Source organism: Pantoea sp. SIMBA_079 (assembly GCF_046940275.1).
Taxonomy (GTDB): domain Bacteria; phylum Pseudomonadota; class Gammaproteobacteria; order Enterobacterales; family Enterobacteriaceae; genus Pantoea; species Pantoea borealis.
Window position 1 is genome coordinate 57672 of the sequence record NZ_JAWRYR010000004.1, and the last position, 115343, is coordinate 173014.

A 115343-nucleotide genomic window follows, 5' to 3' on the forward strand; every position below is an offset into this window, starting at 1 on the left:
GCTTCAGCCGCTGGTCAAATCGCCGGATGAGGCGCTGGCGCTCTGCCGGGCAGCGAATCACGACAACCAGTGCGTCGGCATCATCACCTGGCTGCACACGTTTTCGCCGGCAAAAATGTGGATTGGCGGACTGAGCGTTTTAAATAAGCCGCTGCTGCAGTTCCATACCCAGTTTAATGCAGAGATCCCGTGGGACAGCATGGATATGGATTTTATGAACCTGAACCAGACCGCACACGGCGGCCGCGAGTTCGGTTTCATCGGCGCACGTATGGGATTACAGCATAGCGTGATCACCGGCCACTGGCAGGATCGCACCAGCCAGCAGCGTATCAGCCGCTGGATCAACGCCGTGCTGGCAAAACAGGCGAGCCAGCAGCTTAAGGTTGCCCGTTTTGGCGATAACATGCGTGAAGTTGCCGTCACTGAAGGTGACAAGGTTGCCGCCCAGATCCAGTTTGGCTACGCCGTTAACGGCTGGGGCGTGGGCGATCTGGTTGAAGTGATCAATGGCGTCAGCGACGGTGACGTCAGCGCGCTGATCGATGAGTATGAGAGTCAGTATCTCTTCAGCGAGGCGGCAGCCGTTAACGGCGACAAGCGGCAGAACGTGCTGGACGCTGCGCGCATTGAGCTGGGCCTGAAACGCTTCCTCGAGGATGAAGGGTGTAAAGCGTTTACCACCAACTTCCAGACGCTGCACGGTATGACGCAGCTGCCAGGGCTGGCAGTGCAGCGTCTGATGGGCCAGGGCTATGGCTTTGCCGGCGAGGGTGACTGGAAAACCGCAGCGCTGCTGCACATTCTCAAAGTGCAGGCAGGTACACGTGCGGGCGGTACCTCTTTTATGGAGGATTACACGTATCACTTCTCGCCGGGCAACGATCTGGTGCTGGGTTCGCACATGCTGGAAGTTTGTCCTTCTATCGCCAAAGAGGAGAAACCGCTGATTGATGTTCAGTTCCTGGGTATTGGCGGCAAGGCCGATCCGGCGCGCCTGATTTTCTCGACGCCGGCCGGACGCGCGATCAATGCCAGCGTGATCGATCTTGGCGATCGTTTCCGCCTGCTGGTTAACGTGGTGGATGCGATTGAGCAGCCTAAACCGCTGCCAAAGCTGCCGGTTGCCCGTGCGCTGTGGCGTGCTCAGCCGTCGCTGGCAACGGCGTCAGAAGCCTGGATCCTTGGCGGCGGCGCGCACCACACGGTATTCAGCCAGGCGCTGGATCTGGAGGATATGTATCTCTACGGCGAACTGAACGGTATTGAAGTCATGGTGATCGATGAAGAAACCCGCCTGCCTGCGTTTAAGGACGCGCTGCGCTGGAACGAAGTCTATTACCGCTTAGCCCGCTGATTCTGATAACTGACCAGAAATTAAGCCGCGCGCCGTCGCGGCTTTTTTATTGCCTGAAATTCCCGGTTTAAAATCGGCCAGGGAGCCAATATCGGCCAGGGGCGCATGAATGCGTATGGCCGAAGAGCCGGTGTCGGCCAGGGGCGCATGAATGCGTATGGCCGAAGAGTCGGTGTCGGCCAGGGGCGCATGAATGCGTATGGCCGAAGAGTCGGTGTCGGCCAGGGGCGCATTAATGCGTATGGCCAGGGAGCCAATATCGGCCAGGGGCGCATAAATGCGCCCCCTACGGGGTAACGGTGGCATGCCGCCCTGGTTTCCGCAGATATCCGATACGGGAAGATGGGGTTCTGGCAACGCGTGATGGGGCTGGCAGGCCGGTAAAGCCCGGGGCGAAGAGCAAAGCGTCCGCGCCAGGGATGGCGCGGCCAATCGGCAGGACGCCGGGTTCCTTTACGATCGCCCCGGGCTTTACCGGCCGTGGTATCGAAATGAATGGAGGCCAGGGAGCCGGTGTCAGCCAGGGACGCATTAATGCGTATGGCTGAGGAGCCGGTATCGGCCAGGGGCGCATTAATGCGTATGGCTGAGGAGCCGGTGTCGGCCAGGGGCGCATAAATGCGTATGGCTGAGGAGCCGGTGTCGGCCAGGGGCGCATTAATGCGCCCCCTACGGGGGTAACGGTGGCACGCCGCAGGGGCGGCATTAATGCCGCCCTGGTTTCCGCAGATATCCGGTACGGGAAGATGGGGTTCTGGCAACGCGTGATGGGGCTGGCAGGCCGGTAAAGCCCGGGGCGAAGAGCAAAGCGTCCGCGTCAGGGATGGTGCGGACGATTGGCAGGACGCCGGGTTCCTTTACGATCGCCCCGGGCTTTACCGGCCGTGGTATTGAAATGAATGGAGGCCAGAGAGCCAATATCGGCCAGGGGCGCATGAATGCGTATGGCCGAAGAACCGGTGTCGGCCAGGGGCGCATGAATGCGCCCCCTCCGGGGTAACGGTGGCACGCCGCAGGGGCGGCATTAATGCCGCCCTGGTTTCTGCAGATATCCGGTACGGGAAGATGGGGTTCTGGCAACGCGTGATGGGGCTGGCAGGCCGGTAAAGCCCGGGGCGAAGAGCAAAGCGTCCGCGCCAGGGATGGCGCGGCCGATCGGCTGGACGCCGGGTTCCTGTGCGATCGCCCCGGGCTTTACCGGCCGTGGTATCGAAATGAATGGAGGCCGAAGAGCCAATATCGGCCAGGGGCGAATTAATGCGTATGGCCGAAGAACCGGTGTCAGCCAGGGGCGCATGAATGCGTATGGCTGAGGAGCCGGTGTCGGCCAGGGGCGCATTAATGCGCCCCCTACGGGTGGGATGATGCCGGATGGAGGCCAGGGGCGTATAAATGCGCCCCTACGGGGTCAGGCGTTTGACCGGTGCGTTTTGCTGGCGATCCCACATCACGGTCAGCATGCGCTGCAAGGCGATAAAAGCAAACAGCAGGATGCCGATAGCAATCTTGGTCCACCACGAACTCAGCGTCCCGTCGAAATTAATCCACGTCTGAATCAGACCCTGAATCAGTACGCCAAACAGCGTGCCGAGCACGGTACCCACACCGCCCGACAGCAGCGTACCGCCAATCACTACCGAAGCAATTGCATCCAGCTCTACGCCCAGCCCGGCCAGCGCGTAACCGGCTGAGGTATAGATAGAGAACACAATACCGGCCAGCGTCGCCAGCGTTGTGGAAAGCATATAAACCTTAATGGTCGTCGCGCGGGTCGACACGCCCATCAGCTGCGCCGAGGTGAGATTGCCGCCAATAGCGTATACCTGATTTCCGAATCGGGTACGGTGCGCCAGAATAATGCCCCCGGCGACCACTACCAGCATAATCACCGCCAGCAGGCTCAGCCGTCCGCCGCCAGGGATTTTCCACGCCAGGCCTGACAGCGTGGCGTAAAGAGGATGATCGATCGGAATGGAATTCTCTGACACCAGGTAACTGCAGCCGCGCAGAAAAAACATACCTGCCAGCGTAATAATAAACGCCGGGATCTTCAGCGCATCAATCAGCCAGCCCATCATGGCGCCGAACAGCGCCCCCAGCGCGAGAACCACTGCAAACGCCAGCAGCGGATCCAGGTGGAAATCACCGATAATGCGTGCCAGAAACACGCCGGTAAAGGCGATCACCGCCCCTACAGACAGATCGATGCCGCCGGACAAAATCACAAAGGTCATGCCCACGGCAATAATGCCCAGAAAAGCGTTATCCGTCAGAATATTGCAGATAACCCGTGTTGATGCGAAGCCTGGAAACTGGCTCAGACAGAACAGATAACCTGCCACAAATACCAGCAGCGTGATCATCAATGGCAAATGACGCTTTATCATCTTGAACGCTTCCCCTTCAGCATGGCGATAAAACGCGGCGACTGCAGCAACAGCACGCACATCACGACCACCGCTTTCACCACCTGGTTCAGTTCCGGCGGGAAACCCGACAGCAGGATCCCGGTATTCATAGACTGGATAATCAGAGCACCCATCAGCGACAGCACCAGATTAAAGCGGCCGCCCATCAGGGATGCGCCGCCAATCACCACGGCCAGAATGGCATCCAGCTCCAGCCACAGGCCGGCGTTATTGGCGTCAGCACCCCGGATATCGGCCGCCACAATCAGTCCGGCCACCGCCGCACATAAGCCGCTAATCACATAGGTCGACATCACCACCAGCCAGCCGTTAACGCCTGCATTGCGCGCCGCGCGCAGGTTGATGCCCACCGCTTCAATAAACAGCCCCAGCGCTGTTTTGCGCGTCAGCAACCAGACGGCCAGCGCCACCAGCAGCGTGATCCACACCGGTACCGGTAACCAGAGCAGCGAGCCGCTGCCAAACCACGCCAGGCTCTCGCTGTTGAACGTCACGATCTGCCCCTGCGTAATCAGCTGGGCCACGCCCCGCCCCGCTACCATAAGAATCAGCGTGGCCACAAACGGCTGAATCTTCAGCAGCGCGACCAGCACCCCATTCCATAAGCCGCATAGCAGACCGGTGCCCAGCGTTACCAGTACAATCACGCTCAGGCTATGTCCGGCGACGGTCAGCGTGGCCGCCGTTGCGCCCGCAATCGCCATAACCGCACCCACGGACAGATCAATTCCGCCGGTCGCAATCACCAGCGTCATCCCCACGGCGAGCAGCGCTACCGGCGCAGCACGGTTCAGAATATCGATTGGGCTGCCAAACAGACGACCATCCTGAATATGAATGGCAAAAAAGTTATTCGCGACCAGGCTGTCAATCAGCAGCACCAGAATCAGCGCGGCGATCTGTGGCATACCCGGCGGCAGTTTCAGCTTACGTCTTTCAGGTTTTGACTGTGTCATAGGTGATTCAAGCATGTTGTGCGCCTCCCTCAGCAATGGCGTTCACAATGGACGCCACGGAGAGCTGCTCGAGTGGAATTTCAGCCACCTGCTTCAGATCGCGCATAATCACTACGCGATCGGCGTAGCCAACCAGCTCTTCCAGTTCCGAAGAGATCACCAGCAGCGCCAGACCATCCGCGCAGAGCGACTCGATCAAACGAATAATCTCAGCGTGCGCCCCCACATCGATGCCGCGCGTGGGCTCATCCAGGATCAGAAACTGGGGTTTGGTCACCAGCCAGCGCGACAGCAGCACCTTCTGCTGATTGCCGCCTGACAGCAACTCGATCGGCTGGTCGGCATGCGGCGTACGAATGCCGAGACTTTTAATGAAGCGATCGGCAATAGCCTGCTGCTCGCGTCGTTTGATTGGACGCAGCCAGCCGCGCTGAGCCTGCAGCGCCAGAATAATATTCTCACGCACGGAAGCCGCACCAATAATGCCATCTGTTTTACGATCTTCGGGACAGAACCCCATTCCGAGGCGGGAGGCCTGCGCCGGGGTGCGAATAGTCTGCACCTTGCCTTTAATGCGCGCAGTACCGCGATCGGCACGCCGGATCCCAAACAGCACCTCTGCGGTTTCAGTGCGGCCTGAGCCGAGCAGACCCGCCAGGCCGACTACCTCGCCCGGCCTGACCTGCAGGCTGAAGGGTTCAATGGTGCCTTTTTTGCCGTAATCTTCAAACGCTACCACCGGCTGATCGCTGCGTAAGGTGCTGCCCTGCCGCTGCAGTGCGGTTTCGAGCAGCTCACGCCCCAGCATCAGTTTGATAAGCTCTATTTGCGGCAGTGAGGCGGTATCACGCGTGGCAATAAACTGGCCGTTGCGTAACACGGTAATGCGATCGGTAATACGGTACACCTGATCAAGAAAATGGGTCACAAATATCAGACTCATGCCTCTGGCGCGCAGCTGCGCCATCAGCGTAAACAGCATCTCTACTTCACTGGCATCCAGACTCGCCGTGGGTTCATCCAGAATCAGTATCTGTGCGGACAAATCGACCGCGCGGCAGATAGCGATAATCTGCTGCATGGCGACAGAGTAATGTCCCAGCGGGCGCGTTACATCCAGCGCGAAGCCATAATTGCGCATCAGCGTGTCAGCATCACGGTTCATTTTGCGACGATCGACCATGCCAAAACGCTTTGGCTCACGGCCAATATAAAGGTTATCCGCCACCGACATATTTGGCAGCAGGTTAACTTCCTGATAGACCGTGCCGATCCCTGCGCGCTGCGCATCTGCCGTACTGTGCGGCGTGATTGCCTCTCCGTTAAGGGTGACAGTACCGGCATCGCGTGAATAGACGCCGGTCAGCACTTTAATCAGCGTTGATTTACCAGCGCCGTTTTCACCCAGCAGCGCCATGATCTCGCCTTTGCGGATAGTAAACGACACGTTGTCCAGCGCTTTTACGCCGGGAAACCCTTTACTGATGCCGCTCAGCGTGAGCAGCGGTGTATCATCGATGGTGCTCATCAGGCTCTACCTCGCTGACGTCAGCAGAGCCGCCCCGCAGGGCGGCTGCAGGGATCAGTAACCCATGTTTTTCTTTTTATCGAGTTCTGTCTGCGCATCCGCCGGCAGGAAGAGCTTCGACTCCGTTTTAATGATTTTTGGTGGCATGGTGCCATCTTTCTTAAACTTCTCCAGCGCATCAAACGCCGGGCCGGCCATATCTGGCGTCAGCTCTACGTTGGCATTGGCCTCACCGGCCAGCATCGCTTTATAGATATCCGGTACGCCATCAATCGACCCCGTCAGAATATCTTTGCCCGGCTTCAGACCTGCTTCTTTTATCGCCTGGATGGCACCGATTGCCATATCATCATTGTGGGCATACACCATGCAGATGTTTTTGCCGTTATTCTCAGCTTTAATAAAGCTCTCCATCACCTCTTTACCTTTACTGCGGGTAAAGTCACCGGATTGAGAACGGATCACTTTAATGTTGTTATGTCCGGCTATCGCCTCTGCAAACCCTTTTTTACGATCAATAGCCACACTGGCACCGACCGTTCCCTGCAGTTCGACAACGTTACACTGCTTGTCGCCGACGGTTTTCACCAGCCAGTCACCAATCAGCTTGCCTTCCAGCACGTTGTCTGCGGTCACCACTGACATGTAGAGGGATTTATCCTTAACGACAATGGCGCGATCCAGCAGGAATACCGGGATTTTGGCATCTTTCGCTTCTTCCAGCACCGGCTCCCAGCCGGTCTGCACCACCGGCGCGATGAAGATGGCATCCACTCCCTGAGCAATAAACGAACGTACTGCTTTGATCTGATTTTCCTGCTTCTGCTGGCCATCGGCGATTTTCAGCGTAATGCCGCGCTTTTTAGCTTCGCTTTTCGCTACGCTGGTTTCAGCTGCACGCCAGCCCGATTCTGAACCAACCTGCGAGAATCCCACTGTCATATCAGCAGCCAGCACCGGCGTGCTAAGCGCGGCGCTTACCATGGCGGTCAGGAGTAAACGTTTCCACATAGTTTTCATTCCTCTGAAGGGAGTGTGTAGTCGGGGTACAAACGCAGATTAAGCCTGACGTAATTCAGGTAAAACTAGCGCGACGTAACTCACAAAACAGAATGATTTAAAGGAGTTACGCTGTTGAAGCATGATTAGTGACCGTCAGCTTTATGGATAAAACGGCTGTGTTTTATTATCGAAGGGGATAAATAACTGTAATAAACAGAACTGGTTAGATTTGAACAGGCTGGAAGCGATTACAACGGCTGCGTAAAGAATGGTTATGCTGTTGTTCATAAAGCAATAAGCAATTTTGTGATAACCCGCACACTACGCCAGACGGTACGCTGGCTTAATCAACCCGTTGTGCCGGCGGGACTTAATTGCCGGCAAAAAATAAATAAAAAAAGCGCGGCGGTTATCCCCTGTTAGTTTTTCTCACAGCAGGGGAAATAAGATGTTTTCAAAATAGATGTTTTGCTGTGAAACCGCGCGGCATAACTAAAAAAATTGCTACTACTTAAGTAATTAATCTACCTGGTCTGAATTTTGAATTTTTTTAACACGGATATATAGACAGCAGCAGCGTGCTCCCTATACTTGAGCCCTCAATCGTTCTTTCTGTTTAATGGCAATCATGACTGCGCTGGATTACCTGCTAAAATTTCGCAAAGTGAATAATCTTGAGAGTCTTGAAAAACTCTACGATCATCTCAACTATTCGCTGACCGATGATAATGACATCATCAATATGTATCGTGCTGCCGATCATCGCCGCGCTGAACTGGTCTCTGGTGGCCGATTATACGATCTGGGCTGTGTACCTAAGTCAGTGTGGCGCTATGTGGTTTAATTATGTCTGAATCTCTTCACTCACCGCGCATCGGGGGCTGGCTGCTACTGCCGCTGGCCTGGCTGATTATGACCATGCTCACCAGCGCACTGGTTATCGCGCTCTACCTGCGTCCTCTGTTTGACAGCGAGCTGCGCACCACTCTGTTTTCACACGCTAATCTGCTGTTATCGCCGTGGCTGATTTCCCTGCTTACTGCCACTGCGGTCTGGCTCTACAGTATCTGGGTAGGCTGGATATTCTGCAGACGCTCACGGCGCCTGCCACGCCACTATACAATCTGGCTGCTGATGACCGTACTGCTGGCGCTGAAAACCTTTGCGTTTACGCCGGTTGCAGACGGCAAAGCGCTGCAGACTTTGCTTCTGACGCTACTGGCTGCCGCCCTGTTCGTTCCCTACTTTAAGCGCTCACGGCGGGTTAAACATACGTTTACTGCTCCGTAATTCGTCAGGAATTTAATTCTGCGTGCTCTCAGGGCTGCTCCCGCCGGCGTAAAGGTTGAGATGTAGCTCTCATTTCCGGATAATATCTGCCTTTAGGCTTCCCAGGTTAAACCATGACCGATTACTTGCTTCTCTTTATTGGCACAGTGCTGGTGAACAACTTCGTGTTGGTCAAATTTCTCGGCCTCTGCCCGTTCATGGGCGTGTCAAAAAAACTGGAAACGGCCATTGGCATGGGACTTGCCACCACGTTTGTTATCACCCTCGCTTCGGTGTGCGCCTGGCTGGTTAACCACCTGATTTTGATCCCGCTGGATCTGGTTTATCTGCGCACCATGGCCTACATCCTGGTGATTGCCGTCGTGGTCCAGTTCACAGAAATGGTGGTGCGGAAAACCAGTCCATCTCTCTACCGGCTGCTGGGGATCTTCCTGCCGTTAATCACCACCAACTGTGCGGTACTGGGTGTGCCATTACTGAGCGTTAATCTTAACCATACGTTTCTGCAGGCCGCCCTCTACGGCTTTAGCGCCTCGCTGGGCTTTTCACTGGTGATGGTGCTGTTTGCCGGCATGCGTGAACGTCTGGTGCTGGCTAACGTGCCGGCACCGTTTAAAGGTAACTCTATCGCCCTGATTACCGCCGGCCTGATGGCGCTGGCGTTTATGGGCTTTACCGGTCTGGTGAAATTCTGATATGACCGCTATCTGGATAGCAATTGCTGTACTCAGCGCGCTGGGGCTGATTTTTGGTGGCCTGCTCGGCTACGCTTCGCGCCGTTTTGAGGTGGAAGAAGACCCTATTGTCGAACAGATTGATGCCGTACTGCCACAAAGCCAGTGCGGCCAGTGCGGCTACCCGGGGTGCCGCCCTTATGCGGATGCGGTAGGTAATAACGGTGAAGCGATCAATAAATGTGCACCGGGTGGTGAGCAGACCATGCTCAGGCTGGCTGAACTGCTGAACGTTGAGCCGCAGCCACTTGATGGTGGTGCCGACATCCTTACGCCGGTGCGTACCGTCGCGTGGATCGACGAAGAGAACTGCATCGGCTGCACCAAGTGCATTCAGGCGTGCCCGGTGGATGCCATTGTGGGTGCCACGCGCGCCATGCACACCGTGCTCAGCGACGTCTGCACGGGCTGCGACCTGTGTGTCGCTCCGTGCCCGACTGACTGCATTGAGATGCGCCCGGTCGCCACCACCCCAGCAAGCTGGAAGTGGGATCTCAACACTATTCCTGTAAAAGTGATCCCGGCAGAACATCATGCTTAATCTGTTAAATCTGTTTCGCAAAGAGAAGCTGTGGGATTTTCAGGGCGGTATTCATCCGCCGGAAATGAAAACACAGTCTAACGGCACGCCGCTGAGCACGCTGCCGTTGCCTGAGCAGTTTGTTATTCCCCTGAAGCAGCATATTGGCCATGAGGGTGAGCTCTGCGTCTCGCCAGGCGATCGCGTGCTGCGCGGTCAGCCGCTGACTTTTGGCAGCGGACGTATGCTGCCGGTACATGCGCCAACCTCAGGTACCATAGAGGCTATCGCGCCGCACATGACGGCGCACCCGTCCGGGCTCTCAGAGCTGTGCATTTTCCTGCGGGCTGACGGTGACGATCGCTGGATCGAGCGTGACGCGCAGCCTGATTACCGCGCGCTGAGCCGGGAAGAGGTCATCAGGCGCATCCACAGCGCCGGCGTGGCCGGGCTGGGTGGCGCCGGGTTCCCGACCGCCACTAAATTGCGTGGCGGCCTGCAGGGTGTCAAAACGTTAATCATCAATGCCGCAGAGTGCGAGCCTTATATCACCGCTGATGATCGGCTGATGCAGGATCACGCAGCTGAAGTGCTGGAAGGCTGCCGGATCCTCGCCTGGGTGCTGCAGGCAGAACGCGTTCTGGTAGGTATTGAAGATAACAAACCTGACGCCATTGCTGCCCTGAAACAGGCGCTGCGCGGCGAACGCGATATTGAGATCCGGGTTATCCCGACAAAATATCCCTCTGGCGGCGCGAAACAGCTGACAAAAATCCTGACCGGACGGGAAGTGCCGCACGGCGGACGCTCAACCGATATTGGCGTCCTGATGCAGAACGTCGGCACCGCCTGGGCGGTTAAGCGTGCGATTGTTGATGGTGAACCCATCACCGAGCGCGTGGTCACGCTGACCGGCGAGGCGATTGCGCAACCGCGCAATGTCTGGGGGCGTCTTGGTACCCCGATCAGTCACCTGCTGCGCCAGGTCGGTTTTCAGCCGGGTCCGCGTCAGATGGTGATCATGGGCGGGCCACTCATGGGCTTTACCCTGCCCTCCCTCGACGTGCCGGTGGTAAAAATTACCAACTGTATTCTGGCGCCTGCCGCCAGCGAAATGGCTGCACCGCAGGAAGAGCAATCCTGTATCCGCTGCAGCGCCTGCGCGGATGCCTGTCCGGCGAAGCTGCTGCCGCAGCAGCTTTACTGGTATAGCCAGGGCGGCGATCATGAAAAAGCGCGCGCGCATAATATCGATGACTGTATCGAATGCGGCGCCTGCGCCTATGTCTGTCCAAGCAATATTCCGCTGGTTCAGTATTACCGGCAGGAAAAAGCTGAGCTGCGCGCTATCGATCTTGAGGCAAAACGTACGGCAGAAGCCAAGGCGCGCTTTGAGGCGCGTCAGGCACGCCTGGAACGCGAGAAACTGGCGCGTGAAGCGCGTCATGAAGAAGCGAAGCAGCGCGTTGCACGCAGCGATAACGGTGAACGCGACGCTGCCGCTGCACGCGTTAAAGCGCGTCAGGCGAAATCGCCAGAGCAGGAAATAGCCGAACGTGAAGCGCGTCACGCCCAGGCGCTTGCGCAGCAGGCGGCAACCCAGGCAGAGACGCAGCCGGTTAGTCGTCAGACCGGCGATCCGCGTAAAGCGGCGGTGGAAGCCGCAATCGCCCGGGCGAAAGCGAAAAAAGCGGCTCAGCCAGAGAGCGAAGCCACGGCAGAGAGCGACCCGCGTAAAGCAGCGGTGGAAGCCGCAATTGCGCGTGCGAAAGCGAAAAAGGCAGCCACGGAGCGTCCTGAGGTGAGTCCTGCTGATATGCCGGCAGCGGGAGCCTCTGCGCCGGCAACGGAAGAGGATCCGCGTAAAGCTGCCGTCGCCGCGGCTGTTGCCCGTGCCAAAGCGAAAAAAGCAGCCGCGCAGGCTACAACCGCAGACGAGCCGGTTACCGAAACGTCTGCGCCGGCAGCGGAAGAGGATCCGCGTAAAGCTGCCGTCGCCGCGGCCATTGCCCGCGCCAAAGCGAAAAAAGCAGCCGCGCAGGCCACAACCGCAGACGAGCCGGTTGCCGAAACGCCTGCGCCGGCAGCGGAAGAGGATCCGCGTAAAGCTGCCGTCGCCGCGGCCGTTGCCCGCGCCAAAGCGAAAAAAGCAGCCGCGCAGGCCACAACCGCAGACGCGCCGGTTGCCGAAACGCCTGTGCCGGCAGCGGAAGAGGATCCGCGTAAAGCTGCCGTCGCCGCGGCCGTTGCCCGCGCCAAAGCGAAAAAAGCAGCCGCGCAGGCAGAAAGCTCACCGCCGCAGGCGGTACCGGCTGAACCTGAACCTGAAGACCCACGCAAAGCGGCCATCGCTGCGGCGGTCGCCCGTGCTAAAGCGCGTAAAGCGCAGCAGCAGCCTTCGACCACTGAGGAATAAATGGCCTTTCGTATCGCAAGCTCTCCCTACACCCATAACCGGCGCAGCACCGGTAACATAATGCTGCTGGTGGTACTGGCCGCCCTGCCCGGCATGGCGGCGCAGTGGTATTTCTTCGGCAGTGGTTTTCTGATCCAGGTTGTGCTGGCTATTGCGACAGCGCTGCTGACCGAAGCGGCGATACTGCGGTTGCGTCACAGCGCCGTTAAGCCGGTGCTGGCAGATAATTCAGCTCTGCTGACCGCGCTGCTGCTCGGGATCAGCCTGCCGCCGCTTGCGCCCTGGTGGCTGATTGTTCTGGGTACCCTGTTTGCGATTCTGATTGCCAAACAGCTCTATGGCGGACTGGGTCAGAATCCGTTCAACCCGGCAATGGTCGGCTATGTGGTGCTGCTGATCTCTTTCCCGGTGCAGATGACCAGCTGGCTGCCGCCCGATGCGCTGCAGGCGGTAAAACCGGACCTGATGGATTCACTCAGTATGGTGTTCCGCGGCCATACGCTGGCAGGCGAAACCATGCAGCAGCTGCAGCTTGGGGTGGATGGCATCAGTCAGGCCACGCCGCTCGATACGTTTAAAACCGGACTGCGTGCCGGCCACAGCGCCGAAGAGCTTCACGCACAGCCCATCTACGCCGGAGTACTGGCAGGGCTGGGCTGGCAGTGGGTCAACCTGGGCTATCTGCTGGGCGGCATGCTGCTGCTGGCAAAAAATGCGATTCGCTGGCATATCCCGGCCAGTATGCTGGCCTCGCTGGCGGTGTGCGCCACGCTCGGCTGGATCTTCTCGCCTGAGACGCTTAATACACCGCTCACCCACCTCTTTTCGGGGGCGACAATGCTGGGCGCATTCTTTATCGCCACCGATCCGGTTACCGCCTCCACCACTAACCGGGGGCGTCTGATCTATGGCGCGCTGATCGGTCTGCTGGTCTGGCTGATCCGCAGCTTTGGCGGCTATCCGGATGGCGTAGCGTTCGCCGTGCTGCTGGCAAATATCTGCGTGCCGCTGATTGACTACTACACTCAGCCGCGCGTTTATGGTCACCGGAAGGATTAAGGCATGATCGACGCTATTCGCAAAAACGCGGTGACGCTGGGGATGTTTGCCGTGGTGACGACCGGCGTAACCGCCGTGGTGAACTATGTGACCAAACCCACCGTTGAGCATCAGACTGCGCTGCAGCAGAAAAACCTGCTGGATCAGGTGGTACCGACCGCGCTGTACGATAATGCTATTCAGCAGGAGTGTTATCTGGTGCGCAACGCGGCGCTGGGTAACGAGCAGCCGCATCACCTGTATATCGCCCGTAAAGGCGACAAGCCGGTGGCCGCGGCGCTGGAAAGCACCGCCCCCGATGGCTACTCCGGGGCGATTCAGCTACTGGTAGGCGCCGACTTCAGCGGTACCGTGCTGGGCGTGCGGGTGATCGAACATCACGAAACACCCGGACTGGGTGATAAAATTGAGCTGCGCATCTCTGACTGGATCAACAGCTTTAATGGAAAACAGGTCAAAGGGGCCGATGACCCGCACTTTGCCGTGAAGAAAGATGGCGGCGATTTCGATCAGTTTACCGGTGCGACCATTACGCCGCGCGCGGTGGTTAACGCCACTAAACGCACGGCGCTCTATATTGAAACGCTGCCAGCGACGTTGCGTTCGCTGCCGGAATGTGGAGAAACACCATGAGTGAAGCGAAAAATCTGCTGATTGGCGGTTTATGGAAAAATAACTCTGCGCTGGTACAGCTGCTGGGACTCTGTCCGCTGCTGGCGGTGACCTCCACCGCAACCAATGCGCTGGGGCTGGGGCTGGCCACGACGCTGGTGCTGACCATTACCAACAGTGCCATCTCCGCCTCACGCCGCTGGGTACCGGCAGATATCCGCATCCCGATTTATGTGATGATTATCGCCTCGGTTGTCAGCTGCGTTCAGATGCTGATCAACGCTTATGCCTACGGTCTTTATCAGTCGCTGGGGATCTTTATTCCGCTGATCGTCACCAACTGTATTGTCGTGGGCCGCGCTGAAGCGGTAGCGTCAAAAAGCAGTATCCCGCTCTCCGCGCTGGATGGATTTGCTATCGGTATGGGCGCGACCTGCGCCATGGTCACGCTGGGATCCATTCGCGAGCTGATTGGCAGCGGTACGCTGTTCAACGGTGCCGATCAGCTGCTCGGCCCGTGGGCAACCTCGCTGCGCATTGAAGTAGTGCACTTTGATTCACCTATGTTGCTGGCCATGCTGCCGCCCGGCGCCTTTATCGGTCTCGGCATGCTGCTGGCAGGAAAGTATCTTATCGATCAGAAAATGAAACAGCGCGCCGCGCTGCGCGCTGAAGCGGAAGCTAAAACAGTGGCTGCGCCAGGTGAAATCGGGAAAGCGGTGTGAATAAAGAGAAGCGCCTGCAGATCCTGACCCGTCTGCGTGATAACAATCCGCATCCGACCACTGAGCTGCAGTTCAGCTCACCGTTTGAACTGCTGATTGCGGTCCTGCTCTCGGCTCAGGCGACCGATGTCAGCGTAAACAAAGCCACGGCCCGTCTTTATCCGGTAGCGAATACCCCGGCGGCCATGCTGGCGCTCGGCGTTGACGGCGTCAAAGCGTACATTAAAACTATCGGGCTGTTTAACAGCAAGGCGGAAAACGTGATTAAAACCTGCCGCATATTGCTGGAGCAGCATGGCGGCGCGGTGCCGGAAAATCGTGCCGCGCTTGAGGCGCTGCCGGGCGTGGGCCGTAAAACCGCCAACGTGGTGCTGAACACCGCCTTTGGCTGGCCTACTATCGCCGTCGACACGCATATCTTTCGCGTCAGTAACCGTACACGCTTTGCGCCGGGTAAAAATGTGGAAGAGGTTGAAGAGAAACTGCTGAAAGTGGTGCCTGCCGCGTTTAAAGTCGACTGCCATCACTGGCTGATTCTGCACGGGCGTTATACCTGTATAGCGCGCAAGCCGCGCTGCGGGGCCTGCCTGATTGAAGACCTGTGCGAATACCGTGACAAGACGGAGATCTGAACGCGCGATGCCTTTTTACTGCACCGCGCGCCATTTTACGCTTCCGGGCTGCTCAGCGTAGCCCGTACATGCGGCAGGCACTGCGGATAGTGCTGCTGGATATATTCAATCATCTTCTCCCGCACGTAACAGCGCAGGTCAAAAGCGGTAGGTGAATTATGGGCCGTCATCAGTAGCCTGATGGTCATGGTTTTTTCAGTGGTCTCAGTGACCTGCAGCACCTGCGTCTCCCGATCCCAGAGCCGGGTTTCATTAAGTATTTTTTCAAAATGGTCGCGCAGCGGCTCCAGCGGCATAGAGTAATCAAGATAAAGAAATACGGAACCTAAAATCTGTGCGTTGTTACGCGTCCAGTTCTGGAACGGATTTTCCGTAAAATAGGTTATCGGCAGTACAAGGCGGCGCAAATCCCAGAGACGTACAACGACATAGGTCAGGTTTATTTCCTCAATCCAGCCCCACTCTTTTTCTACTACCACCGCATCATCAATTTTTATTGGCTGGGTAAAAGCAATCTGAATACCGGCAAACAGATTAACCAGCGACTTCTGTAATGCAAACCCGATAATTATACCGGCCACCCCGGCCCCGGCAAGGATCGTCGTGCCAAACTTGCGCACACCCGGAAAGCTCAGCAAAATCAAAGATAAACAGAGTGTCACCAGCACGACGATGACCACTTTTTTCACATACATAATCTGCGTGCGAATTTTTCGTGCGCGCAGGTTATTTGAGATATTTATGTCATAACGGATAAACAGCATGTCCTGCGCGACATTAATCATCCTGATCATCAGCGAGCAGAAGGATAATATAATAAAGATGTGCAGTGTGGCATTAATAAAGCCAAGCGACTCCGGCTGAATATTAACATAATCTACGCCCGCGCTAATGAATAACAGCGGTAAAATAAGAAACATTGAGCCGCGCAGATGTTTTTCGAGAGATTTGAACAGTTTTTTATCACGCCCCTGCCAGTAACGGATCAGGCTGAGAAGAACAAATCGCGCCAGGAAGCCCAGTGCGAGCGACAGTGTGACGAGTAATACAGCAGGCACCCATTGCGGGACACCAGATAACTCACCCAGTATCAACGGCATCATTTTCCCTCATTGTTGACTGACGGCACGGCATCGCCAGTACGCTGAAAACACTGCCAGTTTCATCGTCAACGATAACCGGCACACAACATTTTGCTGACATGAGTATATGAAATTTATGAGAAACAGCGTCTGCCCGTTGCTGATTATTCGCCCGAAAAGGTGAGCTGATGTTTCCGTCAGCCGCAAACGGCGTCTGATGCCGGCTGAGCCGTGCCATGCTCTGCCAGTTTATCCGCCGGTAAAAAGGCCCTGCCGCACCTGAAAAGTGCAGTTTCTTTTTTCACCTGATTAATTAATTGGAAAATTTGTGCACCAGATCAACAAAGTAGCGTTTCGGAAACGCCATCCTGCGCTTTTAGCTCAACAATCAACCTATTGTGCCCAAAATTCACTATTAAGCAGCAATATATGCCGTATAAATATTCATCATTAGTCTGTTATTCTGTTTTACTGCCACCTGGCGGTTTATTTCAGTAAACGGGTTTCTTAAACCCATATATCGCATGTTTATTCTGTTACAATTGATTTACACCCTATTAAACACTAAGTCATCTCGCTTAGTCGCGAAGATCGCCCTGCCGGCATCGGGTATTCCAGCGTGTAAAAAATACTTGCCCTGTGGCTCCGATTCAGCCAAATTAGGCGCCGTTTTTCCTTTCTAATAACAATGTTGCGCGGGATGACCCAGACCGACGCAGACTTAATTCCTGTTACAAAACAGGCGATGTATAAACTGAGGTACACGTGTCAACTGCAAACAAACACACTGACGAGGCGGTAAGCCTCAACGCCTTCCGGCAACCTAAAGCATTTTATCTGATCTTCTCCATTGAGCTGTGGGAGCGCTTCGGCTACTACGGTTTACAGGCCATCATGGCGGTTTACCTGGTTAAACAGCTGGGGATGTCTGAAGCGGACTCTATTACGCTGTTTACCTCATTTAGCGCGCTGGTCTATGGCCTGGTGGCTATCGGCGGCTGGCTGGGTGACAAAGTACTCGGCACCAAGCGCGTGATTGTACTAGGCGTGATGGTGCTGGCGCTCGGCTATGCGCTGATCGCGTTTTCCGGGCATGACACCACGCTGGTTTACGTCGGTATGGCGACGATTGCCGTGGGCAGCGGCCTGTTCAAAGCGAACCCCTCTTCGCTGCTCTCGACCTGCTATGCGAAAGACGATCCGCGCATCGACGGCGCATTCACCATGTTCTATATGTCGATCAACATCGGTTCACTGTTCTCCATGATGCTGACGCCATGGCTGGCAGCGAAATATGGCTGGGGTGCCGCCTTCTCGCTCTCCGTCGTGGGGCTGGTGATCACGCTGCTTAACTTCCTGTTCTTTAAACGCCTGGTGAAAGAGTACGGTTCGAAGCCGGACTTTGCTCCGCTGCAGGTGGGTAAACTGCTGCTGACAATCGTGGGCGTCGCGGTGCTGATCGCACTCGCCACCTGGCTGCTGCATCACCAAAGCATTGCGCGCATGACGCTCGGCGTTGTTGCTCTGGGCATTGTTCTGATCTTTGCCAAAGAAGCGTTCACGCTGCAGGGTGCGGCGCGCCGCAAAATGATTGTGGCGTTTCTGCTGATGGTGGAAGCGATTGTATTCTTTGTGCTCTATATGCAGATGCCTACCTCGCTCAACTTCTTTGCGATCCGCAACGTAGAGCATGCCATTTTCGGCATCGCGTTTGAGCCGGAACAGTTCCAGGCGCTGAATCCATTCTGGATCATGGTCGCCAGTCCGCTGCTGGCTGCTGTCTATAACAAGCTGGGCGATAAGCTGCCAATGCCACATAAATTTGCCATTGGCATGGTGCTCTGCTCCGGCGCGTTTCTGGTACTGCCGCTCGGTGCCGGCTTTGCAAATCAGGCAGGAATTGTCTCCGTCAACTGGCTGATCCTGAGCTATGCCCTGCAGAGTATTGGTGAGCTGATGATCTCCGGCCTGGGTCTGGCAATGGTGGCGCAGCTGGTACCCCAGCGTCTGATGGGCTTTATCATGGGCTCATGGTTCCTGACCACCGCGGGCGCAGCAATGATCGCCGGTAAAGTGGCCAACCTGATGGCGGTGCCGGAGAACGTGACCGATCCGCACACCTCACTGGCGGTTTACAGCCAGGTCTTTCAGCAGATTGGTATCGCCACCGGCGTTATTGCCCTGCTGATGCTGGTCACTGCCCCGCTGCTTAATCGCATGACGCAGGATGCGTCTGACGGTGCACTGAAGCGCGCCGGCGCCAGCGAGTAACCGCATACGGCTCTGCGTTATGCCATCTCTGATGGCGTCGCGGAGCCGCTTTTCTCCTGATAAGTTCCTTCCCATCTCCCTTTTTCCCTTGTAGTTTACTCAGAGTCCGCTATCCGGCGTGCCGCATTTGTCACGTCACTCATATCATTTGTTGAGGAGATGCAACAATGAAACTCTATTGCAAGCCCGGTGCCTGTTCCCTGTCCCCCCATATTGTCGCCCGCGAATGCGGCCTCGACTTTACGCAGGTGAATGTTGATTTGCAGAGCAAGCTAACGGAACAGGGCGAAGATTACTGGCAGATCAACCCTAAAGGTCAGGTCCCGGCGCTGCAGTTTGATGACGGAACGATACTGACAGAAGGCGTAGCGATTGTGCAGTATCTGGCGGATCTCAAACCCGATTATCACCTGCTGGCCCCGACCGGCAGTCTGACGCGCTACCATACACTGGAGTGGCTGAGTTTTGTCAGCAGCGAGCTGCACAAGGGATTTACGCCGCTGTTTCGCCCCGATACGCCAGACGCGTACAAGCCTCAGGTGCGTGCTCAGCTGGAGAAAAAGTTTCAGCTGGTGAATACGGCGCTGGAGGATAAACAGTGGCTGCTGGGCACACGCTATACCGTGGCCGATATCTATCTGTATGTGGTTACGCGCTGGGCAAAAGCAGTGAAGCTGCAGCTCGACGGGATGCCGGCGCTGGACGCGTGGTTTGCCCGCGTGAGTGAGCGTCCGGCGGTTCAGGCGGCGCTGCAGGCAGAAGGTCTGGCGTAAGCCTCGCGGCAGGCCGGCGCGGTGACCGGCCTGCCGTACGATTACAGTTTTTCTGCCGCGAAATGCTGCTGCGGCTGCGCAATAGCGTCCTGTGCCGCGACCAGCTGCAGCTCATACTCTCCCATCTGGTGGGTTTTCAGCATCACTTCATATACCGCTGCAGTGACATGCTCCAGCGCCTGCTGCAGCGATTTACCGTGCAGCAGATCCACCAGCAGCAGACCGCTGGTCAGATCGCCCACGCCTACCGGCTGACGTACGCCAAAGTCCACCAGCGGGCGGCTGATATGCCAGCACTCATCAGCGGTAACCAGCAGCATCTCAAAGCGGTCGCTGCGCCGGCCGGCACGCGCCAGATGTTTGACCAGCACCACTTTCGGCCCCTGCGCAATCAGCAGACGCGCCGCATCCACTGCCTGATCAATATCAGCAACCGTCTGCCCGCTCAGCATTTCCAGCTCCAGCAGATTGGGGGCAATCAGATCGCTGGCGGGCAGCGCCTGTTTACAGTGAAACTCTGCCACACCCGGCGCCACGATACAGCCTTTCTCCGGATGCCCCATCACCGGATCGCAGAAAAACCAGGCGTCCGGGTTAGCGGCTTTAACTTCACGCACGATCGCCAGAATCTGCTCACCCTGCTCTGCCGACCCCAGATAACCGCTGAGTACGGCATCGCAGGTTTTCAGGCGATCGATGGCGGCAATGCCGTTGACAATCTCAGTCAGATGGCTGGCCGGCATGACCGTACCGGTCCAGTGACCATACTGAGTGTGATTGGAGAACTGAACGGTATTCAGCGGCCAAACGTTTGCGCCCATGCGGCGCATCGGGAACTCTGCCGCGCTATTACCGGCGTGGCCAAACACCACGTGAGACTGAATTGCGAGAATATTTTTCATTATAACCCTGTACTGCCTTGCCATGAAAAAGGGCCGGAAACCGGCCCTGACACCTTACTGCCAGTTTATCAGGCAGTAGTGTTTTTTGCCGCGACGCAGCAGCGTAAAGCGGCCAAACAGCTTGTCGCTGTCGCTGAAACGATACTCAGCATCCGACTGTTTCTCTCCGTTCACAGAGACCGCATTAGAGCCGATCATGGTACGGGCCTGACCGCGTGACGGCACCAGCTCAGCGGCAACCAGCGCCTGCTGCAGATCGTCTTCCGCGCTGAGCGCGATAACCGGCATGCCGTCCTGCGCCAGCTGCTCAAAGTCTGCTTCGGTCATGTCGCTCAGGCTGCCTGAAAACAGGCTTTCTGTGATGCGTCTGGCCGCAGCCAGTCCTGCATCGCCGTGTACCAGGCGCGTGACCTGCTCGGCCAGCACGTACTGAGCGCGCGGCGCTTTGCCGCTGTTTTTGTCTTCTTCTTCGAGCGCGTTGATCTCATCCAGGCTCATGAAGGTAAAGAACTTCAGGAAGCGGTAAACATCCGCGTCAGCGGTGTTGATCCAGAACTGATAGAACTTATAAGGACTGGTTTTTTTCGCGTCCAGCCAGACGGCGCCACCTTCGGTTTTACCGAACTTGGTGCCGTCTGATTTAGTAATAAGCGGTACGGTCAGACCAAAGGCCTGCTGCTGATGCAGACGACGTGTCAGGTCGATACCCGAGGTGATATTTCCCCACTGATCAGAGCCGCCAATCTGCAGCACCACGCCATAACGCTTATAAAGCTCGGCAAAATCGTAGCCCTGCAGCAGATTGTAAGAGAATTCAGTGTAAGAGATCCCCTGATCCTCACGATTCAGACGCTGTTTAACCGCTTCGCGGTTGATCATCTGATTAACAGAGAAATGCTTACCGATATCGCGCAGGAACGTCAGCACATTCATGCCGCCGAACCAGTCGTAGTTATTCGCGGCGATAGCGCTATTATCTCCGCAGTCAAAGCTGAGGAATGGGGCAACCTGGTTGCGGATTTTTTCCACCCACTCGCCTACGGTTTCACTGGTATTGAGCTTGCGTTCCGCTGCTTTAAAGCTGGGATCGCCAATCAGGCCGGTGGCTCCACCCACCAGCGCAACCGGCTTGTGTCCGGCATCCTGAAAACGCTTCAGGCAGAGCAGCGGCACCAGATGGCCCAAATGCAAGCTATCAGCGGTAGGGTCAAAGCCGCAATAGAGGGCAATTGGCCCTTGCGCCAGTCGCTCTGCTAACGCTTCTTCATCCGTTACCTGGGCCACAAGGCCCCGTTCCTGCAATTGTTGTATCAGGTTACTGCTGGTCATCACTGACTCCAAATTGATCGGGCTGCACCTGGGCTGGTACACAGCTTTCCGCTACGATGCGGAGACGAAAAAAAAGAGGGCTATAGCATAAAGCGCTGACGCTCACGGCGCCAGCGCTGAAACCGGGAAAAGCAGGTTTTACGGCGCTAACCGGTCAATCGTCCAGCCATTCTCACTGCGCTGATAGAGAAAACGATCGTGCAGCCGGTGTTCGCCGCCCTGCCAGAACTCCACGGCAGTAAACCGCACGCGGTATCCGCCCCAGAAAGTGGGCAGCGGGACGTCACCCTGCTGGAATTTCTGTTTGAGTTCCAGAAACTTGCTCTCCAGCACGCTACGCGCAGAGATGCGGCTCGACTGTTTTGAAACCCAGGCACCAATCTGGCTGTCGCGCGGCCGGCTATGGAAATATTTCATGACCTCCAGCGGCGAGAGTTTCTCTGCTTCGCCCAGCACCATCACCTGACGCTCCAGAAAGTGCCACGGCAGATGCAGTGAGATGCGCGGATTGTCTGCCAGCTGCAGCGCCTTCCGGCTACCGAGGTTGGTGTAAAAGATAAAGCCCTCAGCATCGTAGTGCTTGAGCAGTACAATGCGCTGATACGGCTGACCGCTGCTATCTACTGTCGCCACCGTCATGGCGGTGGGATCGGGCAGCTGCGCGGCACACGCCTGCTGCAGCCACTGTTCAAACAGGATCAGAGGATCCTCCGGCAAATCTTTGCGCCGCAGGCCGCCGCGGGTATATTCCCGGCGCAGATGGGCAATCTGTTGCAGGCTGTCGCTGTCGCTCATAGCGTCTCTCTTAACTCTCTTAAGACCGGTGGGTGTTTGCCGCATCCTGCAGTTCGCAGTCGTTGATAATCACTCTGTCATTGCGCTCAACAAAGGCGCTGGTGCCTTTCGACCAGAAAACATAGTGGCCGTCGCTGTAGCGCGTGCCGGATGCGGATACTGTCTGTTTCAGCGTCAGCGGTGTGCCGTCAAGAATAAAGCTGACCTGTTCTTTGCTGTTATCCAGCGTGACCGTCAGCGGCAGCGTACCGCACTGATAGTGCAGCGTTTCGGGCTGTGGCGCTGACTGCTGCAGCATACCGCAGCCGCTCAGTGCCAGGCAGCCCGCTGCCAGCATATATCTTTTCATTGCTTCTCCTTATCGTGTCGGCCGGCTGTTCGCCGGATAGATCGCGCCCAGCACGCTCATTTCACGCGCCCCGGTAACGGCAGGCAAATTGCCTGGCAGACCAGAAAGGGTTCTGAACGCCAGCCAGGCAAAGGCCAGCGCTTCCATATCATCCCCGCTGACGCCCGCAGCATCGGTAGGGGTAACTTCCGTGCCGGGAAGATGTGCCGCGAGCCGCGCCATGAGCAGCGGATTGCGGCCACCTCCGCCGCACACCAGCAGACGGTCGCAGCCGTTACTGAGCTGGATCTGCTGTGCAATTGTCAGCGCCGTCAGTTCGCTTAGCGTAGCCTGCACATCCTCCGGTGCCAGCGCCGGAAAAGCCTGCAGCTGACGCTCTATCCAGTCAGGATTAAAGTACTCCCGCCCGGTGCTTTTCGGTGGCAGCAGCGCAAACCAGGGATCGTTCAGCATCTGCTCCAGCAGCGCGGGCACGACCTGTCCGCTGGCGGCCCAGGCGCCGTTAAGATCGTAGCTTACCCCCTGATGACGCCAGATCCAGGCATCAATCAGCATATTGCCGGGTCCGGTATCAAAGCCCCGCACCGGCTGCCCCGGGATCAGCAGCGACAGGTTAGCGATGCCGCCAATATTCAGCACCATGCGGCGTTCACTGCTGTCCATGAGCAGCGCCTGATGAAACGCAGGCACCAGCGGCGCACCCTGGCCGCCCAGCGCCATATCACGCCGGCGAAAATCGCCGACTACGGTCACGCCGGTGGCGGCGACAATCTGGTTATTATCGCCAATCTGCAGCGTATTGGGGGCCGCGCTGCCGGGTTCATGCCAGACGGTCTGACCGTGGCAGCCTATTGCCACAATGTCCTCTGCTTCCAGCGCCTGCTGACGCATCAGGGTCACCACCGCTTCGGCAAACAGCTTACCCAGTGCGGTATCGAGCTGCCCGAGCTGCGATAGCGTCAGCGGCTGTCCCTGACATATAGCCAGTACCTGCTGGCGCAGGGCGGGCGGAAACGGGTGACAGTAGCTCGCCTGCTGCGCCACCATGTGACTATCGATAGCCGCCAGCACCACATCCACGCCATCCAGACTGGTGCCTGACATAACCCCTATATAGCGTCCTGACTTTATCACGATAGCTCCTCATTATCCGGCGGATGCCGGCGCCGGCATTCTGCTGATGCCGCCTCTCTAATACGATGATAACTTTCTGCTTTTCACTCTGCCATGCGCAGTACAGCAGAGCAGAAATATTTTTACCGGCTGATTGAATTTTTGTTGATGAGGCATACTCTATGCTGCAACGCTGGCACTGATTGTGCGGCATCGCATCCATGCGCCGCTTTCTGTCTTATACTCTGTGCAGAGCAGGATGAGAACATGGCGTTTTTTATAAAGGAGCTTTCTGATGATTAAGCGTTTCATAGCCGTGGCCCTTGCCGGTGTAATGCTGGCAGGCTGTGTCAGCAATGACACCCTTTCGGGCGATGTTTACAGCGCCAGTGAAGCCAAACAGGTCCAAAATGTGTCGTACGGTACGCTGGTATCAGTGCGCCCGGTTAAAATTCAGGGTGGCGATGACAGCAATGTGATTGGCGCCATTGGCGGTGCGGTGCTGGGCGGTTTCCTGGGTAACACTATCGGCGGCGGTGCGGGTCGCAGCCTGGCAACTGCGGGCGGTGCGGTACTGGGCGGCGTTGCGGGCCAGGGTGTACAGGGTGCCGTCAACAAATCCAACGGCGTTGAGCTGGAAATCCGCAAAGATGATGGAAATACCATCATGGTCGTGCAGAAGCAGGATGCCAGCCGTTATTCACCGGGACAGCGTGTCGTACTGGCCTCCAACGGCAGCCAGGTCACGGTTTCTCCGCGCTAACTCTGCTGCACAAAAAAACCGACGCCTGGCGTCGGTTTTTTTATTTTTCGCGATGCTGTAATTCCAGAATATTCTTCTCAAGTCGCGCAATCAGCGTGACCATTTGATTGATCTCTTCTGCGCTGATCCCGGCCAGAATATCGTCGCGGGTGGCATCAATAACATGCTCGACCTGCCCGATAATCGGTGCGGCTTCTTTGGTCAGCCGGATGCGCTTCGCCCGCCGATCGTTTGCGCAGGTGGAGCGGGTGATCAGTCCCTTCTCTTCCAGCTGATCCAGCGTGCGCACCAGCGAGGGCTGCTCAATACCGATCGCTTTAGCCAGCTGGATCTGCGACTGTTCTGGCGGAAGTTGATGAATATTATGCAAAGTCACCCAGTGGGTTTGGGTCAGCTCCAGCGGCTTCAGGCGCTGATCGATTAACGCGCGCCAGATGCGCACCAGGCGCGACAGGTCGGTTCCAAGCGGCGTATCCATTTCATCTCCTTATAATTAGCTTGCTAGCTATCAAGCCAGATTTTACACTATTTTGCGAGTTTAGAGGATAAAATACAAATAGCAGGCCAGGCCTCGGGCGGCTTCACCGGGGAATGATGCGGCTTAACGGCCTGCCCGGTCTCTGCTCGCTCGCGAAGCGTACGCTGTCCCAGCCGCAGCAGGCGCTGCCGGAGTCGTTACCGGCAATATTTTGCCCACTGGTTCTGAAAGTCGTTTTGCAGCTGCTCAAGCGCTTTACGATCTTCAAACCGGCTTTTGTCCTGTTCGGTTTCCGGCCTGATCACCAGTGCTTTTTCATCATAAGAGTAGATAAACCGACGGGTCAGTGTGGTTCCGGTAAAGCTGCGCCCCTGAATGGAGCCGCAAACCACCGGCATAGTCTGCGTATAGATTGCCGTATTAAGGAAGTTGGTTTCACTGGCGCTGCGCAACACGTTCTGGCAATGGTGCTTTTCCAGCTGCTGCACACTGCGCGCTGTCAGCCACTCCCGCCCGCGGGCAATATGCTCGCAGCTGGCGCGCAGCGGGCTGGTATCTATATTGCGCTGAAGCTGACGGCTGGCGTCGAGATGTAACTGTGTTTCCCTGGGTCGATCGCACCCTGCAAGTAACAGTGCCAGCAGCACTATCCCTAAGCTTTTCATTCCTGCCCCTGAGTGGTTCCCTCTGACTGTATCACTATGATAGAGCGGAATAATCGTCCTGAGTAGCATTAAACGTTGTCAGAATTTTATTGCAGCGGGCAGCCCTTTCTGCGCTGCCCGCCGTTGATCAGATTACGCCACAGGCGAGGCGCGCGCCTCCGCCTCCCAGCGGTTCAGGATGATCTGCATGATTATCACCGCCCACGTGGACCATCAGCGCTTTACCTTTGATATCACCAAGTGATTTAAGGCGCGGGGCGACAACCGGATAGCTGGCTTTGCCGTCATCTGTGACATACAGCGCCGGCAGATCGCCGAGGTGCCCGCTGGCATAAGGACCGAGGTGTTTGCCGCTATTCTGCGGATCCAGATGGCCGCCCGCTGCGCCGGCTGCCACGGTTTTCCCCTGTGACTCACCCGGCTCACAGCTGCCTTTGGCATGGACATGGAAGCCGTGAATACCCGGTTTCATTCCGGACAACGCCGGCGTAAATTGCAAACCGTAATCCGTTTCCGTAATCGTCACGTTGCCCACGGCCTCGCCGACCCCCTGTGCAGAAACCTGATGCAACGTGACCTCCTGAGAAGCGGCAAGTGCACCCGCCGAACAGGCCAGCGTCACAAGAGCAATAAGCGTTCTTTTCATAACGTCTCCTTACAATTGACAGACTGAGTAAGTCTGGACGCTTTTTGCCCGCGCTGCTGCAGTTTGACGAAGCTTTACGCTTCAGGGCACATCATAACCGAGCGCAGCTTTACGAATGCGGAACCACTGCTGGCGATTCAGCGTCAGCGCAGCCGCTTCTGCCGCCTGACCGATGCGGCCGGTTTTACCGGAACCAATGATTGGCAGTGGCCGGCTCGGCAGCATCATGATCCAGGCGTAAACCACCTGCTCAATCGTGGCCGCACCTGTCTCCTGCTGAACCTGACTCAGCTCATCGCGCAGCGGCTGATAATGCGGATCGCTGAACAGACGGCCACCGCCAAGGCAGGACCAGGCCATAGGACGCATGCGCGCCTGCTGGCACTGATCGAGCGTCCCGTCCAGCAGCGCCGTCTGCTCCAGCGGCGAGATCTCCAGCTGGTTAGTCACCAGCGTGAACGGCAGGCGCGACTGCAGCAGCGAAAATTGTGCTGGCGTAAAATTTGAGACGCCAAAATGGCGTACTTTACCGCTCTGATGCAGCTGCATAAACGCTTCCGCCACGTCATCGGCGTCCATCAGCGGATCGGGACGATGAATAAGCAGCAGATCGAGGTAGTCGGTTGCAAAATGCGAGAGTGAGTTTTCCGCGCTGCGAAGAATGTGACTGGCATCGGTGATGTAGTGGCCGATCTGATGCTCAGGTTTGGCCCGCGTTGCGATGCCACACTTGGTGACAATCTGCAGCTGCTCACGTAACTGTGGCGCCAGGCGCAGCGCGGCTCCAAACGCCGCTTCGCACTGATAATCGCCATAAATGTCCGCGTGATCGACCGTGGTCAGCCCCAGAGAGAGATGATACTCAATAAATGAGACCAGCTGCTGTGGTGTCATCCCCCACTCCATTAACCGCCAGTAGCCGACCACCAGAGGAGAGAACGCCGGCCCCTGAGGGGCGATAGCCTGTGGTTGTAACATAACAAAACTCCCTGCATTGAATGTTAAACAGGGAGTATAACGAATTGATGGCAGAATCAGCGCTTAAAACAGTGAAGGCTGCTGTGGATCCTGCCCCGCGTCCGGCTTTTGCTGACGCTGCAGACGCAGATAGCGCTGCCGGCACAGCCGCAGCACCTCGCGTTTTTGTGCATCGCTGAAGCGCATCCAGTTAAAGCGCTCTTCACGGCTTCGCAGACAGCCGCGACAGTAACCGCGGGCATCGGTCTGACAGATGCCGCGACAGGGGCTGGGTACCGGGAAAAATTCGAGTTGTTCAGCCACATCTGCCTCTGATTCACCGCTGGATAACATAGTGATAACAGTTTCCGCGTGAACTGCAAGTCGTGCCGCCAAAAGAAAACGGTTTAGCCCCGCTCTTCGTGCCGATCATTAAGTGTTATTTAACTTTAACAAAAGTTATCATCTGATGTGCGATTAAGGTTATCCTCAGATTTCTTCTCTACTGTGCGTCCATTCCGGCTTAATAACGAACCCCAATGAAATCTTCTATTAAGTTACATTGTCACGAAAACCAGTTTAATTTGCTGGCAGCTCTGCTGTTTGCCGTTGGTCTGAATGCGCTGTTTCTGCGCCAGGCGTGGAAAATCATCACCTATACCCGTCTGCATGACTACCTTTTTGCCGCCAGTATGCCAGTGGTGCTGACTGCTGCCTTTTATCTCCTGTTTTGCCTGTTTGCCTGGCCCTGGGTGCGTAAGCCGCTATTGAGCGTGCTGATACTGATCAGTGCAGCGGCCAGCTATTTTATGTTCAGCTTCGGGACCGTGATTGATACCAATATGGTGGCAAACGTTTTTGAATCCAGCGTGCAGGAGGCAAATGCGCTGATAAGCCCGCGCTGGCTTGTCTGGATGCTGCTGTCAGGAGTGCTGCCGGTGCTGCTTATCGCTGTTGTGCGCGTCAGGCGCAGTCAGCGCTGGTGGTGGAGCGTATTGCAGCGGCTGGCGGGTGCGCTGGGTGCGCTGCTGGTGATCCTGCTGATGGCTGCCCTGTTCTACAAAGATTACGCGTCACTCATCCGTAATAACAAAGGACTGGTAAAAATGATCACGCCAGCCAATGTGATCAGCGGTGCCGGTCATTATATCGATAAGCGCTACCTGCAGGGCAGCCAGGCGCTGATTAAAATCGGACAGGATGCGCACAAAGGCCCGCTGATCGCGCAGGCGGCTAAAAAAACGCTGGTTGTACTGGTTGTAGGGGAAACGGCACGTGCGGAGAACTTTTCGCTGGGCGGCTATGCGCGCCAGACTAACCCGGAACTGCAGAAACAGCAGGTGATTTACTATCCACATGCGACGTCGTGCGGCACCGAGACGGCGGTTTCTGTGCCCTGCATGTTCTCTGTTATGCCGCGCGAACATTACGATGCGGACCTGGCACATCACCAGGAGGGCGTGCTGGATGTGCTGGCTCACGCCGGAGTCAGCGTATTGTGGCGCGAGAATGATGGCGGCTGCAAAGGCGCATGCAACCGCGTGCCGCACACTGACATGACGCAGTGGTCGTTACCACAATATTGCCATAGCGGATTCTGCCTCGATGACGTGCTGCTGCACCGCTTCGATAATTACGTTGACAGTTTACATAACGACAGCGTAATTGTACTGCATCAGATGGGAAGTCACGGCCCGGCCTACTATCTGCGCTATCCGGCTGCGTTCCGCCGGTTCACCCCCACCTGTGACAGCAACCAGATTCAGGATTGCGATCCGCAGGCGCTGGTTAACACCTACGATAATACCCTGCTCTATACCGATAATATGCTGAGCCAGACTATCGACAAGCTAAAAGCGCTGAGCAACCGCTTTAATGTGGCGCTGGTTTATCTCTCCGATCATGGTGAATCGCTGGGCGAACACGGTATGTACCTGCACGGCGCGCCGTGGATGCTTGCCCCGTCACAGCAGACGCACATCCCGCTGCTGATGTGGTTCTCACCCGGCTACGCCAGCGCGTTTCATCTGGATGAGACCTGTCTGCGGCGGCAGGCCGCGACGCTGCCGGTCTCGCAGGATAACCTGTTTCATACGCTGCTGGGCCTGTTCGATATCCGGACACAGGTTTATCAGCCACAGCTGGATATGATCAAATCGTGCCAGCAAAAAAGCTGACGCTTGCATTAGACCGACTGGTCTACTAGGCTTCCAGCCATGAATAAAAGTGTGCAACGTAATGAAACCCGTGAACACCTGCTCGCTACCGGCGAGCAGGTTTGTCTGCAGCGCGGCTTTACCGGAATGGGCCTCAATGAAGTGCTCACGCTGGCGGCGGTGCCTAAAGGGTCTTTCTATTACTATTTCCGCTCCAAAGAAGCATTTGGCGTCGCGCTGCTGGAACGCTATTTCGTTAATTATCTGGAGCAGATTAATCAACAGCTCACGCTACCGTCCCTGCCCGCACGTCAGCGACTGCTGGCACATTTTTGCTCCGGTCAGCAGCTGTTTGCCGGGCAGGGACGCATTATGGGCTGCCTGGGCGTCAAGCTGTCGGCTGAGGTATGCGATCTCTCAGAACCGATGCGTGATGCACTGCAGCGCGGTGCCAGCGCCATTATAGCCGCTTACGCACACTGCCTGACAGAAGCGGCGGCTGAACAGCCGCTGTTATTTAATCAGACCCCGGCGCAGCTTGCACAGCGTTGCTACCTGCTCTGGCTGGGAGCGAGCCTGCAGAGCAAAATTTCCCGCGAACCAGACTCCATTAATCTGGCACTCAGCACTATCGAACAGTGGCTTAACGGCCCGCAATTTTAAAAACTGATATTTATAGACGACCGGTCTAATAGAGGAAGTAACATGGCGAGCAAACAGCTATTCTCCCCGCTGAAAGTGGGTGCAATTACCGTTCCTAATCGCGTATTTATGGCACCGCTGACGCGACTGCGCAGCATTGAACCGGGTGACATTCCTACGCCTATGATGGCTGAGTATTATCAGCAGCGCGCCGGAGCAGGCCTGATTATTACTGAGGCGACGCAGGTCTCTTTCCAGGCTAAAGGCTACGCGGGCGCACCGGGCCTGCATACGCAGCAGCAGATTGATGCATGGAAAATGATCAACGAAGGCATTCACGCTGCTCAGGGTCACGTTGCGGTCCAGCTGTGGCATACCGGCCGCATCTCGCATTACAGCGTGCAGCCAGAGGGCAATGCCCCGGTTGCGCCTTCTGCCCTGCCTGCCGGAACCCGCACCTCGCTGCGTGCCGCTGATGGCAGCGTTTATCGCGAAGAGACTTCAGTGCCGCGCGAACTGACCGTTGATGAAATCAAACAGATTGTGCAGGATTTCGGACAGGCCGCAGCCAATGCCCGCGAAGCTGACTTTGACCTGCTTGAACTGCACTCGGCGCACGGCTATCTGATGCACCAGTTCCTGTCGCCTGACTCGAACAAGCGCGACGATGAGTATGGCGGCTCGATTGAGAAGCGCGGCCGTTTTGCGCTGGAGGTGGTGGATGCAGCCATCGCAAACTGGTCTGCCGATCGCGTCGGGATCCGCGTTTCACCTGTCGGGGCGTTTCAGAACCTGGAAAATGGCCCGGATGAAGAAGAAGCGGCGCTCTGGTATATCAGCGAACTGGGCAAACGCGGCCTGGCTTATCTGCACCTTTCTGAGCCAGACTGGGCGGGTGGCAAGCCTTACACTGATGCGTTCCGTGAAAAAGTTCGCGCGGCTTTCCCTGGTGTGATTATCGGTGCCGGCGCCTATAGCGTGGAAAAAGCGGATGATCTGATTGCGCGCGGTCTGATTGATGCCGTGGCGTTTGGCCGCGACTTTATTGCCAATCCGGATCTGGTTGCACGCCTGCAGCAGGATGCTCCGCTTAATCCGCAGCGTCCGGAAAGTTTCTACGGCGGCGGTGCGGAAGGGTATATCGACTATCCGACACTGTAACTGACACCTGCCGCACAGCGATGCGGCAGCCCCGTTACCCGCTATACTTGCACTGTTTCTGCGTCAAAATCTGACTATTTCGAAAAGAGGATATTATGCGTTTACTTCACACCATGTTACGCGTTGGCGATCTGCAACGCTCAATTGACTTTTACACCCGCGTACTGGGTATGCGCGTGCTGCGTCAGAGTGAAAATGCAGAATATAAATATACGCTGGCCTTTGTTGGCTACACCGAAGAGAGCGAAGGTGCAGTCATTGAGCTGACCTATAACTGGGGCACAGAAAAATATGACCTCGGTAACGCTTATGGTCACATCGCACTGGGCGTAGACGATGTCGCAGCCACCTGCGAGCGCATCCGCAGTGCAGGCGGAAACGTAACCCGTGAAGCGGGTCCGGTGAAAGGTGGCAGTACCATCATTGCGTTTGTTGAAGATCCCGATGGCTATAAAATTGAGCTGATTGAAAACAAGCATGCCGGTCATGGTCTCGGTAACTGATGCCTGACGCCAGCCCGCAAATTTGCGGGCTGGTTTTTCTCATCTGCTGCACCCTCCCGCCTTTTTTGCCATAATGCGCGCTGCCCTTTTCACTGCTATGAGATCCTGATGTCTGAATCGAACGCCCAGAACGCCCTTAACCAACGCTTTCGCGGCTTTTATCCGGTAGTTATTGATGTCGAAACCGCCGGTTTTAATGCGCAGACGGATGCGCTGCTGGAGATTGCCGCCACGACCCTGAAAATGGATGAGGATGGCTGGCTGCAGCGTGACGAGACCCTGCATTTCCACATTGAACCCTTTGCAGGTGCCCTTCTTCATCCTGAAGCGCTGGCGTTTACCGGTATCGATCCTTCGAACCCGCTGCGCGGTGCAGTGAGCGAATATGAGGCGCTGCACGCCATCTTTAAACAGGTGCGTAAAGGCCTTAAAGAGAGTGGCTGCAACCGGGCGATTATTGTGGCGCACAATGCCAATTTTGATCACAGCTTCGTCACGGCGGCAGCTGAGCGTGCCAGCCTGAAACGTAACCCTTTCCATCCGTTTGCCACCTTTGATACGGCGGCGCTGAGCGGGCTGGTGCTGGGACAGACGGTACTGGCAAAAGCATGCAAGGCGGCAGGTATTGATTTTGACAGCACGCAGGCGCATTCGGCGCTGTATGATACAGAGCAGACGGCAATGCTGTTTTGTGAGCTGGTTAATCGGTGGAAGCGTCTGGGCGGCTGGCCGCTGGCGCTAAACGATGCTGAAGCTGAAGGTGACGAGCCCGGCGAAAGCGCGGCAGAGTAAGATAATGAAAAAGGCCGGCATAGCGCCGGCCTTTTGCTTTATTCCACTTCTTTGTGTTTCTCAGCGGTTTCTTTGATCAGCGGCTGAAGTTCACCACGCTGGAACATCTCAACGATGATGTCGCAGCCACCGACCAGCTCCCCATCCACCCACAGCTGCGGGAAGGTTGGCCAGTTAGCGTATTTTGGCATTTCAGCACGGATATCGGGATTCTGCAGAATATCGACATACGCGAAGCGTTCACCACAGGCAGAGAGCGCCTGCACAGCCTGAGCCGAGAAGCCGCAGCTTGGCAGTTTTGGCGATCCTTTCATATACAGCAGGATCGGATTTTCTGCGATCTGGCGCTGAATTTTTTCAACAGTACTCATTTTTGCCTTCCTTAATTCTTCACTTCGTGTTTGTTTATTGTAGCGACTTCGTCCCGTGACTGAAAACGGGAATTTGTCTCGTTGCAGCCTGAATCGCCATGTTTGTTAAGTTTGTTGCCCCAGGCGTATGACGAAGTGTGTATTAATACACGATTAGCAATAAACCTGCTGTGTTAAACACCTGAAACTGCTCATTTTTGCTACACAGCCACTACTATGAGCTATTTAATAAAAAAGACCTTACCTTTTGTAAAAAAAGTGGATTAGAATCAATCCGGCGCTGATCGCTGATCAGAATTTTCTAATATTGCCGCGGTCTGCTTCTGCAGCCTGCCGAACCTGTAACCGGACTATGCGTTTACTGATTACGCTTTTCATACTGGCTTTTGCTCAGCTGTTTTTTAACGTGGCCGCTGCTTCACCGCACAAGCCGGTTAACGCCAGCCTGCAGAAAGCGGAGAAAAAGAGCGCGCGCGATGATGAGCGCCGCAAACGACGCCCGGTTAAAACGTCGGCTAAAAAAACACGCGTCACGCCTGTACAAAAAGTTAAAACCAAAAAAAACCTCCCCGCAGAGCCTTCTGCCACTACACGCACCGCCCGCAAAAAAGGGGCTGCACCCTCTGCCGGTAAAAAATATGGTCATCAGCGTACCAGCCGGAAAACAGTGGCAGCAGAAGAGACCACCGATACGCTGACCGGTGTCAGGCTCAGTAAATCTCACCGCCTGCGCTATCAGAAAGCACGTGAAACCGCCATGACTAAACTCATGGGCCAGCTGGGCAAACCTTATCAGTGGGGTGGCACCTCTCCGCTTACCGGATTCGACTGCAGTGGTCTGGTCTGGTACGCCTACAAAGATCTGGTTCGTTTTAAACTGCCGCGTACGGCCAATGAAATGTATCATCTGCGCGACGCTGCCCCCATCAAGCGTGAAATGCTGGAGAAAGGCGATCTGGTGTTTTTCCGCATCAATAATCGCGGGACCGCCGATCATGTTGGCGTTTATCTGGGTAACGGCAAATTCATTCAGTCGCCGCGCACCGGCAAGGATATTCAGATCAGCGCGCTGGGTGAAGATTACTGGCAGAAACATTATGTTGGCGCACGCCGTATGATGACCCCTAAAACCATTCGCTAACGGTTGCGCAACACGCAGAACCGCACGGCGTAACGCATTCGCGCTTCACGCCGGCACAGCCGCAAGGTCACGGCAGTTATCAGCAGCCGCACTGCGCCTGAAGTCTCCGTTGCCGCTTTCTGCCTGCACCACACGCTTTCGTATCTATCGCCGGAATAGAATTATTTTCGCCTGGCCGCAGGTAAACATCTCGTTTTATGACCCTCACCTTGCTAGAATCGCCGCCTTTCGTTGCGCAACACCTTTTGCGCACGCTGCTGTCATTATCTGCCACGGTTAATTACTCGCCTTAAATCAGCCATTTTTATGCTGAAATCGGGCAGAAAACCCTGCGCAGACGCAAACGTTTAACACTATACTTATCATAAAGTTGCGATAGGTTTAAGAGGTCCATTTTCATGGCAACAATTAAAGATGTGGCAAAACGCGCTGGCGTATCAACGACCACGGTTTCGCACGTCATCAATAAAACGCGCTTTGTCGCTGAAGAGACGCGTAATGCCGTGTGGGAAGCAATTAAAGCGCTGCACTATTCTCCCAGCGCTGTCGCCCGCAGCCTGAAGGTCAATCACACTAAGACGCTGGGTCTGCTGGCAACCTCCAGTGAAGCCCCCTACTTTGCTGAAATTATTGAAGCAATTGAGAATCACTGCTTCGCTCAGGGCTATACGCTGATACTGGGCAATGCGCATAACGACTTACAAAAGCAGCGCGCCTATCTGTCGATGATGGCGCAAAAACGGGTCGATGGCCTGCTGGTGATGTGCTCTGAGTATCCGGACGATCTGCTTAAGATGCTGGAAGAGAATCGTAATATCCCGATGGTGGTGATGGACTGGGGCGCTTCACGCGGTGATTTTACTGATACCGTACAGGATAACGCATTCCAGGGCGGCTATCTGGCCGGTCGTTACCTGATCGAACGTGGTCATCGCGATATTGGCGCGATTCCGGGTCAGCTGGAGCGTAATACCGGCGGCGGACGGCACGCCGGCTTTTTACAGGCGATGCATGAAGCGGGTATCACGGTGCGTGCCGAGTGGATCGTACAGGGCGATTTTGAGCCTGAATCGGGTTATCAGGCGATGCAGCAGATCCTGAGCCAGAAGCAACGCCCTACCGCTGTGTTCTGCGGCGGCGATATCATGGCAATGGGCGCGATCTGCGCCGCCGATGAGATGGGCCTGCGCGTTCCGCAGGATATTTCGGTGATCGGCTATGACAATGTGCGCAATGCCCGCTACTTTACGCCGGCGCTGACGACGGTGCATCAGCCTAAAGCGCAGCTGGGCGAGAAAGCGCTGGAGATGCTGCTGGATCGCATCACCAGCAAACGCGAAGAGCCGCAAACGATTGAAGTTCAGCCCAGCCTGATTGAGCGTCGCTCTGTCGGGGACGGTCCGTTTCGCGACTATCGCCGCTAAGCGCGGCGTTCGCTGAGCCACTCATGGTTTAGCGTCTCAGCATCACCCAGGTAAGCCAGCAGCCACGTCAGTGCCGGTGATGCCCGCTGCCCGGCCCAGCTGACGCAGCAGGGGCTGTCCGGAAAAGGCTGCGGCAGGATCAGTTCTGCCAGCGCGCCGCTATCCAGTAGCGGTCGCGCCAGATGTCCCGGGATCATCCCCACGCACAGGCCAGCCTGCAGGCAGTCGATCCCGGTTTCCCACTCCGGCACCACCAGCCGGCGCTGATTATCCAGCGTCCATGTCATACGACGCGGGAGTGCGCGCGACGTATCCTCCAGCACCAGCGACGGCCATGCGCGCAGCGCCTCTTCATCAGGATGTGCGCTCTGCGCCAGCGGATGATCCGGACTGACCACGCAGCGCCAGTTAAGGGCACCCATATCCTGAAAAGCAAAGCGCCCGCCGACCGGGATCGCCTGCGTGGCACCAATGGCCACGTCAACCCGGCCATCGGCGAGCGCATCCCATACGCCGTTGAACACCTCATAGCTAATGATCAGCTCCATATCGGGAAAATGGCGATAGAAATCTTTAACCAGCTGGCGCGTGCGCTGCGGCTTAACAATGCAGTCTACGGCAATGCTGAGCTGGCCGCGCCAGCCGTTGGCCAGCTGCTGACACTGACGTCGCGTCGCCAGCATTTTTTTGATAACAGAGCGCCCTTCACGCACAAAATGCTCGCCTGCCGGCGTCAGGACCACCTCCCGATGCTGGCGTTCAAACAGCTCCACGGCAAGCCAGCTTTCCAGCTGCCTGATGGTATAGCTGATGGCAGAAGGCACGCGGTGCAGTTCCTGTGCCGCCGCGCTGAAACTTCCGGTGCGAGCCACGGCATCTGCCACCTCAAGCGCATATTCAGACCACATATTTTTTGCCTTCAAAAAATTTAATAGCACTCTGCAAATATTAGCGTTTCACAAAGCTGACTGCACCCTTTTACACTCCTTCGCGTTTCCCTGCCAAATGAGAAAAATAGTGATGTCTTCAAAAGGATTTCTGCCTTATCTGGCGCTGCTGAGCATGCTCGGCTTTCTTGCCACGGATATGTATCTGCCTGCATTCAGCGACATGCAGCGTGACTTTGCCACCGCACCGGGTGTTATCAGCGCCAGCCTGAGCCTGTTTCTGGCGGGCTTTGCCTGTGCGCAGGTAGGCTGGGGATTACTCTCTGACCGTATTGGCCGCAAACCGGTTCTCCTGGCTGGCCTGTCGATATTTGCCCTGAGCTGTCTGGCCATGTTGTGGGCAGACAACGTCTGGCTGATGCTGGCACTGCGTTTTATTCAGGCCGTGGGCGTGTGCGCCGCCGCCGTAAGCTGGCAGGCGCTGGTTATCGATCGCTACCCTAAAGCGCAGGCCAATAAAGTGTTTGCCACTATCATGCCGCTGGTTGCGCTCTCTCCCGCTCTGGCTCCGCTGCTGGGCGCCTGGCTGATGAGCCATTTTCACTGGCGTACTATCTTCCTGGTGCTGACGCTGATTACGCTGGTGCTGCTGGCAGGGACGCTTAAGCTCCGCTCGCCGCGAATTTCTCCTGCAGCGCGCGGCGATCAGCCTGGCTGGCTGGCGCTGCTGGCAACCCGCGCCTATAGCGGCAATGTCCTGATTTACTCCGCCTGCTCTGCCAGTTTTTTTGCCTGGCTGACAGGTTCACCCTTTATTCTGGCGGCGGCAGGCTTAACCCCGGCAGATATCGGGCTTAGCTATGTGCCGCAGACGATTGCCTTTCTGATTGGCGGTTTTGGCTGTCGTGCGCTGCTTAATCGTTTCCAGGGTGCGCAGCTGCTGCCGTGGCTGCTGCTGATTTACAGCCTGAGCATTGTGAGCCTGTTTGCGGTTGCGCTGCAGCCCGCCCCGTCGCTGTTTGCCCTGCTGCTGCCTTTCTGCGGTATGGCTCTGGCAAACGGCGCTATCTACCCGATTGTGGTTGCCAGCGCGCTGGCGCCGTTCCCGCATGCCAGCGGTAAAGCAGCGGGTTTACAGAATCTGCTGCAGCTTGGCTTATGCTTCCTTGCCAGTCTGATTGTCTCAGCGGGTTTGCAGCAGGCGCTTTATCACACTACGCTGGTAATGGTAAGTACGGTGGTTCTTGCCTGGGTGGGCTTCATCTGGCAGCGTGCGACAGTAAAATCCGCTGACATCCCCCATCCCTGCGAAGAGAACGCCTGAGCCGGCCTCGCGCTATTTTACCTGACAGTGACCCGCCCGCGCAGTCGCGCTGCGGGTCACTGGCTCGTCTGTCGGTCAAAACAATAAAAGCGCGTCCGGTATTTCCGGGACGGTGCCTGCGTGTGGCCAGACGACTGCGCCTCGCGCAAATCCGGACTATTCATACCTCTGTTAATGTGGTTTAGCTGCGCACGGCACGACCCTGCGTTCTTTCACAGACCTGATGCAGACCCTCCTGTTTCACAGGTCACGTTTACAAGGTGATGGAGAAGCTATGAGTTCATCATGTGCAGAAGCGGTAAGTCCCGAAGAGAATCCGTGGTTCCGTATCGTCCGGGAGTTACTTGAACAGGCAGATATTCGCGTTAATGGTTCACGACCGTGGGATATTCAGGTACATCACGCTGACTTTTTTAAGCGCGTACTGCAGGAAGGCTCCCTGGGTCTGGGCGAAAGTTACATGGATGGATGGTGGACGTGTGAACGACCGGATATGTTTTTTCATCGCGCGCTCAGGCATCATCTTGATCAGCAGCTGCCGCACCACTTCAAAGATACCCTGCGCATCGCCGCAGCCCGGATCACCAATCTGCAATCAAAAAAGCGCGCCTGGCAGGTTGGCAAAGCGCACTATGATCTGGGTAACGACCTCTTCCGCCTGATGCTCGACCCGTTTATGCAATACTCCTGCGGCTACTGGCATCATGCGGAAACGCTGGATGCGGCGCAGGAAGCAAAACTGGATCTGATCTGCCGCAAACTGCAGCTTGAACCCGGCATGTCTCTGCTGGATATCGGTTGTGGCTGGGGCGGGCTGGCGGAGTTTGCTGCCCGCCGCTACGGTGTCAGCGTATATGGCGTCACTATCTCTCAGGAGCAGCAGAAAATGGCACAGCAGCGCTGCGCCGGCCTGGACGTCACAATATTGCTGCAGGATTATCGCGATCTTGCACTACAGTTTGATCGCATTGTTTCCGTGGGCATGTTTGAACATGTCGGCCCGAAAAATTATGCGACTTACTTCAGAGTGGTGAATCGCAATCTGAAACCCGGTGGCCTTTTTCTGCTGCATACCATCGGGGCGGTCAGGACCGATATGCGCGTAGATCCGTGGATCGATAAATATATTTTCCCGAACGGCTGCCTGCCCTCCGTGCGACAGATAGCGGACGCCAGTGAGCCTTATTTTATCATGGAGGACTGGCACAACTTCGGGACCGATTATGACACCACGCTGATGGCGTGGCATACGCGTTTCCAGGACGCGTGGCCGCAGCTCTCTGCCCGCTACGATGAGCGCTTCAGGCGGATGTTCAGCTATTACCTTAACGCGTGTGCTGGCGCCTTTCGCGCCCGGGACATTCAGCTGTGGCAGGTTGTGTTCAGTCACGGCTATGAAGGCGGGCTGCGCGTGGCGCGCTAGATGAAAAAGGCGCATGGCGCGCCTTTTACAAAGGTTATTCTGCCGCACCGCCCGGTGAGGTTGCCGCAGCAATCAGGTCTGCTTCACGCTGCGCCATAACGCGTTCAACGGTATCCACAATTGCCTGCGTCTGGGGATCGATTTCGATATTGACCTTATGCCCCAGCTTTTTGCTTCCCAGCGTGGTGCGCTCCAGCGTTTCCGGGATCAGGTGAACGCAGAATTTGGTTTTTGTCACATCGCCGACCGTCAGGCTGATGCCATCAATACCGATATAACCTTTACGCAGAATATATTTTATCTGCCCGGCATCCTGCGGTCTGAACCAGACTTCACGGTTATTTTCCGACTGAATAATTTTGCAGATTTCCGCAGTGGTCATAATATGACCCGACATCAGGTGCCCGCCAATTTCATCACTGAACTTAGCCGCACGCTCGATATTGACTTTGTCACCCACCTGCAGCGCGCCCAGATTAGTAATGCGCAGCGTCTCTTTAATCAGATCAAAACTGACCCGATCGCCTTCGATGGCCGTTACGGTCAGGCAGCAGCCGTTGTGCGCCACAGACGCGCCCAGCTCCAGCCCTGGCAGCAGAGCTGCATCAAGACGAACAGTATGAGTGCGAAACAGCTCTTTCTCTTCAATGGCGACAATTTCCGCCACACCCTGCACGATACCCGTAAACATAACTATCCTCTCCACGCGTTTGTCTTAGCTTATCACAGCCTGCCAGCACAACTTAATTTGCGCATGCGCAATGGTTGCATAAAAGACAAATAAATTTGTTATCATCGTTTGTTCCGCATGCAGGCTCTGGCTACACTGAGCGCGCATTCGCCGGGAATAGTCTCCCGCTCTCTCTTAATTAAACAGGTGATACGTGCAGAAGTATTTAACAGAAGCGCGTCAGCTGCTGACCCTCGCAATCCCGGTGATCCTCGCTCAGGTAGCCCAGACTGCGATGGGATTTGTAGATACCGTTATGGCCGGTGCGGTAAGCGCCACGGATATGGCCGCCGTTGCTGTTGGCACCTCTATCTGGCTTCCCGCCATTCTTTTTGGTCACGGTCTGCTACTGGCACTGACGCCTGCCGTTGCGCAACTCAACGGGTCCGGACGACGTGAACGCATTGCTGAGCAGGTGCGCCAGGGCTACTGGCTGGCGCTGGCCGTGGCGCTTGTGATTATGGTTGTGCTATGGAACGCGGGCTATCTTATCCGCGCCATGCATGATATTGACGCCAGTCTGGCGATAAAAGCGGAAGGTTACCTGCATGCGCTGCTATGGGGCGCGCCGGGCTATCTTTTTTTCCAGGTGGCACGTAACCAGTGCGACGGCCTGTCTAAAACCAAACCCGCCATGCTGCTGGGCTTTCTCGGGCTGCTGACCAATATCCCGCTGAACTACATTTTTATCTATGGCCATTTTGGTATGCCGCGTCTCGGCGGCGTGGGATGCGGTGTGGCCACCGCCTCAGTCTACTGGGTGATGTTCCTGGTTATGCGCTTCTGGCTCCAGCGGATGCCGGCGATGCGCGATATTCGCATGGCCTCCCGCTGGTCAGCGCCCTCGCGTGCCATTCTCATGCGGCTGTTTTCGCTGGGGTTACCGGTAGCGCTGGCGCTGTTTTTTGAGGTCACGCTGTTTGCCGTGGTGGCGCTGCTGGTGTCACCGCTGGGCATTGTGAATGTTGCAGGGCACCAGATTGCGCTCAATTTCAGCTCACTGATGTTTGTGCTGCCGCTGTCGCTGGGTGTGGCCACCACGATTCGCGTGGGTTACCGGCTGGGCGAAGGCTCTGCAGAAGGCGCACGCACCGCCGCCTGGACCGGTCAGGGCGTGGGCCTTGCCATGGCGGCGTGCACTGCTCTGTTTACCGTCACGTTTCGTCACGATATCGCCGCGCTTTATACGGCAAATCCTGCGGTCATAACGCTGGCAGCCCAGCTGATGATGCTGGCAGCGATCTATCAGTTCTCCGATTCTATTCAGGTTATCGGCAGCGGGATCCTGCGCGGCTATAAAGATACCCGATCAATCTTTTTCATTACGCTGATTGCTTACTGGGTTTTGGGACTGCCGGCAGGCTATGTTCTGGCGCTGACTGACTGGATTGTACCGGCGCTGGGCCCGGCCGGATTCTGGTGCGGTTTTATTGTGGGTCTGACCACTGCCGCAGCGATGATGATCTGGCGTATTCGTCGTATGCAGCGCCTCCCTGCAGACGTTATTCTGGCGCGCGCGGCGCGCTAAGTGGCTGAGCGGGCGTTTATCTGGCCCGCAATGCTGAAAAAAGCGACGCTTCGCACAGATGCTGGTCAGTCGTCCGGATTTTCTGTTTTTTTCCCTTGCCAGGTTTCCGGTGTACCGTTAATATTCGTCCCCGCTGTCGCCCTGACAGCGTGTTGCGCTCTTAGCTCAGTTGGTTAGAGCACCACCTTGACATGGTGGGGGTCGATGGTTCGAGTCCATTAGAGCGCACCAAGTGCGTCCGTAGCTCAGTTGGTTAGAGCACCACCTTGACATGGTGGGGGTCGGTGGTTCGAGTCCACTCGGACGCACCAGTTTGCTGTATTGCGCGCTCTTAGCTCAGTTGGTTAGAGCACCACCTTGACATGGTGGGGGTCGATGGTTCGAGTCCATTAGAGCGCACCACTTCGCTGTTTTCTCTTCTTGCGCAACGTCGTTTTCCTTGATCCAGGTCGATATCCCTCGCTGCTTTTATATTGGTTTTCGCATACTTAGCGATTATACTATGGCACGTTGTTTCACCTGAAAGGTTTCAGCGCTGACGTGCCTATGCCATCAATGTCTCTGATTTGCGCAACGCCGCTCTGCCGGCCTGCCTCTGCAACGCATAACTTCCCTGCACGCTCAGTTCCTGTCACCTATTCTTACTTCTGTATTATCCGTAGCCACAATCGTCACATTTTCGCTTCGGTGCTCCGCGCATCGGATACCGACCTTTATCATCCATCACAACATACAGATATCTGACATGAAAAAGACCAAGATTGTTTGTACTATCGGGCCGAAAACCGAATCAGAAGAGATGCTGACCCAGCTGCTGGAAGCCGGCATGAACGTTATGCGTCTCAATTTCTCGCACGGTGATTACGCCGAACATGGTCAGCGCATCGCAAATATGCGTGCCGTCATGGAAAAAACAGGGCATCAGGCCGCGATTCTGCTGGACACCAAAGGACCGGAAATCCGCACCATGAAGCTGGAGGGTGGCAACGACGTTTCACTCAAAGCGGGCCAGACCTTTACCTTTACAACCGATCAGTCTGTGATTGGTAACCATGAGCGTGTCGCTGTTACCTATGGCGGTTTTACTGAAGATCTGAAAATTGGTAACACGGTTCTGGTCGATGATGGCCTGATCGGTATGACCGTTACCGAAGTCACGGAAAACAGCGTGGTGTGTGAAGTGCTGAATAACGGCGACCTCGGTGAAAACAAAGGCGTTAACCTGCCGGGCGTTTCCATTCAGCTGCCTGCGCTGGCTGAGAAAGATAAGCGCGATCTGATTTTTGGCTGTGAGCAGGGTGTGGACTTCGTCGCCGCATCGTTTATTCGTAAACGCTCTGACGTACTGGAGATCCGCGAGCATCTGAAAGCGCACGGCGGCGAGAACATTCAGATCATCTCTAAAATCGAGAACCAGGAAGGCCTGAACAACTTCGATGAAATTCTCGAAGCCTCTGATGGCATTATGGTTGCGCGCGGCGATCTGGGCGTAGAGATACCGGTTGAAGAGGTTATCTTCGCGCAGAAGATGATGATCAAAAAGTGCAACAAAGCCCGTAAAGTGGTCATCACTGCTACGCAGATGCTCGACTCCATGATCAAAAATCCGCGCCCTACCCGTGCTGAAGCGGGCGACGTGGCTAACGCCATTCTTGACGGTACTGACGCCGTGATGCTGTCAGGTGAAAGCGCCAAAGGTCGCTACCCGCTGGAGTCGGTCACTATCATGGCGACCATCTGCGAGCGTACCGACCGCGTGATGAAGTCACGCATCGATGAGCTGAAAGACTCACGCAAGCTGCGCATTACGGAGGCTGTCTGCCGGGGTGCCGTTGAGACCGCAGAGAAACTGGAGGCACCGCTGATTGTTGTAGCCACAGAAGGCGGAAAATCAGCGAAATCAGTACGTAAGTACTTCCCTGATGCAACCATTCTTGCGCTGACAACCAACCAGACTACGGCACGTCAGCTGATCCTGAGCAAAGGTATTGAGACGCGTCTGGTCGCCCGCATTGAATCAACCGATGATTTCTATCGCATTGGCAAAGAGCTGGCGCTGGAAAGCGGTTATGCGCAGAAAGGTGATGTGGTCGTGATGGTTTCCGGTGCGCTGGTACCAAGCGGAACTACTAACACCGCTTCCGTGCATGTGATTTGATTTAACGTCACACTTTATTTAAACAAGCGCCTTAACCGGCGCTTTTTTTATTCCATCGCTAATCTAAAACCAGAAAAATTCAAATCGAAAATAACTATTCAATATGTTGTGTAATTAAGGTTAATCCGATTAAATCTCTCTGTTTTCGCTAAATATTTTCATCATATTCTGCCAGATGCTGCTTCTTTGAGCGAACGATCAAATTTAAGCATGTTCCCATCAAAAATTTATTCTCAACTTAAAAAGCTTTGTGCAATACTTGTAACGCTACATGGAGATTAACTTAATCTAGAGGGTATAAAATGAAACGTACTAAACTGGTACTGGGCGCGGTAATCCTGGGTTCAACTCTGCTGGCTGGTTGCTCAAGCAACGCTAAAATCGACCAGCTGTCTTCAGACGTTCAGACTCTGAACGCTAAAGTTGACCAGCTGAGCAACGACGTGAACGCAGTGCGTTCTGACGTTCAGGCTGCTAAAGATGACGCAGCTCGCGCTAACCAGCGTCTGGACAACCAGGCTCACTCTTACCGTAAGTAAGAGTTCTGGTTTGAAAAATGGTGCCCTGGTGGCACCATTTTTTTTGTCCGGATCCCAGCACCCGGTGGCGCTGTCTGGCCGGTTGACGTCAGCCCTGTGGATCCGCGACAACCTGATCTGCCGTCTCTCCGGAGACCGGTTCCCCACTGCTGACCAGCACCGGCATACCCGAACGCCGCGTCATCGCCTCCTCAATCAGCGCACTGTCACTTTTTGCACTGCGGCTAAAAGCCTTCAGGGCGGTGCTGCGCACCAGTGGCTGCGTCTGCGGATCATCTTTTTCGCTGCGTGATAGCGGCTGATGAACCTCAATATAGCGTTTACCGTCTGGTTCGATAGCGTATTTCACCGGCTGATTAACAATCTGAACGCGCGTGCCTGCCGGTACGCTGTTAAACAGCGCTTCAATGTCTGCGGGACGCAGGCGAATACAGCCGGAGCTGACACGCATGCCAATGCCAAAGTCGGCGTTGGTACCGTGGATCAGGTAGTGCCCCTTGCCGTGCGCCAGACGCAGCGCGAACAGCCCCATCGGATTATCGGGACCGGCCGGGACAGTTACCGGCAGCGTAACGCCCTCTTTCGCATAACGCTTGCGAATATTTGGCGTCGGTGTCCAGGTAGGATTAGGGATTTTCTGGCTGATACGCGTCACCATATCGGGCGTCGCAGCACCCAGCTGGCCGATGCCTATCGGGTACACCACCACGCGGTTTTCGCCAGGCGGATAGTAGTAGAGGCGCAGCTCGGCCAGGTTAACCACAATCCCTTTGCGCGGCGCATCCGGCAACAGCATCTGCAGCGGCACGGTGATCTGCGTGCCTGCCGCCGGCAGCCAGGGGTCAACACCAGGGTTTGCTTCCAGCAGGGCGAGCAGCCCCGTGCTGTAGCGCGCTGCTACGCTCTCCAGCGGCTGTTTATTATCAGAGATAGTGGTCAGAACGTTTTCGCCGATCAGGCGGCTGTCGTCGGCAGGGAGAGGATATTCAGTAGCCATTGAAGGTGCAGAGAGTCCGAAGCAGGACAGCAGCAGTGCACCAGCTAAACGTAACGCAGGTTTCATGCAGGTTTCTCTTTCTGGATGGAAAAGACCCCGGCTGAACCGGGGTCTGAAGAGTGTACCTTAGCAGAGCTGCTGAGCGTTATGACGGATAGCGCGGATCATCGCTTCCAGCCCCTGAGAGCGCGTCGGCGTCAGGTGCTGAGTCAGCGCCAGTTCCGCAAACCAGTGGCGCACATCCAGGTCGAGGATCTCCTGCGCTTTCAGCCCCTGATACAGACTAAACACGACTGCGATCAATCCCTTAACAATAGCTGCATCGCTGTCTCCCTCAAACGCCATCGACCCGTCCGCCTGTGGCGTCATACGGATCCAGACCTGACTCTGACAGCCTGAAATGACATACTCTGGCTGATGCAGGCTTTCAGAGGATTCTGGTAATTTTGCACCCAGCTCGATGATGTAAAGGTACTTCTCTTCCCAGTTAGCGCAACGATTAAAGTTACGCACCAGCTTCTCTTTTTCCGGCAGGTTCGCCATCTGTTACTCCTGAAATCTGCTTAGCCCAGCAGGCGATGAATACGCGTCAGGCCAGCGGCCAGCCGATCCGCCTCATCTTCGGTATTATACAGCGCGAAGGAGGCACGACACATCGCCGGTACAGCGTAGTGACGCATCAGCGGCATCGCACAGTGGTGACCGGTGCGAATAGCAATACCATACTGATCGAGGAAGCTGCCTACGTCAAAGGCGTGGTGTTTACCCAGGTTGAAGGCGATCACACCGCTGCGCTGCGCAGGACCATAAAGCACAATGTCCGGCACTGAAGCGAGTTTATCCAGCGCATAACGCATCAGCGCGCTTTCGCGTGCATGAATAGCCTCAAGCCCCAGTTCACTCACCCAGTTCAGCGCGGCTCCCAGGCCGATAATCCCACCGGTGTTGGGCGTACCCGCTTCAAAACGCCACGGCGCACTGTTCCAGGTGGTTCCCACCGGCAGCATAACCTGGTCGATCATTGAACCTCCGCCTTCCCACGGCGGCATCTGCTCCTGCAGCGCTTTACGCGCATAGAGCACGCCGATACCGGTCGGACCATAGATCTTATGTCCGGAGAAGACGTAGAAATCGCAGTCGATATCCTGCACGTCAACGGCGTGATGCATGACCGCCTGCGCACCATCTATTAACGTAATCAGGCCAGCCGCTTTAGCCTGCGCCACCAGCGCCTTAACCGGGTTAACGGTGCCCAGCACGTTAGAGACGTGCGTAACGGCCAGCAGTCGGGTGCGGCTATCAATGAGCGAGGCAAGCTGTTCTGTGGCCAGCTCACCGCTATCGTTGAGCGGCAGAACGCGGATCTCAGCACCGGTACGCTGTGCCACCATCTGCCACGGCACGATGTTAGCGTGATGCTCCATCTCGGTAATGATGAGATTATCACCGGGCTGCAGCTGACTGCCGCCCCAGCTATTGGCAACCAGGTTAATCCCCTCGGTTGTGCCTTTAACAAAGATGATCTCTTCATGCGAAGCCGCATTCAGAAAGGCCGCAGCCTGCGCGCGTACGGCTTCCATATCGCTGGTTGCCTGCGCGCTCAGCGAATGGATACCGCGATGCACGGCAGCGTAGCCGTGCTGGTAAAAATGACTTTCCGCGTTGATTACCGCGAGCGGACGCTGCGCGCTGGCCGCGCTGTCAAGGTAGGCCAGCGGGTGTCCGTTGACCTCACGACTCAGGATCGGAAACTCCGCTCTGACTCGTTCGGAATCGAAACTCATGAATGTACTCCAGGGAAACGCTGTGAAATGCGTGCCAGCACCGCCTGACGCAGAATGTCATCATCCAGCGTTTCGGTCAGCTCAGCGGCAAAAGCGTGAATGATCATCTGCTGCGCCGCCTCTTCAGCGATACCGCGCGAGCGCAGATAGAACATCTGCTCATCATCAATGCGACCGATGGTGGCGCCGTGGCTGCACTTAACGTCATCGGCGTAAATCTCCAGCTGTGGCTTGGTATCGACTTCAGCCAGCCGGCCCAGCAGCAGGTTGTTGTTGGTCATCTGACCATCGGTTTTCAGCGCATGCTGTGCCACTTTGATATGACCATTGAAGACAGCACGGCCTTTTTCCCGCGAAATGGTTTTATGCAGCTGACGACTCAGGCAATGGCCTTTGTTGTGCTCCAGATAACTGCGGGTATCTGCGATTTCGCTGCCCACCGGCAGAACCAGGCTGTTCATTGCCAGCTCGCTGTTTTCGCCATTCAGCTGCGTGCTGGTGTTATGACGTGACAGACCAGCACCCAGCAGGAAACTGGTGCTGCTGACGCGTGCATCCTGGCCCATCACGATGTCATTGTGCGCAAAGTGATAGCTGCTGCTGGTTTCAAAGGCGAGCTTGGTATGTTTCAGCTGCGCGTTATCCGCCACGGCAAACGTAATACGTGCGCCGGTAAAGTGTGCAGCATCATTGAGTGTGACATAGTGCTCAACGATTTCCGCTACTGCACTCTGCTCCAGCTCAACGTGATGACGATGGTGTACGGTGTTCAGCGCATCCGCCTGACCGCTGGTGATGTGCAGCAGATAGAGCGGACGGGTAGCCGTTTTGCCACGCGCCAGACGAACCGTCGTTACCTCTTCTGCCAGGCTCTCTGTCAGGTGCAGGAAAATTTCCGGCTGTACCGGTGCCGGCAGATCGCGACGCTCAGCTGCCTGAACATGCTGGATCTCAAACAGATCGGTTTCCGCGCTGCTCAGCGCCGGCTGAAAGCGGCCGTCAACAAACACCAGTCGTACTGCATCCAGCGGCAGCGCCAGCGCATCTGCCTGCTCACGGCTGACGTTCTGCGCGGCAGGCAGCACAAAGTGCTGTCCCAGCAGGCTCTCCAGCGACGTGTATTTCCAGTTTTCATGCTTGCGGGTGGGCAAGCCTTCACGCATCAGCTGCTGCCAGTGCTGCTGTGCCTGCAGCGAGCGCTGCTCGCCGCGTGACTCAAACAGATGGTGCCACTGCTGCAGGGCATTATCACTCTTCGTCGGTAAGCCAGCCATAGCCTTGCTCCTCCAGCTGTTTCACCAGTGAAAAGTCGCCAGACTTAACGATTTTACCCTGATAAAGAACGTGCACGTGATCCGGCTTGATGTAATCCAGGATACGCTGATAGTGCGTTACGATGATGAAAGAGCGCTTGCCGTCGCGCAGGCTGTTGACGCCTTCTGAAACGATTTTCAGAGCATCGATATCCAGGCCCGAATCGGTCTCATCCAGAATGCAGAGTTCTGGCTCCAGCGCCGCCATCTGCAGAATATCATTGCGCTTCTTCTCTCCGCCAGAGAAGCCAACGTTGACTGAACGCGTCAGCAGATCTTCCGGCATTTTCAGCAGTTTAATTTTATCTTCGATAAAATCCTGGAAATCAAAGCGATCCAGCTCTTCCTGCTCGCGATATTTACGTACCGCATTAACAGAGGTCTGCAGGAAAAACTGGTTGCTCACACCCGGGATCTCTACCGGATACTGGAACGCCATAAAGATGCCTTCACCTGCGCGCTCTTCGGGTTCCAGCGCCAGCAGATCTTTCTCTTTAAAGGTGACTGAGCCCCCGGTGATCTCGTAATCTTCGCGACCCGCCAGCGTTGCTGAAAGCGTACTTTTGCCTGAGCCATTCGGGCCCATAATCGCATGGACTTCACCTGGTTTAACTTCAAGGTTCAGACCGCGCAAAATCTCTTTATCTTCAACGCTAACCTGTAAATCTTTAATACTTAACATACTTATTCCTTCACATTGCTTCCGGCAACGCGTGTGGCATCAGCCGACACTGTGCTCAAGGCTGATCGCTAACAGTTTTTGTGCTTCCACGGCAAATTCCAGTGGCAGCTCGGAGAAAACATCTTTACAGAAGCCGTTGACGATCATAGAGATCGCATCTTCTTCGCTGATGCCGCGCTGCAGGCAGTAGAACATCTGATCTTCGCCAATACGTGACGTAGTGGCTTCATGCTCAAGCTGCGCTGTGTTGTTGCGCGTTTCTACATACGGGAAAGTATGCGCACCGCAATCGGGACCAATCAGCATCGAGTCACACTGCGTAAAGTTACGCGCATTGGTTGCCGTCGGCATGATTTTCACCAGACCGCGGTAGGTATTCTGGCTTTTACCCGCCGATATCCCTTTAGAGATAATGGTCGATTTGGTGTTTTTACCGATATGGATCATCTTGGTACCGGTATCCGCCTGCTGGCGACCGCTGGTCAGGGCAACCGAGTAGAACTCACCTACGGAGTAGTCACCGCGCAGGATACAGCTTGGATATTTCCAGGTAATCGCAGAGCCGGTCTCAGACTGCGTCCAGGACATCTTGCTGTGATCGCCTTCGCACAGGGCGCGCTTGGTAACGAAGTTGAGGATACCGCCCTCACCTTCACCGCCAGGGAACCAGTTCTGTACCGTGGAATATTTCACTTCAGCATTTTTATGGATGATGACTTCAACGACCGCTGCGTGCAGCTGATAAGTGTCACGTACCGGCGCCGAGCAGCCCTCGATATAGCTGACATAGCTGTCTTCATCTGCAATCAGAATGGTGCGCTCAAACTGACCTGTTTTCGCCGCGTTGATGCGGAAATAGGTCGACAGCTCCATCGGGCAGCGTACCCCTTTCGGGATATAAACAAAGGTGCCATCGGAGGCTACCGCTGAGTTAAGCGCAGCAAAGAAGTTATCGTTGTGTGGCACGACGGTACCCAGATACTTCTGTACCAGTTCCGGATGGTCATGGATCGCTTCACCAAATGAGCAGAAGATAATGCCCTGTTTGGCCAGCTTGTCACGGTAAGTGGTGGAGACCGACACGGAATCGAAAATCGCATCGACAGCGACCTCTTTACCTTCACGTACCGGAACACCCAGCTGATTAAACGCGTCTTCCACTTCCTGAGTCAGGTAGTCACTGGAGGCCACGCTGCCCGACGCCTGGGTTGCACCCGGCTCAGATGCGCAGCTGTCGTCACAGTTCCCGCATGATGGCGCAGAAAAGTAGCTGTAATCCTGATAGTCGAGCTTGTCATAGTGCGCTTTTAACCAGTGCGGCTCTTCCATTTCAAGCCAGGCACGGAAAGCCTTGAGCCGGAACTCAAGCATCCATTCGGGTTCGTTACGTTTAGCCGAGATCGCACGCACGACATCTTCATTAATGCCGTGTGCCAGTTCGTCGGTTTGTAACCGGGTAAAGAAGCCCTCTTTGTAGTTGAGCTTGCCTTCCCAGGTCTGTACATCATCAGATGCTTCGCTATGTCGTGACATATTTCACTTACTCGACGCCAAAGCTTTCACCGCACCCGCAGGCGTGCTGAGCTTTAGGGTTATTGAATTTAAAGATCTGGTTCAGGCCTTCACGGACGTAGTCCAGCTCGGTGCCGTCGACAAACGGCATTGCCTGAAGCGGCACAAAGAGTTTTGCGCCAAACTGCTCAAACTGCAGATCGTCATCGGCTGGCTCTTTTACCAGATCCATGACATAACCAAAACCGGCACAGCCAGATTGTTTCACGCTCAGTTTCAGACCCTTTACTTCCGGGTCCTGTTCAACCAGAGTCAGGATCTGTTTCGCTGCCGACTCGGTCAGCGTAAGTCCTTTCCAGACAAAATCGTCAGGAGAAAAGGACGCGGCGTTTACTGATGACATCGTTGTACCTCGCAAGTCTGGACCTTCTCAGGCTATCCCCCTATGGTAGTGATATCGCCTATCACTTCAACCTCTTGTTTTGCAGGGATAATCATCTCGTGCTGTTTTTTCTGCTTAATAATTAAGCATAGTCCCTTTACTGAAGCCTGTAACAGACAGTTTTTATTCGGGACAAATATCACAACTTATTGATATCGTAACATTTTATAAAAAGAGACCCCAAAGCTGTCAACCTGTGTACAGGTTACGCCTTTACTGAATGTAAAGAGATTGTTATTGCCGATTTTAGTAACAGGTTACAGACATCAATATATTTTTTAGCGGGAATTGCATTCCTGACGCAGTTTAATATGATAATGATTATCATTAACTGTTTAGGCGGCGCTATGACACGTACCGTTTCAGCCTGGTTACAACACAAAATCAGCGACTATAAATTCGCCGTACGCGATATCACCGTAGATTTCTATCTGGCAGAAGCCAGACTTAACCGGCCGGAGTGCTCACTCGGGCAGCTGCGCCGGTTCAATGATACCTGCCTTGATATGGCAGAAATCTGCGACATCAACGGCGACGATCGCAGCTATCTGCACGCCTTAGGCAAGCTGCACCATCGCCTGATTCAGGAGATGGGCAACGATGACCGCGACCGGCTGTTTCGTCTGCAGGCGTATCAGTTCGCCCGCCAGTCACTGACGCACCTGTGTCAAAAGCTGGCACAGAGTGGCGACTGGGACCAGGCAACGCGCCTGCAGCGTGATTTTGTCCGTCACGCTGGCTGGATATTCTAATCCAGCTTTGTGACGGCTCCTACATTTTGTTTACATCAATTCCAGCAGCGCCTGTAAAGGATGCCGCATGCCGTTGCCTTCTGCGCGTTTAACCTGACTGCGACAGGAAAAGCCGGTGGCCAGACAGCGCTGGCGCGGCAGCCGCTGTAGCTGCGGATGCCAGGAGAGCGCATAAATACCGAGTGAGTTTTCCAGATGCTGCGCCTCGTGGCCATACGTTCCCGCCATGCCACAGCAGCCGGTATTAATGTTTTCCAGCCGGGCACCGAAGCGGGCAAATATCTTCTGCCACTGATCCGGCGTAGCGGGCAGCGCGGTCACTTCAGTACAGTGCGCAAACAGATACCAGGGCTCACCGCTGACGGGCTGGTTTACCCCACCAGCCAGCGCCTGCTGCAGCCACTCGTGCACCAGCAGCACGCTAAAATCACCGCGCTTACTTTTCAGTACCTGCTGATACTCATCGCGATAGCAGAGTACGGTCGCGGGGTCGACGCCAACCATCGGGATCCCGAGTTTTGCCATCCGGTTAAGCAGTTCAGCGGTTTTCGCCGCTGTACGGGCGAAACGCTGCAGAAACCCTTTTACATGCTGCGCTTTTCCGTTGGGTGAGAAAGGCAGCAGCACCGGACGGTAACCCAGTTTTTCAATCAGTGAAATAAAGTCGGTCACCAGCTGAGCTTCGTAGTAGCTGGTAAACGGATCCTGCACCACCAGCACGCACTGCTGTCGCGCTGCGCTGTCCATCGCCTCCAGCTGCTCCAGCGTCAGGCTCATGGCCGGATGCCCGCTCAGGCGCTGTTTAAGGTTAGGTGCGGAGAGCTGAGGCAGATCCACCATACCGATATGGGTTTTGCTGAATTCGCGCATCCACGGCTGCTGCAGAAAGAAATTAAACACTTTTGGCGCTTTTGCCATCAGCGGCGCATAGCGCTCTACGCTGGCCACCAGGTGATCGCTGACCGGTCGCAGATAACGCGTATGGTAAAGCTGCAAAAAGCGCGCACGGAAATCGGGCACATCAATCTTAACCGGACACTGTGTCGAACAGGCTTTGCAGGCCAGGCAGCCTGACATCGCCTCTTTGACCTCATGAGAGAAGTCATACTCTCCGCGGTTAGCATGCCAGCTGTTACGCGTACGCTGGATCAGCATACGCAGGCTGGCTCCCTGCCGCGGCAGCGCCTGCTCAAGCTGGTCAGGATCAACACCCTGCTCCGACAGCAGGCGCAGCCATTCACGCGTCAGGGCCGCACGCCCTTTCGGCGAGTGAATACGATTGCGGGTAATTTTCATTGACGGACACATCGGGCTGCGCGCATCGAAATTAAAGCAGAGACCGTTGCCGTTACACTCCATCGCGCCGCGCCAGCTGGTGCGTACCGTCAGCGGGATCTGACGATCCAGGTCGCCGCGCATCGCTCCGTTCACCTGCATCATCGGCGCGTCGCTCTCCAGCGGCGTGCAGATTTTACCCGGATTAAGCCGGTTATCAGGATCGAAGGCGCGTTTAATCCGACGCAGCTCAGTAAACAGCGTTTCACCAAAAAAGTCCGGACTGTATTGCGCGCGGAAACCTTTGCCATGCTCCCCCCACAGTAACCCGCCGTAACGGGCCGTCAGCGCAACCACCTCATCCGAAATCTGCTTCATCAGCAGCGCCTGCTGCGGATCGCACATATCCAGCGCCGGACGCACGTGCAGTACACCCGCGTCAACATGGCCAAACATACCGTAGCTCAGGCCGTGGCTATCCAGCAGCGCGCGAAACTCGGCAATGTAATCAGCCAGCTGCTCCGGCGGCACCGCCGTATCCTCAACAAAGGGAATGGGCTTGGCGCGACCCTGCGCATTGCCCAGCAGGCCAACCGCTTTCTTGCGCATAGCGTAAATACGTTCGATATCCGCCAGTTCATCACAGAGCTGATAGCCTATTACGCCGCCCTGCTGCTGCGCCATCAGCGTATCCAGCCGGCCACAGAGCCGGGCGATTTGCTGTTCAATAAGTGCGCCGTTATCGCCGGCAAATTCGACGATATTCAGCCCCAGCATCGCTTTATCAGGGATATCGGTGATCAGTTTCTTAACGGAGTGCCAGACAATATCTTCACGCGCCAGATTCAGCACGTTTGAATCCACGGTTTCGACTGACAGCGCCTGCGCTTCCACCATAAACGGGGCGTTGCGCAGCGCTGAGTCGAATGACTCATATTTAACGTTGACCAGACGACGGACTTTGGGGATCGGCGTGATATCAAGACGCGCCTCCGTGATGAACGCCAGCGTGCCCTCGGCACCGCACAAGAGCCGGGTCAGATCGACCTGCTGCATATCATCACTGAAGACGTGGCGTAAATCGTAGCCGGTCAGGAAACGGTTAAGCTTCGGAAACTTTTCGAGGATCAGCGCGCGCTGCTCGCGACAGCTTTGCAGCACCGTCTGATAGATACGGCCTTCGGGCGTCGGCGTTGCGGCCAGCTGCTCCGCCAGCGCCACCGGTATGGCGCGCGTATCAAGAATATCGCCGCCCAGCAGCACCGCACGTAATCCTTCGACATGATCGGAGGTTTTACCGTATACCAGCGATCCCTGGCCTGAGGCATCGGTATTGATCATACCGCCCAGGGTGGCGCGGTTACTGGTAGAGAGCTCCGGTGAAAAGAAGAAACCGTAAGGTTTGAGCCAGGCGTTAAGCTGATCTTTCACCACCCCCGCTTCAACCCGCACCCACCCCTGCTCAGTATTAATCTCCAGGATACGGTTCATGTAGCGCGACATGTCGACCACAATGCCCTGATTCAGCGACTGTCCATTGGTGCCGGTGCCGCCGCCACGCGGAGTAAACGTCAGGCTGGCAAAAGCGGACTCGCCGGCCAGTCGCGCAATCAGGGCGATATCAGCGGTCGAGCGCGGAAACAGTGCCGCATCCGGCAGAAGCTGATAGATGCTGTTATCCGTGGAGAGGGAGAGACGGTCGGCATAGCTGGTAGCGGTATCGCCGGTAAAACCCTGCTCTTTGAGCGCCTGTAAAAAGGCGAGAACTTGCTGAACCAGGCCGGGAGCCTGCGGAATTTGTGGGATCATGGTGTCGTGACCGGGATGTTGTAAACGTTTGCGTAGTAAGTTTTTTAACCTCTGGTTGTATCACATTTTTTTCCTGCCTGCTGGCATTTCCCTGCCCTCGCTCAGCGACCCTGCTTTTCCTGTTTAATTTTCAGGAAATAGCGCATGATGATTTCGGGCCCGGGGGCCCTTCCTGAAGGATTAACTGAGGTTGAATCGCTGTTATGAAAAGCCTGCAACGCGGCGTGGATCTGCCGCAACTGCTGTTCTCGCTGATGTTTATTTTACTGATGATTATCGCCTGTCTCTGGGTGGTACAACCCTTTATTCTGGGCTTTGCCTGGGCAAGCATGGTGGTGATTGCCACCTGGCCACTCATGATCCGCCTGCAGCATCTGCTGTGGGGACGCCGCTCCCTGGCCGTTATCGCCATGACTATTTTGCTGCTGCTGCTGTTTATTATTCCGATTGCGCTGCTGGTCAGCAGCCTGATTGACAACAGCGCGCCGGTTATCGCCTGGGCTACCCAGCGCCATCTGCTGATGCCGGAGCTCGCCTGGCTGCGTGAAATACCGTTCGCCGGCAACAAACTCTATGTCAGTTACCATAAGCTGGTAGATGGCGGGGGGTCAGCGATCATGCGCCAGGTGCAGCCCTACATTGGCCGCACGACCGGCTTTTTTGTCGCGCAGGCGGGGCATTTTGGCCGCTTTATGCTGCATCTGGCGTTGATGCTGTTGTTCAGCGTGCTGCTCTACTGGCGCGGTGAGCAGGTGGGACAGGGTATTCGCCACTTCGCCTATCGTATGGGGGGAGGCCGTGGCGATGCGGCGGTACTGCTGGCCGGACAGGCAATCCGGGCCGTTGCGCTGGGTGTCGTGGTCACGGCACTGGTTCAGGGGGTATTAGGCGGTATCGGACTGGCGATATCGGGCATACCTTATGCCACGCTGCTGACGGTGCTGATGATCCTCACCTGTCTGGTACAGCTGGGGCCACTGATTGTCCTGATACCGGCAATTATCTGGCTCTACTGGAGTGGTGATACCACGTGGGGCACCGTGCTGCTGGTCTGGAGCTGTATTGTTGGCACACTCGACAACGTATTGCGTCCGGTCCTGATCCGCATGGGGGCCGATCTCCCCATGATTCTGATCCTGTCGGGTGTCATTGGCGGTCTGATCGCCTTTGGCATGATAGGTCTGTTTATTGGCCCGGTTGTCCTGGCGGTTTCTTATCGCCTGGTTTCAGTGTGGATGCATGAAGCCCCGGCACCGGATAATGATATGGAAACGGCGATCGAGGCGCTGGCAGAGCATGAAGAGCTGCCCTGACAGGTTAATGGTCGCACCGGCTTAAACATTCATGCCTGAGCATTTATCAGATGGGCTTTTTTTCATAAACGGTTTTTAAGAAAAAACGCGATTTTCAGCGCTTAAGTCCGCCCTGCTGGCTGGAATGATTATTTTTCGTACTGAATCGCCCCTTGTAGTGGGTAAAAAAGGCGACAAAAGATTATCAGCTTTAAACTAATAAGAGGATTCTTAAAGACTATGGCAGGCGCAATAAATAATATGTTTCTCATGTTGAAAATCAACCTACTGATTTTTAAACAACCTTTTTCCCCTGAGTAACGTAAAAGAATTGCTGTGTGTAGTCTTTGCCCATCCCCTGTGATGGGCTTTTTTTTTGGCCCGCATTCAGATACCGCTGTTGCCGTACATGTTATATAAGCTGGCCGGATGTTTAGCACCTGAAACCCCGTGTTATTGTGCTAAAACGGCCGCTCATCCTGCAGCTTAAGCACGCATTAATCATGACGCGTACAGCATGGCCATACGCGTCATGTTCAGAGGTTAAACGCGCTGTGCGGATGCAATCTCAGCGAGGCTCAGCCAGGTTTCCACCACCGTATCCGGATTCAGCGACAGGCTGTCGATGCCCTGCTCCATCAGCCAAGCCGCAAAATCCTGATGATCGGAGGGTCCCTGTCCGCAGATACCGACATATTTGCCCTGTTTTTTTGCTGCCTGAATCGCCATTGAGAGCAGCGCTTTCACCGCTTCATTGCGCTCATCAAACAGAGCAGAGACTACGCCAGAGTCGCGATCCAGCCCCAGAGCCAGCTGGGTCATATCGTTGGAACCAATTGAGAAGCCATCGAAGTGCTGCAGGAACTGCTCTGCCAGCAGCGCATTTGACGGAATTTCACACATCATAATCACTTTCAGACCCGCTTCACCGCGCTTGAGCCCGTGCTTTGCCAGCTCAGCCACGACCGCCTCAGCCTGATCAACGGTACGCACAAAAGGCACCATGATTTCGACGTTGCTCAGTCCCATCTCATTGCGCACCCGCTTCACGGCTTCGCACTCCAGCGCAAAGCAGTCGCGGAAGCTGTCGGCAACATAGCGCCCTGCGCCACGGAAGCCAAGCATCGGATTCTCCTCTTCCGGCTCGTAGCGCTCTCCGCCGACCAGGTTGGCATACTCATTCGACTTGAAGTCAGAGAGACGCACAATAACGCGCTTCGGCGCAAAGGCGGCGCCCAGAGTGGCAATTCCCTCGGTCAGACGTGCGATATAGAACTCAACCGGGTCGTCAAAGCCCTTCATCATCTGGCGGATCTGCTGCTGTAATTCTGGCGTCTGCTGATCAAACTCCAGCAGCGCTTTAGGATGCACGCCAATCATACGGTTGATAATAAACTCCAGCCGTGCCAGACCGACGCCCTCGTTGGGCAGACAGGCGAAGTCAAAGGCGCGATCGGGATTACCGACATTCATCATGATCTTAAGCGGCAGGTCAGGCATGGTGTCGACCTGAGAACTGGCGACCTCAAAATCAAGCAGATCATTGTAGACGTAACCGGTATCGCCTTCGGCGCAGGAAACCGTGACTTTATGGCCGTCACGCAGGTGATCGGTGGCATCACCACATCCCACAACCGCCGGGATCCCCAGCTCACGCGCAATGATCGCCGCATGACAGGTGCGTCCGCCGCGGTTGGTCACGATGGCAGAGGCCTTTTTCATGATGGGTTCCCAGTCCGGGTCCGTCATATCGGTAACCAGCACGTCGCCCTTCTCAATGCGGTGCATTTCGCTGATATCGTGGATCACCTTGACTTCACCCGCGCCGATACGGTGGCCGATTGCGCGTCCTTCAACCAGCACCTGACCTGTGCCCTGCAAACTGTAGCGCTCCATCACCTGACCGTTTGAGCGGACGGTTTCGGGGCGCGCCTGTACGATATAGAGTTTGCCGGTATGCCCGTCCTTCGCCCACTCGATGTCCATCGGACGCTTATAGTGCTGCTCAATCAGCACCGCCTGGCGTGCCAGCGCCTGCACTTCGTCGTCGGTCAGGCTGAAGCGATCGCGTGTTGCCTGCTCCACATCCTCAATACGCACCTGCTCGCCATGCGTTTGGGAGTCGGCATAGACCATGCGGATTTTTTTAGACCCCATCGTGCGTCTGACAATCGCCGGGCGGTTTGCCGCCAGCGTGGGTTTATGCACATAAAACTCATCAGGATTGACTGCGCCCTGTACCACCATCTCGCCCAGCCCCCAGGCTGAGGTAATAAAGACGACCTGATCAAAACCTGACTCAGTATCAATGGTAAACATTACGCCGGAGGCTGCGAGATCGGAGCGAACCATGCGCTGCACCCCGGCCGAGAGCGCTACGCCGCGATGATCGTAGCCCTGATGCACCCGATATGAGATAGCCCGATCGTTAAACAGCGATGCATACACGTGCTTAACCGCCACCAGCACGGCATCAAACCCCTGTACATTAAGAAAGGTTTCCTGCTGGCCGGCGAATGAGGCGTCTGGCATATCCTCGGCGGTAGCGGATGAGCGAACGGCAAAAGAGGCGTCGGCATCATCAGCAGAAAGCTGCTCATAAGCAGCACGAATAGCCGTTTCCAGCGCCGGCTGGAATGGCGTGTCCACCACCCACTGACGGATCTGCTTGCCCGCCTGGGCCAGCGCCGCCACGTCATCAATATCCGTTATATCCAGTAGTGCATAAATGCGCTGGTTCAGTCCGCTTTGGTCGAGAAACTGATTGAACGCGTCAGATGTCGTGGCAAAGCCATTGGGCACAGATACGCCCAGCGACGACAAATTGGTAATCATTTCTCCCAGAGAGGCATTCTTGCCCCCCACCCGATCAACATCATGCATGCCAAGCTGGTTATACCAGAGCACTAGCGATTGTTGGTCTTGATTGGACATTGAGATGATCCTTTTAAATGATTAGGGCACATGGAACATTTTGCTATTCGCCACAGCAGCCTGGCACAATCGGTTTATAAAGACTAAGTGTTGAATCGTTAAAGCAAAAAAAGAGAGATAAAATCAGACTATTACCTGCCAGGGTTGACGTTGCGCAAACGGCGATATTATTGCTAACAGCCTGCTGCAATAATGAATTTTCCATTTTTATAGCATTATCAGCAGATTGCTGTTGCGCAAACGACATTATGCGGAGCCTGCGCGTCATTTATGAAACTGTGGCAGATGCTGACGTTTATTGATCGCTTTTTCTTTATGATGCTATTAACGTCAGGTATGACACTATTTCAGCCTGAGCACAGCGACATATGGATATTTCATTTCGGTTTAATTTGAAATGAAATCCATTAATTCACTATTCATTCAGAGAGCACTTTTCAATGAGCACTGAACGCAGCGTGTTTTATATTTCAGACGGCACCGCCATCACAGCAGAAGTACTGGGCCATGCGGTGCTCTCTCAGTTCCCGGTTGATACGCACAGCGTTACCCTGCCGTTTGTAGAAAATGTGCAGCGGGCCCAGGCGGTCAAAGCGCAGATCAACGCGCTCTGGCAGCGCAGCGGCGTGCGGCCGCTGGTGTTTTTTTCCATCGTGACGCCCGAAGTTCGCGATATTATTCTGGAGAGTGAGGGGTTTTGTCAGGATATTGTGCAGGCGCTGGTGGCTCCCCTGCAGAGTGAGCTGGGCGTCTCTTCCATGCCGGTGGCACACCGTACACACGGGCTGACCGCGAGCAACCTGGGTAAATATGATGCGCGTATCGCCGCAATTGACTACACCCTGGCGCATGACGATGGGATTTCACTGCGCGGACTTGAAGATGCCCAGGTGATCCTGCTCGGCGTTTCACGCTGTGGTAAAACCCCGACCAGCCTCTACCTTGCCATGCAGTTTGGTATTCGCGCAGCCAATTACCCTTTTATTGCTGACGATATGGATAACCTCAAACTTCCTCCTGCGCTGCGGGCACATCAGCATAAGCTGTTCGGGCTGACCATTGACCCGGAACGCCTGGCGGCAATTCGTCAGGAGCGCGCGGAAAATACCCGCTACGCCTCGTTGCGCCAGTGCCGGCTGGAAGTCGGTGAAGTCGAGGCGCTGTTCCGCACGCATCAGATCCGCTATCTCAACAGTACCAACTATTCGGTGGAGGAGATTGCCACTAAAATCCTCGACATTATGGGTCTGCAGCGGAGTATGTACTGAAGCGCACCCTGAGCGGGCCGCGTTTTTACTATCTCTGTGATTTTGCTGGTTGAATTCAGGACATATTGGTTTATTGTGAACCTCATCACTTCCCGGTATATCACCGCTGCGAAGAACCTGTTTGAGAGCCACTATGAACAAAACTGATGAACTGCGCACGGCGCGAATTGGTAACCTGATCACGCCTGCCGCGCTGGCCAGCCAGCACCCGCTGTCTTCTGATATCGCGGCCAGCGTTACGGCAGCCCGCCAGCGTATTGCGCGTATTCTGACCGGCGAAGATCCACGCCTGCTGGTGATTATCGGCCCCTGCTCGCTGCATGACCCGCGCGCTGCGCTGGATTATGCCGCACGCCTGCAGCAGCTGCGCGAGCGGTATCAGGATCGGCTGGAAATTGTGATGCGCGCCTACTTTGAGAAACCGCGTACCGTAGTGGGCTGGAAAGGACTGATTTCCGATCCCGACCTTGACGGCAGCTTTGACGTAAACCGCGGTATCGCTATCGCGCGTAAGCTGTTGCTGGATATTAATGCGCTGGGTCTGCCAACGGCGACTGAATTTCTGGATATGGTTATCGGCCAGTTTATTGCCGATCTTATCAGCTGGGGTGCCATTGGTGCCCGCACCACGGAAAGCCAGATCCACCGCGAAATGGCCTCTGCGCTCTCCTGCCCGGTGGGGTTCAAAAATGGCACCGACGGTAACGTGCAGATTGCCGTTGACGCCATTCGTGCTGCCCGCGCCAGCCATATGTTCCTGTCGCCTGATAAAGCAGGTCAGATGACCATTTATCAGACCAGCGGCAATCCGCACGGCCATGTGATCCTGCGCGGCGGGCGTCAGCCAAACTATCACGCGGAAGACGTTGCGGCCGCCGCGGCCAGCCTGCATGAATACAGCCTGCCTGAACAGATGGTGATCGATTTCAGTCACGGCAACTGCCTTAAGCAGCATCGTCGGCAGCGTGATGTAGCGCGTGATATCGCCGCGCAAATCCGCGCCGGTTCCCGCGCGGTAGCGGGCGTCATGATTGAAAGTTTTCTGCAGGAGGGTAACCAGAAAGTGGTGGCCGGGCAGCCGCTGGTTTACGGCCAGTCAATCACCGATCCCTGCCTTGGCTGGGAAGATAGCGCGGCGGTACTGGCGGAACTGGCTGCCGCAGTCGACAGCCGTTTCTGATATCAGCTGGAGCAGCTGACCTCCAGCGTTTTACTCCACTCCGGCGGCCGCTGGCGCAACGCTGCGCTGCTGGCCGCTTCATCAAAGGGGTGCTGCAGCGCCAGATGCAGCTCTTCGAGCGCGGCCGTTTCGCCCCGCTCCACCTCTTCGATAACCTGCTGGGCCAGATAGTTGCGCAACACGATTGCCGGGTTGGCCGCCTGCATAACCGCCTGCCGCTCGCTGTCGCTGGCTTCATCCTGCAGCAGCCGCTTCTGATAGCCGCTATACCAGCTGTCAAACGCGTCGCGATCGATAAACTCATCGCGCAGCGGCGAGCGCGTTTCCTGCTGTCCGGTATAGCTGAGCTGGCGAAATGTAAAGGTGTAATCGCTGTGCTCATTGCTCATCAGCGCCAGCAGCTCGCTCAGAATCGCATTATCCTCTGCCTGCGGCGTCAGCAGGCCAAGTTTCGCCCGCATGCGCTCTCCCCAGACCCGCATCAGTTCAGGTTCATAGTGGCTCAGCGCCTGCTTCAGCTGTTCCGCAGAGAGTAATCCTGACAGCGCGTGTGCCAGCCGGTTGAGGTTCCATAGCCCAATCGTCGGCTGATTATTAAACGCATAGCGGCCCTGATAGTCGCTGTGATTACAGATAAAAGCAGGATCGTAATCATCAAGAAAGCCATAGGGACCGTAATCCAGCGTCAGACCCAGAATTGACATGTTATCCGTGTTCATCACCCCGTGCGCAAAGCCTGCGCTCTGCCACTGCGCGATCAGGCGGGCGGTGCGTTCTGTCACATCCGTGAACCACAGCAGATAGCGATCCGGCTCCGCCTGCAGATGCGGCCAGTGATGACGGATCGCATAGTCTGCCAGCTGGCGTACCTTATCCGTCTCTCCCGCGTAGTAAAAATGTTCAAAGTGACCAAAACGCAGATGACTTTCCGCGATACGCATCAGCATCGCGCCGCGCTCCTGCGTTTCACGCAGCACCGGCTCGTCACCTATGGCCAGCGCCAGGGCGCGCGTCCCGGGGATACCCAGATGGTGTAACGCTTCTGAAGCGAGAAACTCCCGCACGCTTGAGCGGATCACTGCCCGTCCATCCCCCATCCGGGAATAGGGCGTTAAGCCTGCGCCTTTCAGATGCCAGTCCAGCTTACGTCCATCCGCAAGCAGCTGCTCACCCAGCAGCAGGCCGCGTCCGTCACCCAGCTGCCCGGCCCAGACGCCAAACTGGTGGCCGCTGTAGACCTGAGCGAGCGGATCCATGCCAGGCAGCAGCGCCTGACCGCTCCAGACGCCGTGGCCGTCACCGGCAAACAGCTCAGCATCCAGCGCCATTTCCGCCGCCAGCGGCGCGTTATGATAAAGGAGACGTCCTCCCGCCAGCGGCGTGGGCTGCAGCGATGTATAACACCCGGTCAGCTCCTGCTGCCAGCTATTGATAAATTGCATATATACTCCAGAGGTGCTTAATAATGCAGCACCAGGATAGCGTGTCGAGAATAAAGGATAGTCTGGCACGGCGCGTCTATGAAAAACAGCGCCTGAATTACTGCTGCGAGGGGGTGGTTTGCGTCAGAAAAGGAATGATGAGATCGTCTAACCGTTCCGCTTTAACCACCGGGAACACATTACCCTGAATGTGCACACCGGTCAGATGGCTGACTTTACTCAACAGGCGCGCATCATCGATACCCGAAATAATTATCTGCTGTGTATAGCTGCTGAAATTATCGATAACCGCCTGCATAAAAGGGATAAAAGAGGCACGCTTCGCCAGATTCTGGATAAATAGTTTATCCAGTTTCAGGACACTAAAAAGTGCATCATAGACCGCCGTTGCCGGCGCTTTACCGGCACCGAATTGTGAAAGCGATAAACGGAATTGATGTTTAAGCCGGGATAAAATCGGATGTGCCTTACCGGCAGATAATTGCGGAAACGTTTCGCTGATGTCCATTACGATAAATGGCAGCTGTTTAAATTTCCTTAACAGAATTTCACTTTCTAACAGCATTTCGGCCAGCGATTCGTCAATTCTCATTAGCGCATTAACCTGATTACGCTCAAAGAAAGTACGGTGTTTTTCCAGTATTAAAAGCTGAGCCTGCAGCAGCCTTAGCTGCTGATTTGCATCGAGCTGCGGCAGCAGTAAATCCTGAGGCAACGTAATTGGCGCACTGTCATGAACAAACTGTGTGACCAGCTCAACCGCGGTGAGCTGGCCTTCCAGCGTATAAGCCGGATAAAACCAGGTTTCCGACTGATAGTCGGCCGAAATATGGACTTTCATTTTTTACAGCCAGAGGCAGTGGCAATGGACGCATCGTATATCAATGAAAAGAGTCAGGCAATAGGGCCAAACGGCAGAAGAGAAGGTGTTTTAGCGCCTAATGCAAGCTATTAATCATTTAATTATACTTAAGCCAAATATGCCGGGTTAATATCCACAATGATAAAATCTTTAGCTCTATTTTTAGTATTAATTTGCCCGGGGGTAAAGTACCAATTTTAATGAGAGTTTTATTTCATCAAAAAAAGAAATAATGGCGCGAATTATGCTCTCTTTTCACCACGCTATTTCATCCATTCAGAATGCAACTTGTCATATTCTGCGCGCCTGCCAGAACACCCGCTGCCAGTAAACATTATTGAGTGAAGAGCGAATCACGCCTTTACTGGTTGAGGCGTGTATAAAGGTATTGTTGCTGGCATAAATCCCGACATGCAGCCCGTTTTCGCCACTGCCGGTTTTGAAAAAAAGCAGATCGCCGGGTACTAAATCACGCGGATCGATACGATTGCCGATTTTGGTCTGGGCGCGTGTGGAGCGTGGCAGCGCGATGTCAAAGCGATCGCGGAACGTCAGAAAGACAAACCCTGAGCAGTCAACACCTCGCGGACTCAGGCCTCCATAGCGGTAAGGCGTGCCCTGCCAGCGGCTAAGCTGATAGTTGAGACGGGTCTGCACGGCAGCAGGATCAGAGAGACGGGAATCGGGCGGAGGCGCATGATGACTGCACCCTGTGACCATCAGCACAAATAGCAGAATAAGTAACCGCATAGCCTGTTCCCTGTCAGTCCGATCCGGCAGACACTGTAGCCGTAAACGCGCGCAGTGCGCAAGTCAGGATAGCAGCAGCAGGCGCCCCTGCGGCGTATCGACTTCCGTTACCTCTGTCTGATACAGGGGCGCAAGCCGGGCGGCCGTCAGCACCTCATGCGCCCTGCCCTGATATTTCAGCGCTCCCTGATGCAGTAACCAGACGCGATCTGCGTAGCGCAGCGAATGGTTCAGGTCATGGCTGCTGGTCACCACGCCAATGCCGGCGGCGCAGAGCTGCTGCAAAAGCCGGGTGACTCCCTGCTGCTGTGCCACATCCAGCGCACTCATTGGCTCATCGAGCAGCAGCAGACAGCCCTCAGGATTAATGTCGGGATGAATTTGCAGTATCACCGCCAGCAGTCGCACCCGCTGCCACTCTCCCCCGGAGAGCTGAGTCAGGTTACTCCCCAGCTTGTGATGCAGACTCAGCTGAGACAGCAAATGCGCCAGCACGTTATTCAGCGCAGTACCCGCTTTACGCGGCAGGTGCATCTGCAGGTAGTGCCAGACCGGCATCGCGCCAGGCGCAGGTTGCTGCTGAGGCAGCCAGCCACGCTGCTGAGCCAGCGCGCGTCCTGACAGCGCAGCTACAGCACTGCCGTTAAGCAGCAGCTCTCCGCGGGAAGTGGCAAGACCGCTTAGCGCTTCCAGCAGCGTACTTTTTCCTGCGCCGTTAGCCCCTGCCAGATGTACCCACTCACCGCGCGCGAGAGTGAGATCCAGCGGTGCCAGACGGCCGGGGCAGCTCAGCCCCTGACACGCCAGCAGCATGTCAGGCGGTCAGCGCCTGCTCAATACGCTTAAGCACCTGCGGCGCATCCGGAGCCATATCGGGTGAAAAACGGGCGATAACGTTGCCCTGCTTATCGATCAGAAACTTCTCGAAGTTCCACAAGATATCGCCGGGCTCTGCCGGCGCCCGGCCTTTCGCTATCATACGCTCAAGAAAACCGCTGCCCTCCGGACGCTCAGCTTCCGGCTGCGCGTTCACCAGCGCCTGGTAAAGCGGATGGCGCTGCACGCCGTTGACGTCCGTCTTGTCAAACAGGGGGAACGTGACGCCATAAGTGGTGCTGCAAAAGGTCTGAATCTCTTCATTCGTGCCCGGCTCCTGTTCCAGAAACTGGTTGCAGGGAAAGCCCAGCACGCTAAAACCCCGCTCCTGAAACGCTTTATGAAGGGATTCAAGCTGCTCATACTGCGGTGTCAGTCCGCAGCGGGAGGCGACGTTCACCACCAGCAGTACGCGGTCACGCCAGGCGTCCAGCGTGGTCGCCGTACCGTCAAGGGTTTTCAGGGGGATCTGATACAACGTCATGGTGTTCTCCTGTGTCCGTCAGATAACGCCAGCCGCAGCTAGCGTGAAGATTTTGCTAAAAGCAGAATAAACAGCGGTGCGCCCAGCGTCGCGGTAACCACACCTATCGGCAGTTCAGCAGACGTCAGCAGCAGCCGCGCGAGAATATCCGCGGCCAGCAGCACCACCGCACCTGCCAGCGTGGCTGCTGGCAGTAAATAACGATGGTCGCTGATGCCGCTCAGCCGCAGAAGATGCGGGACAACCAGGCCGACAAAGCTGATAGCTCCCGCCAGCGCCACGCTGACCCCTGTCAGCCAGCCCATAGCCAGCACCAGCAGGTTACGCCACAGCGGCAGCGATAAGCCGAGCTGACGCGCAGAGGTCTCGCCCAGTGCCAGCAGATTCAGCGTGCGTGCACTGCACAATAGCGCGGCAGTGACCGGCATCAGACTCAGTATCAGCCAGCCATAGCGCCAGTCAACGCCGCCAAAGCCTCCCATCATCCAGTACATCAGCTGACGCAGATCGAGCGTGGTACTGAAGTAAACGGCCCACGTCATCACCGCGCTGGAGATAATACCCAGCGCCACACCGGTAAGCAGCAAGCGACTGCTGGCCAGCTGACGACGGGCAAAATGCAGCAGGATCAGCGTGACCACCAGTGCTCCAGCCATCGCCGCCAGCGCCAGGCTCCACAGGGAGCCGCTGCCAAGCAATACACCCAGCACCAGCCCTACGCCAGCGCCGTTAGAGACGCCAAGCAGCCCTGGCTCAGCCAGCGGGTTAGTAAACAGCGCCTGCATAACGGTACCGCAGAGCGCCAGCGCAGCGCCTGTCGCAATGACTGCCAGCGTACGCGGCAGACGCAGCTGCCAGATAAACAGTTCGCCCTGTGGGGTAAACCACTGCGCAGGCAGAAGCCAGCGCTCGCCGGCGCACAGACTGAGCAGGCTGAGCAGCAGCAGCAGCGTGGCAAGCAGCACTAATGTATGCCGGCTACGGCGACCGGTCTGACGGGCAAGCTGATCCAGCAGAGTCATAAGCGAGGCAGTTAAGCAGGAGAATGAGACGATTGTAGAGAGATTATGGCAAAAAGAAAGCCACAGCCTTCAGGCTGGCGCAGCAATAAAAAAGGCCGCTAAGCGGCCTTTTTATCATACTGAAATCAGTCAGCATCCTTTGGTGACGCGTTTTCAACGCGACTTTTCAGCTTTTGCCCCGGACGGAAGGTCACCACACGGCGCGCGGTGATAGGAATATCCTCTCCCGTTTTCGGGTTGCGGCCCGGACGCTGGTTTTTGTCGCGCAGATCAAAGTTACCAAATCCGGACAGCTTAACCTGTTCTCCATTTTCCAGCGCGCGGCGAACTTCTTCAAAAAAAAGCTCTACCAACTCTTTGGCGTCGCGTTTGCTCAACCCGAGTTTTTCAAACAGATATTCTGACATTTCAGCTTTTGTAAGCGCCATAGGTTCAATCCCTCAAGGTTGCCTGGAATCGCTCTTTTAATGCTGCTACACATCTGGCAACGGTCGCAGCAATCTCCTCTTCTTCGAGTGTCCGGCTGGTATCCTGCAAAATCAGGCTAATCGCAAGGCTCTTTTCGCCTTCGTTCACGCCTTTACCACGGTACACGTCAAACAAGTTTACGCCAACTACCTGATTTACGCCAACTTTCTTACACTCTGCGATGATATCTGCTGCAGGGACATTTTCTGCCACCACAACAGCAATATCACGGCGGTTAGCCGGGAAGCGTGAAATCTCACGCGCGTCAGGCAGGACGCGGTCTGCAACCTTATTCCAAAGCAGTTCAAACACTAAGGTACGACCGTTAAGATCCAGCTTGCGTTCCAGCTCCGGGTGAACCACCCCGATAAATCCGATTTGTTCATTGTCCAGCCAGATAGCCGCTGTTTGTCCGGGATGCAGCGCCGGATGGGCAGCCGCACGGAATGAAATCGCTTCAGATTTCCCGGTTAATTCCAGCAGCGACTCTAAATCGCCTTTCAAATCATAGAAGTCAACCGGCTGACGCGCCAGATCCCAGTGTTCTTCGTCGCGATGTCCGCTGATAACGCCCGCCAGCATAAGATCCTGGCGAATGCCGAGATCGGCCTGCGTATCAGGCACAAAGCGCAGACCGCTCTCAAACAGGCGCACGCGACCCTGCTGGCGATTCTGGTTGTAAACCACTGCGCTGAGCAGACCTGTCCAGAGAGACAGACGCATCGCTGACATATCGCTGGAGATAGGGCTGGGCAGGATGAGCGCCTCTTCGCCCGGATGCAGCAGCTGCTGCACTTTGGGATCAACAAAGCTGTAGGTGATCGCTTCCTGATAACCTTTGTCGACCAGCAGCGTTTTCACCCGCTTCAGCGACAGGCTGGCTTCGCGATGCTGCGTCATAATCAGACTGGCTTTTACCGGCACATCAGGGATGTTGTTGTAGCCGTAGACGCGGGCAACCTCTTCAACCAGGTCTTCCTCGATTGCCATATCAAAACGCCAGCTCGGTGCCACCGCTTTCCACTCGCCCTCGCCCTGGGTTACCTCGCAGCCGAGACGGGTCAGGATATCTGTCACCTGCTCATCAGCGATAACGTGGCCAATCAGACGATCCAGCTTCTTACGGCGCAGCGTAATGGTGGCACGCGGCGGCAGTTTGCTGGCATCGGTCTGATCGATAACCGGACCGGCTTCACCGCCGCAGATATCCAGCAGCAGGCGGGTCGCCCGTTCCATCGCTTTATGCTGCAGCGCCGGATCGACACCACGCTCATAGCGATGCGAAGCGTCAGTATGCAGTCCGTGACGGCGTGCGCGGCCGGTAATGGCCAGCGGATCAAAGTAAGCGCACTCAAACAGCACGTTACGCGTCGCTTCATTTACGCCTGAGTGCTCACCGCCAAAAATACCGCCCATCGCCAGCGCCTGCTGATGATCGGCAATAACCAGCGTATCGCTCTGCAGTTTTGCCTCGGTGCCATCGAGCAGCGTCAGCGTCTCATTATCCTGCGCCATGCGCACCACAATGCCGCCGCTGATACGGTCGAGATCGAAAGCGTGCATCGGCTGACCCAGCTCAAGCAACACATAGTTAGTAACATCCACTACCGGGTCAATTGAGCGAATGCCGCAGCGGCGCAGTTTCTCACGCATCCAGAGCGGCGTCTCCGCTTTCACGTTGATGCCTTTAACAACGCGTCCCAGGTAGCGCGGACAGGCGTCGGTAGCGTCAACCCGAATCGGGAACGTATCGGTAATCGTCGCCGCTACCGGTTCTGCAGCAGGCGCCGTCAGCGGCAGCCCGTTAACCACGGCCACATCACGCGCTACGCCGGCGATGCTCAGGCAGTCTGCGCGGTTTGGCGTCACGCTGATCTCAATAGTATTGTCATCCAGCTTCAGATAGTCGCGGATGTCGCACCCTACTGGCGCGTCAGCTGGCAGTTCGATAATCCCGTTGTGATCGTCGGAAATACCCAGTTCTGAGAAGGAGCAGAGCATGCCTTCAGAGGGTTCGCCGCGCAGTTTGGCCGCTTTGATTTTGAAATCACCGGGCAGTACAGCGCCCACGGTAGCGACGGCAACTTTTAATCCTTTGCGGCAGTTAGGCGCGCCACAGACGATATCCAGCAGGCGATCGCCACCGGTATTGATTTTGGTCACGCGCAGTTTATCTGCATTCGGGTGCTGGCCGCACTCCACCACTTCGCCCACAACGACGCCATGAAATGCGCCAGCAACGGGATCAACACCATCAACCTCAAGGCCCGCCATGGTGATTTGTTCAGACAGCGCGGCGCTGTCCAGGGCTGGATTTACCCATTCGCGTAACCAGAGTTCACTGAATTTCATTGGATAACCTGCCCTTATTTAAATTGTTTGAGGAAACGTAAATCATTTTCGAAGAAAGCACGCAGATCGGTGACGCCATAGCGCAGCATGGTCAGACGTTCCATGCCCATACCAAAGGCGAAGCCGGAGTAAATTTCCGGATCGATGCCGACGTTACGCAGTACGTTAGGATGCACCATGCCGCAGCCCAGGACTTCCAGCCACTTGCCATTTTTGCCCATCACGTCAACTTCCGCTGAAGGCTCAGTAAAGGGAAAGTAGCTCGGCCGGAAGCGGATCTGCAGATCCTCTTCAAAGAAGTTGTTCAGGAAATCGTGCAGCGTTCCTTTGAGATTGGTAAAGCTGATGTCTTTGTCGACAATCAGTCCTTCCATCTGGTGAAACATCGGCGTATGGGTCTGATCGTAATCATTACGATATACGCGGCCTGGCGCGATAATGCGGATAGGCGGCTGCTGGGTTTTCATGGTGCGGATCTGCACGCCCGAGGTCTGCGTACGCAGCAGGCGCGTGGCATCGAACCAGAAGGTGTCATGATCGGCACGGGCCGGGTGATGGCCCGGAATATTCAGCGCATCAAAGTTATGATAGTCATCTTCAATTTCTGGTCCGGTCACGACTGCAAAACCCAGTTCGCCGAAAAAGTTTTCGATGCGGTCGATCGTGCGCGTTACCGGATGCAGACCGCCATTTTCACTGCGGCGTCCGGGCAGTGAGACATCGATGGTTTCTGCTGCCAGACGCGCATTCAGCGCCGCGCTCTCCAGCGTGTTTTTACGGGCGTTAAGATGATCCTGTACCTGCTGTTTTGCTTCGTTAATCACCGCACCTGCCGCCGGGCGCTCTTCAGCCGGCAGTTCACGCAGGGTAGTCATCTGCAGGGTAAGGTGCCCTTTTTTACCCAGAAATTCGACGCGTACAGCGTCCAGAGCGGCGATATCCGACGCCTCGTCGATGGCGGCCGTGGCACGGGCCACCAGGTCTGCGAGTTGGGACATGATTTCCTCTTCTTCCAGCCGGGCTGGTCAGTTCTTGTTGGGATCCGGGATCCGATTAAGTCTCGCCAGAAACAAAAAAGCCTCCACGAGGGAGGCTTTCAGCGCGATTTTTCGTTTCTTTTCTTATGCGCACAAGCCCCTGATGGTCAGGCGCTAAAGTAAAAAAAGAAACGGAAAAGAGCAGCGTGCATGCTTGCGTTACCTTACGAAAATTAAAAACCGCCCTATTGAAATGCGCGGCGGCTAAAATGTCAATCTTTTGCGTGAGTTGCAGGCAATAAAAAAGGGAGCAAGCTCCCTTTTTTACCTGACTTACGCCAGAGCTGATTTCGCTTTTTCTACCAGAGCAGCGAAGGCTGCTTTGTCGAATACAGCGATGTCAGCCAGGATTTTACGGTCAATTTCAATGGACGCTTTTTTCAGGCCATTGATGAAACGGCTGTAAGACATACCGTTCTGACGCGCCGCAGCGTTGATACGTGCGATCCACAGCTGACGGAACTGACGCTTACGCTGACGACGGTCGCGGTAAGCATACTGACCAGCTTTGATAACAGCCTGGAAAGCAACGCGGTAAACACGTGAACGTGCACCGTAGTAGCCTTTAGCTTGTTTTAAGATTTTTTTGTGACGTGCGCGAGCAATTACACCACGTTTTACGCGAGCCATGAGCTCTCCTTAATCATATTCTGTTTTGCCGTTGCTCTGCTGGCGATAAGCCTTACAGCGCGACAGGCGAATTAAAAAAATTTACTTATGCGTACGGCAGGCAGGCAATAACCAGACCCAGATCGCCTTTAGACACCAGGCCTTTTGGACGCAGGTGACGTTTACGCTTGGTAGACTTTTTGGTCAGAATATGACGCAGGTTTGCGTGCTTACGCTTGAAGCCGCCAGAGGCGGTCTTCTTGAAGCGCTTAGCCGCGCCACGTACAGTTTTAATCTTTGGCATTTTTACAAATATCCACTTCGCATTGTTAAAAAAATGAACCAGACAGGCGAATAAATCCCGCACAGCGCGAACGCTGCGCGGCATCATTACTTGAAAGCCTACTGTTTCTTCTTGGGTGCGAGCACCATAATCATCTGGCGGCCTTCGATCTTCGAAGGGAAGGACTCGACCACTGCCAGATCGATATCTTCACACAGATCTTTACGGACGCGGTTAAGCACTTCCATACCGATCTGCTGGTGCGCCATCTCACGACCGCGGAAACGCAGCGTGATTTTGGCTTTATCGCCCTCTTCCAGAAAGCGCATCAGGCTGCGGAGTTTTACCTGATAGTCGCCATCATCGGTACCAGGACGGAATTTGATTTCCTTAACCTGGATAACTTTCTGCTTCTTCTTCTGTTCCTTAGAAGATTTACTCTTTTCATAAAGGAACTTGCCGTAATCCATAATACGGCATACCGGCGGTTCGGCGTTCGGGCTGATTTCAACTAAATCTACGCCAGCTTCTTCAGCTTTCTCAATCGCTTCGCGTAGAGAGACAATGCCAAGTTGCTCGCCGTCAACGCCAGTGAGGCGCACTTCGGTGGCTCGGATTTCGCCGTTAATACGGTTTGGACGCGTCGGTTGTACTCGTTTTCCGCCTTTAATAACCTTATTCCTCTAATTGGTGAAGATGTCGGCTGCGAATCTCTTGTTGCAGCTTCTCAACAAACACATCTACGTCCATGCTCCCGAGGTCTTTACCACGGCGGGTGCGCACGGCAACTTTGCCTGCTTCCACCTCTTTCTCACCGCAAACCAGCATATAAGGGACGCGACGCAATGTGTGCTCGCGGATTTTAAAGCCTATCTTCTCGTTTCTCAAGTCTGCTTTGACACGAATGCCAGCATTTTGCAGTTTCTTTGTCAGTTCACTGACATATTCTGCCTGACTGTCAGTGATATTCATCACTACAGCCTGTACCGGTGCCAGCCAGCTCGGGAAGAAACCAGCGAACTCTTCAGTCAGAATACCGATAAAGCGCTCCATAGAGCCCAGAATCGCACGGTGAATCATCACCGGTGTCTGACGGTCGTTGGTTTCACCCACATAGGTGGCATCAAGACGTTTTGGCAGAGAAAAGTCTAGCTGAACCGTGCCACACTGCCAGGCACGATCGAGACAATCATACAGGGTGAACTCAATTTTCGGGCCATAAAACGCCCCTTCACCCGGCTGATACTCAAAGGGGATCTCATTCTCTTTCAATGCTTCGGCCAGGTCAACCTCTGCGCGATCCCACATCTCATCAGTACCGATACGCTTTTCCGGACGGGTAGACAGCTTCACCACGATTTTTTCAAAACCGAAGGTGCTGTACATGTCATACACCATACGAATACAGCTGTTTACTTCGTCGCGAACCTGATCTTCAGTACAGAATACGTGGGCGTCATCCTGCGTAAAGCCGCGTACGCGCATCAGACCGTGGAGGGCACCTGATGGTTCGTTGCGATGGCAGCTACCGAACTCTGCCATACGCAGCGGCAGATCGCGATAGGATTTCAGACCCTGATTGAAGATCTGAACGTGACCCGGGCAGTTCATCGGTTTAATGCAATATTCGCGGTTTTCTGAAGAGGTCGTAAACATCGCCTCTTTGTAGTTTTCCCAGTGGCCGGTTTTTTCCCACAGCACGCGGTCCATCATAAACGGACCTTTCACTTCCTGGTAATCATACTCTTTCAGTTTGGTACGAACAAAAACTTCCAGCTCGCGGAAAATCGTCCAGCCGTCATTGTGCCAGAATACCATGCCCGGCGCCTCTTCCTGCATATGATAGAGGTCAAGCTGTTTACCGATTTTACGATGATCGCGTTTTGCTGCTTCTTCCAGACGCTGCAGATAGGCTGACAGCTGTTTCTTGTCTGCCCATGCCGTGCCATAAATGCGCTGCAGCATTTTGTTATCACTGTTGCCACGCCAGTAGGCACCCGCAATTTTCTGCAGTTTAAAATGGTGGCAGAAGCGCATGTTTGGTACGTGCGGGCCGCGGCACATATCCACATACTCTTCATGATGATAGAGACCCGGACGGTCATCGTGACTGATGTTCTCATCAAGGATAGTGGTTTTATAGCTTTCGCCACGCGCAGCAAACACGTCGCGAGCTTCCTGCCAGCTGACCTTTTTCTTTACCACGGTGTAATTGGTTTCAGCCAGCTGGTGCATACGCTTTTCCAGCTGTTCCAGATCTTCCTGCGTCAGCGTGTGGTCGAGATCAACGTCATAATAGAAGCCGTTATCAATGACCGGGCCAATCGCCATTTTGGTATTGGGCCACAGCTGTTTGATGGCATGACCCAGCAGGTGCGCGCAGGAGTGACGGATGATCTCCAGACCAGCGTCATCTTTTGCTGTGATGATTGCGACCTGGGCATCGTCGGTGATGGGATCAACCGCATCCACCAGCTCACCGTTTACGCGACCGGCAATACAGGCTTTCGCCAGGCCGGGACCAATATCCAGCGCAATATCCATTACGCTGACCGGATGGTCAAAAACGCGCTGGCTGCCGTCAGGAAGAGTAATTACTGGCATTTAATATCCTTAAATTGCAGTGGTAAGCCACACGAAAGCCTACATGCAACACTGTATTTGGTGTGTGTACCCGGCGTGATGTCAGACCCACATTGTCGGAATGACGCCAGGCGCATAAAGCGGCAAATATGATAACAGCTTTCGCTCTTCAGCAAAACCCGCCGTGCTGGCTAAGTCTAAGCAAGCACGAAAAAAAAACCGCCGTGCGGCATAAGCCGGACGACGGTTTATTCGCATGGCAGTTACATTGCGTAGGAGAGCTGAATCGTGGTTTTGGTATCGGTACGATCGGGCGCAGACTCAGGTGGATTGTTATTCCAGGTCACGTTATAGCCCATTTTCAGCGCGAAGTGATCATTGATCGCGACCTGCAGTGCCGTTTCCGAGTTCACCGTGGTGTCTTCGCCAAAGCTGCTCAGCACGGAGACACCCTGAATGAATTTTGTCGTATCCGTGAGCTGCCATTGATAGCTGACTGCGCCATAGCCCAGCGCTTTGGTCTCATGACCACCGTCGTGGAAGTCATCATAGCGTACACCCGGACCAAATTCCGCGCGCAGTGAGTGCACCGGGCCGTTAAGGAGCTGACGACCATAACCGGCAGTCAGCACGTCGCGTGAATCATAACCATTCAGACGATCGCTCAGCCAGCTTGCCTGACCAAACAGGTAATCAGCGCTGTTCATGTTGTAGCGGCTGCGACCACCAATGTTATACGTTTCAGATGAACGCTCATCGTTGGATGAGGTATTGGCCGCGTTGCCCCACAGGCTGTAAGCCATAGAGGTCTGATACCAGGTCATGCTGGTTGAAGCCGTCAGTGAAGAGCTGGTGGTGTTACCGGTCTGCGCAAGGTAACCGGCTGACGCGCTGCCTTCAAACGGTTGTTTGGCCGTTGAAGGATCATCCATAGACGTAAAGACAGCGTTATCAGCAAAAGCCTGGTGACAAAATGCTCCGGCAGAGAGCAAGAAAATAGCGGACAGTTTATTAAGAACTTTCATTAAAGGTTGATCCGTGCGGCAATTTAAAAACAGGTGAGTCTGCAGCGTTTTTACCGGCAATCAATGCAATTTACTGTAAGTTTTGTAAAAAATTATGAGACAGCCTCAGGCTGTTCCCTGCACCGGCCAGCTTTTTTACGTTGCAGACGCGTTCATTAACGGCGCGCATTATAGGTGCCGTTGAGAGAAATAACAGCCCGCCGCGGCCAGGAATTTTTAAGGCTGCTGACACAGCTTTACGTCGCTGCTGAACAAAATTCGCTCTACGGTGCGGGGTGAACTACGCTGAAATCTGTTTTGTTACAGTGAGGTGAGTAAATGAGCACGCTGGACGTTACGAGTTACGTTGTCACTTTTCACTATCAGGAGTCCGGGCTGGGCGATCTGCAGTCGCTGACCAGTGCCATGGTTAACAGCGGTTACAGCACCACCCTGCACGACGCCGAAGGCCATCCGCATGAACTGGGAACCAACAGCTTTGGCATTGTCAGCACCCTGAGTCCTGAAGCGGTATCAGAGCAGGCAGCGCGTATTGCAGAGGTTGCCCTGCATCAGTCCCCACAGACAGAGGTCACGACGCTGCAGCACTTTTTGCAGAAACCTGTCTGATGCGCCGGTAAAACTGGCTTTGCGTATTTTTTGCGCGCTACAATTGCAGCGGTATCGCGATTAACGAGGAGCCTGCCATGTGGTCAGCCATTAGCCGCCTGTTAAGCGAACAGACTCAGCCAGCAGAGATCACGCAGCGTGAGCCCCTGCCCGGCGGCGATATTCATCCCGCCTGGCGTATCCGCTATGGCGGGCTGGATGTCTTCGTCAAATGCAACACCCGTGACCGGCTGGAACTGTTCCGCTGGGAAGCCGATCAGCTCGATCTGCTGGCGCGTACGCAGACAGTCAGAGTGCCGGCCGTTTATGGTGTCGGTAGTACGCGTGACGCCAGTTTTCTGCTGCTGGAGTATATCCCACCACAGCCGCTCAGCGCGGAAGCGGGTTATCAGCTGGGGCAGCAGCTGGCACGCCTGCATCAGTGGAGTGAACAGCGCCAGTTCGGGCTCGATTTTGATAATAATATTACCACCACCCTGCAGCCTAATAGCTGGCTGCGGCGCTGGTCACTTTTTTTTGCTGAACAGCGTATCGGCTGGCAGCTGCAGCTGGCGGCCGAACGCGGTGTCACCTATGGCGATATGAACCAGATTATTGACCGCGTTCAGCAGGCGCTGGCTCATCATCATCCACAGCCCTCGCTGCTGCATGGCGATCTCTGGCCCGCCAACTGCGCAGATAGCAGCAGCGGCCCATGGATTTTCGATCCTGCCTGCTACTGGGGCGACCGCGAATGCGACCTGGCGATGATAAGTTATCACCATGAACTGCCGCGCGAAATTATGCAGGGCTATCACGCAGAATGGCCGCTGGCAGAGGGATTTTCGCAGCGCCAGCCGGTTTATCAGCTCTATTATCTGCTGAACCGCGCGAATGTGTTTTCCGGCCAGTGGCAGGAGGAGGCGCAGTTTGCCGTCAGTGAGCTGCTTAGCGACGGCAAACTGGCGCAGGATGCGGTCAGACCGGCCTGATTATTTAAAGCATGCCCAGCAGCGTTAACAGGAAGTAGCCGGCAACAGCAATAATCACGGGCAGGATGTAGAGCGGGAAAATCTGCAGCAGAATCGTGTGATGCGGGACGCGGATTTTTTCCTCAAGCTGCGTGCGCGTGCGCCCTTCGCTGCCCTTTGCCTGCTCCAGAATCAGCTGATCTTCAATGCCTTCTTTAACATGTCGCGACTGGCGCCACATACGCGCGCCAGAGGCCTGTAACGCCATTCCGATAAAAATCAGCGCATAAATGATCCAGAAACCGATATTTGCGCCGCCGTGAAAATCGGGCACCGGTGAGTGATGCCAGAATGAATTCAGAAATGACGTATTGAATTTAAGCATGTCCACCATGACGTGAATAAAATCCAGCAATACGGCATCCAGTCCGGGCTGTTTTACGCTGTGCTGGTATAAATAACCGAGCATGGAAACAATGGTCGACAGCAGTGCAGGAATGAAAATGATCCAGCCAGCCACGCGCTTAAGGATGGCGACCTGGCCAGCCTGTTGGTATGTCATGCAGACTTCCCTATACAGATAATTATTTTGCCCTAAGTCTACCTGCAGTCTGCGATTTTTTCCTGAAAAATGCGCGACCTGTCGCGGGCTGGTTTTCGCACGCCGACATGGTATGGTGGCGCAAACTGCTTAAAAGGAGACAGTCATGCGCTATCGTCGTCCGGTATACGCCGCTATTTTTGATATGGATGGTTTGCTGATTGATTCCGAGCCGCTGTGGGATCAGGCTGAAATGGAAGTACTGGCAAGCCTTGGCGTGGACGTCAGTCGTCGCGCAGAGCTGCCTGATACGCTTGGCCTGCGTATCGATCAGACGGTGCGCATGTGGTATGAGGCGCAGCCGTGGCAGGGCGTAACGCAGGCCGGGGTCACGGCCCGTATTATCGACCGTACGCTCTCCCTGATAGAAACGCATCAGCCGCTGCTGCCAGGCGTTACTCAGGCGCTGCAGCTCTGTCAGCAGCAGGGACTGGTGATTGCGCTCGCTTCCGCTTCGCCGCTTGCCATGCTGGAGCGGGTGCTGGAGATGTTCCGGCTGCGGCCCTTCTTTTCTGCCCTCGCCTCAGCTGAAGCGCTGCCGCTGAGCAAACCTCATCCGCAGGTCTATCTGAATGCGGCGGCAGCACTTAATATCGATCCGCTTAACTGCGTGGCGCTGGAAGACTCCTTCAACGGGATGATCGCCTGTAAAGCGGCGCGCATGCGTTCTATAGTGGTGCCGGCCGCCGCACATTGTGCTGATGCCCGCTGGGCGCTGGCAGAGGTACAGCTGCAAAGCCTGACAGATCTGCGCGCAGAACATTTGTTTAACTGACCGCGCGTCGCCTTACGCTGTCTGCCAGAAGTGTCACTCATCGCACAAAATAATTCACTATTCGTTACAGCGTCACCGTTCTCATTTACTGGATAAATCCCTATACTGGATGCATTGACAGTTTTGCATCCAGGTTTAATCATGACGGCCGAAGGCCATATAATTTTTGCGATTGCCAGCGCTATTTTTGCTAAGCGCGCGGAGCTTACGCCAGTACTGGCTGCTGCAGACTGGTGGCATCTGGTGCCCGCTACGCTGCTGACCTGCCTGCTGCCGGATATTGACCATCCCCGATCCACACTGGGCCAGCGCTTCCGCTGGCTCTCGCAGCCCATAGCACGGGCATTTGGACATCGCGGTTTCACCCATAGCCTGCTGGCAGTAGCTATCAGTCTGTGGCTGTTTAAGGTAAACGTTCCGGCAGACTGGTTTCTGCCGGCGGATGTCCTGCAGGGACTGACGCTGGGCTATCTGAGCCATATTGTTGCTGACATGCTGACGCCGGCAGGGGTTCCGCTGCTGTGGCCCTGCCGCTGGCGCTTTCGCCTGCCGATTCTCAGGAGCCAGAGCGGAAATCAGCTGGAGCGTATGCTCTGTCTGGCACTGGTGGTGGCGGCACTCTGGTTTCCGGCTGGCATGCCTGCTTTTGGTGCAAACGGCTGGCCGCAGCAGCTGTTTGATACACTGCAAACCAGCGTTAACCGGTTAATAAATCCGCAAAACGGCTAAACATTACGCCATATTAAACAAAAAGTTATAACCCATACTTTTTGGGTATAAGCCTGCACTTAATTGTGCTGCTAACATCCCTGACATTCTCTGATAGAAATTTACGTTACGCTATGCCGCCTGCACATTGCACGGCGGCATCTTTCTGGAGTTAAGTATGGATTTCCCTCTTATTATCAACATCGTGGTCTTTGCGGCACTGCTGGTGTTGCTTAACCGCATTGGCAACCAGAGCTGGAGCCTGTCGAAGCGTGTCCTGACTGGCCTGGTACTGGGCGTGCTGTTTGGCCTGGGACTTCAGGCGGTTTATGGTGAAAACAGCGACGTGGTTAAGGATTCAATCAGCTGGTTTAACCTGGTCGGTAATGGCTACGTACAGCTGCTGCAGATGATCGTCATGCCGCTGGTGTTCGCCTCAATACTGAGCGCGGTGGCGCGCCTGCATAATGCCTCTTCACTGGGCAAGATCAGCGTGCTGACCATCGGTGTATTGCTGTTTACCACGGCTATCTCTGCGCTGGTCGGCGTTATGGTTACCGGTCTCTTCCACCTCAGCGCAGAAGGTCTGGTGCAGGGTGCGCAGGAAACCGCGCGGCTGAATGCTATTCAGAGCAACTATGCAGGTAAAGTAGCCGATCTCAGCACGCCACAGCTGCTGCTCTCATTCATTCCTAAAAACCCGTTTGCCGATCTGGCAGGGGCTAATCCTACGTCAATTATCAGTGTCGTCATCTTTGCAGCTTTCCTCGGCGTCGCTGCGCTGCATCTGCTGCGCGATGACAAAGTGAAAGGCGAGCGAGTACTGGCAGCGATTGATACGCTGCAGTCCTGGGTGATGAAGCTGGTGCGCCTGATCATGAAGCTGACGCCGTATGGCGTGCTGGCTCTGATGACCAAAGTCGTAGCCGGTTCCAATCTGCACGATATCGTCAAGCTGGGCAGCTTTGTTCTCGCCTCTTATCTTGGCCTTGCCATTATGTTTGGCGTGCATGCCCTGCTGCTGTCGATCAACGGCATCAATCCGCTGCGCTTCTTCCGCAAAGTGTGGCCAGTGATCACCTTCGCTTTTACCAGCCGCTCCAGCGCAGCAAGCATTCCGCTGAATGTGGAAACGCAGACGCGCCGCCTCGGCGTGCCGGAAGCGATTGCCAGCTTCTCTGCCTCGTTTGGTGCCACTATTGGCCAGAACGGCTGCGCCGGGCTCTATCCGACAATGCTGGCAGTGATGATTGCACCCACCGTCGGCATCAACCCGTTTGATCCGGTATGGATCGCCACGCTGGTCGGGATGGTTACCCTGAGTTCCGCTGGCGTAGCCGGTGTGGGTGGCGGTGCCACTTTTGCGGCGCTGATTGTGCTGCCGGCAATGGGTCTGCCGGTGACGCTGGTGGCCCTGCTGATTTCGATTGAGCCACTGATTGATATGGGCCGTACCGCGCTCAATGTGAATGGTTCCATGACGGCCGGTTCACTGACCAGCCGCTGGCTGGGCCAGACGGACAAAAAGATTCTGGAGAGCGATGAGCATGCCGAACTGGCGCACCGCTAAGTGCTGACTTCAGCATGAAAAAGGGCCCGTCTCAGACGGGCCCTTTTTTATTCTGCGAAACCGGATTACTGCGCAACCTGCGGATCGGTATCGTATTCTTTGCAGCTCTGGAAACCGTAGTTCATCACGCGACCGGTATCGTTGTAGCTGACAAAATAGGTCTGCATTTTGCCATCACGCTCGCCAATAACGTAAGTCTGGCAGGTGCCGCGCGCGTGCGCCATGGTAACTTCGGTCGAAGCCGGACCAGCAATCTGACGTACCTGTTCACGCGTCATGCCTTTTTTCACATCTTTTACTACCGGTTTGGTGACATAACTTTCCGCGCGATCATAAGTGGTACAACCAGACAGAGCAGCCAGCGTCATAGCGGCAGCGATACATCCCAGCACTTTATTCATTTTTTGTTCCTCATACTTTGTCCATGTCCGAATAAGCCTGGAACACAAATTCAGATTTATCAACCTGGTGGCTACGTTTTAGATGCGCTTATCGGGATCTCTCTGGCGTAAAAAAGCTGTGCGGCTGCGCCCTGCTCCGTATAATCGCGCGGTTAACTTTTTACCCGGCTCAGAGGCCCCATGACATCTGCACACCCTAACCGGCTGGTTTACGCCATCACGCTCGGACTGCTCGCGGCGCTCGGACCGCTCTGTATCGATCTTTACCTGCCTGCGCTGCCTGAACTGGCGCGCGATCTGCAAACGCAGACCTCGACGGCTCAGCTTAGCCTGACCGCCGGCCTGCTGGGGCTGGGGGCGGGACAGCTGTTATTCGGACCCATGAGCGATAAATTTGGCCGCATCCGGCCCCTGCTGCTGTCACTGCTGCTGCTGTTTATTGCCTCTGTGGGCTGTGCGCTGGCAAAAGATATTCATTCGCTACTGATTGCCCGTCTGTTTGAGGGGCTGGCCGGCGCTGGCGGTGCCGTGCTGTCACGGGCCATTGCCCGTGATATGTACAGCGGACACGAGCTGACGCGCTTTTTTGCACTGCTGATGCTGGTGAACGGCCTTGCACCGGTGGGTGCGCCAGTGCTGGGCGGCGCGCTGATGACGATCATGAGCTGGCGCGGTATTTTCATCGTGCTGGCGGCGATTGCTATTTTGCTGATTCTGCTGGCGCGCTGGCAGCTGCATGAGACGCTGCCGGCCGCGCGCCGTAGCCAGGGTTCTCTTTTTTCTGCCTGGGCGGCACTGGGCCAGGTCGTCACGCACCGCCCCTTTATGGGCTTTTGTCTGACGCAGGGCTTTATGATGTCGGGCATGTTTGCCTATATCGGCGCCTCGCCGTTTGTGCTGCAGCAGATCTACGGCCTGTCGCCGCAGGCGTTCAGCCTCTGCTTTGCCGCCAACGGTTTTGGCCTGATTATCGCTTCACAAACCAGCGCGCGTCTCTGCCCGCTCTGGGGCGAATATCGGGTGCTTAAGGGCGGGCTGACGCTGGCGTTTGTGGCCTCTGCTACGCTGCTGACAGCCGCACTGAGCGGAGCCGCGCTGCCGGTTATCCTGGTCGCGCTGTTTTTCTCTATCGCCAGTAATGGTGTGATAGCAACCACCGCCGCATCGCTGGCAATGCAGAGTCAGGGACATCGCGCCGGCAGTGCTTCTGCGGTCATCGGCGTGACGATGTTTACGCTGGGCGCCATTAGCGTGCCGGTCAGCGGGGTGGGCGGGACCTCGGTTATCAGCATGAGCGCCACGATATTTGGCTGCTTTATGCTGGCGATCCTGATGTTTACCCTGCTGGCACAGCGTCCGAAAAGCGCCTGATTCAGCAGCAAACCGTCTGCACTCGCCGCCGTTTGGCTTGTTGTTTTGCGGCCGAGGCGTTAGCTTTAGCTGATGTTACGCATCATGCCGTCAGGCTTCCGACTTAAGGAGAGGTTCATGTCACTGCAGCAGGAAATCATTCAGGCCCTTGGTGTTAAACCCGCTATCGATCCGCAGCAGGAGATCCGCGTCAGCGTCGATTTTCTGAAAGCCTATCTGAAAGCGCATCCTTTTCTGAAAACGCTGATTCTGGGCATCAGCGGCGGGCAGGATTCAACGCTGGTCGGGAAGCTGGCGCAGACCGCGGTCAGCGAGCTGCGTCATGAGACCGGCGATAAAGAGTACGCCTTTATTGCCGTGCGCCTGCCGTACGGTAAACAGGCCGATGAGCAGGATTGTCAGGATGCTCTGGCATTTATTCAGCCTGACCGTACTCTGGTGGTTAATATCAAAGAGGCGGTACTGGCCAGCGAGCGCGCACTGCAGGAAGCGGGTATTGCGCTGTCAGATTTTGTACGCGGTAACGAAAAAGCGCGCGAGCGCATGAAGGCGCAGTACAGCATTGCCGGAATGACCAAAGGCATCGTGCTGGGCACCGATCACGCGGCGGAAGCGGTCACCGGCTTTTATACCAAATATGGCGACGGCGGCAGCGATGTAAACCCGATCTTCCGCCTTAACAAAGGCCAGGGTAAACAGCTGCTGAAAGCGCTGGGTTGCCCGGAACATCTCTGGATGAAACACCCGACGGCCGATTTGGAAGACGATCGTCCCGGCCTGCAGGATGAAGTGGCGCTTGGCGTCACCTATCAGCAGATCGATGATTATCTGGAAGGAAAAACCATTGATGCCGGGGCTGCGAAAACCATTGAGGGCTGGTACACCAAAACCGAGCATAAACGCCGTTTGCCGGTTACTGTTTTTGACGACTACTGGAAAAAGTAACCTCTCCCTGCGGCTCTCCCTCTGCGGAGAGAGAGTCGCGCCCCGCTTGCCACTGGCGATAAAAACAGCACGCTGATACACTGTATACAAAACCAGTAAGCGGAGCATTCTTTGGTCAGACGAGCAACCAGCCATCGCCTCGACTTTGACGCGGCGGCAATCTATCAATATCCCGAACACCTGCGCCAGTGGCTTGAAGGGCTGCCTAAAGTGCCCGGCGTCTACACCTTTCACGGCGAGAGCGAAAACCTGCCGCTTTATATCGGCAAAAGCATTAATTTGCGCAGCCGGGTTATGGCGCATTTTCGCACCACGGATGAAGCGAGCATGCTGCGTCAGGCGCGGCGCGTAAGCTGGATCCCTACCGCCGGCGATATTGGTGCACAGCTGCTGGAAGCGCAGATGATCAAAACGCAGCAACCGCTGTTCAATAAGCGCCTGCGTAAAAATCGTCAGCTCTGCTCACTCCAGCTGGGCGAAGGCGCGCCGGAAGTGGTTTATGCAAAAGATGTCGATTTCTCACGTTCGCCCGATCTTTACGGGCTGTTTCGCAGCCGTTTCGCCGCGCTGGAGAAGCTCAAAAGCATGGCAGACGATCTGCAGCTCTGTCACGGCCTGCTCGGGCTGGAGAGCCTGCGGCCGGGGCGCGGCTGCTTTCGCGCAGCGCTGAAGCGCTGTGCCGGTGCCTGCTGCGGAAAAGAGAGCGTGGAAGCGCATCAGCAGCGGCTCCGTGAGGGCCTGGAACGCTTTCGCGTGGTGTGCTGGCCGTGGGAAGGCCCGGTTGGCATGGTGGAGCGCGGTGCTGAGATGACGCAAATCCATGTAATCGATCACTGGTTCTGGCTGGGGTCTGTGGCTACTGAAGCGGAAGCGCGCCAGCTGCAGCGCGCGCGCCAGGGATTTGATCACGACGGCTATAAAATACTCTGCCGTCCGCTGCTTTCCGGCGAGTTCCCGCTGATAGAGCTGTAAAAAAACCGCCGACGCTGTTCAGGGCGGTACTCTGTCCTGAACAGCGCCGGCGGTCTTAATCCGGATCGGTTACGGTGTGTTTACTCACCGTCAGCAGGCGGTGGTGGCATTTTACCATCGTGTGGCGCTTTTTCCGTCAGGCGCGTTTCGAAATTGGCGTTGTACTGCTTTTTCTGTTCCGGCGTCAGTACGTTGTAGATTTTGTTCTGCGTTTCCATCATGCGTACCGCATTCTCTTTAGCATTCGCGGTCATCTTCTCAGCCTGTGCTTCAGCTTTGCTGCGATCAAAACTGTCGGCGGCAATAATAGCATGGTTCGCGCGGCGCGCTTCCGGCGACGGACGCTGCATCTCTTTATGACCATCCTGCATGATGGTGCGGATCTGCGTTTTCTGCGCATCGGTCAGCGTGATGCCTTTAAACATCTCCATACCGTGATGGCGCATTGGCTTATGCATCGGCTTTTCACTTCCGGCCGGCGGTGGCGTCAGGTTATCGGCCGCAGCGTGGACGATATTGGCGGCACCCAGTGCCATTGCGGTAGCCAGAAAAACAGAAGTCAGTTTACGCATAATATTGTCCTTTCTTGTCAGTTATATGACGACAGCCTGTGTCGCGTCTTCGGAAACAAGCATACGACGCTGAACGTCAACTACTCAGAACCTGAGTAAAGCCCTGAAAGCATAGAAGACAGATATCGTGCGATCGTGGAGAGATTGCGAAGAATTACGTGAGAAAATGCAAAAGAGTATGACAATAGCGGGGAAATGGCAGGAATTAAGGAGGAGTGTAATGAGTTTGCCCGCAGCGGGAAAGCAAAATATTAAACGCTGCATATCAGCGGGCTGACGCCACCCACGCGTCAGCCACGCCTCAGCCGTTTACTGCGCCGGCAGCTGTGCGTTCTCTTCCGTCAGCATCAGCCCGGCCCGCAGGCCCGGCGCCACCTGCGGATTGGGAAAGAGCATATATTCCCGCGCCTGCTGTACGTAATAGCGCGTATCGCCCTCTTCTGCCAGCAGCGTTCCCTGCGGGAAAGCGGTGAAATTCAGCGTGTCTGCGCTCATATGCAGCGTGAATCCCTCCCCCTGACGGGTGATCTGTTGTGAGACGTGATAGCGCCGCGGTTGTCTGAGCGGTTGCGGCCACGTTTCGCCTTCAAGCAGTGCAGCGAGTGCCTGCTGCACCGCGCTGAACTGCGACAGGTCATTGTCACCAAACGGCCGCGCCTTACCCAGTTCGAGCGTCGAGCTCGCCGCATGATGATGCTCGCAGCTGTAGTGGGTAAAGGTGCCGCCTGGCGCACGATGAAAAACCAGTGCCTCCAGATCAGCGGCGGCCAGCCATTGCATAAACGTATCCGGCCACGGCCGTTCGCTCGCGGGCATAACGGCAAAGCGCGGATAATAAGAACCGCGGATGGCGGTATGCAGATCAAGATGCCAGCGCGACGTCTGCCTGTGACAGCTTCGCCAGAAGCGCTCCATGACCTGTTCCAGCTGCAGGGCGCGCTGCGCTTCACTGGTTTCACTGACCCTCTGCCAGCGGCCACCAAACAGCCGGTTGAGATCGTACTGCTGATAGCGACGGCCGCTGCGCAGCGCCGCCGGATTACCCAGTATCACCAGCAGCCGCACTGCCAGCGGCTTCTCTCCGCTCAGCAGCGGCGCCAGCAGCTGCTCCACTATTTCCACCGGCGCCGTTTCATTACCGTGGATCCCTGCTGACAGCACCAGTGCCCGATCGCAGTGCGTCAGCGGCGTCAGCGAGAGGATCCCTTCCGCCTGCCACTGCCAGCGCAGATACGCGGTCTCTCCCTGCGTAACGGCAGGCGGCGTGCCCGCCAGCGTCTGTTGTAAAAAACTGCGCATGCTTTCTCCTTTATCCTGCCTGAACGTCAGCGCTGAAAGGCGTAGACGCTGCCCAGCTTCAGCAGCTGCGTCAGCGCATCCAGAGCGTCACGTCCCTCCTGCAGCAGCGCCGGATCGGCCAAATCTGCCTGCGTGAGATGGTCGCGATAGTGGCGCCCGGCCCACTGGCTGAGCTGCGTAAACAGCTGCTCGTTCATCATGACTGCCGGATTGACCGCCCGCTGTTCTTCCGCCGTCAGTACTACCCGCAGACGCAGGCAGGCTGGCCCGCCGCCGTTGCACATGCTTTCGCGCAGATCAAACACCGTGAGTTCCCGAATCGGTCCGCCGCTCTCTGCCAGCTCCGTCAGATAAGCCCAGACACCCGGATGCTGTCGTGACTCTTCGGGCAAAACCAGCCGCATACCGCCATCGGGGTGCTGCAGCAGCTGGCTGTTGAACAGATAGGTCGCCACCGCATCGCTGACGGATACGCGCGCGCGCGGCACCACGATGGCAGTAAAACCCGGCACCCGCTCTGCCAGCTGTTTCAGCAACGCAGGCTGATTGACAAAAGCGTCCTCATGGCAGAACAGCACCTGCTGATTACTGACGGCAATCACATCGTTGTGGAAGACACCCTGATCGATCACCGCCGGGTTCTGCTGCGCGAAGATCGTTCGCGCCTCATCAAGCTGATGCAGACGCGCAACGGCCCTGCTCGCTTCCAGCGTCTGGCGTGCCGGATAGCGTTCAGGCGTAATGCCGGCGTGCTGTCCCTCGCGTCCATAGACAAACAGCTGCACGCCGGCGTCGCCGTAGCGCGCCGCGAAGCGATTGTGATTCGCGGCCCCTTCGTCACCAAACACTGCCACCTGCGGCAGCGCGTCATGCACGCAGAAACGCTGCGGGTCGCGGAAAATTGCCCGCAGCAGGTCAGCCGTTTCCGGCGCTTCAATGGCGCGGTGAAACGTATTATTCAGATTGGCAACGGTAAAGTGAACGCGTCCGTCACCGCTGTCTGCCGACGGCGAGACGGTTGCCGCGTTGGCAACCCACATTGCCGAAGCGGAGCTGGCGGCAGAGAGCAGCTGCGGTGCCTGCTGTGCAGCGCGCGCCAGCACCTGGGCATCACTGCCGTGAAAACCGAGCTGGCGCAGCAGCGGCAGATTAGGCCGCTCGTGCGGCGGGATCACCCCCTGCAGATAACCAAGATCGGCCAGCGCTTTCATTTTGCGCAGCCCCTGCAGCACCGCCAGCCTGGGATTAGAAGGCCGCAGCTGATTGCGGGTTGACGCCTCATTACCAAACGACAGGCCCGCGTAGTGGTGCGTCAGACCAACCAGCCCATCAAAATTCACTTCAGCTGCGTTCATCGCGTGCTCCCTGAGCAGAGAAGTCAAGACCCGGTGAGAGCGTGTCGGGCAGAGCCAGACTGCTGCTCTCAAGGGTTGCCATCGGCCACGCGCAATAGTCCGCGGCATACCATGCGCTGGCGCGGTGGTTGCCGGATGCGCCGATGCCGCCAAACGGCGCAGTGCTGGCCGCGCCGGTAAGCGGCTTGTTCCAGTTGACGATACCGGCACGCGCTTCCAGCAGCAGCTGATCAAACTGCGCGCGCTGCGGTGAGATCAGACCGCATGAGAGGCCATAGCGTGTGGCGTTAGCCAGCGTAATCGCCTCACTGTAGTCGTCATAACGGATGATTTGCAGCAGCGGTCCGAACACCTCTTCATCCGGCAGCTCGCTCACATGCGTCATATCAATGATGCCTGGGGTGATAAGCGCGCGCTGGCGATCCGGCCACTGCATATTCAGCAGCACTTCACCGCCCAGCGCCACGCGCTGCTGCCACGCCTGATAAATCTGTCCGGCAGCGGCAGGCGAAATCACGCTACCCATAAACGGCTGCGGCTCCGCATTCCACGCCGCGGGCTGCAGCCGGCTGCAGACGGCCACCAGCCGCTGCAGAAACGCGTCCCCCGCCGCGCCCCGTTTTACCAGCAGGCGACGCGCGCAGGTGCAGCGCTGCCCGGCAGAAATAAAAGCTGACTGGATAGCAATATGTACGGCGCCATCAATATCTGCCGGATCTTCGACAATCAGCGCATTATTGCCGCCCATCTCCAGCGCCAGCATCTTCTCCGGCTGGCCGGCAAACTGCCGGTGCAGGTGGTACCCCGTGGCGGCGCTGCCGGTAAACAGCACCCCGTCGATCTGCTCTGCCTGTGCCAGCGCCTGGCCGCTTTCACGTCCGCCCTGCACCATATTGAGCACGCCCGCCGGCAGCGCTGCCTGCTGCCACAGCTGCACGGTTCGTTCCGCGGTCAGCGGCGTCAGCTCGCTGGGCTTAAACACCACGCAGTTTCCCGCCAGCAGCGCGGGCACAATGTGGCCATTTGGCAGATGCCCCGGAAAATTATAGGGCCCGAACACCGCCAGTACGCCGTGCGGACGATGGCGCAGTGCGCTTTCACCCGACTGCTGTTCGCCGGTACGGGCATGATACGCTTTCACTGAAATGGCAATTTTATTGATCATCGCCTGCACTTCAGTCAGCGTCTCCCAGCGCGGTTTGCCGGTTTCCTGTGAGATGATTTCCGCCAGCTCTGTCTTATGCTGCTCCAGCAGAGCGGCAAAGGTTTCCACCCCCGCCTGGCGCGCCGTAAACGGCAGTCGCGCCCAGTGCGGAAACGCCGCGCGGGCTGCCGCACAGGCGGCGCTGACCTGAGCCACAGAGGCGGCGTTACCCTGCCAAAGCGGTTCACCTGAAACCGGATCGGCTTTCGTGAAGGCGTCACCGTCGCCGCGCAGCCACTGATTATTAATAAAGTGCGTCATGCCTGTTTCTCCTCGCGGCAGAGTGTTACAACCCGTAGCGCATCACCATATTCACAGCACAGCGCCTGACGCTGGCTCTCACTGAGACAGACGTGACCGGTGGCGATATCCACCGGCAGCAGCGTGGCGCGAAAGCGCTGATAATTGCTGTTAGCAACCAGGCAGAGCGGCCAGTGCGCCTGCGCCTCACCGACACCTGCCGGCAGCAGCGTGCTTTTACGAATCGCCCGGATACGATCAATTTCACACTCCAGCGTCGGTCCGCCATCAAAGATGTCGATATAGTTCTGATAGCGAAAACCCTCCGCCTCCAGCACCGCGCGCGCCGGAGCCGTTTTCGGGTGCACTTCACCAATGACGCGCTGCGCCGCCTCGCTGAGATAGTGAATATAGAGCGGATGTTTCGGCATCAGCTCCGCGATAAACGCTTTCTGACCGGTGCCGCTGAGAAAATCTGCCTGGCGAAACGGCATCGAGAAGAAATGGCTGCCTACGCTGTCCCAGAAAGGAGAGTGCCCGCTGTCATCGCTGACGCCGCGCATCTCTGCCACCACGTTACGCATAAAGCGATCGCGGAAGTTCGCCATAAAAAGAAAGCGTGATTTAGAGAGTAAATAGCCGTTCCTGCCGTCGCGGTAGTCGGGATCGAGAAACAGCGTACAGAGTTCGCTGCTGCCGGTATGGTCGTTACTGAGCGACAGCACCGGCAGACTGGCGTACACATTCAGCTCTCTGGAGGCGTGTACCTGCGTGCCGACCCGGAAGTTGTACCACGGCTCCTGTAACCCGACCGCCACTTCAATCGCGCAGATCCCCACGGCCCGGTTATCGTCACTGCTGGCCAGCACAAAGACGTAACCCTGTTCAGCACGCGGCAGCGCACCCTGCCAGGTCAGCAGTGAACGCTCAATACGTGCCTGCAGCGTGGCGCTGTCTTCCGGCAGCGAGGTAAGCCCGCCGCCGGTTTTGCCCGCCAGCAGGAGCAGCTGCGCCAGGTCATCATGTTCAACCGGGCGGATCACCATCATGATGTGGCTCCTCTGAGAATACGTTCACAGGCACGTTCAAAGCGGGCCAGGCCCTGCTGCACGTCTTCCTGACTGATATTAAGCGCGGGCGCAAAGCGCACTACGCTGGCACCGGCAATCAGGACCATCACACCCTCTTCGGCGGCAGTGAGATTGAACTGTTTGGCTTTTCCGGCGAAATCGTCGTTGAGTACGGCGCCAATCAGCAGCCCGAGGCCGCGGATGGTTTTAAACACCGGCAGCCGCTGGTTAATCGCCTGAAGCTGATCAACAAACCACTGATGCCGCTCGGTCACGCCAGCGAGAAAAGCGGGCTGGTTGATTAGCTCCAGCACTTTACCCGCCACCGCACCCGCCAGTGGGTTACCGCCATAGGTCGTACCGTGTGTGCCCACCCCCATCACCTGCGCCAGATCCTCACGCGTCAGCATGGCACCAATCGGGAAGCCGCCGCCCAGCGCTTTTGCGGTAGTGAGCACGTCCGGTGTAACGCCGTAGTGCATATAGGCGTAAAGCGATCCGGTACGACCCACGCCGCTCTGCACTTCATCAAAAATCAGCAGCGCCTGATGGCGATCGCACAGCTCACGCAGACCGCGCAGGAAGGCTGCATCGGCAGGCAATACGCCGCCCTCGCCCTGAATCGGTTCAACAATCACGGCACAGGTGCTGTCATTAATCAGCGCAGCGGCCGATTCCAGGTGATTAAATTGCGCATGCTGAATGGCCGGCGGCAGCGGCGCAAAGTCGCGCGAATAGGCGGGCTGTCCGCCAGCCGACACCGTAAACAGGGTACGGCCATGAAAAGCGTTGGTGAACGCCACAATGCCGCTTTTTTGATCGCCAAAGCGGTCGTGCGCCACTTTGCGCGCCAGCTTAAGCGCGGCTTCATTCGCTTCGGCGCCGGAGTTGCAGAAGAAAACGCGATCGGCAAACGTTGCGTCAATCAGCTGTTTTGCCAGCCGCAATACCGGCTCGTTGGTATAGCCATTGCCGGTATGCCACAGCTTTGCCGCCTGTTCTGTCAGCGCCTGCTGCAGCGCGGGGTGTGCATGGCCCAGCGCGTTCACGGCGATCCCGCCAGCAAAATCGATATACTCTTTGCCCTGTTGATCCCACAACCGCGATCCTTCAGCCCGTACCGGTACAAAGGCTGCTGGCGCATAGACCGGCATCATCCATTGATCAAAATCGTGACGTGTAACCTGCAGTGACATAGCCGGATCTCCTGCCTCACCCCGGGTGAAGCTATTGTTTTAAAATTGTTAAGAGTGCGTAATCAGCAGCCCGACTATAAGGTGCAGCAAGCGTGCCAGCCAGAGGGCATAATGCATAAAAGGGAGTCAACGACGAAATTTCAATAAGTTACGGCAGGCTGTTATTCACTTATTTTGCATAAAAAGTGAATATTATGGTTGCGCCGCCGCTAAGGCAGCAAATTATTTAGCGGATTTATGCATTTATGGAAGGAAATGTTGCTTTTGTGATCGCACAGCAAATATTTCGCCATAACAGGGCACGTGGCGCGCGCTGGCAGCGCAGCACGCGCTAACGTGGTGCGAAAAAGTGCCTTCGCGTACGGGTGCGCTCAGGGCGCCATGATATCGAAACTGTCACGGTTATGCGGTTCCAGGGCGACCGGCGGCTGCAGCTGGAGATCGATCCAGTTTGAGGTGACCCGCTGCTGTTTACTGTCTTCAACCGTCACCGACAGACGATAGTGATTCGTTGCGCCTGGCGAACTGTCCCAGGCGGGCATAATAATGCTCCAGCCCTGCGGATCGTCAGGCCGGGTACCCGGCGTCAGACTCAGCGCCTGCGTGTCGCCCTGCCAGCTTACTTTACGTACCGGATTCGCGCTGCGGATCTGCACTTTCAGCGGCAGACTCTCACCAGGATTCAGCTGCCACGGCGGCGTGGCGAGAAAAACAGAGAAGGTTTTTCGCTGGCGAAAAGCCAGCACCGGCGTCGAGCTGCGCGTCACCGTATCATAGCGGCTGCCGCGCAGCGAACGGGTGGCGGCAACGTTATCCGGGCTGAGCTGCTGACTGAGCGCCACGCCGAACCGGTAGTTAAGATGCAGCCCGAGCTGATCCTGACTCTCCCCTTCGCTGCTGGTTTTGTGGCTGGCGGAAACGGTAACCAGCGGCACCGGCGTATAGGAGAGACCCAGCGTCAGCGCAGAGGGATTGTGATACGTGTTGCCGGAGTTAAACAGATCAACATTGTTGCCCAGATACTGCTGCCAGCTGACCGAAACGCCCAGCTGACGATAAAACGGCAGATAGCCGCGCGTGGTGACATCATAGCCGCGCGCCAGCCGCTGCTGCTGAAACGGATTGCGGTTGCGCCAGCCTGAAAGCGGCGTGTAGTAGTTAGCGGAAAAGCGCAAAAAGTCAGACCAGGCTTCAGTACCTACCGACGCACGCTGCAGTCCGCTGTCGAACATACGATCCACAAATCCGTTATAACCGAGCAGCCAGTTACCCGCCACCCAGCGCTGTCCCAGGCCGGCATTACCTATTATCCCGTCATCGGTCTGATGAACACCCAGCTCGCTGAAGGTCAGGTAGTTATAGCGATCGGCCCACGGCGTCAGCAGTGACGCACCGCTGCCGCTGAAGTTGCCTTCCATGTCGACATTAAGATCGATCTGCGCCTGCCCGTAAGGCGACAGCAGCAGCTGGCCTTCATCAGCCACCCGGGTCGCGACCTCATCGCGAAAGTGATTAAAGGCCCAGATCCCGGCCTGCTGCCCCAGTGAAGTATCACTGTCGCCGTTCTGGCTTGCTTCGCCAATACTCTTCGCGATGGTCGCCAGCTTTTTACTGAACACGTCGGTATCAGCGTTATAGCCCAGCGCCGGCAGGTTATCGGCGATTTGCCGGAAATGAGCAGGATCGGTAAAGGGGGCATCAGTGACGCGGGTAGCGGTCGTCAGCGCCAGCGCAGGCAGCGCTACGCCAGTCAGGCAGAATGGCAGAAGTGTGCGGATAAGCAGTGGCAACATAAAATCAGTTATCGTTTCGGTAATAAAGTAGATGGCGATCACAAAACGGCAGATCTAACCTTATCACACTCTGCTGATTCTGCTGGCTATTTAGGAGGATTCACGGAAAGCGGTGCAGGCGTATGGCAGAGCAGTGCAGAGACAGACCGGGTGCCTATCTCTGCGCTGCGGTTAAAAACCTAAGCTGTCCAGCAGGTCATCAACCTGATCCTGACTGGAGACCACGCCAGGGGCGTTTGCGTGGATCTGTGGGCCGTTCAGCAGGCTGGTGGCATCTTTACGCGCCGTTGCGTTTGCTTCCGGCATGTTCTCCAGCAGCACCATCAGCAGCTGCCGTTCAATTTCCTGGATAACATCCATCATGCGCTTGATCACCTGACCCGTCAGGTCCTGAAAATCCTGCGCCATCATGATATCCAGCAGCTGCTTGTTGGTGAATGACGTGTGCTGCGGCACCTCAGCGAGAAACTCACGCGTATCCGAAACCAACTCGCGCGCATCAGCAAGCTCGATCGGGTTTTCAAACCACGCATCCCAGCGCCCTTTTAACTGGGTGGCGCCCGCTTCCATCTTATCCTGATGCGGCTGTGACGCTTCCACACTGTTCAGCGCGCGTTCTGCTGCCTGCGCCGTCATCTGTACTACGTAATCCAGACGATCGCGGGCATCCGGGATCGCTTCTGCGGCTTCGGCAATCGCCTGATCCAGCCCGAGTTCACGCAGGCTGTCGCGCAGCATACGCGTCAGCGAGCCAATTCGGGCAATAATGTCGTGTGCCGAGGCTTCTTCGGTTGATTTCGGAAGGTCGCTCATCACATCTCCTTACATGCCCAGTTTTTCAAAAATTTTACCCAGCTTCTCTTCCAGCGTGGCAGCGGTGAACGGTTTCACCACATAGCCGCTGGCGCCAGCCTGAGCGGCGGCAATAATGTTCTCTTTCTTCGCTTCTGCCGTGACCATCAGCACCGGCAGCTTGCTCAGCGTAGCGTCGGCGCGAATGGTCTGCAGCAGTTGCAGACCATCCATGTTTGGCATATTCCAGTCAGAAACCACGAAGTCGAAGCCGCCTGCGCGCAGTTTATTCAGCGCATCAACGCCATCCTCGGCCTCTTCAACATTATTAAAACCCAGCTCTTTCAGCAGGTTGCGGACGATGCGACGCATGGTGTTAAAGTCGTCCACTACCAAAAAGCGCATATTTTTATCAGCCATATCTACTCCTGTGTTGTCTCGTCCGGCAGGACGGGCTCGTTAAATTCGCAATGCCTGTCCGGCGCTAATTTTTGCCAGCATATGCTGGCTGATGTGGCCCAGATCGACCACTTCGCTGGCGCCGCCCATCGCTATCGCTTCGCGCGGCATGCCAAATACCACGCAGCTGGCTTCATCCTGCGCGATGGTCCAGGCGCCTGCGCGATGCATTTCCAGCATCCCGGCCGCGCCGTCATTTCCCATCCCGGTCAGAATGACGCCCACTGCATTTCGTCCTGCATTGACGGCCACCGAGCGAAACAGCACATCTACGGAAGGTTTGTGCCGGTTAACCGGCGGGCCATCATTAAGTTTTACAACGTAGTTCGCCCCGCTACGCCCCAGCTCCATATGCATTGCGCCGGGCGCAATATAGGCGTGGCCTGGCAGAATACGTTCACCATCCTCCGCCTCTTTCACGGTGATCTGGCAGAGCTTGTTCAGCCGTTCGGCAAACGAGCGGGTAAAGCCCGGCGGCATATGCTGCGTGATCAGCAGCGCCGGACTGGTCGCCGGCAGCGGCTGCAGTACATGACGGATCGCTTCCGTACCGCCGGTGGAAGAGCCGATTGCAATCAGCTTTTCACTGCTGAGCAGCGGACCGGCTTTCAGCGTGACCGGCGCCGGCGACACGGTGCGCGTATGCAGCTTCGCCCGCGCCGCGCCGCGGATTTTGTCAGCGATCATCTGGCTGTAAGCCAGCATACCCTCGCGGATCCCCAGCTGCGGTTTCGTGACAAAATCCACCGCCCCCAGCTCCAGCGCGCGCAGCGTCACTTCCGAGCCCTTACCGGTGAGCGAGGAGACCATCACTACCGGCATCGGCCGCAGACGCATCAGCTTTTCCAGAAAATCGAGGCCATCCATACGCGGCATCTCGACATCCAGCGTCAGCACCTGCGGGTTGTACTGTTTGATCAAATCCCGCGCCACCAGCGGGTCCGGTGCCGTCGCGACCATCTCCATATCGGGATGGCTATTGATGATTTCCGTCATCAGCTGACGCATCAGCGCCGAGTCATCCACGCACATCACGGTGATTTTGCTCATCGTCTTTCCTTAGTCAGCCCATACACGGTCTGCCCGCGCAGCCAGAACTCTTTGCTGATCTGGCTGAAGTTTTCCGAATGCCCGGCAAACAGCACTCCACCCGGCTTCAGCAGCGGAACAAAGCGGCGCAGGATTTTTTCCTGAGTCTCTTTATCGAAATAGATCATTACGTTGCGGCAAAAAATAGCGTCAAACGGTCCGGGCAGTGCCCACTCATTGGCCAGCAGATTCAGCTGCGAGTAGTGCACCATGCCTGCCAGCTCGGAACGTACGCGCACCATGCCTTCATGCGGGCCGGTGCCGCGCAGAAAGAAGCGCTGCAGCTGTGACTGCGACAGCGTACGCAGCTCCTCCTGGCGATAGACGCCCGCCACCGCTTTTTCCAGCACCTGTGTATCGATGTCGCTGGCATGAACCTGAAATTTTCCCGGTCCGGTGCCCAGCGTTTCCGCCAGCGTCATCGCGATTGAATAAGGCTCTTCTCCGGTTGATGCGGCAGTACTCCAGACGCTGTAGCTTCCGCTGCGCTTCCGGGCATGTTCTGCCAGAATCGGGAAGTGATGCGCTTCGCGAAAAAACGAGGTCAGGTTAGTGGTCAGCGCATTGATAAACGCCTGCCATTCAGCGCTGTTTGGATCCTGCTCAAGCAGCGCCAGATAGCGGCCAAAATCGTCGATATTCAGCGTCCGCAGCCGCCGGACCAGGCGGTTGTAGACCATCTCACGTTTATGATCGGCCAGTACAATACCCGCACGCTGATAGATCAGCTGGCTGATACGACGAAAGTGCGTATCGGAGAGCGGCAGACGCTGTACCATCTGTGCAAGCAGCGTGGTCGGCTCATTTTGATCCAGGAACGTCGATTTCTTCATCTCGGGCCATCCGGCAACAAACTGTTAAGTGATTATTCTCTGATTGCTACGCTGCTGCCGGTACTTACCGGGTTAGCGGGCCGCCAGAAGCGGCCCGGCTGCGTTAAAAGGTTTCCCAGTTATCATCAGCGCCGCGTGCGCCAGGAGCGGGTGCCAGCGCTTTTTGTACAACCGGCGGTACCTTTTTCAACGCTGTAGATACGTTAACGGCCTGCGCGACAAATTCTTTACCAATATTGAACACAGCAACGGATTGTTTCAGGCGGCTGGCCTGCTCTTCCAGCGCCGCGGCGGCCGTCGCAGACTCTTCAACCAGCGCGGCGTTCTGCTGCGTGACCCGGTCCATTTCCGTCACGGCCACGCCAACCTGATCGATACCTTTGCTCTGCTCATCCGAAGCAGACGCGATTTCACCCATGATGTCGGTCACACGCGTAACGGCGCTGACGATCTCACTCATGGTTTCACCTGCGCTCTCCACCAGCACGGAGCCGGTATTAACGCGGCTGACAGAATCTTCGATCAGCGCTTTGATCTCTTTAGCCGCCTGAGCACTGCGCTGTGCCAGACTGCGCACCTCACCCGCAACCACCGCAAATCCGCGGCCCTGCTCACCGGCGCGGGCCGCTTCTACCGCAGCGTTCAGCGCCAGAATATTGGTCTGGAAGGCGATCCCATCAATAACGCTGGTGATATCCGCAATTTTCTTTGAACTGCCGGCGATATCTTTCATGGTGCTCACCACGCCATCGACCACTTTGCCCCCCTGCTGCGCGGTCTCTGAGGCGTTAAGCGCCAGCTGCGATGCCTGACGGGCATTGTCTGCGTTCAGCTTCACCGTGGCAGTAAGCTGCTCCATGCTGGCAGCCGTCTGCTCCAGCGAAGCCGCCTGCTGTTCGGTACGTGAAGAGAGATCGTTATTACCCATCGCGATTTCACTCGCGCCGGTATAGATAGCGTCAGACCCATCGCGTACGGTACGCACCGTGCGCGCCAGCTCCTGCTGCATCTCGGCCAGCGAACGGAGCAGATCGCCCACTTCGTTACGCACGCTGACTTCAACACTCTGCGTTAAATCACCCCGTGCGATGTGACGGATATGTTCAATGCTCTGTTTCAGCGGCCGGATCAGTGCTGAGCGCATACCGCTCCAGACCAGCGTGATAACCAGCAGCGTCACCAGCAGGGTGCCCGCTACCAGCATGATGGCGTGACGATACGCGCGCTCATTGGCATCAATACCCTGTTGCGCCAGTCCCAGGTTGGTACTGAGCCAGGCGTTGTAATCCTTTTCAAATTTGTCCTGCAGACTCTGAGTCGGCTGATCGACAAAGCCTTTAAAGTTGCCTGACCCCAGGAATACCACCAGCTCAGCCAGCGCATCGCGATAGGCTTTATAGTTGGCCTGCAGCGCCAGTACATTCTGCGCACTCTTTCCCTGCTCCGAGAGGCTGGCATTAAAATCGGCAAAGCCCGCATCGGCGGTTTGCAGCTCATCATTGGCGAGCGCAACCAGCTCTTTCACCGTGGCACCCGATCCCGCCATCTGGCTATCCTGCAGATAGCGAATACCGGCGCGGTTCAGCGTATTACGCGCCTGCACCAGCGATACCCAGGAGGTGCCCATGGCGCGCTGCAGGGTACTGAGGCGCTGGTTATAGGCAAAATTATCTTTATCGGCTTTTACCGTTGAGAAGAACATCCCACCGGAAAAAAGCTGCAGCAGCGCAAACAGCGCCAGCACGCAAAGCAGGCCGGAAACAACACGAATACGACTAAACATAAACACCTCATTGGTTGGCGAATCGCTGTAGTTATCGGCGCACCAGAGGCAATCTTTACAGGAGGGTAATAGCGGAAGTGGCCCTCTTCCTTTCAGCAGGAAGAGAGCCGGTTACTGTCAGAACGTTTCCCAGTTCGCATCGCCCGCGGTAGCGCTGGCGGTGGCAGTTTTACGCGCCGGGCTGCGCAGCGGCTGCGACTGCCTGGTTTCTGTCAGACGCTGGGCGGCCGGGGCTGCAGTACGCGGGATATGAAACACGGCGACTGACTGACTCAGGCGACTCGCCTGCGCTTCCAGCGACGCGGCGGCGGCGGCTGACTCCTCGACCAGGGCGGCGTTCTGCTGTGTCACCCGATCCATTTCAGTCACCGCGTGGCCCACCTGATCGATACCGCGACTCTGTTCATCTGACGCAGAGGCGATCTCGCCCATGATATCGGTGACGCGCGTGACGGCGCCGACGATATCGCTCATGGTGTCACCGGCGGTCCCGACCAGCTGCGAACCGGCATTAACCCGCGTGACCGACTCTTCAATCAGCCCTTTGATCTCTTTCGCCGCCTGGGCGCTGCGCTGTGCCAGACTGCGCACCTCACCCGCCACCACAGCAAAGCCGCGTCCCTGCTCACCGGCGCGTGCCGCTTCGACGGCGGCGTTGAGTGCCAGAATATTGGTCTGGAACGCAATACCATCAATAACGCTGATAATGTCGGCAATCTTTTTCGAACTGCCGGCAATATCGCTCATGGTACGTACCACGCCTTCCACCACGTCACCCCCTTTACGGGCCGTGTCAGAGGCGCTCAGCGCCAGCTGCGACGCCTGACGGGCATTTTCAGCGTTCTGTTTTACCGTGGCGGTAAGCTGTTCCATGCTGGCAGCTGTCTGTTCCAGTGAGGCTGCCTGCTCCTCAGTACGGGCAGACAGGTCATTGTTACCGGCGGAGATTTCGCTGGCACCGGTGAAGATCGCATCAGAGCCATCGCGCACATCGCTGACGGTACGCACCAGTGACTGCTGCATCTCATGCAGACTGGCCGCCAGCTGGCTCATCTCATTGCGTCCTTCCACCTGAATCGGCTGGGTCAGGTCGCCGGAGGCGATATGACGGATATGCCCCAGCAGCGCGTGCAGCGGACGGATCAGCACCACCCGCAGGCCAAACCAGCAGCCGGCGATCACTGCAATGACCACCACCATCACAGCGGCCAGCAGCCACATCATGGTGGTAAAGGCGCGCTGATTCTGGACGACGCCTTTCGCCGCAAGTTCTGCCTGTGCAGTACGCCACTCTTCGTAGGTCGCTTTCATTTTGACCTGGCGCGCCTCAATATTCTGCGCAAACATGCCCTGCAGATCGTTGGCTTTCAGGCGATCGAGCATCGCTTTCAGGCCGTCGTTAAAGGCGTTGTAGTCAGACTCCAGCCGTTCGGTTAACGCCTCCGGCAGACCCGGTGTGGATGGCAGGTTGTAGTAACGCTGGTAGTGATCGGCAGCCACGCTCAGCTGCTTCTCCGTCTGAGCAATCAGCGCGTTGAGCTGTCCGCCGTTGGTTTGCGTTGCCATACTGCCCTGCATACGCAGCATGGCGCGGTTAAGCACGGTACGGGTCTGATTAAGCTCAATCCACGCATCCGACATGGCGGCAACATTATTGGTAGAAGTCTGTGCGACGGCAAAAGCTTCTTTATCTTTGTTCAGCGCTGACCAGAACAGGCCGCCCGAGAGCAGCTGCAGCGCGCCAAAAATCAGCAGCACGGCGATCAGACTGGTAACGACGTTGATACGTTTTAACATGGTGTCTCCAGGAAGAATTTTGACACCCTGTTATCGACGCCAGCCGCAATTAATTGAGGTGGTTTACGCTTCTTTGCGCCTGTGCGGCCTTAATGAAGCTTTTGAGCCTGATTAATAACTAAAAAAACTACCCTCTGTCACGTGTGACGGAGGGCATAACGGCAGTCAGAAGGTTTCCCAGTGGCTGTCCGCGCCTGCTGTAGTAGCGGCACGACGCGGCGCGGCTGCGACCGCAGGCGGGGCAATTTGCGGGTGGCGCACGCCGGCAGCCTGCGGCGTGCCACGCGTAATGCGGAACAGCGCCACCGACTGACTGAGGTGGCTGGCCTGCGCTTCGAGGGAAGCAGCAGCCGATGCGGACTCTTCAACCAGCGCAGCGTTCTGTTGAGTGACCCGGTCCATTTCGGTGACCGCCTCTCCCACCTGATCGATACCGCGACTCTGCTCATCAGATGCGGAAGCAATTTCGCCCATGATATCGGTCACGCGCGTCACTGCATTCACTATTTCACCCATGGTTTCACCGGCGCTTTCTACCAGCACATAGCCACTGTTAACACGCTGGACCGAATCCTCAATCAGCCCTTTGATCTCTTTGGCCGCCTGAGCACTGCGCTGCGCCAGACTGCGTACTTCACCGGCTACTACGGCAAAACCGCGCCCCTGTTCGCCGGCACGTGCAGCTTCTACCGCTGCGTTAAGTGCCAGAATGTTGGTCTGGAAGGCAATGCCGTCAATCACACTGGTAATATCCGCGATTTTCTTCGAACTGCCGGCGATATCTTTCATGGTCGAAACCACGCCATTCACAACCGTACCGCCTTTCTGAGCCGTTTCTGAAGCGTTTCGCGCCAGCTGCGACGCCTGCCGCGCATTTTCAGCATTCTGTTTCACTGTTGCTGTCAGCTGCTCCATGCTGGCAGCCGTCTCTTCCAGTGAGGCAGCCTGCTGCTCGGTACGCGCCGAAAGGTCGTTATTACCGGCTGAAATCTCACTGGCACCGGTAAAGATCGCATCCGCTCCGTCGCGCACGTCGCTGACCGTGCGCGTCAGCGCCTGCTGCATCTCATGCAGGCTGGTCGCCAGCTGGCTCATCTCATTACGCCCTGTTACAACGATTGACTGGGTGAGATCGCCCTGCGCGATATGCCGGATATGCTGAATGCTCTGATTAAGCGGCTGAATAAGTACCCGGCGCAGCCCGGACCAGCACAGCAGGCTAACCGCAACCACCACGACCATGACGGCGCCAATCAGCCAGAGCATACGGGTATACGCCGTGCTGTTTTCTTCTGCGCCCGCCTGCGTAAGACGGCTCTGATCGGCCCGCCAGCGCGTGTAATCAGCGTAGAAAGCGCTCTGACTCGGTGCTACCGGCGCTTTATACGCCTCGACCATATCCTTATTTTGCAGCGCGGCCTGCATAGCACTCAGCGCCTGACTGTAAGCGCCATAGCTCTGCTCCAGCTGCTGGTTAAGCTGTTTATCCAGTCCTGGCGTATCGGGCAGATTGTGGAATAGCGTAAAGTTGTCCGCTGCACGCTGCTGAAAATCGCGACTCTGTAAATAGAGCTCACTCACATCTGTCTCTTTCCCCTCCAGTTTGCCGGTAGTGATGCGCAGCAGCATACGCGTCAGCACCACCCGGCTCTGGTTAAGGCTCATATAGGCATCGGTAATCGCCGCAAGATTTTGCGCGGAAAGCTGCGAGGCAGAAAAGCTGGTTTTGTCATGATACAGCGCCCGGATAAACAGCGATCCGGAGGTCAGTTGCAGAGCAGCAAAAAGTACCAGTACCACCAGCAGGCTGGTGACAACACGAATTCGGGTAAACATAATGGGGTCCATCGAAACAGGAAAGTGGGGATGAAAACGGGCCGCGCTGAGGCGGCCCGGCGGTAACGGTTAGACGCTGCGCAGCGTGTCCATCAGCGCCATTTCTTCGCTACTGAGCAGTTTTTCAATATCGACCAGGATCAGCATACGCTCGCCCAGCGCCCCCAGTCCGGTCAGATACTCTGTAGACATCGTCACGGCGAACTCCGGTGCCGGCCGAATCTGTTCGTGCATCAGCGACAGCACATCTGAAACGCCATCAACCACGATGCCGACCACGCGGTGTTCCAGGTTGAGCACAATCACTACGGTATTATCGTTGTACTCTACGTCCGGCTGCGAAAACTTCACGCGCAGGTCGATAATTGGCACGATTACGCCGCGCAGGTTAGTGACCCCTTTGATAAATTCCGGCGTGTTGGCGATGCGCGTGACCTGATCGTAGCCGCGGATCTCCTGTACTTTAAGAATATCGATGCCGTACTCTTCATCACCCAAAGTGAAAACCAGAAACTCCTGGCCGACGGTTTCGCCAGCGATTTTGGTCACGGTTGCCATGTCAGTCATATTTTTGCCCTTTATTTATCAGTTACGCTGCGGCACCGGCCACACGCTTTTCACGGTTCAGCGATTGCAGTGCGGACACATCCACAATCAGCGCTACGCTGCCATCCCCCAGAATGGTGGCAGCAGAGATACCCGGCACTTTGCGGTAGTTACTCTCCAGGTTTTTCACCACCACCTGATGCTGACCGATTAACTGATCGACCAGCAGCGCATAGCGGCGGCCCGCACTCTGCAGAATCACCACAATGCCCTGCGTTGCATCGGTTTTGGCATTCTGCACATCAAAGACGTTCCACAGCTCAACCAGCGGCAGATATTCGCCGCGGACTTCCAGTACACGCTCTCCGCCAGCCAGCGGCTTAAGCTCTTCTGCCGTTGGCTGCAGCGATTCCATGACGGCGTTCAGCGGCAGGATAAAGACCTCATCCGCTACGCGTACCGACATGCCGTCCAGGATTGCCAGCGTCAGCGGCAGCAGAATACGGATGGTTGTGCCTTTACCCTGTTTCGACGCAATCTCAACATGACCGCCCATCTCCTGGATATTACGCTTCACCACGTCCATACCCACGCCGCGCCCGGAGACATCGGTAACCTGCTCAGCGGTAGAGAAGCCGGGAGCAAAGATCAGCATGCCCACTTCTTCATCACTCATGCTGTCGCTGACCGGCAGACCTGAAGAGAGCGCTTTAGCCAGGATGCGCTCACGATTCAGGCCGGCTCCGTCGTCGATCACCTCAATACAGATGTTGCCACCCTGGTGCTCAGCAGAAAGTGTCAGATTGCCGGTGGCCGTTTTATTGGTTGCCAGGCGTTTTTCCGGCGTTTCAATACCGTGATCCAGACTGTTGCGCACCAGGTGCGTTAACGGATCGATAATGCGTTCGATCAGGCTCTTATCCAGCTCCGTCGAGCTGCCCAGCAGCGTCAGCTCCACGTCTTTACCCAGCTTGCTCGCAAGGTCGCGCACCAGACGCGGGAAGCGGCTGAACACATACTCCATCGGCATCATACGAATCGACATCACCGACTCCTGCAGGTCGCGCGCGTTGCGCTCCAGCTGGCCCATGCTGTTGAGCAGATCGCCATGCGCGACCGGATCCAGTGCACCGGAACGCTGCGCCAGCATCGACTGGGTAATCACCAGTTCGCCAACCAGGTTAATCAGCTGATCCACTTTCTCAACCGCAACGCGGATACTGCTGGATTCGCTCGATTTTGCTGGCGCCGCTGCCCGCTTGCTTTCGCGTTTTACGCCCGGCGTGATATCTGTCACCACTGCACTCTGCGGCTGAGCAGGTGTCGTTTCAGCAACAACGTCTGCGGCTACCGCGACCGGAGCTGCGGCCTCTGCCTGCGGGAAGCGGATCTGCGCTTCATCGATCACAAAGCAGAGCACTGCTACGATGTCATCTTTGTCGACACCTTCAATCGTGGCTTCCAGCGAGTGGGTACTTTTGACAACGTCGGTGACGCTGCCAAGGTTACTCAGCTCTTCCAGCATCAGATCTGGCTCTTTCTCTTTGAGATCGACCAGCTGCAGGCGCAGGCCGCGGCTGACAACCGTCGTCGCCGCAGGGGTATCGACTACCGCAGCAGCAGGGGCTTCAGGCACAATACCTTTCGCTTCCAGTGCCAGTTGACGCAGCGCCTCGCAGATGTAGTTAAAGCTTTCCGCATTAGGCTCCTGCGCAGTTTTATACGCATCGAGCTGTTCCTGCATAATATCTTTGGTTTCCAAAAACAGGTTGATGATGTCGGTGCTGAGCTGCATTTCGCCGCGGCGCGCACCATCCAGAATGTTCTCCAGGATATGGGTTGTCTCCTGTAAAACCGTAAAGCCAAACGTACCTGCTCCGCCCTTAATAGAGTGAGCGGCACGAAAAATGGCATTCAACTGTTCGGCATCGGGCTCCTGGGGATCCAGTCCCAACAGGTGTTGCTCCATGTCCGCTAACAGCTCATCGGCCTCGTCAAAAAACGTCTGGTAAAAATCGCTGATGTCCATGCTCACGGGATCACCTCGGCTGTGAGGGTTGGTCTGGTGTTACCGCACCCGCAGCGGGCGTTGCGGACGTGGCGGGCGCTGCCTGAGCCGCCGGAGCGGTCGGTGCGGTCGCCGCAGCCGCAGCCGGTCCGGCTGGTGCAGTGATAGTGGGAATCATGTGTGCCGGATCGCTGACCTGGACGGCATCGCTTTCGGCATTCTCTTTTTCAATGGCGGCTTCAGTATCATGGTTTAATACCAGCAGGCTGATACGGCGGTTGACCGCATCATCAGCGCCACGGTTCTTGAGCTTCATCGTGGCGGCCATCCCCACGACGCGCAGCATTTTGTTGCTATCCAGGCCCCCGATGACCAGCTCGCGCCGGGAGGCATTAGCACGATCGGCTGAGAGCTCCCAGTTACTGTAACCGCGTTCACCGCCGGCATACTGGAAGTCATCGGTATGGCCAGAAAGACTGATTTTATTCGGAATATCATTCAGCAGCGGCGCCACCGCGCGCAGAATATCGCGCATATAGGGTTCAACCTCCGCGCTGCCGGTTTTAAACATCGGGCGATTCTGGCTGTCGATAATCTGAATACGCAGCCCCTCCTGCACCATGTTGATAATCAGATGCGGACGCAGCGCTTTCAGGCGTGGATCGGCTTCAATCAGCTGATCGAGCTTTTCACGCAGCCGGTTAAGGCGGATCTCATCCAGCTGGCGTTTTTGTGCATCCATATCCACCTGTTTTCTGACTTCGCCCTTCTGCTGGGTCGGATCGTCTCCGCCCCCCGGAATCGGGCTTTCGCTATCGCTGCTGCGGGGTCCGCCTGTTACCGCCACTTTGAGCGGGGTTTTAAAATATTCTGCGATCTGAACCAGCTCCTGCGGATTCGCAATCGAGATGAGCCACATCACCATGAAAAATGCCATCATCGCCGTCATAAAGTCGGCATAGGCAATTTTCCATGAGCCGTGGCTGCCTTCATGCTTTTTATGTTTGCGCCGTTTAACCAGCACAATTGGGCGATTTTCATGCTTCATGAACTCTGGTCCGAAGTCTGTTTAGCCGGGTTTTTAGCGTTGCGTACGTGCTCTTCCAGTTCGGTAAACGAGGGACGCTCTGTGGAATAGAGCGTTTTGCGTCCGAACTCGACCGCGATCTGCGGGGCATACCCGTTCAGGCTGGAAAGCAGCGTGACTTTCACGCACTGCATCATTTTGGTGGTCTCAGCGCACTTCTGGCGCAATACCGAAGCCAGCGGTGAAATAAATCCGTAGGCCAGCAAGATGCCGAGGAACGTACCCACCATGGCGTGCGCAATCAGCGCCCCCAGCTCTGCAGCCGGACGATCGGCTGATGCCAGCGCATGCACGACACCCATTACCGCTGCAACGATGCCAAATGCCGGCAAACCATCGCCGATGGCGGATAAACTTTGCGCTGGTACTTCGCATTCATGCTCATAGGTCTCAATTTCTTCATCCATCAATGCTTCAATTTCAAAAGCATTCATATTTCCGCTGACCATCAGGCGCAGGTAGTCGGTAATAAAGTCCACTAACTGTTTATCGGTTAAAATACGCGGATAATTAGCGAAAATTTCGCTCTGCGAGGGATCTTCAATATCGCGTTCCAGCGACAGCATGCCCTGCTGACGGGATTTCGCCATCAGCCGATAGAGCAGCGCCATTAAATCCATATAGACCGCTTTATTATATTTGGAACCACGCATCAGCAGCGGCAGTGCCTTTAGCGTTTTCTTAATGGACTTACCGTTATTACCGACCAGAAATGCGCCGACACCTGCCCCGCCAATGATCAGCAGTTCAGATGGCTGATAAAGTGCACCTAAATGGCCACCGACCATCAGATAACCGCCCAGCACGGAACCAAGGACCACGATATAACCCAGAATAATCAGCACAAAAACATCCTTACGTCCGTAACGTGTTGGTGGAAGTTAAGCCAGAGGGCCGCAGGCGATATTCACAAATCGGAGGCAAAAAAAAGCAGCGGGGGTAACCCGCTGCTGGATGGCTTCCACAATGCGAACATACTTAAACGGCGCGTTTAACCTGTTCATCCAGCAGTTGTGGAAAGGTATCGGCAGTATCTGCAGAAAGTTTACGTCTTTTTACGGCACGCGAAGGCGGCTGGCACAGGCTGCAGACAAAGCTGCCTGCGGGCTGATGTGCATGATTAATAAAGCTGCCGTGACAGCTTTTGCAGTCAGAGAGTTCCAGCATACCACTTTCAACGAATCGCACCAGGGTCCAGGCGCGCGTCAGCGCCAACAGCGGGCCCTCGTCCGATTGCGGACACTGCTCAAGGTAGAGACGGTAGGCCTGAATAACCGCCTCCACGCCGCAGCTTAAACCGGTTTTGAGTAAAAACTGCCAGGCGTTACAGAACATAGATGCGTGAATATTCTGTTCCCACGTCATGAACCAGTCGGTGGAGAACGGCAACATGCCTTTTGGCGGCGGCGCACCACGCAACTCTTTATACAATTTAATTAAGCGGCCGCGACTTAATTGCGTTTCACTCTCCAGCATCTGCAGACGGGCACCCAGCGTGATCAGTTCCATCGCCAGCTGAATATCGCGCGCTTCCTGAACGATACTTTTATCGCTCATTATACTGCCCTCTTTTTGGTGCTGGTTTCGGTTTTTGAAACGCTGCGCAGCAGACGGCTGGATAACAGGATACCGGTGTGAATTTGCTGCAAATCATCTACCCGTGATTCCTGGGTAAGACGATTAATTAAGTTATGATCAGTAAAGCGGAACTGACATACAAGCTGATTCGTTTCAGCCAGCTTTACCATTTCAGGCAATGTTAACTGAGCCAGTGCATCTGCCATTGCTTCATCAATACCCAGACGAAACATAGCTGAAGGTTTTTCCTGGTTAATTAAGCGCTGCGCGAGCAGTAAATATGACAGATTGATGTCATATATATGTTTTAATAATTCTGATGTACCCATTTTTTCCATCCTGATAGACGCGGCATATATACGGCCACAGAATTTAATCTCTATGGTTCGGGTTGCTGGTTGGTAAATCTAAAGATGGCAAAAAATAAAATCAGTCATTAGCCAACATATATTTAAGTGTTTCATTTCCTACCGGGACATTCAGCAGTTTCAGTCAAAATTCCAGGCCATTCTTTTCCTGAGTCTTAACCTTCTTCCCTGATGTCTTTTTATCGTTTTTTAAGACTAATCCGAAAACAACGCAAATCTATATGGTCTCTATCCGACATACAACGTGAGTGGACCGGAATTTTAGATAAAGTGTGATCTGTATCACACTTTTAAGGCAAATTTTTTAACCGAAGCATCAGGGATGCTTGCGTTTTGTATGTTTTTTAGTCAATTCCGATTTTTTTCGCTAATCTTTTCCTGGGAAATTTCCAGATTGTGATCGCGTCGTCATCTGTCAGGCTATACGGATCTTTTCGTTGTCATGTTGGGGTTAACTCATCACAACCCGCTACCCTGAGACTTTGCGGCAGCACAAAACACCGGAAAAGCACGGTTTTTATAAGTTTTAAATTAATCACTTACAGGGAATATTGCCGGAAGGCATCACTCTTACACCTTAAACGGTACGCGAAACGTGATAGCGCCTGAAAAATGGAGTGTCAAGACAATGTCAGCAAGATTGAGAAAACGAATGTGGATGTAACCAGCTGTTACATTAACAAAATGAATGGGTGGTACAAAAAGCACACTGATGTATAACAAACATCGGCCTGGCCAGAGAAAACTTTAGCGCTGATAACAAAACTTACAAAAATGCGGCTATCTTTGCTGCAAATTTCCCATAATGCTCGTTCATCAACTGGTTAGCGTTAAGACTGATGAAATCGATTTCTTCTGTGTTGCCGCTTCGGTTTCATTACCCTTTGCTGTGGCACATCCGGACGAGTGAATAAAATTCAGTAAACGGGCTATGAAATATGCTTAGCCGGGTTTCTCTTTTCAATAAGGCTTTTTTGCAGGTGCCGGCAATAAAAAAGGGAGTGCATCAACGCACTCCCTCGTCATCGCTTTCAGTTATCCGTCATGCCAGCTTCTGAAACGTTGCAACTTTATTTTCCGTACCGTGATCGTCACTACGCGCGGACAGCGCATTGAGATCGTGCAGGAAGGTTTCGCGCCAGTGTGAGATATCCTGTTTACGCAGTACCGCCATCATATCGTTATAGCGGGTAATACGTTCCGTACGCGACATGGTCAGTGCTTTATCCAGCGCAGCAGCCACTTCGTCACGATCGTAAGGATTAACAATGAGTGCTGACGTCAGCTCATTCGCAGCCCCGGCAAAGCGTGAGAGAACCAGTACGCCCGGATCATCCGGATCCTGAGCCGCGACATACTCTTTGGCAACCAGATTCATGCCGTCGCGCAGAGGTGTAACCAGACCCACATCGGTAAGGCGGAAAATTTTCATCAGCAGACGGCGATCAAAATGCTGGTTGAGATAATAGAGGGGGGTCCAGCCCAGCGTGCCATATTTACCATTGATGCGGCCCGCTTCTGTCTCCAGCTGATGCCGAATGTCCTGATAGGCCTGCACGTCGCCACGTGAAGTCGGTGCAATCTGCGAGTAACGAATTTTGCCGCGATGCTGCGGAAAGTTTTCCAGCAGCGCTTCGTAGGCCAGAAAACGCTCGGGCAGACCTTTGGAATAGTCGAGTCGCTCACAGGCGATAATGTTTTTAGCGTCACCCAGCTCACGCTTCATCGCGGCCATCTTGGGCGGCAGCGGCCCTTCTGCCATCTCTTTGATCGCATCAGGTTCAATACCGATTGGATAGACTTCGGTCATAAAGGTGTTGCCGAAAGCCCGATGCTTTTTCTCACCTTTGTTTTGCAGCTGCGTTTGCTGACTGAGGCTATCGAGAAACGCAACCCGATCGGATTCGGTCTGGAAGCCCAGCAGATCATAGTCGCTCAGCATCTCCAGCAACTCCTGATGCGGCGGCAGCGCATTGAAAATTTCCGGCGTCGGGAAAGGGATATGTAAAAAGAAACCGATACGGTTGGTCACGCCCAGTTTACGCAACTCGGCAGCAAACGGTAGCAGATGGTAATCGTGGATCCACAACACGTCATCAGATTTAATCAGCGGCTTAAGACGATGAGCCAGCGCAGTATTGACCCGGCAATAGCCTTCCCAGGCTTCACGCTGATACTGCACCAGATCAAGCCGGTAGTGGAAAGCAGGCCAGATTACGGTGTTAGAAAACTGGCAGTAATATTGATCGTAATCATTCTGGTTAAGCGGGAACGAGGCGTAGGTGATCCCATCGTGCTCCAGCTTTGCGAGTGGCTCTTCTTCTTCACCCGCATATTCACTGATCTCGCCGTTCCAGCCAAACCATAAACCACCGGTGTTTTTTAGCGCATCAAGAATACCAACGGCCAGACCGCCTGCGCTGCTTTTACTTCCGTCGGGAATAGCAATACGGTTAGATACCACGACTAAACGACTCATAACCTGAACTCCTTACCAATATTGTCATGCTCTAATTGTAATAATAGTTGCTCCAGCCACTGCCAGACAGCTTCTGTGTCCGGCAGCCGGTAGCGCGCTTCAGTAGGGCCTTCGCCAACTTTGACAGAGAGACCCTGTAGCGCATTCACTGCAAGAAAGCCCTTTTCATCGGTCAGATCATCACCGACAAATACCGGAATACGTCCTGCAAAGGGAGCTTCCTGCATAAAGGTATTAATGGCTTCGCCCTTGTCGATTCCCCGGGGTTTGATTTCAACCACGCATTTGCCCGGCTGCAGCGTTAACTCAGAAAAACGGTTAACAATCTTTTCCGCCAGCTGCATGATGGCCGGCTCATGCTCAGGGGCATTGCGAAAATGCAGCGCAAATGCCATGCCTTTTGCCTCCAGCACGGCGCCTGGCCACTGACTGAATGCCTGCTCCAGTTCGTTCTGCAGCGCTGAGGCAACCGTATCTGGCAGAGCATGACGGTGTGTCTGACCGGTTGCATCGCGACGCTCTGCACCATGCACACCCGCCGCAGGCGCTTCAAGTGGCGCGGCCAGTTTATCCAGCTGGGCTATCGGCCGTCCGGACACCAGCGCCAGCGCACCGTGGCTGAGATTGGAGATTTGTTGCAGATGCTGACGAACACGGGCGGGAATAGTGACCTGATCGGGCTGTGCCTCAATCGCTGCCAGCGTGCCGTCAACGTCAAAAAAGAAGGCGTAAAGGCCGCCGCTTAACGACGGAAGGGTATTGGTCTCGCTTACCACAGATGTCACGTCTCCTCCTTTTGTGAGTAATACATCAGGATGTTCAGAGGCGTGCAGCAGATAAAAATATTTAGGGTGAAACCACTAATAAATGCGCAACCTTTCCTGGTCAGCATCATGTATAACTGCATACCTGACGCACAATGAACATCGGCAGCAATAAGTGTAGACCTTATTCCGCTTTTCGCCATGAAAGTCGCTATCCGGAAAAATGGTTAGCGGTTTATCGCTTCGCCTTGCATCTGAATAACTGCAGGAGGAATAATAAAAAAGAATAAATGTGTACAATGCCAGGAAATATGTATGACTTTTCCACCCTGCCAATTCAGAATATTCCTGTAGCCAGCGGTAAAGTTTAACAGAAATTAAAAACAGTTTTTTTTTCAAAATGACAAAGGCCTGAAACCCCATAAAGAAATTCTTAAAAACGGGCCCGTAGCCCCCTTTTTTACCGCTTCAGTTGCCGTGGAATTGACCTGCCTGATGCATTTATGCACACTGACCCGGGTCAGGGATATCAATGATAAGAGCGATAAGATGGTGCAAAATTACAGTCAGCGCGTCCATTTTTACTATTGCATTTTGGTTGCGCTTAAAATCCATGCTCAATCCAAAAAAAACGGCCATCTCCGGGGGAAAAATAATTTCCTGCTGAAGTGGTTACGTAACGCGCAGAACAATACGATTTTCCATCCGGATATTACCAGTGAAATTGAGTGGCTGCGCGGCAAGATCATCAGCGCCGGGCCCGATGCCGATCTGGAACCTATGCTGCAATACGTTTATGACACAGCAAAACGCGCAGAACGTTTACGTTATAATTTCTGAGCCCCCTGCTGATGTTAAGCGCAACGCAGTATCTCTTATTGACCCGCGCTTATAGACTGTTTCATTAATTCTGAAATGCGGATCTCCATTAAACAGGCTATTCGATCTTTGCGTGGCTCTCTGCCTGAGCGTCCGCTGCACACTATGTATCCCCTCCCGTTACGCTGGCCAGCGCTGTACGCAAACAACCATACCAGTTGCCCTTCCCCTGCTCCTGCTCCTGCTCCTGGTCCTGCTCCTGCTCCTGCTCCTGCTCCTGCTCCTGCATAACGTGTTATAGCGCTTAAGCCCTTATTACACTGTTTCAGCAGATCGCTATCACATCCCGATCGTCAATCGCGTATTATCGGCCGTCAGGAGCGTTTACCACGCTGCGCCCTATGTGGCGCAGACTTCATGGAGAATCTGCATAATGGCATTGACTATTCGTCACGCCCGGCCGGAAGACGCCGGTTTACTGCATCAGCTGGGGCGTATGACCTACAGCGCGCATTTCAAACACCTGTGGGTCTCTGCGGAAGAGATGGATGCTTTTATCAGCAAAGAGTACGGTATGGATGCACTTATCCATAGCCTGACAGACGCCAGTGAATGCTGGCTGATTGCCGAGTCAGCGCATCCTATTGGTTTTGCCAAAGTAAAATGGAGCGTGCCGGTTCCTGATTCCGGTATGCGGGGTGCTCAGCTTTGCAAACTTTATCTCGACCCTCAGGAGACGGGCAAACACGTCGGAAGAGAGATGTTTGAAAGCATTATTGCCAGTGCGCGCCACCGTGAGGAAGGTTATCTGTGGCTGGAAGTGATGGACGCCAACGTCAGAGCCAGAAAATTTTATGAAGCGTTTGGCATGCAGCACATTAAAGATATTCCTTTTGTCACTGCCTCGCAGCAGAGTATGTTGCAGATTCTGGGAATGTTAATTTAACCAGCCCTGCCTGCCCTGCGCATCCTGCCCAGGGCGAAAAGTCTGTCCTGCTCACATATCTGATTAATTTTGCCAATTATTCGGGATAACCGGGGCAAATATTCTCTTCGCCGGTATCCTGTTTAACTCGCTATGGTGCTAATTTAGCGAAGATTTTTACTCTTGTTGTTATCCGTTATATTTTACGCATAGTAAAACAAAACACAAAACTATATATAAAACAATAACTTAATTATATTAGCCGCTTCGCTTGCACAGACAGCATTCACCATTACGCTTTAAAACGTACCACGCACATGACTGCATTGATTCATCATGTTATTAAACACTCTTCAAGAGGCTATATCATGACTCAGCACAGAGGCGGTTCAGGTAACTTCGCAGACGATAAGCAGAAAGCATCTGACGCAGGTAAAAAAGGTGGACAGAAAAGCGGCAGCGGAAGCGGCGGCAGCTTTAAAGATGACCCTAAAAAAGCATCTGAAGCAGGCAAAAAAGGTGGCCAGAGCAGCCGTAAAGGTTCCTGATTAGCCGGACAGCACAGGGATGTGCTGCACTATTTCCCCCTCTCTGCTTTATTTCCTCCTGTTTAATCTGCCGTTACGCTTGCTGTTTCTCCCGCCGCAGACAACTCTTAAAGTCGTTTTACTTCCCTTATTTTGCTCCAGACTTACTGTTTAATACTGAAAGGATTTACACCCGTCATGAAACGTTTTATATGCTCGCTGTTCAGCAGTCCTGAATCCTTATTGCAGGTCATGACACAACAGGATGTTACTGAATCCATGGAGGAAGGTGACAGAATTATCATAGATGAAGATGGCAATGCCTCGGTCAATCCGCTTAGCCCCGAAGTGCATAAAGATTTTGCTGAGCACGTTTCAACTCTGAAGGAAATTTAAATGGGCACGGCTATTTTCATGGTGTTAATGGTATGCGGGTACTGGTATACCAGCCGCGATATGTCCAGCCGGCTAAAGATAAAACGTTCATTTGGCTGGGATGTCTATTTTCTTATCGCGCTTTACGGCTGCATTTTCGTTGTCCAGGGCGTACTGGCTACGGCCATTGTCTGGCTATTGCTGCTTGCCGCCTCATTTGCAAATAACACTTTTGGCCTGAGTGCCGATCACCACGCTAACTGGCATGTCGATTTTATGACCTGGAGCTTTCTGGGCATCCAGGCCCCGGTAGTCATCATGCTCACCTTTGCGGTGCTGTTTTGCGTTTACCGCTCCAACTGGGCTGGCAGCGCCCGCCTGACGCCTGGCAGCCGTAAAGAGTTGTATCAGCGCCTGTCCCGTTCTAACGGCATTGAACAGATGCTGCTGCACTGTATGGAAGAAGGTGAACTGGCCTGGGTAACGCTGAAATCCCGCCGGATTTACATTGGTATGATCCACGCCGCTACCTTTGAATTTCCTGGTACAGCGAATATCGTGATGATCCCGATGCTGAGCGGCTATCGCGATGCGCGCACCCTGAATCTGGCTATCGAGCACAATTATAGCCGCTGGTATCACGAGCATGAAATAAGCTTTCTCTCTTCACCCAAAAGCGCCCTCGATTTTCGTAAGGTGCTGATGGTTGATCAGATTGAGAGCCTGTCGCTGTTCGACCCGGCCAGCGCCTCTGCGCTGGCTCTGGGCAAAAAACGCTATCAGCGCCGCCGGATGCCGCTTAATCATTCCTGAGAGATGACGCTGAGGACGCAGCGGCCCGCCAGTGCCAGTTGCGTACCTCAGGCACATCTTCACCATACTCCCGCACCCAGGCGTGATGCGCAGCAATACGCGCCTGCAAATCCTCCAGCAAATCTGAATACCGATCGGCTTCTTCAGAAACGTGCAGCAGCGCAGCCTGCGCCAGATGATAGCGATCGAGCTTGTTCAGTACGGTCATATCAAAAGGCGTGGTGGTCGTGCCCTCTTCGTTAAAACCGTGTACGTGGAAATTACGATGATTATTGCGCTGATAAGTCAGACGATGGATCAGCCCCGGATAGCCGTGGAACGCAAAGATCACCGGTTTGCTGGTTGTAAACAGGCGATCAAACTCCGCCTCACTTTTGCCATGCGGATGCTGTTCACAGGTCTGCAGCGCCATCAGGTCAACGACATTCACTACGCGTACGCGCAGCGACGGCAGTAATTCACGCAGCAGATCAACTGCCGCCAGCGTTTCCATCGTAGGCACATCGCCCGCGCACGCCATGACCACGTCAGGTTCTCCCGTGCAGCTGGCCCATTGCCAGATGCCCATTCCCGCCTCACAGTGCGCAATCGCACTATCGATATCGAGCCACTGCGGAGAGGGCTGCTTGCCCGCTACAATGACATTAATGCGATCCCAGGTACGCAGGCAGTGATCGCCCGTCCAGAGCAGACAGTTCGCATCCGGCGGCAGATAGACGCGCACGATGTCCGCTTTTTTATTCACTACATGATCCAGAAAACCCGGGTCCTGATGACTGTAGCCATTGTGATCCTGACGCCAGACGTGAGAGGAAAGCAGATAGTTCAGGGATGAGACGGGCTGCCGCCACGGCAGTTTACGCGACACTTTCAGCCATTTAGCATGCTGGTTAAACATGGAGTCGACAATATGAATAAACGCTTCATAGCAGTTAAACAGGCCATGACGTCCGGTAAGCAGATAGCCTTCCAGCCAGCCCTGACACTGATGCTCGCTCAGAATTTCCATCACGCGCCCGTCGCGTCCCAGCTGTTCATCCCACGGCTCCAGCGGTGCCATCCAGCTGCGGCTGGTCGCGTCAAACACCGGCGATAACCGGTTTGAAGCGGTCTCATCCGGGCCAAACAGACGAAAATTATCCCTGTTGAGACGAAAAATTTCGCGCAGATAGAGGCCAAACTGGTGGGTCGCTTCCCCCTGCTGCGCGCCTGGTGCGCTGAGACCAGTCGCAAATTGCCGGATATCAGGTGTGACAAGCGGTCGCCGCAGCCGGCCGCCATTAGCGTAAGGCGTGGCACTCATACGTTTGTCACCTGCCGGAGCCAGCGCCCGCAGCTCAGCGTTTAAGCGCCCTCCGGCGTCAAAAAGCGTTTCAGGCTGATAACTGCGCAGCCATGTTTCGAGGATCTCCCGGTGCGCTTCATCTTCGCGGCACCCGGCGACCGGCACCTGATGCGCGCGCCAGAAACCCTCTACTTTTTTGCCATCTACTTCTTTCGGTCCTGTCCAGCCCTTCGGCGTGCGCAGCACGATCATGGGCCAGCGCGGTATCGTCTCACTGCCGGCTGTAGTGCGTGCCTGCTGCTGGATAGAGGCAATAGTGTCAAACGCGCGATCCAGCGTAGCGGCCATCTGCTG

111 protein-coding genes, 3 tRNA genes, 1 other RNA gene and 1 other annotated feature (2 of these 116 cut by a window edge) are annotated in these 115343 nt (G+C 55.6%); of the genes, 46 read left to right on the forward strand and 69 right to left on the reverse strand.

The features are described 5' to 3' along the window. Positions 1-1357, forward strand: the 3' portion of a protein-coding gene (araA, locus tag SB719_RS07635) for an L-arabinose isomerase (protein ID WP_412159111.1). The gene continues 146 nt to the left of window position 1, outside the view; 1357 of the gene's 1503 nt are visible here — the last part of the coding sequence; its start codon lies off the left edge, out of view; the stop codon is at positions 1355-1357. On the opposite strand, the gene SB719_RS07640 is transcribed toward araA, so the two are convergent. The 5 genes from SB719_RS07640 to ytfQ all read right to left on the reverse strand — a co-directional run bounded on the left by SB719_RS07640 (position 1346) and on the right by ytfQ (position 7281). Continuing rightward, a complete protein-coding gene (locus tag SB719_RS07640; RefSeq protein ID WP_412159112.1) occupies positions 1346-1663 on the reverse strand; it encodes a hypothetical protein in 318 nt (105 codons plus the stop codon). The genes araA and SB719_RS07640 overlap by 12 nt on opposite strands. 1094 nt (positions 1664-2757) lie before the next feature. Further along, entirely contained in the window at positions 2758-3744 is a 987-nt protein-coding gene (gene yjfF, locus SB719_RS07645) for a galactofuranose ABC transporter, permease protein YjfF (protein WP_065649435.1), read from the reverse strand. Further along, positions 3741-4742 carry a galactofuranose ABC transporter, ATP-binding protein YtfT gene (ytfT, locus tag SB719_RS07650; protein WP_412159152.1) on the reverse strand — a complete coding sequence of 334 codons (1002 nt, stop codon included), beginning with the start codon at positions 4740-4742 and terminating at the stop codon, positions 3741-3743. The genes yjfF and ytfT overlap by 4 nt, the downstream gene beginning before the upstream one ends. Positions 4743-4749: 7 nt before the next feature. Next, the gene (ytfR, locus tag SB719_RS07655; RefSeq protein ID WP_065649437.1) at positions 4750-6270 is read right to left on the reverse strand and encodes a galactofuranose ABC transporter, ATP-binding protein YtfR; all 1521 of its coding nucleotides are present in this window, start codon (positions 6268-6270) and stop codon (positions 4750-4752) included. Between the two features lie 54 nt (positions 6271-6324). Continuing rightward, positions 6325-7281: a galactofuranose ABC transporter, galactofuranose-binding protein YtfQ gene (gene ytfQ, locus SB719_RS07660; RefSeq protein ID WP_065649438.1), complete on the reverse strand. Its 957-nt coding sequence runs from the start codon at positions 7279-7281 to the stop codon at positions 6325-6327. Between the two features lie 619 nt (positions 7282-7900). On the opposite strand from ytfQ, the gene ydgT reads away from it, so the two are divergent. The 9 genes from ydgT to nth all read left to right on the forward strand — a co-directional run bounded on the left by ydgT (position 7901) and on the right by nth (position 15260). Next, positions 7901-8116, forward strand: coding sequence for a transcription modulator YdgT (gene ydgT, locus SB719_RS07665; RefSeq protein ID WP_039384201.1), 216 nt, complete (start codon positions 7901-7903; stop codon positions 8114-8116). A gap of 2 nt (positions 8117-8118) precedes the next feature. Next, positions 8119-8562 (forward strand): DUF2569 domain-containing protein, encoded by a 444-nt coding sequence (locus SB719_RS07670; protein WP_065649439.1) that lies wholly within the window; start codon positions 8119-8121, stop codon positions 8560-8562. Between the two features lie 113 nt (positions 8563-8675). Next, a complete protein-coding gene (rsxA, locus tag SB719_RS07675) occupies positions 8676-9257 on the forward strand; it encodes an electron transport complex subunit RsxA (protein ID WP_065649440.1) in 582 nt (193 codons plus the stop codon). 1 nt (position 9258) lies between these two features. After that, positions 9259-9837 (forward strand): electron transport complex subunit RsxB, encoded by a 579-nt coding sequence (gene rsxB / locus SB719_RS07680; protein WP_065649441.1) that lies wholly within the window; start codon positions 9259-9261, stop codon positions 9835-9837. Continuing rightward, positions 9830-12232, forward strand: coding sequence for an electron transport complex subunit RsxC (rsxC, locus tag SB719_RS07685; RefSeq protein ID WP_412159113.1), 2403 nt, complete (start codon positions 9830-9832; stop codon positions 12230-12232). The genes rsxB and rsxC overlap by 8 nt, the downstream gene beginning before the upstream one ends. Beyond that, positions 12233-13291 carry an electron transport complex subunit RsxD gene (gene rsxD, locus SB719_RS07690; protein ID WP_150017461.1) on the forward strand — a complete coding sequence of 353 codons (1059 nt, stop codon included), beginning with the start codon at positions 12233-12235 and terminating at the stop codon, positions 13289-13291. A gap of 3 nt (positions 13292-13294) precedes the next feature. Further along, a complete protein-coding gene (gene rsxG / locus SB719_RS07695; RefSeq protein ID WP_065649444.1) occupies positions 13295-13924 on the forward strand; it encodes an electron transport complex subunit RsxG in 630 nt (209 codons plus the stop codon). Beyond that, positions 13921-14628 carry an electron transport complex subunit E gene (locus SB719_RS07700; RefSeq protein ID WP_039384182.1) on the forward strand — a complete coding sequence of 236 codons (708 nt, stop codon included), beginning with the start codon at positions 13921-13923 and terminating at the stop codon, positions 14626-14628. Before rsxG ends, SB719_RS07700 begins: the two co-directional genes overlap by 4 nt. Continuing rightward, positions 14625-15260 carry an endonuclease III gene (gene nth, locus SB719_RS07705; protein WP_292971635.1) on the forward strand — a complete coding sequence of 212 codons (636 nt, stop codon included), beginning with the start codon at positions 14625-14627 and terminating at the stop codon, positions 15258-15260. The genes SB719_RS07700 and nth overlap by 4 nt, the downstream gene beginning before the upstream one ends. Before the next feature lie 35 nt (positions 15261-15295). Here the strand turns inward: nth and SB719_RS07710 are convergent, their stop codons facing one another. After that, positions 15296-16360, reverse strand: coding sequence for a mechanosensitive ion channel family protein (locus tag SB719_RS07710; protein ID WP_206099911.1), 1065 nt, complete (start codon positions 16358-16360; stop codon positions 15296-15298). A 747-nt stretch (positions 16361-17107) separates the two neighbouring features. On the opposite strand from SB719_RS07710, the gene dtpA reads away from it, so the two are divergent. Together dtpA and gstA are read left to right on the forward strand one after the other, a co-directional pair. Further along, positions 17108-18613 carry a dipeptide/tripeptide permease DtpA gene (gene dtpA, locus SB719_RS07715; protein ID WP_065649448.1) on the forward strand — a complete coding sequence of 502 codons (1506 nt, stop codon included), beginning with the start codon at positions 17108-17110 and terminating at the stop codon, positions 18611-18613. Positions 18614-18780: 167 nt separating this feature from the next. Continuing rightward, positions 18781-19386 (forward strand): glutathione transferase GstA, encoded by a 606-nt coding sequence (gene gstA / locus SB719_RS07720; protein WP_065649449.1) that lies wholly within the window; start codon positions 18781-18783, stop codon positions 19384-19386. 41 nt (positions 19387-19427) lie between these two features. Here gstA and pdxY read toward each other — a convergent pair whose 3' ends face one another. The 5 genes from pdxY to anmK form a co-directional block, all read right to left on the reverse strand. Continuing rightward, positions 19428-20288 (reverse strand): pyridoxal kinase PdxY, encoded by an 861-nt coding sequence (gene pdxY / locus SB719_RS07725; RefSeq protein ID WP_065649450.1) that lies wholly within the window; start codon positions 20286-20288, stop codon positions 19428-19430. Positions 20289-20342: 54 nt separating this feature from the next. Continuing rightward, positions 20343-21617 carry a tyrosine--tRNA ligase gene (gene tyrS / locus SB719_RS07730; RefSeq protein WP_065649451.1) on the reverse strand — a complete coding sequence of 425 codons (1275 nt, stop codon included), beginning with the start codon at positions 21615-21617 and terminating at the stop codon, positions 20343-20345. Between the two features lie 138 nt (positions 21618-21755). Further along, entirely contained in the window at positions 21756-22412 is a 657-nt protein-coding gene (pdxH, locus tag SB719_RS07735; RefSeq protein ID WP_065649452.1) for a pyridoxamine 5'-phosphate oxidase, read from the reverse strand. A gap of 19 nt (positions 22413-22431) precedes the next feature. Beyond that, positions 22432-22761, reverse strand: a complete 330-nt coding sequence (locus SB719_RS07740) for an MliC family protein (RefSeq protein ID WP_412159114.1) — start codon at positions 22759-22761, stop codon at positions 22432-22434. Positions 22762-22770: 9 nt separating this feature from the next. After that, positions 22771-23892: an anhydro-N-acetylmuramic acid kinase gene (gene anmK, locus SB719_RS07745; protein ID WP_412159153.1), complete on the reverse strand. Its 1122-nt coding sequence runs from the start codon at positions 23890-23892 to the stop codon at positions 22771-22773. A 277-nt stretch (positions 23893-24169) separates the two neighbouring features. Between anmK and slyB the strand changes: the two genes are divergently transcribed. After that, on the forward strand, positions 24170-24637 hold the full coding sequence (slyB, locus tag SB719_RS07750) for an outer membrane lipoprotein SlyB (RefSeq protein ID WP_314688861.1): 468 nt from the start codon (positions 24170-24172) through the stop codon (positions 24635-24637). 40 nt (positions 24638-24677) lie between these two features. Here slyB and slyA read toward each other — a convergent pair whose 3' ends face one another. From slyA to SB719_RS07775, 5 genes are all read right to left on the reverse strand, one after another. After that, a complete protein-coding gene (gene slyA, locus SB719_RS07755) occupies positions 24678-25115 on the reverse strand; it encodes a transcriptional regulator SlyA (protein WP_039384157.1) in 438 nt (145 codons plus the stop codon). Between the two features lie 197 nt (positions 25116-25312). Further along, complete coding sequence (locus SB719_RS07760; protein WP_314688860.1) at positions 25313-25780, reverse strand: hypothetical protein; 468 nt, start codon at positions 25778-25780, stop codon at positions 25313-25315. Between the two features lie 127 nt (positions 25781-25907). Beyond that, the gene (gene sodC, locus SB719_RS07765; protein ID WP_065649455.1) at positions 25908-26426 is read right to left on the reverse strand and encodes a superoxide dismutase family protein; all 519 of its coding nucleotides are present in this window, start codon (positions 26424-26426) and stop codon (positions 25908-25910) included. An 81-nt stretch (positions 26427-26507) separates the two neighbouring features. Next, on the reverse strand, positions 26508-27404 hold the full coding sequence (locus SB719_RS07770) for an aldo/keto reductase (RefSeq protein ID WP_292971654.1): 897 nt from the start codon (positions 27402-27404) through the stop codon (positions 26508-26510). Between the two features lie 63 nt (positions 27405-27467). After that, a complete protein-coding gene (locus SB719_RS07775; RefSeq protein ID WP_075050744.1) occupies positions 27468-27737 on the reverse strand; it encodes a DUF1289 domain-containing protein in 270 nt (89 codons plus the stop codon). Positions 27738-27922: 185 nt separating this feature from the next. On the opposite strand from SB719_RS07775, the gene eptA reads away from it, so the two are divergent. From eptA to rnt, 5 genes are all read left to right on the forward strand, one after another. Beyond that, positions 27923-29560: a phosphoethanolamine transferase EptA gene (eptA, locus tag SB719_RS07780; RefSeq protein WP_293005761.1), complete on the forward strand. Its 1638-nt coding sequence runs from the start codon at positions 27923-27925 to the stop codon at positions 29558-29560. Positions 29561-29599: 39 nt separating this feature from the next. Further along, positions 29600-30202 carry a TetR/AcrR family transcriptional regulator gene (locus SB719_RS07785; RefSeq protein ID WP_412159115.1) on the forward strand — a complete coding sequence of 201 codons (603 nt, stop codon included), beginning with the start codon at positions 29600-29602 and terminating at the stop codon, positions 30200-30202. 42 nt (positions 30203-30244) lie between these two features. Further along, on the forward strand, positions 30245-31342 hold the full coding sequence (locus tag SB719_RS07790; protein WP_292971661.1) for an alkene reductase: 1098 nt from the start codon (positions 30245-30247) through the stop codon (positions 31340-31342). 95 nt (positions 31343-31437) lie between these two features. Next, positions 31438-31845: a lactoylglutathione lyase gene (gene gloA / locus SB719_RS07795; protein ID WP_065649460.1), complete on the forward strand. Its 408-nt coding sequence runs from the start codon at positions 31438-31440 to the stop codon at positions 31843-31845. 108 nt (positions 31846-31953) lie between these two features. After that, positions 31954-32637, forward strand: coding sequence for a ribonuclease T (gene rnt, locus SB719_RS07800; protein ID WP_065649461.1), 684 nt, complete (start codon positions 31954-31956; stop codon positions 32635-32637). A 38-nt stretch (positions 32638-32675) separates the two neighbouring features. Here rnt and SB719_RS07805 read toward each other — a convergent pair whose 3' ends face one another. Further along, positions 32676-33008 carry a Grx4 family monothiol glutaredoxin gene (locus tag SB719_RS07805; RefSeq protein WP_412159116.1) on the reverse strand — a complete coding sequence of 111 codons (333 nt, stop codon included), beginning with the start codon at positions 33006-33008 and terminating at the stop codon, positions 32676-32678. 352 nt (positions 33009-33360) lie between these two features. Here SB719_RS07805 and SB719_RS07810 point away from each other — a divergent pair, with 352 nt between their 5' ends. Both SB719_RS07810 and purR read left to right on the forward strand, forming a co-directional pair. Beyond that, entirely contained in the window at positions 33361-34149 is a 789-nt protein-coding gene (locus tag SB719_RS07810) for a C40 family peptidase (RefSeq protein ID WP_292971666.1), read from the forward strand. A 398-nt stretch (positions 34150-34547) separates the two neighbouring features. Beyond that, complete coding sequence (gene purR / locus SB719_RS07815) at positions 34548-35573, forward strand: HTH-type transcriptional repressor PurR (RefSeq protein ID WP_314688884.1); 1026 nt, start codon at positions 34548-34550, stop codon at positions 35571-35573. On the opposite strand, the gene punR is transcribed toward purR, so the two are convergent. Continuing rightward, complete coding sequence (gene punR, locus SB719_RS07820; protein ID WP_065649465.1) at positions 35570-36481, reverse strand: DNA-binding transcriptional activator PunR; 912 nt, start codon at positions 36479-36481, stop codon at positions 35570-35572. The genes purR and punR overlap by 4 nt on opposite strands. 109 nt (positions 36482-36590) lie before the next feature. On the opposite strand from punR, the gene punC reads away from it, so the two are divergent. Next, positions 36591-37784, forward strand: a complete 1194-nt coding sequence (punC, locus tag SB719_RS07825) for a purine nucleoside transporter PunC (RefSeq protein WP_065649466.1) — start codon at positions 36591-36593, stop codon at positions 37782-37784. Between the two features lie 274 nt (positions 37785-38058). Continuing rightward, positions 38059-39207, forward strand: coding sequence for a cyclopropane fatty acyl phospholipid synthase (gene cfa / locus SB719_RS07830; RefSeq protein WP_314688883.1), 1149 nt, complete (start codon positions 38059-38061; stop codon positions 39205-39207). A gap of 34 nt (positions 39208-39241) precedes the next feature. On the opposite strand, the gene SB719_RS07835 is transcribed toward cfa, so the two are convergent. Continuing rightward, complete coding sequence (locus SB719_RS07835) at positions 39242-39898, reverse strand: riboflavin synthase (RefSeq protein ID WP_065649468.1); 657 nt, start codon at positions 39896-39898, stop codon at positions 39242-39244. Between the two features lie 193 nt (positions 39899-40091). Here SB719_RS07835 and SB719_RS07840 point away from each other — a divergent pair, with 193 nt between their 5' ends. From SB719_RS07840 to SB719_RS07865, 6 genes are all read left to right on the forward strand, one after another. Then, the gene (locus tag SB719_RS07840) at positions 40092-41465 is read left to right on the forward strand and encodes an MATE family efflux transporter (protein WP_412159117.1); all 1374 of its coding nucleotides are present in this window, start codon (positions 40092-40094) and stop codon (positions 41463-41465) included. Between the two features lie 154 nt (positions 41466-41619). Beyond that, positions 41620-41696 (forward strand) — tRNA-Val (locus tag SB719_RS07845). A 3-nt stretch (positions 41697-41699) separates the two neighbouring features. After that, positions 41700-41776, forward strand: a tRNA-Val gene (locus SB719_RS07850). A 14-nt stretch (positions 41777-41790) separates the two neighbouring features. Continuing rightward, a tRNA-Val gene (locus SB719_RS07855) sits at positions 41791-41867 on the forward strand. 343 nt (positions 41868-42210) lie between these two features. Further along, the gene (gene pykF, locus SB719_RS07860; RefSeq protein WP_065649470.1) at positions 42211-43623 is read left to right on the forward strand and encodes a pyruvate kinase PykF; all 1413 of its coding nucleotides are present in this window, start codon (positions 42211-42213) and stop codon (positions 43621-43623) included. A 302-nt stretch (positions 43624-43925) separates the two neighbouring features. Next, positions 43926-44162 (forward strand): major outer membrane lipoprotein, encoded by a 237-nt coding sequence (locus SB719_RS07865; protein ID WP_039384115.1) that lies wholly within the window; start codon positions 43926-43928, stop codon positions 44160-44162. An 88-nt stretch (positions 44163-44250) separates the two neighbouring features. Here SB719_RS07865 and SB719_RS07870 read toward each other — a convergent pair whose 3' ends face one another. From SB719_RS07870 to sufA, 7 genes are read right to left on the reverse strand one after another with little or no spacing between them, the layout of a single operon-like run. Further along, the gene (locus SB719_RS07870; protein WP_065649471.1) at positions 44251-45225 is read right to left on the reverse strand and encodes a L,D-transpeptidase family protein; all 975 of its coding nucleotides are present in this window, start codon (positions 45223-45225) and stop codon (positions 44251-44253) included. 60 nt (positions 45226-45285) lie between these two features. Next, on the reverse strand, positions 45286-45702 hold the full coding sequence (gene sufE, locus SB719_RS07875) for a cysteine desulfuration protein SufE (RefSeq protein ID WP_065649472.1): 417 nt from the start codon (positions 45700-45702) through the stop codon (positions 45286-45288). 20 nt (positions 45703-45722) lie between these two features. Then, positions 45723-46943: a cysteine desulfurase SufS gene (gene sufS, locus SB719_RS07880; RefSeq protein ID WP_065649473.1), complete on the reverse strand. Its 1221-nt coding sequence runs from the start codon at positions 46941-46943 to the stop codon at positions 45723-45725. Further along, positions 46940-48217, reverse strand: a complete 1278-nt coding sequence (sufD, locus tag SB719_RS07885; RefSeq protein WP_304232762.1) for a Fe-S cluster assembly protein SufD — start codon at positions 48215-48217, stop codon at positions 46940-46942. The genes sufS and sufD overlap by 4 nt, the downstream gene beginning before the upstream one ends. After that, positions 48192-48938 (reverse strand): Fe-S cluster assembly ATPase SufC, encoded by a 747-nt coding sequence (sufC, locus tag SB719_RS07890; protein WP_039384106.1) that lies wholly within the window; start codon positions 48936-48938, stop codon positions 48192-48194. The genes sufD and sufC overlap by 26 nt, the downstream gene beginning before the upstream one ends. 39 nt (positions 48939-48977) lie before the next feature. Next, complete coding sequence (gene sufB, locus SB719_RS07895) at positions 48978-50471, reverse strand: Fe-S cluster assembly protein SufB (RefSeq protein ID WP_039384104.1); 1494 nt, start codon at positions 50469-50471, stop codon at positions 48978-48980. Positions 50472-50478: 7 nt separating this feature from the next. After that, on the reverse strand, positions 50479-50853 hold the full coding sequence (gene sufA / locus SB719_RS07900; RefSeq protein WP_039384102.1) for a Fe-S cluster assembly scaffold SufA: 375 nt from the start codon (positions 50851-50853) through the stop codon (positions 50479-50481). Between the two features lie 386 nt (positions 50854-51239). Here sufA and SB719_RS07905 point away from each other — a divergent pair, with 386 nt between their 5' ends. Beyond that, entirely contained in the window at positions 51240-51644 is a 405-nt protein-coding gene (locus SB719_RS07905) for a hypothetical protein (protein ID WP_304232760.1), read from the forward strand. Positions 51645-51674: 30 nt separating this feature from the next. On the opposite strand, the gene SB719_RS07910 is transcribed toward SB719_RS07905, so the two are convergent. Continuing rightward, on the reverse strand, positions 51675-54728 hold the full coding sequence (locus SB719_RS07910; protein ID WP_314688825.1) for an FAD-binding and (Fe-S)-binding domain-containing protein: 3054 nt from the start codon (positions 54726-54728) through the stop codon (positions 51675-51677). A gap of 203 nt (positions 54729-54931) precedes the next feature. Here SB719_RS07910 and ydiK point away from each other — a divergent pair, with 203 nt between their 5' ends. Both ydiK and rprA read left to right on the forward strand, forming a co-directional pair. After that, positions 54932-56041, forward strand: coding sequence for an AI-2E family transporter YdiK (ydiK, locus tag SB719_RS07915; protein WP_065649478.1), 1110 nt, complete (start codon positions 54932-54934; stop codon positions 56039-56041). Positions 56042-56290: 249 nt separating this feature from the next. Further along, an RNA gene (gene rprA / locus SB719_RS07920) (antisense sRNA RprA) lies at positions 56291-56399 on the forward strand. Between the two features lie 164 nt (positions 56400-56563). Here rprA and ppsA read toward each other — a convergent pair. After that, the gene (ppsA, locus tag SB719_RS07925) at positions 56564-58954 is read right to left on the reverse strand and encodes a phosphoenolpyruvate synthase (RefSeq protein ID WP_065649479.1); all 2391 of its coding nucleotides are present in this window, start codon (positions 58952-58954) and stop codon (positions 56564-56566) included. Between the two features lie 43 nt (positions 58955-58997). Next, positions 58998-59201, reverse strand: a complete 204-nt coding sequence (locus tag SB719_RS07930; protein WP_139074198.1) for a hypothetical protein — start codon at positions 59199-59201, stop codon at positions 58998-59000. A gap of 193 nt (positions 59202-59394) precedes the next feature. On the opposite strand from SB719_RS07930, the gene SB719_RS07935 reads away from it, so the two are divergent. After that, entirely contained in the window at positions 59395-60222 is an 828-nt protein-coding gene (locus tag SB719_RS07935) for a pyruvate, water dikinase regulatory protein (protein WP_292971701.1), read from the forward strand. A 133-nt stretch (positions 60223-60355) separates the two neighbouring features. Next, complete coding sequence (locus SB719_RS07940; RefSeq protein WP_065649481.1) at positions 60356-61402, forward strand: 3-deoxy-7-phosphoheptulonate synthase; 1047 nt, start codon at positions 60356-60358, stop codon at positions 61400-61402. Positions 61403-61404: 2 nt separating this feature from the next. On the opposite strand, the gene SB719_RS07945 is transcribed toward SB719_RS07940, so the two are convergent. The 15 genes from SB719_RS07945 to SB719_RS08015 form a co-directional block, all read right to left on the reverse strand. Continuing rightward, the gene (locus SB719_RS07945) at positions 61405-62844 is read right to left on the reverse strand and encodes a protein adenylyltransferase SelO (RefSeq protein ID WP_304232750.1); all 1440 of its coding nucleotides are present in this window, start codon (positions 62842-62844) and stop codon (positions 61405-61407) included. A 97-nt stretch (positions 62845-62941) separates the two neighbouring features. Beyond that, a complete protein-coding gene (locus SB719_RS07950; protein WP_412159118.1) occupies positions 62942-63685 on the reverse strand; it encodes an EAL domain-containing protein in 744 nt (247 codons plus the stop codon). Between the two features lie 312 nt (positions 63686-63997). Then, positions 63998-64456 (reverse strand): NlpC/P60 family protein, encoded by a 459-nt coding sequence (locus SB719_RS07955; protein WP_304232747.1) that lies wholly within the window; start codon positions 64454-64456, stop codon positions 63998-64000. Positions 64457-64519: 63 nt separating this feature from the next. Beyond that, positions 64520-65269: a vitamin B12 ABC transporter ATP-binding protein BtuD gene (btuD, locus tag SB719_RS07960; RefSeq protein ID WP_293005749.1), complete on the reverse strand. Its 750-nt coding sequence runs from the start codon at positions 65267-65269 to the stop codon at positions 64520-64522. 1 nt (position 65270) lies between these two features. Beyond that, on the reverse strand, positions 65271-65816 hold the full coding sequence (locus SB719_RS07965; RefSeq protein WP_292971710.1) for a glutathione peroxidase: 546 nt from the start codon (positions 65814-65816) through the stop codon (positions 65271-65273). Positions 65817-65854: 38 nt separating this feature from the next. Continuing rightward, positions 65855-66838 carry a vitamin B12 ABC transporter permease BtuC gene (gene btuC, locus SB719_RS07970; RefSeq protein ID WP_412159119.1) on the reverse strand — a complete coding sequence of 328 codons (984 nt, stop codon included), beginning with the start codon at positions 66836-66838 and terminating at the stop codon, positions 65855-65857. Positions 66839-66963: 125 nt separating this feature from the next. Further along, on the reverse strand, positions 66964-67266 hold the full coding sequence (gene ihfA / locus SB719_RS07975) for an integration host factor subunit alpha (RefSeq protein ID WP_021506246.1): 303 nt from the start codon (positions 67264-67266) through the stop codon (positions 66964-66966). Positions 67267-67270: 4 nt separating this feature from the next. Then, entirely contained in the window at positions 67271-69658 is a 2388-nt protein-coding gene (pheT, locus tag SB719_RS07980; protein WP_292971758.1) for a phenylalanine--tRNA ligase subunit beta, read from the reverse strand. Between the two features lie 14 nt (positions 69659-69672). Beyond that, entirely contained in the window at positions 69673-70656 is a 984-nt protein-coding gene (pheS, locus tag SB719_RS07985; RefSeq protein ID WP_065649489.1) for a phenylalanine--tRNA ligase subunit alpha, read from the reverse strand. Between the two features lie 70 nt (positions 70657-70726). Further along, positions 70727-70852, reverse strand: a sequence feature (Phe leader region). Further along, positions 70803-70847: a pheST operon leader peptide PheM gene (gene pheM / locus SB719_RS07990; protein ID WP_139074214.1), complete on the reverse strand. Its 45-nt coding sequence runs from the start codon at positions 70845-70847 to the stop codon at positions 70803-70805. (Overlaps the previous feature by 45 nt.) Before the next feature lie 116 nt (positions 70853-70968). Beyond that, positions 70969-71325 carry a 50S ribosomal protein L20 gene (gene rplT, locus SB719_RS07995; RefSeq protein WP_039384062.1) on the reverse strand — a complete coding sequence of 119 codons (357 nt, stop codon included), beginning with the start codon at positions 71323-71325 and terminating at the stop codon, positions 70969-70971. A gap of 85 nt (positions 71326-71410) precedes the next feature. Then, positions 71411-71608 carry a 50S ribosomal protein L35 gene (rpmI, locus tag SB719_RS08000; RefSeq protein ID WP_010275699.1) on the reverse strand — a complete coding sequence of 66 codons (198 nt, stop codon included), beginning with the start codon at positions 71606-71608 and terminating at the stop codon, positions 71411-71413. 98 nt (positions 71609-71706) lie between these two features. Further along, positions 71707-72258, reverse strand: coding sequence for a translation initiation factor IF-3 (infC, locus tag SB719_RS08005; protein WP_039384061.1), 552 nt, complete (start codon positions 72256-72258; stop codon positions 71707-71709). A 4-nt stretch (positions 72259-72262) separates the two neighbouring features. Further along, positions 72263-74191, reverse strand: a complete 1929-nt coding sequence (gene thrS / locus SB719_RS08010; RefSeq protein WP_412159120.1) for a threonine--tRNA ligase — start codon at positions 74189-74191, stop codon at positions 72263-72265. A gap of 242 nt (positions 74192-74433) precedes the next feature. Further along, positions 74434-75195 (reverse strand): YdiY family protein, encoded by a 762-nt coding sequence (locus SB719_RS08015; protein WP_065649491.1) that lies wholly within the window; start codon positions 75193-75195, stop codon positions 74434-74436. 318 nt (positions 75196-75513) lie between these two features. Here SB719_RS08015 and ghoS point away from each other — a divergent pair, with 318 nt between their 5' ends. Continuing rightward, positions 75514-75804: a type V toxin-antitoxin system endoribonuclease antitoxin GhoS gene (gene ghoS, locus SB719_RS08020; RefSeq protein WP_065649492.1), complete on the forward strand. Its 291-nt coding sequence runs from the start codon at positions 75514-75516 to the stop codon at positions 75802-75804. Between the two features lie 77 nt (positions 75805-75881). Then, positions 75882-76775 (forward strand): fructosamine kinase family protein, encoded by an 894-nt coding sequence (locus tag SB719_RS08025; protein WP_314689238.1) that lies wholly within the window; start codon positions 75882-75884, stop codon positions 76773-76775. Positions 76776-76779: 4 nt separating this feature from the next. Here SB719_RS08025 and SB719_RS08030 read toward each other — a convergent pair whose 3' ends face one another. Beyond that, positions 76780-77316, reverse strand: a complete 537-nt coding sequence (locus tag SB719_RS08030; RefSeq protein WP_065649494.1) for a YniB family protein — start codon at positions 77314-77316, stop codon at positions 76780-76782. 145 nt (positions 77317-77461) lie between these two features. Between SB719_RS08030 and hxpB the strand changes: the two genes are divergently transcribed. The 3 genes from hxpB to SB719_RS08045 all read left to right on the forward strand — a co-directional run bounded on the left by hxpB (position 77462) and on the right by SB719_RS08045 (position 80408). Further along, on the forward strand, positions 77462-78130 hold the full coding sequence (gene hxpB / locus SB719_RS08035) for a hexitol phosphatase HxpB (RefSeq protein WP_065649495.1): 669 nt from the start codon (positions 77462-77464) through the stop codon (positions 78128-78130). A gap of 141 nt (positions 78131-78271) precedes the next feature. Further along, a complete protein-coding gene (locus SB719_RS08040) occupies positions 78272-78859 on the forward strand; it encodes a metal-dependent hydrolase (protein ID WP_065649496.1) in 588 nt (195 codons plus the stop codon). Between the two features lie 157 nt (positions 78860-79016). Then, on the forward strand, positions 79017-80408 hold the full coding sequence (locus SB719_RS08045; protein WP_304232716.1) for an L-cystine transporter: 1392 nt from the start codon (positions 79017-79019) through the stop codon (positions 80406-80408). A gap of 65 nt (positions 80409-80473) precedes the next feature. Here the strand turns inward: SB719_RS08045 and osmE are convergent, their stop codons facing one another. Then, positions 80474-80809 carry an osmotically-inducible lipoprotein OsmE gene (osmE, locus tag SB719_RS08050; protein WP_039384034.1) on the reverse strand — a complete coding sequence of 112 codons (336 nt, stop codon included), beginning with the start codon at positions 80807-80809 and terminating at the stop codon, positions 80474-80476. A 180-nt stretch (positions 80810-80989) separates the two neighbouring features. Here osmE and SB719_RS08055 point away from each other — a divergent pair, with 180 nt between their 5' ends. The 3 genes from SB719_RS08055 (at position 80990) to cho (ending at position 84097) form a co-directional block, all read left to right on the forward strand. Next, positions 80990-82180: a multidrug effflux MFS transporter gene (locus SB719_RS08055; RefSeq protein WP_313065885.1), complete on the forward strand. Its 1191-nt coding sequence runs from the start codon at positions 80990-80992 to the stop codon at positions 82178-82180. A 117-nt stretch (positions 82181-82297) separates the two neighbouring features. Then, positions 82298-83125, forward strand: coding sequence for an ammonia-dependent NAD(+) synthetase (nadE, locus tag SB719_RS08060; protein WP_065649499.1), 828 nt, complete (start codon positions 82298-82300; stop codon positions 83123-83125). Positions 83126-83236: 111 nt separating this feature from the next. Further along, positions 83237-84097, forward strand: a complete 861-nt coding sequence (gene cho, locus SB719_RS08065) for an excinuclease Cho (protein WP_065649500.1) — start codon at positions 83237-83239, stop codon at positions 84095-84097. 80 nt (positions 84098-84177) lie between these two features. Here cho and spy read toward each other — a convergent pair whose 3' ends face one another. The 22 genes from spy to otsB form a co-directional block, all read right to left on the reverse strand. Continuing rightward, complete coding sequence (spy, locus tag SB719_RS08070) at positions 84178-84669, reverse strand: ATP-independent periplasmic protein-refolding chaperone Spy (protein ID WP_065649501.1); 492 nt, start codon at positions 84667-84669, stop codon at positions 84178-84180. A gap of 309 nt (positions 84670-84978) precedes the next feature. Further along, positions 84979-85968: a succinylglutamate desuccinylase gene (gene astE / locus SB719_RS08075; protein ID WP_412159121.1), complete on the reverse strand. Its 990-nt coding sequence runs from the start codon at positions 85966-85968 to the stop codon at positions 84979-84981. A gap of 26 nt (positions 85969-85994) precedes the next feature. Continuing rightward, positions 85995-87323 carry an N-succinylarginine dihydrolase gene (gene astB, locus SB719_RS08080; RefSeq protein ID WP_304232711.1) on the reverse strand — a complete coding sequence of 443 codons (1329 nt, stop codon included), beginning with the start codon at positions 87321-87323 and terminating at the stop codon, positions 85995-85997. After that, positions 87310-88788 carry a succinylglutamate-semialdehyde dehydrogenase gene (gene astD, locus SB719_RS08085; protein ID WP_412159122.1) on the reverse strand — a complete coding sequence of 493 codons (1479 nt, stop codon included), beginning with the start codon at positions 88786-88788 and terminating at the stop codon, positions 87310-87312. Before astD ends, astB begins: the two co-directional genes overlap by 14 nt. Further along, positions 88785-89816, reverse strand: a complete 1032-nt coding sequence (gene astA, locus SB719_RS08090; RefSeq protein ID WP_304232706.1) for an arginine N-succinyltransferase — start codon at positions 89814-89816, stop codon at positions 88785-88787. The genes astD and astA overlap by 4 nt, the downstream gene beginning before the upstream one ends. Then, a complete protein-coding gene (locus SB719_RS08095) occupies positions 89813-91033 on the reverse strand; it encodes an aspartate aminotransferase family protein (RefSeq protein ID WP_304232703.1) in 1221 nt (406 codons plus the stop codon). Before SB719_RS08095 ends, astA begins: the two co-directional genes overlap by 4 nt. A gap of 371 nt (positions 91034-91404) precedes the next feature. Then, positions 91405-92826: a YchO/YchP family invasin gene (locus SB719_RS08100; protein ID WP_065650481.1), complete on the reverse strand. Its 1422-nt coding sequence runs from the start codon at positions 92824-92826 to the stop codon at positions 91405-91407. A 171-nt stretch (positions 92827-92997) separates the two neighbouring features. Continuing rightward, positions 92998-93639 (reverse strand): protein phosphatase CheZ, encoded by a 642-nt coding sequence (gene cheZ, locus SB719_RS08105; protein WP_065649507.1) that lies wholly within the window; start codon positions 93637-93639, stop codon positions 92998-93000. A gap of 9 nt (positions 93640-93648) precedes the next feature. Then, the gene (gene cheY / locus SB719_RS08110) at positions 93649-94038 is read right to left on the reverse strand and encodes a chemotaxis response regulator CheY (RefSeq protein ID WP_039384013.1); all 390 of its coding nucleotides are present in this window, start codon (positions 94036-94038) and stop codon (positions 93649-93651) included. Positions 94039-94077: 39 nt separating this feature from the next. Further along, positions 94078-95127 carry a protein-glutamate methylesterase/protein-glutamine glutaminase gene (locus SB719_RS08115; RefSeq protein ID WP_065649508.1) on the reverse strand — a complete coding sequence of 350 codons (1050 nt, stop codon included), beginning with the start codon at positions 95125-95127 and terminating at the stop codon, positions 94078-94080. After that, positions 95124-95999, reverse strand: coding sequence for a protein-glutamate O-methyltransferase CheR (cheR, locus tag SB719_RS08120; RefSeq protein WP_065649509.1), 876 nt, complete (start codon positions 95997-95999; stop codon positions 95124-95126). The genes SB719_RS08115 and cheR overlap by 4 nt, the downstream gene beginning before the upstream one ends. A gap of 103 nt (positions 96000-96102) precedes the next feature. Continuing rightward, entirely contained in the window at positions 96103-97782 is a 1680-nt protein-coding gene (locus SB719_RS08125; protein WP_304232693.1) for a methyl-accepting chemotaxis protein, read from the reverse strand. A gap of 117 nt (positions 97783-97899) precedes the next feature. Then, the gene (locus SB719_RS08130; protein WP_304232690.1) at positions 97900-99579 is read right to left on the reverse strand and encodes a methyl-accepting chemotaxis protein; all 1680 of its coding nucleotides are present in this window, start codon (positions 99577-99579) and stop codon (positions 97900-97902) included. A gap of 165 nt (positions 99580-99744) precedes the next feature. Further along, positions 99745-101415 (reverse strand): methyl-accepting chemotaxis protein, encoded by a 1671-nt coding sequence (locus tag SB719_RS08135; RefSeq protein WP_304232687.1) that lies wholly within the window; start codon positions 101413-101415, stop codon positions 99745-99747. 69 nt (positions 101416-101484) lie between these two features. Next, a complete protein-coding gene (gene cheW / locus SB719_RS08140) occupies positions 101485-101982 on the reverse strand; it encodes a chemotaxis protein CheW (protein WP_065649513.1) in 498 nt (165 codons plus the stop codon). A gap of 22 nt (positions 101983-102004) precedes the next feature. Beyond that, complete coding sequence (cheA, locus tag SB719_RS08145) at positions 102005-103990, reverse strand: chemotaxis protein CheA (protein WP_412159154.1); 1986 nt, start codon at positions 103988-103990, stop codon at positions 102005-102007. Positions 103991-104000: 10 nt separating this feature from the next. After that, positions 104001-105017: a flagellar motor protein MotB gene (motB, locus tag SB719_RS08150; protein ID WP_304232685.1), complete on the reverse strand. Its 1017-nt coding sequence runs from the start codon at positions 105015-105017 to the stop codon at positions 104001-104003. Beyond that, positions 105014-105901 (reverse strand): flagellar motor stator protein MotA, encoded by an 888-nt coding sequence (motA, locus tag SB719_RS08155; protein ID WP_065649516.1) that lies wholly within the window; start codon positions 105899-105901, stop codon positions 105014-105016. The genes motB and motA overlap by 4 nt, the downstream gene beginning before the upstream one ends. A 133-nt stretch (positions 105902-106034) precedes the next feature. After that, positions 106035-106613 carry a flagellar transcriptional regulator FlhC gene (flhC, locus tag SB719_RS08160; RefSeq protein ID WP_065649517.1) on the reverse strand — a complete coding sequence of 193 codons (579 nt, stop codon included), beginning with the start codon at positions 106611-106613 and terminating at the stop codon, positions 106035-106037. Next, positions 106613-106963, reverse strand: a complete 351-nt coding sequence (flhD, locus tag SB719_RS08165) for a flagellar transcriptional regulator FlhD (RefSeq protein WP_065649518.1) — start codon at positions 106961-106963, stop codon at positions 106613-106615. Before flhD ends, flhC begins: the two co-directional genes overlap by 1 nt. 1081 nt (positions 106964-108044) lie before the next feature. Beyond that, a complete protein-coding gene (gene otsA / locus SB719_RS08170; RefSeq protein ID WP_065649519.1) occupies positions 108045-109481 on the reverse strand; it encodes an alpha,alpha-trehalose-phosphate synthase in 1437 nt (478 codons plus the stop codon). Beyond that, positions 109478-110266 (reverse strand): trehalose-phosphatase, encoded by a 789-nt coding sequence (gene otsB, locus SB719_RS08175; protein ID WP_304232680.1) that lies wholly within the window; start codon positions 110264-110266, stop codon positions 109478-109480. Before otsB ends, otsA begins: the two co-directional genes overlap by 4 nt. Before the next feature lie 528 nt (positions 110267-110794). On the opposite strand from otsB, the gene SB719_RS08180 reads away from it, so the two are divergent. From SB719_RS08180 to SB719_RS08200, 5 genes are all read left to right on the forward strand, one after another. Continuing rightward, positions 110795-111085, forward strand: coding sequence for a DUF2913 family protein (locus SB719_RS08180; RefSeq protein ID WP_065649522.1), 291 nt, complete (start codon positions 110795-110797; stop codon positions 111083-111085). A gap of 412 nt (positions 111086-111497) precedes the next feature. Then, entirely contained in the window at positions 111498-112010 is a 513-nt protein-coding gene (locus SB719_RS08185; RefSeq protein WP_293005728.1) for a GNAT family N-acetyltransferase, read from the forward strand. Positions 112011-112357: 347 nt separating this feature from the next. Beyond that, positions 112358-112537 carry a KGG domain-containing protein gene (locus tag SB719_RS08190; RefSeq protein WP_039383978.1) on the forward strand — a complete coding sequence of 60 codons (180 nt, stop codon included), beginning with the start codon at positions 112358-112360 and terminating at the stop codon, positions 112535-112537. Between the two features lie 177 nt (positions 112538-112714). Next, a complete protein-coding gene (locus SB719_RS08195) occupies positions 112715-112912 on the forward strand; it encodes a hypothetical protein (RefSeq protein WP_065649524.1) in 198 nt (65 codons plus the stop codon). Next, complete coding sequence (locus tag SB719_RS08200; RefSeq protein ID WP_065649525.1) at positions 112913-113704, forward strand: hypothetical protein; 792 nt, start codon at positions 112913-112915, stop codon at positions 113702-113704. It abuts the gene before it with no gap. Here the strand turns inward: SB719_RS08200 and SB719_RS08205 are convergent. Then, a protein-coding gene (locus SB719_RS08205) for a phosphoketolase family protein (protein ID WP_314689489.1) crosses the window boundary here: on the reverse strand, positions 113691-115343 show its 3' portion. 732 nt of this gene lie beyond the right edge of the window; only the last 1653 of its 2385 coding nucleotides appear in the window; the start codon falls outside the window, past its right edge — the gene reads right to left on this strand; it ends in the stop codon at positions 113691-113693. The genes SB719_RS08200 and SB719_RS08205 overlap by 14 nt on opposite strands.

Excerpts from the sequence above, each read along its gene's own strand:
- SB719_RS07640 (WP_412159112.1), bottom strand. The coding sequence starts at position 1,663 with ATGCCACCGTTACCCCGTAGGGGGCGCATTTATGCGCCCCTGGCCGAT.
- yjfF (WP_065649435.1), bottom strand. The coding sequence starts at position 3,744 with ATGATAAAGCGTCATTTGCCATTGATGATCACGCTGCTGGTATTTGTG.
- ytfT (WP_412159152.1), bottom strand. The coding sequence starts at position 4,742 with ATGACACAGTCAAAACCTGAAAGACGTAAGCTGAAACTGCCGCCGGGT.
- ytfR (WP_065649437.1), bottom strand. The coding sequence starts at position 6,270 with ATGAGCACCATCGATGATACACCGCTGCTCACGCTGAGCGGCATCAGT.
- ytfQ (WP_065649438.1), bottom strand. The coding sequence starts at position 7,281 with ATGTGGAAACGTTTACTCCTGACCGCCATGGTAAGCGCCGCGCTTAGC.
- ydgT (WP_039384201.1), top strand. The coding sequence starts at position 7,901 with ATGACTGCGCTGGATTACCTGCTAAAATTTCGCAAAGTGAATAATCTT.
- SB719_RS07670 (WP_065649439.1), top strand. The coding sequence starts at position 8,119 with ATGTCTGAATCTCTTCACTCACCGCGCATCGGGGGCTGGCTGCTACTG.
- rsxA (WP_065649440.1), top strand. The coding sequence starts at position 8,676 with ATGACCGATTACTTGCTTCTCTTTATTGGCACAGTGCTGGTGAACAAC.
- rsxB (WP_065649441.1), top strand. The coding sequence starts at position 9,259 with ATGACCGCTATCTGGATAGCAATTGCTGTACTCAGCGCGCTGGGGCTG.
- rsxC (WP_412159113.1), top strand. The coding sequence starts at position 9,830 with ATGCTTAATCTGTTAAATCTGTTTCGCAAAGAGAAGCTGTGGGATTTT.
- rsxD (WP_150017461.1), top strand. The coding sequence starts at position 12,233 with ATGGCCTTTCGTATCGCAAGCTCTCCCTACACCCATAACCGGCGCAGC.
- rsxG (WP_065649444.1), top strand. The coding sequence starts at position 13,295 with ATGATCGACGCTATTCGCAAAAACGCGGTGACGCTGGGGATGTTTGCC.
- SB719_RS07700 (WP_039384182.1), top strand. The coding sequence starts at position 13,921 with ATGAGTGAAGCGAAAAATCTGCTGATTGGCGGTTTATGGAAAAATAAC.
- SB719_RS07710 (WP_206099911.1), bottom strand. The coding sequence starts at position 16,360 with ATGCCGTTGATACTGGGTGAGTTATCTGGTGTCCCGCAATGGGTGCCT.
- gstA (WP_065649449.1), top strand. The coding sequence starts at position 18,781 with ATGAAACTCTATTGCAAGCCCGGTGCCTGTTCCCTGTCCCCCCATATT.
- pdxY (WP_065649450.1), bottom strand. The coding sequence starts at position 20,288 with ATGAAAAATATTCTCGCAATTCAGTCTCACGTGGTGTTTGGCCACGCC.
- tyrS (WP_065649451.1), bottom strand. The coding sequence starts at position 21,617 with ATGACCAGCAGTAACCTGATACAACAATTGCAGGAACGGGGCCTTGTG.
- pdxH (WP_065649452.1), bottom strand. The coding sequence starts at position 22,412 with ATGAGCGACAGCGACAGCCTGCAACAGATTGCCCATCTGCGCCGGGAA.
- SB719_RS07740 (WP_412159114.1), bottom strand. The coding sequence starts at position 22,761 with ATGAAAAGATATATGCTGGCAGCGGGCTGCCTGGCACTGAGCGGCTGC.
- slyB (WP_314688861.1), top strand. The coding sequence starts at position 24,170 with ATGATTAAGCGTTTCATAGCCGTGGCCCTTGCCGGTGTAATGCTGGCA.
- slyA (WP_039384157.1), bottom strand. The coding sequence starts at position 25,115 with ATGGATACGCCGCTTGGAACCGACCTGTCGCGCCTGGTGCGCATCTGG.
- SB719_RS07760 (WP_314688860.1), bottom strand. The coding sequence starts at position 25,780 with ATGAAAAGCTTAGGGATAGTGCTGCTGGCACTGTTACTTGCAGGGTGC.
- sodC (WP_065649455.1), bottom strand. The coding sequence starts at position 26,426 with ATGAAAAGAACGCTTATTGCTCTTGTGACGCTGGCCTGTTCGGCGGGT.
- SB719_RS07770 (WP_292971654.1), bottom strand. The coding sequence starts at position 27,404 with ATGTTACAACCACAGGCTATCGCCCCTCAGGGGCCGGCGTTCTCTCCT.
- SB719_RS07775 (WP_075050744.1), bottom strand. The coding sequence starts at position 27,737 with ATGTTATCCAGCGGTGAATCAGAGGCAGATGTGGCTGAACAACTCGAA.
- eptA (WP_293005761.1), top strand. The coding sequence starts at position 27,923 with ATGAAATCTTCTATTAAGTTACATTGTCACGAAAACCAGTTTAATTTG.
- SB719_RS07785 (WP_412159115.1), top strand. The coding sequence starts at position 29,600 with ATGAATAAAAGTGTGCAACGTAATGAAACCCGTGAACACCTGCTCGCT.
- SB719_RS07790 (WP_292971661.1), top strand. The coding sequence starts at position 30,245 with ATGGCGAGCAAACAGCTATTCTCCCCGCTGAAAGTGGGTGCAATTACC.
- gloA (WP_065649460.1), top strand. The coding sequence starts at position 31,438 with ATGCGTTTACTTCACACCATGTTACGCGTTGGCGATCTGCAACGCTCA.
- rnt (WP_065649461.1), top strand. The coding sequence starts at position 31,954 with ATGTCTGAATCGAACGCCCAGAACGCCCTTAACCAACGCTTTCGCGGC.
- SB719_RS07805 (WP_412159116.1), bottom strand. The coding sequence starts at position 33,008 with ATGAGTACTGTTGAAAAAATTCAGCGCCAGATCGCAGAAAATCCGATC.
- SB719_RS07810 (WP_292971666.1), top strand. The coding sequence starts at position 33,361 with ATGCGTTTACTGATTACGCTTTTCATACTGGCTTTTGCTCAGCTGTTT.
- purR (WP_314688884.1), top strand. The coding sequence starts at position 34,548 with ATGGCAACAATTAAAGATGTGGCAAAACGCGCTGGCGTATCAACGACC.
- punR (WP_065649465.1), bottom strand. The coding sequence starts at position 36,481 with ATGTGGTCTGAATATGCGCTTGAGGTGGCAGATGCCGTGGCTCGCACC.
- cfa (WP_314688883.1), top strand. The coding sequence starts at position 38,059 with ATGAGTTCATCATGTGCAGAAGCGGTAAGTCCCGAAGAGAATCCGTGG.
- SB719_RS07835 (WP_065649468.1), bottom strand. The coding sequence starts at position 39,898 with ATGTTTACGGGTATCGTGCAGGGTGTGGCGGAAATTGTCGCCATTGAA.
- pykF (WP_065649470.1), top strand. The coding sequence starts at position 42,211 with ATGAAAAAGACCAAGATTGTTTGTACTATCGGGCCGAAAACCGAATCA.
- SB719_RS07865 (WP_039384115.1), top strand. The coding sequence starts at position 43,926 with ATGAAACGTACTAAACTGGTACTGGGCGCGGTAATCCTGGGTTCAACT.
- SB719_RS07870 (WP_065649471.1), bottom strand. The coding sequence starts at position 45,225 with ATGAAACCTGCGTTACGTTTAGCTGGTGCACTGCTGCTGTCCTGCTTC.
- sufE (WP_065649472.1), bottom strand. The coding sequence starts at position 45,702 with ATGGCGAACCTGCCGGAAAAAGAGAAGCTGGTGCGTAACTTTAATCGT.
- sufS (WP_065649473.1), bottom strand. The coding sequence starts at position 46,943 with ATGAGTTTCGATTCCGAACGAGTCAGAGCGGAGTTTCCGATCCTGAGT.
- sufD (WP_304232762.1), bottom strand. The coding sequence starts at position 48,217 with ATGGCTGGCTTACCGACGAAGAGTGATAATGCCCTGCAGCAGTGGCAC.
- sufC (WP_039384106.1), bottom strand. The coding sequence starts at position 48,938 with ATGTTAAGTATTAAAGATTTACAGGTTAGCGTTGAAGATAAAGAGATT.
- sufB (WP_039384104.1), bottom strand. The coding sequence starts at position 50,471 with ATGTCACGACATAGCGAAGCATCTGATGATGTACAGACCTGGGAAGGC.
- sufA (WP_039384102.1), bottom strand. The coding sequence starts at position 50,853 with ATGTCATCAGTAAACGCCGCGTCCTTTTCTCCTGACGATTTTGTCTGG.
- SB719_RS07905 (WP_304232760.1), top strand. The coding sequence starts at position 51,240 with ATGACACGTACCGTTTCAGCCTGGTTACAACACAAAATCAGCGACTAT.
- SB719_RS07910 (WP_314688825.1), bottom strand. The coding sequence starts at position 54,728 with ATGATCCCACAAATTCCGCAGGCTCCCGGCCTGGTTCAGCAAGTTCTC.
- ydiK (WP_065649478.1), top strand. The coding sequence starts at position 54,932 with ATGAAAAGCCTGCAACGCGGCGTGGATCTGCCGCAACTGCTGTTCTCG.
- ppsA (WP_065649479.1), bottom strand. The coding sequence starts at position 58,954 with ATGTCCAATCAAGACCAACAATCGCTAGTGCTCTGGTATAACCAGCTT.
- SB719_RS07930 (WP_139074198.1), bottom strand. The coding sequence starts at position 59,201 with ATGTCGTTTGCGCAACAGCAATCTGCTGATAATGCTATAAAAATGGAA.
- SB719_RS07935 (WP_292971701.1), top strand. The coding sequence starts at position 59,395 with ATGAGCACTGAACGCAGCGTGTTTTATATTTCAGACGGCACCGCCATC.
- SB719_RS07940 (WP_065649481.1), top strand. The coding sequence starts at position 60,356 with ATGAACAAAACTGATGAACTGCGCACGGCGCGAATTGGTAACCTGATC.
- SB719_RS07945 (WP_304232750.1), bottom strand. The coding sequence starts at position 62,844 with ATGCAATTTATCAATAGCTGGCAGCAGGAGCTGACCGGGTGTTATACA.
- SB719_RS07950 (WP_412159118.1), bottom strand. The coding sequence starts at position 63,685 with ATGAAAGTCCATATTTCGGCCGACTATCAGTCGGAAACCTGGTTTTAT.
- SB719_RS07955 (WP_304232747.1), bottom strand. The coding sequence starts at position 64,456 with ATGCGGTTACTTATTCTGCTATTTGTGCTGATGGTCACAGGGTGCAGT.
- btuD (WP_293005749.1), bottom strand. The coding sequence starts at position 65,269 with ATGCTGCTGGCGTGTCAGGGGCTGAGCTGCCCCGGCCGTCTGGCACCG.
- SB719_RS07965 (WP_292971710.1), bottom strand. The coding sequence starts at position 65,816 with ATGACGTTGTATCAGATCCCCCTGAAAACCCTTGACGGTACGGCGACC.
- btuC (WP_412159119.1), bottom strand. The coding sequence starts at position 66,838 with ATGACTCTGCTGGATCAGCTTGCCCGTCAGACCGGTCGCCGTAGCCGG.
- ihfA (WP_021506246.1), bottom strand. The coding sequence starts at position 67,266 with ATGGCGCTTACAAAAGCTGAAATGTCAGAATATCTGTTTGAAAAACTC.
- pheT (WP_292971758.1), bottom strand. The coding sequence starts at position 69,658 with ATGAAATTCAGTGAACTCTGGTTACGCGAATGGGTAAATCCAGCCCTG.
- pheS (WP_065649489.1), bottom strand. The coding sequence starts at position 70,656 with ATGTCCCAACTCGCAGACCTGGTGGCCCGTGCCACGGCCGCCATCGAC.
- rplT (WP_039384062.1), bottom strand. The coding sequence starts at position 71,325 with ATGGCTCGCGTAAAACGTGGTGTAATTGCTCGCGCACGTCACAAAAAA.
- rpmI (WP_010275699.1), bottom strand. The coding sequence starts at position 71,608 with ATGCCAAAGATTAAAACTGTACGTGGCGCGGCTAAGCGCTTCAAGAAG.
- thrS (WP_412159120.1), bottom strand. The coding sequence starts at position 74,191 with ATGCCAGTAATTACTCTTCCTGACGGCAGCCAGCGCGTTTTTGACCAT.
- SB719_RS08015 (WP_065649491.1), bottom strand. The coding sequence starts at position 75,195 with ATGAAAGTTCTTAATAAACTGTCCGCTATTTTCTTGCTCTCTGCCGGA.
- ghoS (WP_065649492.1), top strand. The coding sequence starts at position 75,514 with ATGAGCACGCTGGACGTTACGAGTTACGTTGTCACTTTTCACTATCAG.
- SB719_RS08025 (WP_314689238.1), top strand. The coding sequence starts at position 75,882 with ATGTGGTCAGCCATTAGCCGCCTGTTAAGCGAACAGACTCAGCCAGCA.
- SB719_RS08030 (WP_065649494.1), bottom strand. The coding sequence starts at position 77,316 with ATGACATACCAACAGGCTGGCCAGGTCGCCATCCTTAAGCGCGTGGCT.
- hxpB (WP_065649495.1), top strand. The coding sequence starts at position 77,462 with ATGCGCTATCGTCGTCCGGTATACGCCGCTATTTTTGATATGGATGGT.
- SB719_RS08040 (WP_065649496.1), top strand. The coding sequence starts at position 78,272 with ATGACGGCCGAAGGCCATATAATTTTTGCGATTGCCAGCGCTATTTTT.
- SB719_RS08045 (WP_304232716.1), top strand. The coding sequence starts at position 79,017 with ATGGATTTCCCTCTTATTATCAACATCGTGGTCTTTGCGGCACTGCTG.
- osmE (WP_039384034.1), bottom strand. The coding sequence starts at position 80,809 with ATGAATAAAGTGCTGGGATGTATCGCTGCCGCTATGACGCTGGCTGCT.
- SB719_RS08055 (WP_313065885.1), top strand. The coding sequence starts at position 80,990 with ATGACATCTGCACACCCTAACCGGCTGGTTTACGCCATCACGCTCGGA.
- nadE (WP_065649499.1), top strand. The coding sequence starts at position 82,298 with ATGTCACTGCAGCAGGAAATCATTCAGGCCCTTGGTGTTAAACCCGCT.
- spy (WP_065649501.1), bottom strand. The coding sequence starts at position 84,669 with ATGCGTAAACTGACTTCTGTTTTTCTGGCTACCGCAATGGCACTGGGT.
- astE (WP_412159121.1), bottom strand. The coding sequence starts at position 85,968 with ATGCGCAGTTTTTTACAACAGACGCTGGCGGGCACGCCGCCTGCCGTT.
- astB (WP_304232711.1), bottom strand. The coding sequence starts at position 87,323 with ATGAACGCAGCTGAAGTGAATTTTGATGGGCTGGTTGGTCTGACGCAC.
- astD (WP_412159122.1), bottom strand. The coding sequence starts at position 88,788 with ATGACGCACTTTATTAATAATCAGTGGCTGCGCGGCGACGGTGACGCC.
- astA (WP_304232706.1), bottom strand. The coding sequence starts at position 89,816 with ATGATGGTGATCCGCCCGGTTGAACATGATGACCTGGCGCAGCTGCTC.
- SB719_RS08095 (WP_304232703.1), bottom strand. The coding sequence starts at position 91,033 with ATGTCACTGCAGGTTACACGTCACGATTTTGATCAATGGATGATGCCG.
- SB719_RS08100 (WP_065650481.1), bottom strand. The coding sequence starts at position 92,826 with ATGTTGCCACTGCTTATCCGCACACTTCTGCCATTCTGCCTGACTGGC.
- cheZ (WP_065649507.1), bottom strand. The coding sequence starts at position 93,639 with ATGAGCGACCTTCCGAAATCAACCGAAGAAGCCTCGGCACACGACATT.
- cheY (WP_039384013.1), bottom strand. The coding sequence starts at position 94,038 with ATGGCTGATAAAAATATGCGCTTTTTGGTAGTGGACGACTTTAACACC.
- SB719_RS08115 (WP_065649508.1), bottom strand. The coding sequence starts at position 95,127 with ATGAGCAAAATCACCGTGATGTGCGTGGATGACTCGGCGCTGATGCGT.
- cheR (WP_065649509.1), bottom strand. The coding sequence starts at position 95,999 with ATGAAGAAATCGACGTTCCTGGATCAAAATGAGCCGACCACGCTGCTT.
- SB719_RS08125 (WP_304232693.1), bottom strand. The coding sequence starts at position 97,782 with ATGTTTAGTCGTATTCGTGTTGTTTCCGGCCTGCTTTGCGTGCTGGCG.
- SB719_RS08130 (WP_304232690.1), bottom strand. The coding sequence starts at position 99,579 with ATGTTAAAACGTATCAACGTCGTTACCAGTCTGATCGCCGTGCTGCTG.
- SB719_RS08135 (WP_304232687.1), bottom strand. The coding sequence starts at position 101,415 with ATGTTTACCCGAATTCGTGTTGTCACCAGCCTGCTGGTGGTACTGGTA.
- cheW (WP_065649513.1), bottom strand. The coding sequence starts at position 101,982 with ATGACTGACATGGCAACCGTGACCAAAATCGCTGGCGAAACCGTCGGC.
- cheA (WP_412159154.1), bottom strand. The coding sequence starts at position 103,990 with ATGGACATCAGCGATTTTTACCAGACGTTTTTTGACGAGGCCGATGAG.
- motB (WP_304232685.1), bottom strand. The coding sequence starts at position 105,017 with ATGAAGCATGAAAATCGCCCAATTGTGCTGGTTAAACGGCGCAAACAT.
- flhC (WP_065649517.1), bottom strand. The coding sequence starts at position 106,613 with ATGAGCGATAAAAGTATCGTTCAGGAAGCGCGCGATATTCAGCTGGCG.
- flhD (WP_065649518.1), bottom strand. The coding sequence starts at position 106,963 with ATGGGTACATCAGAATTATTAAAACATATATATGACATCAATCTGTCA.
- otsA (WP_065649519.1), bottom strand. The coding sequence starts at position 109,481 with ATGAGTCGTTTAGTCGTGGTATCTAACCGTATTGCTATTCCCGACGGA.
- SB719_RS08180 (WP_065649522.1), top strand. The coding sequence starts at position 110,795 with ATGGTGCAAAATTACAGTCAGCGCGTCCATTTTTACTATTGCATTTTG.
- SB719_RS08185 (WP_293005728.1), top strand. The coding sequence starts at position 111,498 with ATGGCATTGACTATTCGTCACGCCCGGCCGGAAGACGCCGGTTTACTG.
- SB719_RS08190 (WP_039383978.1), top strand. The coding sequence starts at position 112,358 with ATGACTCAGCACAGAGGCGGTTCAGGTAACTTCGCAGACGATAAGCAG.
- SB719_RS08195 (WP_065649524.1), top strand. The coding sequence starts at position 112,715 with ATGAAACGTTTTATATGCTCGCTGTTCAGCAGTCCTGAATCCTTATTG.
- SB719_RS08200 (WP_065649525.1), top strand. The coding sequence starts at position 112,913 with ATGGGCACGGCTATTTTCATGGTGTTAATGGTATGCGGGTACTGGTAT.